This window comes from Mesoflavibacter sp. SCSIO 43206, from assembly GCF_019904215.1.
GTDB classification, from domain to species: domain Bacteria; phylum Bacteroidota; class Bacteroidia; order Flavobacteriales; family Flavobacteriaceae; genus Mesoflavibacter; species Mesoflavibacter zeaxanthinifaciens.
This window is the reverse complement of sequence record NZ_CP063201.1, coordinates 173015-288357: the sequence shown is the minus strand read 5'-3', so window position 1 is coordinate 288357 and position 115343 is coordinate 173015. Positions and strand designations below refer to the sequence as shown.

Here is a 115343-nt window from a genome sequence, read left to right as displayed (position 1 = left end):
TTAAAGTTTCTATACTACCACTTTCTAACTGAAACTTGTCGTCATTATGGTTTTTAAATACTTTACATAAATTAATAACACCATCTCTAAAACAATGTCCATCTTCTAACAAAAGCATATCATTTATATCAAGATCTGATGTTTCTAGTTTTTTATTGTTATGTAATCTATGGTTTTGAGGTACGTAAGCAACAAAAGGTTCAAAATATAAAACACGCTCTTTAATGCTTTCTTGTTCTAAAGGTGTTGCAGCAATAGCGGCGTCTAGGTGACCGTCGTTAATACGTGTAATAATTTCTTCAGTAGTAAGCTCTTCAATTTTAAGTTTTACTTTTGGATATTTCTTTACAAAATTTGTTAAAAACATAGGCAAAAGAGTAGGCATTACAGTTGGGATAATACCAAGCTTAAATTCGCCACCAACAAATCCTTTTTCTTGGTCTACAATATCTTGTATTCTATTAGATTCGTTAACAATATTTCTAGCCTGAGTAACTAATTTTTTACCAACTTCTGTAAGCTCTATTGGTTTTTTGCTTCGGTCAAAAATTAAGACGTCAAGTTCGTCCTCTAATTTTTGAATTTGCATACTTAAAGTAGGTTGAGTTACAAAGCATTTTTGAGCTGCTTTTGTAAAATTTTGGTGTTCGGCTACAGCCAAAACATATGATAATTGAGTAATCGTCATTGTTAATAGTTTAAGGCTATAAAAATATAAAATCTATCAATAATATTTATAATTAGATGTGTTTAATTTGAAGTAATTTTGTAATAGAAATTAAAACTTATAAAATATGAAACTAAATAGTCTTGGATTAGACCCAACAAAAACTAAAGATTTAGCTAATCAATTAAATAATTTATTGGCCAATTTTCAGATATATTATCAAAATTTAAGAGGAATACACTGGAACATTAAAGGGAAAAACTTTTTTGATTTACATGTGAAGTTTGAGGAGTTATACACAGATGCTAATGCTAAAGTAGATGAAATTGCAGAACGTGTTTTAACTCTAGGAGAAACACCTTTACATACATTTGAAGATTATTCTAGTGTTGCAAAAGTGCCGGTAGGTAAGAATATATCTAAAGATGAAAACGCAGTAGAATTAATAGTTAACTCTTTAACAGAATTACTTCAAATTGAAAGAAACATATTACACGCTGCAGGAGATGCAGAAGATGAAGGTACAGTTGCTATGATGAGTGATTTTATATCTCAACAAGAAAAAACGGTTTGGATGATGAATGCTTGGTTAGGTAAAAGCATCTAATCCTATAAATTGATTAATAGCAATTAAAAAGCAGTCTGAAAAGACTGCTTTTTTTGTATGATAAGTTAGCTATTAATTAAGGTGTCTTTCTAACACCATCTAATAGTTGTTTATTCAGTTCTATACCTTCTTTAGTTTTATGTAATACAGAAATATCCCCAGTAGATTCTAAAACAACTGCTTCTACTTGGTTAAAATCCAAAACGTTAGCTTCTCTAAGTTTTGCTATTAGTTGTGATTTTTCAATTCTACTATGTTTTAAGTTATTATAAAGTATGGTATTACCATCCATTAGTAATAAAGGCTTGTTTGAAATTAAAGCACTAAATTTTGGTATTTTTTTCTGTAAATATGAAGAAATAAGAGTTAATACTAAAAGACTTGTAATAGCAACTGCACCATGAGTAATACTAGTACTAGATGTTAAAGTAGAAGATATTATACTACCTATAGCAACAGTAAAAGCAAAATCGTAAGCAGTAAATTTAGCAAAAGACCTTAAACCAATTATTCTTGTAACTATTATGATAACTACAAAAATAATTAAACTGCCTACAACAGTTTGCCAAATAGGGTCTTTAATATCGTAAATCCATTCCATAGGTTATAAATTTTATTTAAAGTTATGGATTTTAGCTTTTAGTAAAGCTTAATAAAATTATAAAATACTATAATTTTTATAGTTTCATTTTTAGTCATAGTTAGTAAATTTGTACAATTAATTTAAACTATAAATGATGGCAAATGTAAAACCTAAGATGCTCAAATTTAGAGGTAATGAATATCCTTGTTGTGCGAGTTTAACTATGGGAATAATTGGCGGAAAATGGAAGACCGTTATACTTTATCATCTTATAGATAAAAAATTAAGATATAATGAATTAAGATATAATGAATTAAGAAAGAGTATGCCAACCGTAACAGAAAGGACGTTAAGTTTACAATTAAAAGCTTTAGAAGAAGATGGTTTAATAAATAGAACTGTTTACACTTCAAAACCACCTTTAAAAGTAGAATACAATTTGACAGACTTTGGAAAAACTTTAATTCCGTTAATACAATCTATAGCTAATTGGGGAGATTTTGTAGTTGAAAATTACTCTGAATAATGTTTAATTAGTAAGTTTTTTTAGCTAAACTTTAGTTTGAAGTTATTCTTTAATTTTTAAAAAATTACCTTTTGTATCTACTTGAACAATTTTATGATTTCCGTCTACAATCATAAATAATGTAGCTAGTCCATTTTTAAAAGTACCAATTAGATATGGTTTATAACTAAAAGGGAAACTCCAATGAGCTTCATGTTTTGCATCAATTTTAAAGATAATATTATCTTCTTTATCAATACATAAAACAGTATTGTCTAATTTTTTTACAAATGCTAAACCTTCAGAAAAAGCAGATGTGCTCATGTATTTAATATCAATAACTAATTCTCCATTTCTATCAATATAGCCACCATAACCACCTTTTCCTACTCTAATAAACTCTAAGTTGTTAGATAAGTCATCAAAATTAATTTGTAAACCTTTTTCAATTTTAGGTAGTAAGACGTCTTCTTTATTGTTTATAATCAATTTTTCTCTTGTAAACACATCTCCCGCTAAAAAAGTATTTTGTTTAATTCTTCTAAGCGGATAATATAGTTTTTTTGTTAATATTTTTCCTTTATGGTCTATTAACATAAAACAGTTATCGCTTCCAGTTTTACACTTGTCTTTTATAGCAATTGCTATATTATTTTTATAAGGCTTAATTTTGGCTAACTGTTTGGTAAATAAAACCTTTCCGGTGCTGTCTAAAACAGAAGATAAAGTTTTACCTTCTTTAGTAAAAGTGTAAACTGCTATTTTATTATCTGATAATTGATAATTACTTACTAAAATATTCGTTGCTGTTGAGTCTACTTGTTGTTTGTATTTATCAAGAAAATTAAAGACAACATTACCCTTTTTATCAATAAGTAGTCTATTATGATAATCATCGTTTAGCTCAACAACAGCGTGACCTTCATTAAATGCGTATGCAGCTGTGTATTTAGGTTTTATTACAAGTTTCCCTTCTGTATTAATATAACCATATTTGTTGTTAAGTTTTACAACAGCTAATCCTTCACTAAAATCTTTATTTTCTCCATTTATATGTTGAAATTTTAGAGGAATCACAATTTTCCCTTCTGTATTGATATATCCTAATTTTGTATCTAAGATTTTATGATAGTTGTTTTTTGCTCTACTTGTAACAGTTACAGCAGCTAATCCATTTTTAAACTTTCCTATATGGCTATAATTGGCTTTTAAAACTATAATGCCTTCACTATTAACTAGGCCTATTTTACCATCATTTTTATATAAATATAGATCAGGTTTATTTTGAGATTGACATGCAATAATTATTAAAAAGAAAGCAATAACACTATTTAATTTATAACATTTTATTTTTTTATCCATTGTCCCTTTTTTAAACTGTTACCAATATATCCTTCTTTAAATTTTATAGGTATAGACTCCATACCAGATTTATTAGGTTTTAAAACATTAAAATGAAGATGTTCTGTAGTTGTAAGACCAGTTTTTCCTGATAAACCAATTGCTTGACCAGATTTAACAAAGTCGCCTACCTTAACCAAGCTACCTTTATAGGTTAAATGTACATATTGGGTATATAAATTCATGGAAGGATGAAAAATAGTAATGAAGTTAGCATAATCTCTCCATTTTTTTGATTTTCCACCAAGAGTATAATCTTCAATCACTCCAACAACATAACCATCTGCAGCACAAACAGTATCTCCTTCTTTTAAATTAAAATCTAAAGCATACTTAGAATATTTAGAACTATGAGAAAAGTCGCCATTATAGCCTTGAATAATTTTATACGTATAATCTTTTTTAAAAGGTAAACTAAAAGACTTTTTAGATATGGTGTCGTTAGGGTTTCCTAATGTTATTAAAAACTTTATTTGTGTTTGTTCTTTAGGTGTGTCAGTCCAATAACTTATTTTTTTAGCAGATAGATGCTCTAAAACTAAAGGAAAATCTTGATTTAATCTTTCTTGTAAATTCTTATCTTTAGTTTTGATGTTTATTCTTATAGGACAATGTAATGGGTTAGATAGCTTTACTATTAAGGAGTCGTTAGTAACTTCATAACCAACATCTTTTAAAATGAACTGAGACAGTTTTTTCTTTGGTAATTTATTACAACTGATTAAAATAACTAATATTGAAATAATTGAGATGAATTTCAATTTCATAAGAACATAATTAACTTCTATATTTAATAAGTATTATTAATCTTAAATGTAATAATTTAATTACTAACAAAATATTTATATCTTAATGCAAAATACCAAATCAAAGCTTAATAGGACAATTACCACAATATTTTTTGATATTTGTTTTGGGTTAACAATAAGTTAATACAATACTAAAGGTTAACTATTAGTGTTTTTTTAATCAAATTTGCAGTATGCAGATCAAATCTAAACTTTTAATATTAGGAGCAATTCTAGCCTTAATAGCTTTAACAACAATGCAAGGTTATTTAACCTTTAATACTTTTGATTTAAGAAAAAAAAGTTTTGCTGTAGAGTCAAGAACAAAAATAGGAAGCATTGTAAAAACACCTTATGTAGATTCTCTTTCTTGGCAATTTCGTAACGATTTTTTAGATAAAATTCCAGATTACAAATTAGGACTAATAAGCAAAAATCAATTATTAGAAGATTTACAAAAATCTGCTAATAGCAAAAACAAACAGTTTTTAAAATATTATACAGAAGGAGCAAAGCAATTAGAGTTAAATGAAAATGTTTTGTTTAAAAAAGTAGCTTCAACCATATTATTAATAGATCAAAATGGTAATGTAGAGCCATTATTAGAAGAAGGTAAAGATAAATCAAGGTTTTTAATTGGTCATGACTTTCCTTTGGAAGAAGGACTAATTATAAATGCATGGAATTGGACTTTTGATAAGCAATATGTTGATAATTTAGGCGAAACAAAAAGTGTTACTGTAAAGTATAAATCTAGTATTTTTATGAAAATAGTAGATTGGGATAAAATTATTTTTAACCAATTACTATTCTTATTCTTTATATCATTTTTACTATTTGTATTTTTAATAAGTTTAGTTACTTATTCTATAAGAAATTTACTTAAACTTAAACGAATATCAGATATTAAAACAGACTTCATTAACAATATTACTCATGAGTTAAAGACACCATTAGCTACTTTATCTATAGCAACAAAAACACTAACAAATAAATTTGCAGTAGACAATAAAGATATATCTAAAGAATCTATTGATACAATTAATAGACAGAATAAAAGACTACAAAATCTTATAGATCAAGTAGTAGATAATAGTTTAGGATATCATCAAATTAAATTAAATAAAAAACCTATAAATCTTAGCTCTTTTTTACATGAAGTTAGTGAAGATTATATGCTAACATTACCCCAAAATATTTTGTTTTTAAGAGAGATAGAACATAATCAAACCATCTTAGAGATAGATACATTTTATATAAGTACAGCAATTACAAATATTTTAAATAATGCTATAAAATTTGAAGGGACTGTACTAAAAATTAAATATCATATTCATAATAACAATCATATCATATCTATAACAGATAATGGTATAGGTATTTCACAAAAAAATAAAAAACTTATATTTGATAAGTTTTTTAGAGTGAGTGAACGCAATAAACATACCTATAAAGGATTAGGATTAGGATTGTATTACTGCAATCAAATTGTAAAAGCTCATGACGGAACTATAGATGTTGAAAGTAAATTAAAAGAAGGCACAACATTCTATATAAAGCTTCCAGTAAGTGATGCAAAAAAGGATTTTATTAGCAGATGATGATTTAGATTTTGGCTTTACGCTAAAACAATACCTAGAGCTCAATAAATTTGAAGTTATTTGGGCAAAAGATGGTATTGAAGCATTAGATTTATTTAAAATGCACACTTTTGACATTTGTATAATTGATGTAATGATGCCAAAATTAGATGGTTTTAAATTATCTAAAAAGCTTAGTAAAAAAAATCCTGAAACACCTTTCTTATTTTTAACCGCCAGAAAAGCTAAAGAAGACCGTATAAAAGGTTTAAGTATTGGTGCAGATGATTATATATCAAAACCATTTGATGTAGAAGAACTTATACTTAGAATAAATAATATTATTAAACGTACCAAACAGCAAAAAACTATCGCAATTAATACAGAACAAGATGTACCAATTAATATAGGCAACTATCTTTTTGATATAAATAATCTTACTCTATCAATTAATGGCAAGACAACTAAAGTGACAGAAAAAGAAGCTCAATTAATTTATTTTTTGTTTTCTAATAAAAATAAATTAATACCTAGAGATGAGATATTAAGTAAGGTTTGGGGACAAAGTAACTTTTTTTCTGGAAGAAGTATGGATGTATTTATTACTAGAGTTAGAAAACACCTTAAAGAAGATAAAAAAATTAATATTAAAAGCGTTAGAGGTGTAGGTCTAGAGTTTATAATAGAAGAATAAAAAAGCCAGTAAATTTTACTGGCTTTTTTATGTGTTATTTAATTTTTTATAAACTTTTTAATTGTAATCCTATCTTCATTATCCTTAATATTAATAAAGTATAAGCCATTAGCTAAAGCAGAAACGTTAACTTTGTTAGTATTAGTGTCTTTTGATAAAACTTCTTTACCGTTTACACTATAAATACTAATAGAAGTTATGTTGTTAGCGTCTATATTTAATATGTTTATAACGGGATTAGGATAAATTTTAAATTCATTATCACTTAAAAATGTGTCTGTTGCTAAAGAAGGATTGTTTTCATAAGTAAAATTATCTAAATACAAGTTGTCAAAAGTTGTAGCAGCATTAAATTTAAAGGCTATATAGTTGTTGTTTTCAGACAAACTTTCAAATGTAACAATCTTTTCATCCCAAGAATCATCTGTCATATCTTCGTCTAAAAATGTTTGATAAGATGTGAATGAGCTAGCATCTAATGGATCACTCATAGTTCCAACTTCTAAGCTTCCATTGTTATCATCATATACATTAAATCGTATTTGTTTAGTATTATCTAAATCTGATATCATTGGAGAAATTAAAAATATACCAGCAGATTCATCATTACCGCTATACATCCTAATACTTACAGATCCTTCTTGAGATTGGAAAGTGCTGTACCTTACGTAAGGACTTGTAGATACAGGATCAATTAAACTAGACCAGCAAGGCTCTATACTTGTATTATTTGTAAAACCTTCAAAACTTTCGGTAAACATTCCAGATTCTGGTAAACATTGTGTAGTAAAAAACAATGGACCAACCCAAGCACTATAACCGTTAGTATTACAATTTGCTCTTACATAAATTTCGTATTCAGTATTAGCAGATAAAGTATTAAAGTTGTTATTAGAAATATTTGTGTTTGTAGCAGTACCAGAAGTTGGTTGTCCTGTACCTGCTAATTGTACAGTATATTCCCAACTTGATTGATTAGAAAGAAAATCCCAACTAACTTCTACAGAGCTATCCGTTACATTTTCTGCAACCACGTTATAAACTTCTGTACAAGTAGGTTGATCAGTTATAGAAACATCATCTATATAAAAAGCCACACTTGCACCAGAGCTAGCACCATGTTTTAATACGACATATTGATCTGTGCTAGATGGTAAATTAACATAGTATTGAAGAAAGTTTTCTGTAAATCCACCTGTAGTTATTTCTAATTCTGTAAGAGGATTAAAAGTGTTAGTGTTTAAAGGGGCGCTCATTGTTCCTACAATAATTGAAGCATCTGTATTTGTAGTGTTCTTCTTAGCAAAAAACTCTAATCTATGCGTGCCATCGTTAGCAGTTGTATGTTGAGGTAATATTAAAAATACTTCTGCATTTGCATCATTACCTGTATTCATTATTATAGCGTTATTTCCAGAATTTGCATAAGATGAAGACGTATTAACTTCTAATAAAGGAGAGCCAGTTGAATTAACGTTTTTATTCCAACAAAAAGGAAAATCTTCATCCACGTAACTATCAAAATTTTCAGTAAAATTTGTATTAAATGGAGCACAAGCTGTTCTTATATCAAAAGGACCAAACCAAGTACTATAACCAGAACCATCACTTCCAATTGCATCGCAGTTTGCTCTTATAAAAATACGATAAGGACTATTTGGTATAATGGATAATCCATCAGAATCTGTTGTAATAGTGTTTGTTAAAGAAAATGTGTTTATTGTAGTCTCTAATGCAGGATTAAAGTTTAAATCAGTTTGTACAATTACCATTTCCCATTCGGTTTGTGTCTGTATATCTGGTGTAATTGTTAAATCAAATGATGTGTCAGTAATATTATTAGCATCTATATTTATTATTTCAAAACAAGATGGCTGTGTTGTAACAACTATATTATCTAGATAAATAATTTTGTTAAACGAAGCACTAGTTTCTGGTTTAAATGCTAAATGGTTTGCAGATGCATTTAAAGGAATATTTACATAGTATAAAGAATAGTTGTTTGTATTATCTGATGCATTAGTTAAAGTAAAACTGTTTAATTCTGTAAATGTATTTTCATCATTTGGATTTGACATTAAGCCTACTTTTAAGACTGTATTATCAGATCCTACAGAATTTACTTTTGCAGCAAATTCAATTCTATGCATACCATCTGCAATAGTCGTGCTTTCAGGTGAAGCTAGAATAAAATTATCGTCATTATTCATTTGTATTTCATAATAATTGTCTGCAGAAAAAGCTTGAGATGAACTTGTATTTACTTTAGTAATTGGTGCAGTTCCGGTAGAATTTGATATTGTAGACCAACAGTAAGGTGTTACTAATTCATCAGGTAGAGCTTCAAAATTCTCAGAAAAATCGTCAACTATACCGCAAGTTGTTCTAAAAAATATAGGTCCAATCCAATCACTTACTCCATCTGTGTTACAATTTGTTCTTACATAAAATTCATAAGCAGTATTATTAGTTAATCCAGTTATGTTTACAGTATTTGATGTTGTATTAACAGCAGTTGCATTATCTGGGTTGCCAATTCCTGAAGTTTGTATAACATAATCCCAACTAGAACTACTAGATAGCCAATTTACATCAACAGATGTTTCATAAGTATTTGTTACCTCTGGTTGGTTTGGAGGATAACATGTTATAGGGTTAAAATCAATTTCTATGTTTGGTCTATAATAATCTAAAGTACCAGATGGTGGTGTTAATGGGTCTGGATTATTAAAGTTATTACCATAATGTAAAACCCTACCATTGGCTTGAGAATATCCTAAATTATGAGTAATAAAGTCAAAAGTATCATTACCATCTTGATTTTCGTCTACAGCAATAACAAGATTATCGGTATTAGAATAATTAAAAGGTGTATCTAGTATTAATGAAACTTCATTACCATATACAGTGTAAGTACCAGAGTAGACTTGAGTTAAATTTGCAAGTGGTATCCAATCGCTATTTGAAGCAAACACATCGTTAGAAGTTTCAGTCATATAAACTACTATATTGTTAGAGTTTTCTAATATACCATTTGTGTAAAATGTTATTTTTGATATTGTACCAGGTTGATTGATTTCTGATTGCAAAAAAATACTTTGACTATAAGAGTAATTATCATCAGCATCTATTGGTGTTTCTTGAAAAGTACTTGTAGATATATTTCCTAAAGTAACTTCATTTATTTGCACAGTTTGCGCTTTTAAGGACAAAACTATTAACAGTAAAGCAAGTAGTAAGTAGAGTTTTTTCATTTTTATTTTCTTTAAATTAATATGGTTAGTCATGTTGTTAAACATTTTTGCTGTGTAAACTTATTTAGTATTAGTGGTTTAACAAAGTAGGTTTAGGTTAACGATAAGTTAACGGTAATTAAACATCATTAAGAAACTTCTTTTTTTTATCAATTTTGTAAGCACATATTAAACAGAATGTATCATGACTAGACTACTATTATTACTCTTTATTTTCTTTATTTCTCACACAATCATAGCCCAAACAGATGAAGCTTTAGGAGCAACACCAATTTTAGAGTCACTTACATATGAGTGTGAAAATGAACAAACCGGAGACTTTTATGGTTTTACAAAATCATCAGAATTTACTACTTGTCCTAGTTCAGATTATGATAATTGGGTAGATTCTTGGTACAGTTTTACACCAACACAAACACAAGAATATGCAATAAAAATTGAAGAATTATCTGGTAATACCTTAAATGTTCGAATAGGTGTATATTCAGGTTCTGTTGGTAATTTAACAAGTATGACAGGTTGTGCTACTAGATATTTTAGTGCAACTTTAGTAATGGGGCAAACCTATTATATAAATACAAGAGGCGCAAACGAATCTACAGAGTATAGATTATGTGTTTATCCATTTCCTGATGCACCATCAAATGATGAGCCTTCAACTGCTGATGAATTATCAAATTCTACATATGAAGTTTGTCAAAGTGCAGCTTTGGGTTATACAACTAATGCAACACATAGTAATGAAGCAGAGTGTAGTAATTCTAATCCAGATGTATGGTATACTTTTACTGCACCAGAAACAGGCGAATATACATTTAAGGCAGATTTAGTAAATGGCTCTACACCTTTGTACTTAGCAATTTATAGTGGTACTCCAGGTTTTTTAAATCCTTTTCAAGAGAGTCCAACATCTCCATTAATTCAATGTCAAGATATAATCTTAGTAGACTTAGTTGCAAATCAGACTTATTATGTAAGTGTAACATCTTCAAATTCATCACAAGCAATATATTTTAACCTTTGTGCTTACAAATCTCCAGAAGCACCATCAAATGATGATTGCTTTAACCCTATGCCATTAACAATAGGGCAAGATTTTGAAAATAGTTATATAGTAGCAACGACTACATCTGCTACAGTAAATCCAGGCAACACTAACTTTCCGAATTGCGGTACATTACCAGACTTCGGTATATACGGAAAAGATGTTTGGTTTTCTGTTGTTGTACCACCATCAGGTAACTTTACTATTGAAACAAGAGCAGAACCAACAGAAACAAATTTAAGTGATACAGCTATGGAAACTTTTACAGGCTCTTGTGGTACAGAAACTTTACAGCCTTATTATTACAATATACCACCACCTAACACTGGTACAGCTTATTGTAATAACCAATTTGTAATTGGTGGTGATCCATTTGCAGGTATATTATTTACTAATAAAACTCCAGGAGAAACAGTTTTAATTAGAGTTTGGGGATGGGCTTATCAGTTTGGAAAGTTTAGAATAGGAGCTTATGATGCAACTTTAAGTACAACAGAGTTTGATCTAAATAATTTTAAATATTATCCAAACCCAGTAAATGATGTTATAAACATAAAATACAATAAAAATATTACAGATATAACAGTGTATAATTTACTAGGTAAAGCAGTTTTAAAAGAAGAGACGGATAGTCAATTAGTTAAAGCAGATTTATCTAATCTACAATCAGGTTTTTACATTATTAATGTTACTTCTGGAGAGCAATCTACAAAGTTTAAAATAATAAAAAAATAATCCCTTAACTTTCTAATAGTTAATATCTAAAGCACTTTTGCTGTTTTTTGTAAAAGTGTTTTTTTATATCATATCCTAAAAATAATGCTAAGTCACTGTTGTTTATTTTTTTGAAAACGAATACCTGTTTTAAAGCCACAATATGTTAGAAAAATAATAAACAGAGTTTGAAAGATTAAAATTAGATAAGAAATTGTATTAAAAGTGTTAGTTTTAAGTTTCGACTCCAATTCAATTTGTTTGATATCTATTCCTGAACTTAAAGGAGGATAAATAGTCCAACCAGAATTTTGTTTTATAATACTTTCTATAATAACGCCTAATTTGTTAAAAATAATTATTAGTAAAAATGAAGAAAGCATTAAAATTACATTAGAAGTTATATTATTAAAACGGTTTTTAATTGTGCGTATTAGATAAATGCAAACCAGTATTAAATTTCCTATTAAAAGAGCAATAATATATTTAGGAATAACAAAGTATGTGTCGTATATATTTAGATTAAAAGCAGATATTTTACTTAGCTTAGTAAAATGAAAAATCATATAGTTAAAGATGAAAGCTAAAATCAATGATCCAATTAACCAAAACACTTCCTTTTTACTCATAATTTTAATTAGTTTGTAATAGTACACAAATAGATTTTAGTAAATGATTTTTTAATTAGATACAAGCTTTAGTCCAATAATTGAAGCAATTAGAGTAGTAATAAAAAACAACCGCCAAAAGGTAGCAGGTTCTTTAAAAATTACAACTCCAACCAGAACAGTTCCTACAGCTCCAATTCCTGTCCAAACTGCATACGCTGTACCAATAGGTATTTGTTGAGTTGCTTTAACAAGAAGAAACATGCTAATACTAAGACAAACCAAAAAAACTATGTACCACAAAGTAGTTTCGTTACCAGTAGATTCTTTCGCTTTACCTAAACAAGTAGCAAAAGCAACTTCAAAAAGTCCTGCAATAATTAATAGAAACCACTTCATCTTTATTAATTTCTTTTTATTAAAATATCAAATTTAGTTATTTGATCTGTTCGATCTATCTATTTAAAGGTATAATTAAAAAGTTGAATAAGTTTGAAATATAACTTAAGATTAATATTGTATATTTTAGTAGAAGTAATTAGTAGTAGATCCTGAGGTTGTCAAATCTGCCGTAATTGCGGTTATACATTGTTGGCAGATTGTTATTTTCTTTTCCATTTAACTCCATTCCAAATAATTCCTAATGAAACTAAAATTAAGGTAAAATTCTCAATATTAATTTTTTTATCTGTCAATGATTTGTAAATAGTTCCAATCACACACAAGATTGATATAATTACTGCAAAGTAATATCCTTGTTTAGATTCGAAAAACGACCTTTTTCTTTCTATTTGCCCTTTATTATATTTCAATAGTTTTGAGTCAATATTTTGGCATAAATTCACGAATTGCTCAGAATTGCAAAAATTATCATTTGAGCTTATTCGTAAGGTATTTCCATTTTTGAACTTAAATTTTATTCCAGCTCCTTTTATCCAATGAATTTTATAATATTCTAAATCATTAAAATTAACATTTTTATTATCCCATTCCAACTGATTTGATTTTAATTCAAAATCTGAGATTTTTACTATAAACTTCTTTTTTAAGATATAGAAATAAATTCCAGCAAGAACAAAAGCTAAGATTCCTTTTATTAGACCAAAACTCATAACTCTATTCAACACGATAATTATTGCAGAAAAGATGGCTAATGTTGAACCAAGTAAGAATAGTAATTCAAATGGGTTTGTATATTCAACATTTTTGTATTTCCGCATTGTTTTGTGTAATGTTTGCCAACGGTTTTGGCTATGAGTGGTTGCGTTGGTTAGCGATTAACTTTGCAAGTACGCACCAAACTGAAAATCCGTGAGGATTTTCAGAAGTAGGCGAGAACAATCAATTACTTATAGCCAATGTTGGCAACAGTTATTTTATTTTTTAATTAGTTTTTTTGTAATCGAATAATTACTAGATTTTACATTGATAAAATAAACACCAGAGTTAATTGAATTTGACAAGTCATTCAATTCTATATTTTGAGATGAATAGTTTTTTTGATTTTTATAAACAGTTTGGCCTAGTGTGTTTGTGATAGATATATTCAGATATTCGTCTTCAAATCTTTTAGGAAGATTTAAATAAATCTTTTCATTAAATGGATTTGGATAAACCAAAAGTTCATCTTTATTATAACCTTCAGCACTTGTTTCGTTATTTACAACAACATTAATTTCAATAAATAATGATTCTCCACATTCATTTATTTTTTTAGCTTTAAGGGTATGTGTTCCTTCGGTATCCCATAAAACTTTCACTTTATAATAACTAGTATTATTATCTATTATTAATGTTCCGCCACTTTCTAATATCCATTCTGTTGTTGAAAATAAATCAACAGGAATAATATATTCTTCTTCTGTATTAATTAAAGTGTTATCGTTTCCAAATATCAATTCAGGTTTAGACGGTATATATGTTTTTAAATTTTGAATAAAATTATACTCCCATAAGAAAATGTTATTCTCATCTTCTACGTAAATATTTGGATAAGAACTATTATAATCAGCCCAAAACCGTTGAGACCAAGTTAATCCGTTATCATGAGAAATATATAGATTTCCGCTGTTATCAAGTATCATAAAAGAATCATCATCAATTGCTTTTATTTTATTGATAGAATATGAAATATTTCTTTCAATAAGGTTTTGGTTGGGAATATCATATATGAAAATTTTACCTCCAGAATATGCAGGGTAAAAATATATTTTATTTAAGTTACTATAATCAAATCTATCATATTGAAGATTGTGTGGATATCCAGAAATCTGTGCCACAAAATCCCAACTTACACCTCCATCATTTGTCTTATAAACAATAGGTTCAGAACTCGTAGAACTCCCATATAACATAAAATTGTTTTCATCTATAAATTGATACTGTCTTGTTGTCACATCACTAGGTGTTGGGATTAAATTCCAAGTTAGACCTTTATCTGTCGAATGGTATATATTTCCAAACCCAAAAATATATAAATCATTTACTGATACTTGGGTAAGGTTAATTACAGAATAATTTGTGTCTGCTGGCAAATCGGTAATATTTAAAATAGGACCATCTGTCCAAGTTAGTCCTTTGTCAAAAGATTCTGCTATTATATAACCTTCACCATAATTGTTTGGATTGGAATATCTCCAATAACTAATGTAATCGTCTTCCGCATATAAAGTAAACCCAACAACATTATCCGTTTCATAAACTTTTTTCCAACTAGAACCTTTGTCTTGAGAAATTAAGATTGATGAATGCGTAAAATTACCTCCACTAACAACTGAATATATATACTCATTTTCATTAATCTTTTTAAAATATCTAGCACTATTAGAATATCCTTCTCTCGGAGAACCACTATCAAGTTGAGTCCAACTAGCTCCACCATCTGTAGTCTTAAATATGAATCTTCCCATATTAGGCGCCCCTTGTTCTTTTTTACCTACAGCAAATCCAACATTGTCATTTATAAAATATATATCGGTTAAAAAACCATCTTGGTTGATATTAGCACTTTCTTCAGTATCACTATTTATATTAACTTTTTTAATTCCATTTACAACATAACTTGAGTAATACAAGTAGTTATTTTTTATTGTAAACGCTCCTGTAGTCCATTCAACGTAATAACTTGTTTGTGTCCAAGAATTCCCACCGTCAACAGTTTTATAAATAGAACTACCTCCACTTAAATACCCAGTTTGAGAATCAATGAATTGTAATTTTTTTATGTATGAGTTTGATGGATTATTTTGGTATTCCCATGTCTCACCACCATCAGTAGTTTTATAAAATGTATTACCTCCCCAAACATAACCAATGTTTTCATCTAGAAATAAAATATCTTTAGGTCTAAAATCACCATAATCAATTGAGGAAATGTTTGATGTCACTTTTAACCAAGAATTTCCACCATCAGTTGTTTTGTATAAAAAAGCTGTATCATTAACTAAATAATCGTCTATTCCGACTAAATAACCTTTGTCACTGTCAATGAAATCAACTCCTGTAAAATTTTCTAGACCTGTAATTCCTATTCTTCTTTCCCAATCTATTCCATTGTTTTCAGTGAAAAGAATAATTCCATCTGCACCAAAAACAAATGCTTTGTTAGAATCAATTAACTCGACATCATTTAATGGGTTATAATAAAAATCTTGGTAATGTGGCAGTTTATATGTTTCCCATGAAACTCCTCCATTATTGGTTGTCAGTAATGAAGAACCTCCAATAACAAATCCATTGTTTTCGTCCCAAAATCTAACATCTGAAAGGGCACTTAACTTATTTTCAATGTATTGTCCACATTGAGAATATGAGTTGTAAAAAATTAAAAATGTGATAATAACTGGTATTACTTTTTTCATTTACACTGTTTGTTTTAATTGTTGCCAACCACTGTGTATAGCGTAATGAGGCGCGCCTCACGGAGAGCTATAATTGCACCTCATTCGTTATACACGCTTATTTGTGTAGTTACGTGATGAGTTCTCGTAGACTCGATAAATATACGATTAAAAAGTCGAGGTGCAATTAACAGTGGATGATGGTATGTAATTTGTAGAAGGGAAGCGTTTTTGAAACGCAATTCTACGGGCCTTAGGTAATTATATACCATCGTTTGTGTATAAATTTCAGTATCGGAAAATCGGCAAGATTTTCCGATTGAAACTGAAAGATAGAAAACTGCAATAAATTTCCGTAGGAAATTCAGCCGCAATTGCGGTTATACATTGTTGTAGGTAGTTATTCTTTATCCAAATTCAAATAATAAAGTTTTGCAGCTTCTTGAATTTCATCATCTAAATTGTCATCAAGTGCGTATGAGTAAAGTACCCATTTGTCATTAGGTTTATAAAATTTAAAGATGAATCTAAGTGGTTGTCGGTCGTATTTTACAAGGTAAGAGTATAAAACAAAACTTTCAGCAAACTTTTTTGTTGTGATTAGTTCTTGTCCGTAATACTTTCCCATATAACTTTCTGTAAATCCATTTACCGTACCAATAATTTTATCAATATCATCTTTTATTCTTTCAGTCCATTTATTTGTTGCATATAAATCCTTTACTGCTTTTCCAGCGTCTAATTCATAAGTTTCAAAAAAAGTGTCAATTAATTTTTGTGGACTAGATTGAGCAAATAAGTTAGTTGATGCTAAAATCATTAGTACGATTAGTGTTCTTTTCATTTTATTCTATATTTTTTGAGTTCTGTTTAATTACCTACAACGGTAAAGTGTATGATTTCGTTGCGAAATGGAACGCACGTTCCGTTCCGCAGTTGACCGAAAGATAGCAAAAAGGCTGGAATTTCCGATAGGAAATTCCGCCGTAATGAATTATAGCCATTGTTGCCAACTGGCTTTATTTTATTATTTCAGTCAGATATACTATTCCGAATATCCAACCAACGTAGAGCAGAGTATAAGTCAGCGAGTAAACTGCTGAAATTCCAATATCTCCTTTTGTATCCTTTGATTTATTGAAAACAAATTTCAATGCTCTAAAGAAAATCCAGTAAAGCATTGCCAAAATTATGAATAGCGAAAACCAAAAAACTGCTTCCAGCACAATTAGTAAAATCACAAATAATATTGACATTGCTATCCATAGCAAAATTGATAGGACTATTCCGCTAATTCCATCTCCGACTGATGGTATTTCCATTGTGGGACCAGTTCCGCTATGAGCAAGGAAATCACCACTTTTAAAATTCCGAAATTTTGGGAAATTGTCAATTAGTCCAATTCCAGTATAAAGTCCGTAAGTCATAAATAGAAATAAAGCTGACGCTATAATTCCGAGTGACAAATAGAGATTGGAAGTCAAACTCCGATTGTAATTTATTCCAGTCAGATAAACAGTCAGAATCGTAATTCCAATTACGAGTAATGAAACTATAAAGACGGATTTTCCTTTCAGATATGGCTGTTTGGTTTTCAATTCAGAGCGTTTTGTTCAGCTTGTTGGCAACGGTCTCGTATAACCGTCAGTTTACGGGTTAAATTACGCAAATTTTTCGGTTTAGCACTGACGTTAGCAATTCCGAGTGGATTCGGACGTAGTCGAATCCGCCGTAATTGCGGTTATACATTGTTGGCAACTGGCTTTTTTCCATTTGTTATTTTCTTAATTATTATTCCGCTTATAAAAGTCGAGATTATTGTCAGAAATAAAATCATTCTATAATTCACGTTATTTTGGTGATATTTCAAAATTCCGTCATTCATTATCGGATTCGTTATGGTTATTTTAATAAACTGACTTTCGAGAAAACAATACAGATAGTAAAAAGTCGGAATTAAAATCAGATAGATGAGATTCAGTCCGATTATTTTTTTCAGAGAACTTACCTTTCGAGATGTGAAATTAAATCCGATTGGTATTAAAGTCAGAATAAAAGCAATGTCCGTTTCAAAAAATCGAAAGTCCTTTCCGCCATAAAATCCGAGTTTGTAATCCGCCAAATATTTTACCGTTCTGCGAGTCAAAATCCGATAATCCAATTCGTATCGCATTCCGATAATAAAAGTCAGAATTATAATGAGAATTAGTAAAGTCAGTTTTCGATTCTTTTTCAGCATTTTCTTTTTAAGAATAAATAGAAGCCAAACTGAACAAGTAAATTTGGAATCAAAAAAATTAAAAAAATGATTGCAAAAAAGTATAAATATTCAAAATCAATTGAAATTTCGTTTTGAGAAATACTTATCCAAGTCACGAGTATTACCATTAATACTAAAAGAGTAATTCCAATTTTAATACTCGGTTTAAATATCTTTTTTATTACTTCTTTTGTAATCTCGAAGTTTTTATATTTTCCATAACCGTCTCCATAAAAAGTTAAAGCAGCAAGAGGCATTAAAGCTCCTAAAATAACTCCAAAACTTGAATGACCTTGAAATGATGAATAAATCAAAATTCCGCCAACAATTGCGTTAATTATTCCAGCAATTACTATTGCTAGATTTATGTAATGATTTTTCAGTAACGCCATTTTTTCAGCTTGTTGCCAACGTTAGCGTATAAATTTCAGTTGCGGAAAATCGGTATGATTTTCCGATTGAGACTGAAAGATAGAAAATTGCAATGAATTTCCGTAGGAAATTCAGTAGCAATTGAATTTATACATTGTTGGCGATAGTATTTTTTCCAATTTGAAATTTACTTTACTCTAATCATTTCTAATTCCAAATCCATAACATCGCTTTTCGATTTGCAAATATATCTGTCAGATTTTGTTTCAACTATTTCAACTTCAATTGTTTTTCCGATAATATCATTTGTATCCGTTCCGGAATTCAATACTTTTCTATATGTCAAAACATATTCGCATTCAGATTTCCATTCGATTGAGCTAAATATTTCTATTCCACTTTTTGTGCTAATTTCAGTTTGCATTGAGTCAGTCCGACTAACTTTCCATTCCGAGAATCTTGGGTCAGAATATTCAAATCTTCCAACTTTAAATTTTGCACATTTTTTTTCTTGAGCAGAACAGCTCAAAGTCAGAAGTAAAATAATGATTGAAGTTACTATTTTCATATTATTGCCAACGGTCTAGGCTATGGTTTCGTTGCGTGAAAATCCGCGAGGATTTTCCGATTAAGAAACCAAGATAGCAAAAGTGCGAGGATTTTCGGTAGAAAATCCGAAGCAATGAACTATAGCCATTGTTGCCAACCGTTTTTTATTATTCAGATTATTAATTTTTAAACTCAAAATATTATGAAAAAATCAATCATTGTCGGACTTTTTTTGACTGCTTTTGCTGTGTTTAGTCCATATTTATTACAAAAAGACTACGAAAACAAAGCAGAATGGTCAGTTTTAAGTCAATTCCTTTTTTTGTGGTTTTCTTGTTCCGTTCTCATTTTTTGCATTGACAGAATTAAGTCCAATTTAGACTAGTCTTTCTGGTTTTTTGAAAATCCGTTACCAATGGAATATCCAATAACAGAACCTAGCAAAGTACCAACAATTGAACCCTCAATTATTTTATTCATAGAAAGTAAAATTATGGTTCCTAAAATTAATAAGTTGACAATGACATCTTTAACAAACTTCCATTTCCAAAAAGTCAAATTCCGATTATTAAATGTTTTCTCTGCATTAATTTTCTCAATTTTTACTTTATTGGAGCTTTCTACAATTTCGTTGATTTTTAGGTCTTTTAAAGATGTTTTTATCAAGTCGATTAACGGTTTGAAATCAACTGATTCTTCATCTTTTTTAGGTTCATTTTCTTTATTTTCTTCCATAGGTTTGAGTGATTCAAATAGTTGGCAACGTTAGCGTATAAATTTCAGTTGCGGAAAATCGGTACGATTTTCCGATTTAGACTGAAAGATAGAAAATTGCAATGAATTTCCGTAGGAAATTCAGCCGCAATTGAATTTATACATTGTTATGTGCTGGCTTTTATTATTGTTTTTAATTTGTTTCCGTAATTCAGATTTTCAAAAAAAATCAGTTGCCTTTCGAATAGATATCCGTTTGCTATAAAGTCCATTTCATATTCAGCTGTTTTCAAATTCAATTCCATTTGGTCAATCGAATATTCGCTGATTAAAATTTTAAAGTATCGAGCGTATAATTTCGAAACACCGAGTTTTAATAAAATCCACATTGGAGAAAGAAAAAATGGGTCAATCTTTTCTTTTCCTTTCGTGATTGTAATTTCAATTATATTTTCTGTTGGGATTGGAATTGCAGTTAGCTTATTTGAATAATTCACACGTAATAAAAGTCCGCCTGCCCGTTTTTCGAAGTTGCATTTTGAATTCAGTTTCAGATTTTTTAATTCAGAATTTTTAGCTTTAAATGACTTAAGATAAAATCCAGTACTTCCGATTGCTTTCGGTTTTCGAAAGTCAATTTCCGCTGGTTTTCCAATCTGTTTTATTATAGCTTGTTCGGTCATTATATTTTATTACGAGCTTTTTGTCAGCTTGCACATAACGGTTTTGGCTATGATACGTTGCGGAAAAATCCGCAGGATTCTTTCCGCCATAGCCGAAAGATAGTAAATTGCAATGAAATTCCGATAGGAATTTCAGCCGCAATGGATTATAGCCGTTGTTGTGTGTAGGTTTTATTTTTATTTATCAATTCAGTTATTTTTTTCGCTTTTCCATAATCCACATCATTCAGCCATATTTTTAAATTCCGCTTTTCAGTTTTCAGAATTAAATTTGCTTTCGTTTTAAATTTCCCACCGTTTCCACTTCCAGTTAAAAAGTCGACTACTACGCTCAAAATTGAAATCAGCCAATTAGTTCGTTCAGAGTTCAATTCCGCACTTTTTATTTCAGTGTATGAGTAAGTTCCGTTATTTTCCGGTTCGGAAGCATCAATGACATTAAATTCATCCGTATTCAGGATAAATTTTAATTCAGGTTTATTTCTCAATTCAACAGTTTCTGTCATTCAGCGTTCTGATTTTTTAACTTACACACAACGTTTATGTATAAGGAAAGTTGCGTGTTTGAGAGCGAGGATTTTCCGAAGGAAAATCAGAAGCTAGCAAACGAGCAACAAACTTTGGTTTAGCTAAAACTAGCAATTTTTTTTATACGGTGTTGGCCTTAGTTATTTCTTTTTTAAATTCCTGTATTTTGTCGTAATCCTCTATTTCTAATAGGTTCAAAAGCTGTAACCAATCAATAATACCTTGTCTGTGGTAGTGCGTTAATACTTCTTTAAAATGTTTGAGCCTTTCCGATTCAGTTTGTAAAAAATTGCAATTTATTTTTTCTCCATTTTTAAGAACTAAAAATAATTCATTGTCAAGTCCATTAGATAGGTGTGGTGCAAATTCGATGAGATAATTAACAAACATCCCTCGAATGTCATAGGCGTGTACAAAATCCAATTTAGCAATTTCGGAAATATTATAAACTGCATCATTCAATTGTATTTGTTCTTGTTGGAAGATTAATTTACCATTATACTTGCCAATTTCTCTTTCGTATCGAAAAAAGGTGCTTATTAGTAATCCGATTATATAAACAAGCCAAAAAATTAATATGATAGTATCCCAACCATCAAAATAAAAATCAAAAGAATGCTTTAAATAATAGATTAGAAAAATTAAAATTGTCCAAGAAATGGCAATAATGTTTTCCGGAGAAATATAGATTCCTTTTTTCTTTTCAAATATTTTTAGACTTCTTGGGGTCATTTGTTAATTAAGGCCAACGTGTTTGTGTATGGCTCGTTGCGGAAAATCAGCTATGATTTTCCGCCGTAACCGAAAGATAGCAAATTGCAATGAATTCCGATTAGGAATTCAGCCGCAATGAGCTATACACGTTGTTGTAATGCGTTTTTTATTATTCAAAATAGCTAATTTTTCTTGTCCAAATAAATAGCTTCTTTCCATTCACGCTTTTAGTTTGTTTAATCCAATTATTTTTTTCGTCAAATTCGTGTTCAAAGTCAACTTCAGTTCGCCTTCCTTTTTCTGTGTACACCAGCTTTATTGGTAAATCGTGGAAATCGTATGAGTATTCCAAAGTTCGATTATTATCAGGATATTTTGGGTTGCTCACAGATTCCTTTACTTTTCTTCCATTTTCATCATATTCATATTTTCTGTAGTAGTTGAGCGAGTCGTTTTTATCATAGGAAAGAATTTCAATTAGTAAACTATTGTCATATTTTCTAATTTCTTTTCCACTGTAGTAGAATTTATTACTTACGTCATTATACTGTGCATAAAAATGAGTTTTTATGATTCTATCTTTTTCATCATAAAAAAACTCTTTGCTTACGTAGTCTGTTCCGTCTTTGGTTCTTTTTTGTTTTCTTCCTCTTCTTGTTTTTACCCAAATAAAAGGTGAGTGATTTATTACTTTAGTTTTTCTACCTTTTTCATCATACTCATAAAGAGTTCCATAATCAGCTCCATATTCGTCGTAGTTTTTAATCTCAATTAGATTTCCAATCGAATCATAATGTTTTTCTGTCCTTCTAATTTCTTTTGGATAATCAGAGTTAAAGTATTCAAAATCTGAAACTAAACCCTTTTCGTTGTATTTATATTTTTCTGTAGAGTAACTACTATCAGTACTAATGGTTTTAACAAAAATTAGATTATTTTTTATGTCATAAGTATAACTTGAATTGGACTCTTGATACGAAATGTATTTACGATTTTTGATTTTGCCAAAGCTATTATATTCGTATTCGTTATAATTTACAGTATCTTGATTTTTATAAAACCAAACTTCTTTCAGAAGTCTATCATTTTTATCAAATTCTTTGTAATAATTTACATAATGAACCCAATAGGTGTCATACCACCAGCTTTTAAAACGACTTTTGGTAAATTCAGCACTCGAAAATCCATAATGACCATAGTCGCCCTCTGTACTAAATAGTTTTCTGTTTTGAATACTGTCACTAACAAACTCAAGTTTTTCTCTTATGGATTTTACTTTTCCATAAATAGTATCTTTTTCTTGAGCAATTGAAAATGAAAAGAAGAATAGCAGAATTACAATTAGGTTGGTGTTATACATACTTTTTTTTCGCTAATCTATTTGGTTTGATTTCAGTTCAAAAGTCAAAATGAGTTAATGATTTCTTTTAGTTAGTAATTCGGTTAGTTGTTTTAGGGAAATGCATTACAACGATCTCGGCTATGAGTAGTTGCGTGGTTTAGCACTTAACTTTGCAAGTACACACCAAACTGAAAATCCGCGAGGATTTTCAGAAGTAGGCGAGAACAAGCAATTACTTATAGCCATTGTTGCCAACTGGTTTTATTTATTCAGTTTTATTTTCTTTTTATTTTCGTAACGAAACTCATACAATTCCTTTAATTCAGTCGCAATTTTTTCTTTCCATTCCTCAATTTTTTCTTCATTTTGTCCACCTTCAGTTTCCTTTATCAATTGTAAACGACTTTCTGAAAATTCAGTCATAATTTCGTTGTTGATTTGGTTTATTATATCAAACCCTTTTGCAATTTTTTTCTTGTTCTCCAGAGCTCGTTTTCTAAACTTTCTTGCGTGAATTTCGGCTATGTCAAATTGCATTTGTTGAAAGTCAATTTGCTTTTGAATTTGAGCAATTTTTGTTGTGTCAATCCACGATGCATTTCCAAGAAATATGTTTTCTATTTTTTGATTTAAATTCCGTTTCATAAAGTCGAATCCACCAATTGCGTGCGAAATCATAAATTGACTGTAAACAATATCATTATTGTCATCACTGATTTTTATCTTAAAATCATCAATCGTTAATTTCTGTTCAGCGCTCCAGCGTTTTTGTCCTTCTTGTAGGTTTTGTCCAAATGTTTGGGTTAATGAACCAATCATCAAAATCAGTCCGATTATTATTCTATTCATATCGTTTTTTCAACTTGTTGGCAACGTTAGCGTATAAATTTCAGTTGCGGAAAATCGGTACGATTTTCCGATTGAAACTGAAAGATAGAAAATTGCAATGAATTTCCGTAGGAAATTCAGCCGCAATTGAATTTATACATTGTTGGCAATAGTTTTTTTTATTCGATTTAAATCCGATGTTAGTTTACTCCAAGGTTCTGTATTCAGACGTAGCTTTTTGTTTACAACACCATTTTCTCCATTATATTTTATAATCACATTGTGAGAATTAAATAAAAAGTCAGAGTTGTATAGTATTTCATTCAGTTGAGATTTCGAAATCTTAATTTCTTCTTTTTGTGTTACAATTGAGTAAGTCTCGAAGATGTAAAATCCGTCACTTATCTTAATGTCAGTCAATAATTTTGTGCTGTAAACTATTCCGATAAAGAAAATAAAGGCGACCATTCCAATTTGAATGATATCAGAATCTACAAAAAAGTAAATTCCGACCAACCAAATGATTCCAATTATACATTGAACTAATTTTTGATTTCTATATCTTTTTATCAATGTTATTTTGTTTTTTAATTGTTGCCAACGGTCTCGGCTATGATTTCGTTGCGGAAAAATCCGCAGGATTCTTTCCGCCGTAGCCGAAAGATAGCAAATATGCGTTGAATTCCGATTAGGAATTCAACCGCAATGAATTATAGCCATTGTTGTGCATAGTTTTTATATATTTTCGTCTGTCAGTTTTATGTTCTTATTTTTTTTATTCAATTTTTCTTGTTCTAACTTGTCTAATTCAGATGCTAATGAATATCCAATGTTAATTCCAAAATTTGAAAGCTCAGGACTCGCATAATAAATTTGAACAATTTTATTGTCTTTTCTAAAACGATATAAAGGTTGAAATTCTTTTGTTAGCTCTCTAATAGATTTTCTATTGTCCTTATCTATTTTATCAATAGCAACTTCCAATAGAGCACTTGTCATAGATGTATTAACTTTTTGGTAGTTACCATATTTTTTCGAAAAGATATTTAACAATTGATTAAGCTTTGTCTTGTTATTTATAATTTCTTTTTTCAGTTCGTTAACTGACAATACTTTTTTCGGTTGATTACTGTCGATTCCGAGTGTTATAAACTTTAGTTCTTGATTTTCGAAATAGAATGAGTTTGGATAAGACAAATCTGCTTTAAATTCTGAATCTTTATTTGCAATAACAAAAACGCTACGTTTATTTTGAGTGTTAGTTGAGTTGTCGAAATATTGTTCTTTAGTAATTATTCCTTTCTCAATATTGTTCTGATGAATTTTTTCGACTTCCCACTTATTCATTCCTTTATAAAATTCCAAGAAAAGATTTAAACTATCTTTAAATTCTCGGACACTATTTTCTGTACTAACTTTTTTAGATTCTAAATCTATTGAATTATTTTTCACATTCTCATTACAAGAATTAAAAATGATTAATGCAAAAAGGCATTTTATTAAGTAATTTCTTTTCATTTGTAAATATTCTGAATCGTTTCGGAAATTATGCACAACGGTCTCGTATAACCGTCAGTTACGGGATTAAAGATAATGTTTTTCGGTTAAGAACTGACGTTAGCAATTCCGAGTGGATTCGGACGTAGTCGAATCCGCCGTAATTGCGGTTATACATTGTTGTAACACGTATTTACTCATTTTTTCGTTTTGAATTTCCAATAGTTTTATAAATTCCTTTGGCTCCAAAATAACTGATGGAAATTCCAAAAACTAATACAATGTATTTGTTAATGATTAATTGATTAAATGCAATAAAGATTGAAATATATAATCCAATAATCAAAAATATTCCAAAAATAACGAGTAACTTCTTCGGGTCAGTAATTTGCATATTATAGGTTTATCTTACTCTTAATTTCATTAAACGGTGTAAAAATATAATCAGATGGCATTCCGATAATATTTTCTCTAATTAACTTTCCACTTCTAAAAACTTTATAATTTTGGATGTCAATTACGATTGAATCTCCTTTTTTTACAGAACCTATGGAATTAAATACTAAATCAGCTTTTCCATTTTTTATAACTCCTAAATAACGTTTAAGTTCATTTCTTTTATCATACTCATTTATATTCGAGTAATTCAAATCTATTGTTATGACTCCGTAATCGTGTCCATATCTCAATTTTTCAACAGCTTCAATTTTTCCATTTAATTTAAGTCCGATTGATTTATAGTATTCCACATCGTTTTTAGTTTTATTAAGTCCAACAAATACAAGGATAATAAATAAGATGAAAGGAATTCCAAGTACAAATAATATTTTTTGATAGTTTTTTTTCATATGTGTTACAACGTGTTTGTGTATGGTTAGTTGCGTGTTTAAGCAACTAATTTAGTAAACAAAAACGAACGCGAGAAAATTCCGAAGGAATTTTCCAAATAAACAACGACCAAAGCAATTAATTATACACGGTGTTAGCACAAGTTATTATCCGTCAATTGTCATATGTTCAGGTTTCATTCCAATAAAGTCAATTGAAACATAATGTCTCATTGGTTTTGAATCATATGTTATAGACCATTCAGTTTTCTCATTTTTTATTTTTCCGATTGAGATTCCGTCAAATTCAAATTCGGAATCAAAATTTTCGATTCCAGAATCTTCTATATTATCTTCTAATTCTTTTCTTAAAAACGGAAGAATTATGTTTTCCTTAATTTCAGAATATTCATTATCCAATTTTTTAAAAAACTCTTTCTGTTCAATCGTTGGTCCGTTTTCGTCCGCATCTATATTAATTCCAATTTCTTTTCCTTGGAATTTCACTTCTCCATCATAAAAGTTTTTTGAAGAATCTTTAAACGTTGTATATCCTAATTCTCCAAATAAGTCATCTACAAACTTTGGTTTTTTCTTAAAGATGTCAAATATTCCCATAGTTGGTTTTCTAATTTGTGCTAACGGTCTCGTATAACCGTCAGTTACGGGTTAAATTAGCGTTTATTTTCGGTTTAGCACTGACGTTAGCAATTCCGAGTGGATTCGGACGTAGTCGAATCCGCCGTAATTGCGGTTATACATTGTTGTACGCAGGTTTTTATTTTTTCGATTCTCTGTATTTATATTTTCCATTCTTAAAAACTAAAAAGTGAGACATATTCAAAATATCTCTATTTCCTTTAATCTCTGTAATTAAATACCATTTTTCGTTGTCAGAAACCGTTAGAGGATTATTCCAATCAACTTCAATGAATTTAGGTTGTTGTTTTTGAACTTCGGTTATGTTTAATTCAGCCTCAATATTGTCAGCCCATTCTATTGTATCATTGTAATAATCTTTGCAACTAACAATAACTACAATTAAGAAGAAAAAGATAAAATTCTTAAGGATACTAAATTTCATTCCAATCTATTATTTTTTATCAATAAGTCCATTTCCGATTGATATTTTTCACGCCAGTTTTTTCCGTTTCTTTTATTCAGATACTTTTCAATTTCTGCGTTATAAGCTTGAATTCCGCGAATAGTTGGTCCAGTTTGACTACAGCTTGTATAATGTTCGTGAAATCCATACTCTTCTTTCAGTCCAATACACGGAACTCCGCAAGGATGCAAAGGTGGTTCAGTTGTTACAATTCTTGCAGAATTTCTCCAACCGTCAATCTTTGCAGTCAAATAATTAAATCGGTTAAAAAGTCCAAATTGCCAGAATAAAATTCCAACAATTAAGATTCCAATTCCGATTGTTATTTTCTTTTTACGTTTCATTGGTCAACTTGCGTACAACGTTAGCGTATAAATTTCAGTTGCGGAAAATCGGTACGATTTTCCGATTGAAACTGAAAGATAGAAAATTGCAATGAATTTCCGTAGGAAATTCAGCCGCAATTGAATTTATACATTGTTAGCAAATCGGCTTTTTTCAGTTTATCCATTGTTCAGTCAGCTTAATAAACTCGCTTAACGAATAGGCTAAGAATATTATCAAAATTGATAATTCGTTTTCATATTTTTCTTTTTTTCTCAAAGTCAGTATGAAACATGCAATTGGAATTATCATTAATAATTTCAGTACAGTCGCATAAGGATAGTGATTTAGATTCGAGAAAAACGAAACAAAAGCAAAAAGTCCTATAATCAAATTCAGCCATTTTCTTTTTATTCCACTATAAATTACGAATATCAAGCTCAAAATTCCGAAACTGATAAACGAAATGTTTTTTAGGAGTTCATTTTCGATAAAGTACAGAATAAAACTAACAATTAGTCCAGCTAAAATTCCGGCTAAAAATTTCGGTTTAGCTTTCTTAAAAAGAATAATTCCGATTAAGATTCCAACTCCGATTATAATTTTTGGGTAGATCATTTTCAGCTGTTTGCTAACGTTAGCGTATAAATTTCAGTTGCGGAAAATCGGTTACGATTTTCCGATTGAGACTGAAAAGATAGAAAATTGCAATGAATTTCCGTAGGAAATTCAGCCGCAATTGAATTTATACATTGTTGTGCATAGGTTTTATTTCGTTTTGATATAATATATTTCAGTAAACTGTCCGTTGTATAATCCTAAATGACCAGTTTTTCCGCTTTTATAAAGTCCGATTATCTCAACTTTCTTTCCATTCATTCTTTTCCACACACTATCTAATTCCGTTGCTGGTTTGAAAGAGTTTAGCCATATTTTATCAGATTCGGCATAAATTCCTTTATTTTCCAAATCAAGATGCAATTCGCCAGATATTTTCAGAGTATCATTATTAAATTCAGTCGAGTTTTTGAAAACACTACTAATTTCAGTCAGATGTATTTTTTGAGATAATTCCGCATTTCCGTATTCCGTTTTCTCTGTGTTGCACGAAAACAATAGTCCGATAAATAATAATATTTTAAATTTTCTCACGATTTTTCCAACTTATGCACAACGGTCTCGTATAACCGTCAGTTACGGGATTAAAGATAATGATTTTCGGTTAAGAACTGGCGTTAGCAATTGCGAGTGGATTCGGACGCAGTCGAATCCGCCGTAATTGCGGTTATACATTGTTACCCAACGTTTTTATTTCCATTTTGTTCTTAATTCAGTTCCTATGGGAAATTTTTGTGGTGTGAAATCGTACATATAAGTTGTTCCATAACTTTTGTTTGTCAAAACTGAATCTATCTCAATAAAAAACTCTCCATCTTGCGTTTCTAAAGTCAGCCTATTGTTAATTCGGTCATTTTCTCCTTTGTCTAATTCTATTTTCCACGAAATATTTTCTTTATCATTTGGGTCAATAACTTTCTTAATGTTTATTATTTTGGCTGAAATGGGTTCTTTTAAAAAGTAACTCTGCCATTTTTCTGGTATTTGGCTTAAATCGAATTCTGATGTAATTGAATCTTTTGATTTATGCACTAAATACATTCCGCTCATTTCAGGTTCAAATCCTGAATTGAGATAGTTCGCAAACCTTATATAATCATTTTCTTTGTCAATACTCCAACCGAAATCATAGAAATCTGAAAAAAGGTATTTTCTGTTTTCCCAATTTATAACTTGAAATTCAGTTTTGATTTTCAGCGAGTCGACTCCGTATTTTGTTTTTGTAATTGTAGGCTTTAATACAATGTCTTCTGGATATTCGAAAAACTCTACTCTTTCTGGAATCAATGTCAGATTCATACTGTCCATTTTATAAGTGCCAAAAACTTTTTTCCTTTCTCCACCACCAAAGCAGCTAAACAAATAATGTTCATTTATAAATCGACCATCACTTAATAAATCAAGACGTAAACCATTATTAAATCCGTTATAAGAATATCTTAAAGTGTCAATATTTTGTAAAACAGGTTTTGCGTTATTCGATTCGGTTTTATTATTCGAACAACTAAATATTAAAAACAATATTAAAATATTAACGTATTTCAAGGTTTATTCAAATGTTGGGTAACGGTTTTGGCTATGATACGTTGCGGAAAAATCCGCAGGATTCTTTCCGCTGTAGCCGAAAGATAGTAAATTTGCGTTGAATTCCGATAAGGAATTCAACAGCAATGAATTATAGCCATTGTTAGGCACAGTTATTTTAATTCAAATATTTTTTCTCCAATTTCCTTTTCGGTCAATTTAGTCGCCAAGTAAGTTACCTTAAATTCCTCTGTCTCGATAGAGAATTTTAGATAAGGTCTTTTGGCAAGCTTATAATATTCATTCAGATAGAAATCATTGTGGTCAGAATATAATTCAGGATTGATTTTCGGACTTTCTGAACTATAGCAATAATTCAAAGTCACATTTTGATTGTATTTACTTATCGATTTGAATTCGTAGCACTCACAATCTAAATTCATTATTTTTTGATTTTTCGTTTTCCCTTTGCTCAATAATTTAAGAGAGTTTTCTCTGGTGTCTAAAGAGTCAATTTGAGTACTGTTTTTGTTAGTAAAATAGAGTTTAGCTTTTTTCGCGAAATAATATTGTGAATCAGCTCCAAACTCAGCACTATTCAGATGAATTCTACGAAAGTTTCCGTTTGCAGAGTAATACATTAGTAAACTGTCACCATATTTGTCATTCAATTGTTTTTGAAATCCGTCTGGTGCTAATTTAGTGGTTGTAATTTCGGTTGAGAACTTTATAATTCCCTCAAAGTTGTTTTGTCCCTTTGAACTACAACTTGTTAAAATCAAAATGGCTAATATTATTAATCTGGTCATTTTTCTAATTGTGCCTAACGGTTTCGTATAACCGTCAGTTGCGGGTTTATATGCGTTAATTTTCGGTTTAGCACTGACTTTAGCAATTCCGAGTGGATTCGGACGCAGTCGAATCCGCCGTAATTGCGGTTATACATTGTTGTAGCACGTTATTTTATTCGGCTTTTTATTTCGTTCAATAGTTTATTTTGTTCAAGATTTTTTTCAAATTCCGCTTCTTGGTCAAATACATTGTCCTTTCCAAAAAAGAGCTGACTCTCGTGATAATAAAATAATGCCCAATTCAGACTTCCGTCAAATATTGTCAAGTCAGTATCCCAAAACATTCCTTCCCAATATTTGATTACCATTTTCCAAGTCAACATTATTGCTTGTCCAGAATTGTCGGATTCCACAAAAACATACTTATCAAATGGAATTCCGAGATTGTAGAGCCATTTTTTTATTTCCGAATCACAGTCCATTGTAATTTGAAACTTCTTTTCGGTTTTGAAATATCCTTTCGTAAATGGACTCCAATCAGTTCCAGTTGAGTAAGCTAACATTTTAGAAGAATTCAGATATTCTTTTACAATTTCAGTTCCTTTTTTATTCAGAAAATGAATTTGGTCTTTATGTTCTTTAGAAATTCTTTCAGCTTCTTCTGGTGACCAAAGAAAAGACCAACTTTTTGGAAAGTCAGTTTTATATTCCGCTAAATTTTCTTCTAAAACGTTCATTTTTTTAATGTGCTACAACGGTTTTGGCTATGATACGTTGCGGAAAAATCCGCAGGATTCTTTCCGCCATAGCCGAAAGATAGCAAATTGCAATGAAATTCCGACAGGAATTTCAGCCGCAATGAATTATAGCCGTTGTTGTACATAGTTATTTTTTAATCAGATAATTTAATCTCCAGCTTTTCATGACGCTATCTACTCCATTTTCATTCAGTTCTAATGTCTCTCTTGGGTCAGTGTTATAAAAAGTTCTTCCTGTTCGAGTCAAAATAGAATCATTAACTATTTTACAGTAAATATTTAATTGTCTTATTCTTCCATTAGATTCTTTTATCCGAAATGCGTCCATTTCTTCGTCCAATATGAATTTTTCATTTTCCGATGGAATTACATTTTTCCAAGCGTGAAGTATTTGATTTTCTTTGGGTTTTTCTCTGCACGATTCCCATCTATTTCCGAAAAATTCACCGTGTCTATTTTCTGCTGTCATATACTCATCGATAATAGGAACATTTAAAGATTTTCTCAATTCGTTAGCTTTGATTCCGTAATTCAGATTTTCTATCTTTTTTCTATTGTCAAAGTAGTCGTACGTCAAGTAAATTCCGAAAATCAGAAGTACAATTTTAAAGAAATGTTTTTTCAGATTAAGGTTTTTCATAATTATGTACAACGGTCTCGTATAACCGTCAGTTACGGGATTAAAGTTAATAATTTTCGGTTAAGCACTGACGTTAGCAATTCCGAGTGGATTCGGACGTAGTCGAATCCGCCGTAATTGCGGTTATACATTGTTGCCAGTAGTTTTTTATTCATAGTCAACCATTTTTATTTCTTCACAATTTATGTGTGTCGAAACAGTTTTGGATTCCACTTGATTAAATTCCATTATCTTTTTCCAAATTCCGTTGTCGTTTCTGTAAAGTCCTGTAAATCCATTTCCGTTACAACGTCTTTTTTTAAATACAGAAAGTATTGCATACTTTTTATTTTCTGAAAATATTGGTTTAGAAAAATGAAAATAGACAGTCTCTTCCGGATTTTTTTTATCATCTATTTCCCAACTTTCAATAAATTCCGCATATAGTTTTTTATTTCTCCAAATTCTGTTTTTACTCCACAACCATTTCTTTTTTAGTATTAAGGTATATGGCTCTTTATTTTCGATTAGACTATCATATTTTTTTTGGTCAATGTTGTATTTGACAAATTTTATTTTTTTCGTTTTTGGTGGTGACAAAATGTGATTGTAATTATATTCGTCAGAAACTAATTTTGCTTCATTCAGATTATAATTTTTCCAGTTAACAGTTTCATTCTTTGGTTGTGTATTGATAAAGTTTTCTGGAAAGTCCTTGTCAACCATTTTTAATTCTCGAATTTGATAATTTTGTAATGAATCATCTATTTTTTCTTGTTCAAGACTTTTAGGTACTAAAAAATAGTATTCAAAATTTTCAGGGACTTCGGTTTTAGTAACTTGATTAATCAAATTCTCTATATCTGACTTTTGTCCGAATAAATTCAGAGTCAAAAAGATTGATATGAGCAATAATGTTTGTTTCATTCAAATTACTGGCAACGGTCTCGTATAACCGTCAGTTAAGGGATTAAAGATAATGATTTTCGGTTAAGAACTGACGTTAGCAATTCCGAGTGGATTCGGACGCAGTCGAATCCGCCGTAATTGCGGTTATACATTGTTGTACGCAGTTTTTATTTTATTTAAACTCTCCATTTGACATTCAAATCCCTTAAATGAATGTTCTAAATTTTGAGCATATTTGTCGGAAACCCAATCTTTGTACAAATCCAAATATTTTTCCATTTCATTTGTTCCGTTAAGTTGGTCAGTCCATTTTAGTGCGGACATAGCGTCTCTTTGGTCAAAATGTAAATGTTTTTGTGTCAAATAATAATCAAGATATTTTTTTAAATATTCAATTCCATTTTTTGTGTTGAAAGAAGCTAAAGTCAAACAATATCCTGTTCCAGCATAACAAACTTGACTTTTTAAAAGATGAATTCCGATTATATCCTCAACTTCTTTTAAATCCATTATTGTCGAGAAATACGCTCCGACAATTCGTGTTCTCCAATTAAAATCGCCGAGTAAGTTCTTAACAACATCAGTGTTCAAATCGTCTTTTATTGGCTTAAGTTTCTCTATAAATTCATTCGTATTATTTATCTGAAACATATAGAAAGGAACGCACCACTTTTTTATAAAATCAGGTTCGAGTTTTGTTCCGTTCGAGTAATGCACCAATTCCTCAAATGAACTTTTGTGTCTTACTGTTGCCCCAGCAGAATGTAATTCGATTTGTCTTTTTGTGTTTTCGTTCATTTTCGGTTCGGGCAAATTGCGTACAACGGTTTTGTGTATGGCTCGTTGCGGGAAATCCGCAAGGATTTTCCGCCGTAACCGAAAGATAGCAAATTGCAATGAATTCCGATTAGGAATTCAGCCGCAATGAGCTATACACGTTGTTGTAGCACGTTTTTATTTCATAATTTATTTAGTTTTCTATAGTAAAAAAATCCAATTAGGCTGACTATAACTTGAGATGGAATAAATACTTTCCATAAAAAATCATCCATCATATTCAGTTGAGTTCCTATTAGACTTATAATTCCGATTATAGCCACAGAAGAAAAGAATGTTATTCCAATTTTCTGCGGATATTTCAAAGACAGAAATTGAGTCAGATTACTGATTAAGTAGATAGGAATGTAAAATATTCCACCAATGACAAGTAAAACAAAACCCTTTCCCCAAAATCCGCTACTAAAGAACATTTCTATTGTTCCAAACATAATGAAAGTCAAATATCCAATTACTACGCTCAATAAATAAACTCTTTTAATTTTCATTTAGACTTTTCAAATATTTTCTAAACTTCAACATTTTTATTCCTGGGAAAACCATAAACACGATTCCGAAAACACATCCAAATAGACTAATTGTTTGCGGTGTTGGTCTTTTACTTCCTAATCTGTGGAATAAAATAGACACAATAAAAATTATAAGTCCTATTACAAATGGTGTTAATAAATTCCGCCAAGATTCTTTAATATTTTCTTCTGTCATTTCAGTTTTCTCAAATGTACTACAACGGTCTCGTATAACCGTCAGTTACGGGTTAATATGTGTTAATTTTCGGTTTAGTACTGACGTTAGCAATTCCGAGTGGATTCGGACGTAGTCGAATCCGCCGTAATTGCGGTTATACATTGTTGGCTGTAGTTTTTTAATATGTTCGGATAACTTCGTCATAGTTTCTGCACCAATTAATAATTTCTCCCTTTTCATTAAATTCTATATGGTATGTTTCATATAAGTATTCATTTGTAATATGAATATTGACAAAAATCCGTTCTTTTCCGTTTATTTCGATATTCGGTGGTGTAATTTTTAATCTTGGATAATTTCCTTCTCCGCGTTTTTTGATTTTAAATTTCTTTTTGTCCAAATTCGAGAAGTCAAGTTCAAATCTATCAGAGTCAATTTTTAGTTGCGTTTCCAGATAGGATTCCAATTCTTTAAATACACTCTTACTTTTCCAACTTATTCCTAAACAAAGCGGATTGTAAAATTCACTTCTCGATGGATGAAAATTCATAACATAAGGATAGACTTTTACTTTCTTCTTTTGAGGAAAGGAATCAATAATTGTCGATTGATAAAAGTCGAATGCAATTTGTTCATAAAATGGAAATATAGTCTGCGAGAATCCAATTCCGCAATTGAGTAAGAAAGTCAGAAGTATTGTTTTTTTCAAATCTCTCTATTTAAAATTCTATTCCAATTTAATTCAGTTAGTTTTTGTGAAAAAGGTTTAATGAGTAAACACTAATTTTCGTTTAGTTAACGGACTTTTAAATTACAGCCAACGTTAGCGTATAAATTTCAGTTGCGGAAAATCGGTACGATTTTCCGATTGAAACTGAAAGATAGAAAATTGCAATGAATTTCCGCAGGAAATTCAGCCGCAATTGAATTTATACGATGTTGGTTGCAGTTATATTTCAGTTTTAAGAGATTCACTCAGAGTTTTGTTTTGCGTTTCGCTATTCAATTCCACGTTTTGATTCCGTAATTTTTGGAATTCGATAGAGTAGAAGTGATTAATTCACGTTTTTAATTCCGCACGAGTGAATTTCTACGCACTTTTCCGTTTTAAATTTTAATTCAGCGCAACGTTTCGGTTTCGAGTATTAAATTCAGTTTCCGTTTGAGTGAGTTTCCACACAAAGTTCCGCTGTTTTCAAAGTTCGGAATTCGAATAATTTTCACGTTTAGTTTTTAATTCCGCTATTGCAACCAACGGTTTTGGCTATGATACGTTGCGGAAAATTCCGCAGGATTCTTTCCGCCATAGCCGAAAGATAGTAAATTGCAATGAAATTCCGAGAGGAATTTCAGCCGCAATGGATTATAGCCGTTGTTAGCTACTGTGCTTTTTACGTGTTATGGTTTATTTTTACTATCAATTTTCTATTCGGACAAAGTATGTAAAAGTCAATATTTCCAACTCCATAACGATGCATATAATATTCATACGCATAGTAATTCCCATTTTCATACAGTAAGTCCTCTAATTCAAATTCCAAATCATCAAGAGTGCTATGAGCAAATTCCAAAAACTTCTTCTCTTGCTTGTCAAATGGTGTTTTTTTCCAAAATTCAGGTTCCCAATGATTCCTTAATTCCGTTTTTGGATGTTTGGTAAAGAATTCTTCTTTCGGATTTTTAAAATATTCCGCAGTTTGGTCGTCAATTTTGTAAATCCAAATTGAATATCCATCTCCATTAAAATCTCTTTCCGTTTCGTATTCGTAAATCAAGTCGCCTTCATTAAATTCAAATCCAGTCAATTCGATATTGTAATTCCTTTCTTCAGCTTTTTCTATTGGATTCCAAAATAGATTTGAACCTGGCAATATTTTCCAGAAAAATCCTGGAATCAATATCAGAATTAAGAGTATTACTGAAAGTCGATAGAATTTCGGTTTGTTTTTTGCCTTAAGTGCTTTGAACATATTCCACGCCAAAACAGGATAAATCAGAACTATAATTAAGGTTAAAAACAGAAATAATAATATCATCTATGAAGTTTGTTTCGGCATTGTAGCTAACGTGTTTGTGTATGATTTCGTTACGGGAAAATCCAGCGGATTTTTCCGATTAAGAACGAAAGATAGCAAAAATGCTTGGAATTTCCGCGAGGAAATTCCGCCGTAATGAATTATACACGTTGTTGTAGCAAGTTATTTTTCTTTTAACTTTTCTATTTTCCGAATTTCTCTTTCGCTATTAAATTTCAGAAGCCAATCTTTAGGAATATAACTTTGGAAAAATTCCCATTTGTCAGATTTCAAATCTGCTTTTTTGAGTTTTTTCAGAATCATATTCAGATGGTCAATATTCCAAGACCAAAATTCTATATTTCTTATTTCCGTTTTTAGCCAAAAATCAAATTCTTTCATTTCGTCCCAATTTAGTTCAGCTCGGAAGGTGCAATTCAGACATACAAGATTCCATTTTTTTTCAAAATCAGAAATATCCATAAAATGCTCAATTCCGTCGGGAACATTTTGATTAGTAGCAATTATTCTAGATTCGCATTTGTCACATTTAAGTTCAATTATTTTCGGATAATGCTTGTGAGCATATCTTGCATGAGTTTTTCCTCCATTTTCGATTGAACTGTTCATTCTTTTAATTTGCTACAACGTTCTCGTATAACCGTCAGTTACGGGATTAAAGTTAATGATTTTCGGTAAAGCACTGACGTTAGCAATTCCGAGTGGATTCGGACGCAGTCGAATCCGCCGTAATTGCGGTTATACATTGTTGTACGCTGGCTTTATTTTTTATAATTTAATATCTCTTTTTTCAATTTACGATAACCATTCCAATCACAACTACTATCACTTACTGAAAATCCACTTTTATTATTTAAACTAAAAACATAAAGGTCAGAAGTTGTACATCCTCCCATATTGTTTTTCATTTGTTTTACTTTTTTTTCAAATTCAATTAGATATTCTAGCGATTTTGAGTCTAGTTTTTTTCTTTTAACTAACTTTTCAGAAATATATAACTCTGCTATAAATTTATTTTTTTCATAATAGAATTCCATTTGTTCTTTGTCAAAATGGAAGCAACCTGATGAAGTATATTCGATAATGAGTTTATCTTGATTCTTTAATTCCGAAAACAAAGTTTTTTCGTTAGTTTCTTGAAATGTATCAACACAAATTGAAATTGGATTTCCACTTTTTAAAATTTCCACTTTTTGATTGACTATTTGTCCAAAAATATTGGTGAATTTTAAAGTGTAAAAACCTTCTTTCAATCCTTTAATTTTAAATTCTCCAAATCTGGTTTTTACGTTTTCAACAATCACGCTATCATTTTGTAAAACACTTAAATATCGTTCTCGACTATCTGTTCTGTCAGTTTCACAATATTTCTGAATTCCTTTTACGTTGAATGTTTGAGAATTTGCCGAAATTCCAATTAAAAAAAATAAGATTATTGTTAAGTTCTTCATCTTTTAGCTTGCGTACAACGGTCTCGTATAACCGTCAGTTTACGGGTTAAAGTACGCAAATTTTTCGGTTTAGCACAGACGTTAGCAATTCCGAGTGGATTCGGACGTAGTCGAATCCGCCGTAATTGCGGTTATACATTGTTGTGCTTAGTGTTTTATTCCTCATAGTTATCGAGTTTCCAACTTTTATTCGGTCGGATTTTTTTCCAATCCCAATATTTGGAATAAAGTTCATCGTGAAGAATTTCAGCGTTTTCAGCTATTTCTTCTGTTTTATCTACAAAACTTATTTCAGTCCATTTTCCGATATTTTCATCAGGGTCAGAAGTTCCATCAATGATATTCAGTAATTCAAATAAAACTCCTGCTGAGCTGTCCGCTAATATTTTTCGTAAAGCACTTTCTAAATTCGGGTCATTTTTAAGTTTTCCGAGAGATGATTTTTCGGTTTCAGTCAGTCCTCCATTTGGTGGATAAGTCAGAAAATCAGTTGAATTTCCGTTTGTCAATTCGTTTGCGACATATTCGGCATTTTCCTCAATCTTTTGTTGAAGAAATATCATTAATGTATTCAGATTATGGTCAGATAGTTTCATTTTCTCACATTAAGCACAACGTTAGCGTATAAATTTCAGTTGCGGAAAATCGGTACGATTTTCCGTTGAAGCTGAAAGATAGTTAAATTGGAATGAATTTCCGCAGGAAATTCAGCCGCAATTGAATTTATACATTGTTACCTGCTGGCTTTTCAATCAGTTTTCTCCAATTCCAAAATTTATAATGACCTTCTCTTTCATCTACTTTATATTGTGTTTTACACTTTAAACATTGTACGTTATAATAATCAATCCACTTTTCTTCAATTCGCTCAACACTTAATATTTTTATATTTCCTTTTTCAACTTCATTGTTCGGGTTAAACATTTCATAACGAATTTCCCTATCTACGATGTCATTTGTTAATTTAAATTTTTTAGTATATAGTGAGCAAGAGCATTCTTTTCTGTCTTTGTAAAACTCAAGTATTGTTATTGCAAAATCTATAAATCTTTGATTTGGCGCAAAAGCACCACCCATTTTCAAATCAGATGTGTTTTCCTTTATAAACTGGAAATAACTAATAATAGGTTTTATTTTTTCAAAGTCTTGACTATTATTGATTATTTCACAAGCAGATTTCCAAACTTTATGTGTATCTCGCGAAGTTATATTTTCAATTATTTCATCCGTAGTCATTTTTTTCTTTTCGTATTGTTTTTCAGCTTGCAGGTAACGTTAGCGTATAAATTTCAGTTGCGGAAAATCGGTACGATTTTCCGATTGAGCTGAAAGATAGAAAATTGCGGCTGAATTTCCGTAGGAAATTCAGCCGCAATTGAATTTATACATTGTTGTGCATAGGTTTTATTTCGTTTTGATATAATATATTTCAGTAAACTGTCCGTTGTATAATCCTAAATGACCAGTTTTTCCGCTTTTATAAAGTCCGATTAGCTCAACTTTCTTTCCATTCATTCTTTTCCATACACTATCTAATTCCGTTGCTGGTTTGAAAGAGTTTAGCCATATTTTATCAGATTCGGCATAAATTCCTTTATTTTCCAAATCAAGATGCAATTCGCCAGATATTTTCAGAGTATCTTTATTAAATTCAGTCGAGTTTTTGAAAACACTACTAATTTCAGTCAGATGTATTTTTTGAGATAATACCGCATTTACGTATTCCGTTTTCTCTGTGTTGCACGAAAACAATACTCCGATAAATAATAATATTTTAAATTTTCTCACGATTTTTCCAACTTATGCACAACGGTCTCGTATAACAGTCAGTTACGGATTTAAAGTTACTGTTTTTCGGTTTAGCACAGACGTTAGCAATTCCGAGTGGATTCGGACGTAGTCGAATCCGCCGTAATTGCGGTTATACATTGTTGTGTGCAGTTTTTTATATTCCATTTCTACTTTTCCAATTACTCATTGTTGTCGGATGTTCATTGTCAATAGGATAATTCCGATTTACAAAGTCCAACTGTTTTGGTGTTAGTAAGACGAACATTCCATCATTTCCGCAACTTATTGGATAAAACTGCTCGTCCGAATTTTGTCTTCTTAATTCAGCATTCAACATTTCTATAAAATTCACATAGGCAATTCCCCAATCCAAATCAGAAAATTGTCCGTCAAACGCTGTGTATTCATTTCCGTTCAGTTCAATTGTGTGTTTCCAACTATTTTGGTCTTGTTCGCTTTTTTCGTTTGCGAATTCTAATTCAAGTCCAAGTTTTTCAAAAGTCGGTTTTAGTTGGGTTAAATATTCTGTTAATCCACCAATCTCAAAAAGTTCCTCACAATCTATCCATTGATAGCGATTATCCATAAAATTCAGAGTTTCTCCACGCATTGGTCCCTGAAAGAAATGTAAGTCCGAATACGCTTTTTGAAAGTCGGCTTTGACTGTATCCAATTCAGATTCGCTGGTCAAATTGAAATAACCCAATTTTTCTAATTCAGTCACGATTTCTTTTCCGCTTAATTTTTCTTGAATTACTTTTTCAGGATTTGGGTTTTTGATTTTAGAAACCGCATTATCCTTTTTGGAATTACACGCCAAAAAAGTGGAAAAAATTATGATTAAAAAAATATGTTTCATTGGTTTGGTCAAATTGCACACAACGGTCTCGTATAACCGTCAGTTACGGGATTAAAGGTAATGTTTTTCGGTTTAGAACTGGCGTTAGCAATTCCGAGTGGATTCGGACGTAGTCGAATCCGCCGTAATTGCGGTTATACATTGTTACCCAACGTTTTTTATTCCACGTTTTTCTAATTCCGCCTCAAATTCGAGTCTTTTCTTTTTCGTAAATCTTCTTCCTTTATTGAATTTTGCAATTTTTTCATCCTCAATTAATTCTGCGATTACAAACTCAATTTCGGAATTGCTTAATTCATTCGGTTCTTTAAAATGTAAATCAGCTCCAAATTCAGACGTTTCGTATTTCTCGTTCTCTATTTCATTAATTCGCTCAATCGGAATCTCAATATTTACTTCAGTCAGTTCAAAATTCGTTTTAGGTAATTCCGACTTTCCAATAATTTGTAAATACTCACTTAAAATCCGTTTTTCCACCAAGATTTTTCCGCCACCAAATTTGTGTCGGTCAAACATATCTTTTTTAACTCCAGAAATCCAATATTCATTTCCAGATTCAATATCCATAAAATTACCTTGAATTCTCGCACTTCCAATTCTCTGAAAAGCTTTTCCATCAAAATAGATTGTCTTTCCGCTTTTTGAAAATGAAACAAGTCCAATCCACGCTGGACCATTTCCAGAAAATCCGCTTTTAAGTTCTAAATATTTTATTTCAGTTCGCATTTTTCTCAAATGTTGGGTAACGGTCTCGTATAACCGTCAGTTACGGATTTAAAGTTAATGATTTTCGGTTAAGAACTGGCGTTAGCAATTCCGAGTGGATTCGGACGTAGTCGAATCCGCCGTAATTGCGTTTATACATTGTTGTGCGTTCGTTTTTTTATTCGGTTAACAATTTCAAATCCCAAATATTCTTTCAGTTTCGGGAATTTGTATCTATAATATTCATTCCAATAGCTTATCATTCTACTTTCGGTCTGTTGCCAATATTTAGGGTTTTCGGCTCTAAATTCAGCGTAATAATCCAAAGTGTTTTCGTTTATTTTTTTGTCAATTATTGGAAGCAATTCATAAACGTATTCACCGATTAATTGGATTATAAATGGAACAGTCCATTTTTCTGAACTATCAGATATTAAATTCAGTCGTTTTTCTCTTAAATATCCATTGTGATGACGCAAATAGATACAGTTTAAAATGTCTTTTTGTTTGTCAGTCAAAGACTTTTCCAAATCTGGATTTGGTTCGTTAAAGTAAAGCCTGTAAGGAATTATTAGAGTTTCTTTATCAAAAACAATTTTCAATTCCGATTCGTGAATCAGATTGTCAACTTTGTGAGTTTGTCCATCACATAATTTGACTTGATTATTTTCAAACGGCAAGATTTTTAAAACTTCATTCAAATCCGAATGCAATTCTTTCGGAAACGAATTTTTTAATCTTTCCTGATATTCAGATTTAATATTTCGTTTAAATATCTTTAGCATTTCGGTTTTCTCAAATGACGCACAACGGTTTTGGCTATGATACGTTGCGGAAAAATCCGCAGGATTCTTTCCGCCGTAGCCGAAAGATAGTAAATTGCAATGAAATTCCGAAAGGAATTTCAGCCGCAATGGATTATAGCCTATGTTGTAGCTAGTTTTTCTTCTTTTATAATTTCTTCAATTTTATATACAAGCAATAAGCTCAATATTATTACTGTTTTTATCGAGTTTTCATTCCAGAAATGATAAATAATTATTCCAAAGATTACTGGACTTATATAATTCAATATTTTACTTAATATCCGTAACCAAAATTTAATGGATTCAGGTAAAATTGAGTTTAGTTTTTTTGTAAAGGAATTGAAGAATATTTTCATTAAATGAGCTGTTAATATCACTAATCCAATTACAAACGCTACAATGACAACAACTCTTTCGCTTCCATTTTCCACAATAGCTTTGAATATGAACTTTACACATAAAAAAATGATTCCAATGAGTAAAATTGGTCTTATCCACTTTTTCCAAATAGAAATTAATGTATTCCAAACTTTTATAAAAAATTCTCTTCTATTCATTCAGTTAATTGGCTACAACGTTTTTGGCTATGATTTGTTGCGGAAAAATCCGCAGGATTCTTTCCGTCATAGCTGAAAGATAGTAAATTGCAATGAAATTCCGATAGGAATTTCAGCCGCAATGGATTATAGCCGTTGTTGTACATAGTTATTTTTTAATCAAGTAATTTAAATTCCAACTTTTCGCAACACTATCAATTTCCATTTCGGTTAGATTTATTTTATTTTTATTTTCAGAGTCAAAGTAGAATAATTTTCCGCTTCTCTTTGAAACTGAATCACCAATAACTTCACTAATAATATTAAACTGCATTATTTGGCCATCAGAGTTCAGTTTTCTATAAGCATCGAATTCGTGCTCTAAAATCAATTCTTCTGATTCAGAAGGCGTTACATTTTTCCAAACGTGAAGTATTTCATTTCGCTTTGGTTTTTCTCTCCAGGATTCCCATCTGTAACCATTATCAGAAGTCATTGATTCATCTATTATCGGGATTCTCAAGGATTTTCTTAGTTCATTAGAATTTATTCCAAAATTAAAATTATCAATTTCCCTTTGAGTACTGAAATAATCGTAAACCCAATAAATTCCATAAATCAATAGAAAAATTAAGAACAAATTCTTTTTTATCAGATTTAGCATTTTCATAATTATGTACAACGTTAGCGTATAAATTTCAGTTGCGGAAAATCGATACGATTTTCCGATTTAGACTGAAAGATAGAAAATTGCAATGAATTTCCGTAGGAAATTCAGTCGCAATTGAATTTATACATTGTTGTGCAACGTTTTAATATCTTTTTTAATTTTTTCAATCCAATTCTTGTCACTCGGTTCAATAATTATCGCTCTAAAATTATGTCGTTCAGCCTCTATTCCGACACCATTCGAATCATCAATGTGAATGTCAAAATCAAAAGCTGGTGGATATTTTGATGAGTTTATATTCCGCATTTTTAATTCACGCTGATTTTCTGTTTGGTTTACGATTCGGTCAACCGTTATTCCGTAATATTTTAAAGTCCGTCTTATTTTTCTTTTTGTCCGAAATGATGTTGTGTAAACATTTATTTTATTTCCCTCTTTTTTCAATTCCGTTATCAATTCAGCAGTTCCTTTACGCATTTCTTCAATTCCAAAAAATTTTGCAATTCCGCTGCGTTTTTCGGTTTCAAATTCCTTTCCATTTGGAATTAATGTACTATCAAGGTCAAAACTAATGTTCATTGTCAAATGTTGCACAACGTTAGCGTATAAATTTCAGTTGCGGAAAATCGGTACGATTTTCCGATTTAGACTGAAAGATAAATAATTGTAATGAATTTCCGCAGGAAATTCAGCCGCAATTGAATTTATACATTGTTGTGCATAGTATTTTGTTAAAATTTTGGCTCAGCTCTTTTTTCAATTAAATGGGCATTTCTTGTTACTTTGTCATTAATTGATAAATTATGAACAGCTAAAATTAATTGTATATTAGGGTCTTTTAGATCAAACGAGTCATTATCATTTAGGATTTCTTGATATTGTAAATCCAAACGATTAAAGTCTCCAGAAGCTTTAATTCTTTCAGCGTATCTTGCGATTCTTGGGTTAGTTTTTCCTAAATCAGTTAGATAATTTTGGTATTTACCAAATGCATTTGCACAAATACTTTTAGCCTTTGTTTTACTAGGATAATAAGTCGTTTCACAGTACATCCAAATTTCTTTAAATATTGATTGAGGAATTTGTTCGCAAAGTGTTTTTTGTTTTTCAAAATTTAACTTAGCCCAAAATCCTTCTCCATTTGTTTGTAAAGAGTCGTGATTAGTTTGGCGATAACATTTTTTAAAATCAATATTTTTACAAGTTTCTGCTTTGAAAAATTCGGTTATTTTATTTAGTTCTTTGATTTGTTCATTACTAAAATTAGCATTCAGTTCTGCATTTGAGTATTGAGTTTTACAGGAAGAAAGAACTAATAAAATCAGAATTAAAATAATATTTAATATTGTTTTTTCCATATTATGCACAACGTTCTAGTATAACCGTCAGTTACGGGTTAAAGTACGCAAATTTTTCGGTTTAGCACTGACATTAGCAATTCCGAGTGGATTCGGACGTAGTCGAATCCGCCGTAATTGCGGTTATACATTGTTAGGTGCTGGCTTTATTATGTTTTTTTAAGTTTTTCGAGTAAATCATTTTTAAATTTTTCATCTGTTTTTTTTTCCATAAAATATTTCTTGTCGTATCGTTGTTTCTGTTCGTGTTTCCCTGCTGACAGGAAATTAAGTTTTGAAATAGCCATATACTGAACAAGTCTGCTTTTATCACTTAGGTAACTGAACAACATTTCAATACTCTCTTTATTTTTTAGGTCAACTATTTGGTCGAAATGAGCTTCTCGCATAGTGTCTGACGAGTGTTCCTTTAGTTGGCTTAATAGTTTTGGATAAATGTCATCTCCGTTAATCCGCCATATTGCTTGTCCGATTACTAAAAGCCAACTTAAATTCGTATTAGTATTTAATTGGTCATATAAAATTGGCAGAGCTTGTTTATCCTTTAAAATTCCTGCAGCTTTGAAAAGGTGAGATTGTCTCAGTTTTAGATTTTGGCGAATGAGTCTTTTAGCAATCTCTTTTTCATTTTCAGACATTGAGTTAAAGAAGTATGTATCTACTTCATTTCTTGAAAGTCCATAAGCATTGATAAAGTGGTTTTTATAGAAGTCCTTAAACGCTTTAGATAGAGAATCTGAGTTTGGGTCAATATCAATGAAGTATTCAGAAACCTTCGGTGTAGTCTTCTCAACAGTTTCAGCCTTTTTTCCAAATATATTTTTCAGTATTCCCATTTCTATATTTCAGCTTATTCCAATTCGTTTTGCGCTTGCACCTAACGTTAGCGTATAAATTTCAGTTGCGGAAAATCGGTACGATTTTCCGATTTAGACTGAAAGATAGAAAATTGCAATGAATTTCCGTAGGAAATTCAGCCGCAATTGAATTTATACATTGTTACCCGACGTTTTTTTAATCACTTTTCTTTATGTAATTCTTTACCAATTCATTATAACATTCCATTGAAGTAAACTGTGTGCAACTTATTCCAACGAGCTCGATGTGTTTTTCGTTTCTTATTTTTTCTTCAAATTCCAAATCGTGATTATATGGATCCAGAAAATATTTGAGTTGTCGATTTATCAAGTCATATTCAAAACGCTTTTTAATTTTTTCACAAGAGTCATACTCAAAATACTCAAAATATTCAGATATACCTTCATTGCATTGGATTCTGTCATAGTTGTCTTTTGCCAAACGAAGGTTGAAAAATAATGAGATGCAAAAAGCGATGGTTGCAAATATTAATAGGACATTAAAAGCTTTTTTGAATTTCGCTATTATTAAGTAGAAAACAAAACAAAAAAATCCAAAAAATAAAAATAATTTCCCATAAGTTAAATCCTGAACAACACTTAATGTCTCGTCTTGGTACTTAATATTTAAAATTAAAAGAATAGTATTAATTGCAAATACTATAGAGATTATTTTAATTTTGAATTGCATTCTCAAATGTTGGGTAACGTTTATGTGTATGATTAGTGGCGTGTTTAAGCACCTAATTTAGCAAATAAAAACCAAATAGAAAATCCGCGAGGATTTTCGTAAGTAGGCGAGAACCAGCCATTAATTATACACGGTGTTACCCAACGTTTTTTATTCCGATTTTATATTTTTCCGCTGTTTGTTTGTCAAATATAATTGTCAAATGGTCTTGCATTCCAATTATTCTATTTTCCCTAATTTCGAGTGCAGAAATCCAAATTTCTTTTCCATTCTCAAATTCAATTCGTACGTCTTGTGGATAATAATTCCTTTTTTCATCATTAATCAAACTCCAATAAGACCAAAAGCTTTCAATACCGCTTATTTTTTTCCCAATTAATTCCGTCCAGTTTTGATTGTCCTTTGCGTTATATTTTTTAGTACCATTTTCAGTACTAAATTCAGTTAAAATATTTCCCTTTCTAAACTTAACATCATATTGAGTAAATTCATTTCCCCAAATAAAATAGTAAGTGGTTTTATCCGACATTATTAGTTCAATTCCGTAATCGAGTGAGTGAAATTCGGTTTCATTCCACGTAGGTTCTCCGTAATCAATTTCGTAATAGTTTACGTCAGAAATAGTCATTCCAATTAATTCTTTAATCGGCTTTTCATAATTTATAATTTCTATTTCGAGTGGTTTTTTCAAATGTTGGGTAACGGTTTTGTATAAGATTAGTTGCGTTGTTTAAGCAACTAATTTAGCAAATACAAACCGAATAGAAAATCCGCGAGGATTTTCGTAAGTAGGCTTGCACTAGCAATTAATTTTATACGTTGTTACCCAACGTTTTTTATCATTTCGTTTATTCTCTTTTCCGCTTCTGTTTTTGAAATTCCATCATAATAATCGCGAACAAATGGATGGTCAAAATCTTCGTGAGGAAAAATTTCAGGTCTATCATTTCCACTTTTTGTCATTACATCACAAGGAATTGACATTGTGTCTCCGTATTCTGGAATGTTACTACATAACCAACCAAAATATCCAGTTTCGTGATTTTCATTGTCAAAATTGGATTTATAATCCGAGTAACTTTTTTCACTCAGCGAAACCCAAAGTCCATAATCCAAGTTTTCACAAGTATCATTTACTTTTTGAGTTAGAGTTACTCTTACAAATCTGTCAATTTGGTCTTCGTAATGGATTTCGCAAAAGTCCGAATCCAATTTTCCAAGTTCAGTTTTTTCTTTGTCAGATAAAAAATCGTAATTAGCTGGTGATTTAAAAGTCAAAGCAGGCCATTCCGAATGGATTTTTCCACATTCAGGACATTTAAATTCCGCTGTTTTATTTTTCTTTCTTTTCCAGAACATTATTCGCTTGGTATTGTTACAAATCCAGTCCAAATCATCACTACATAAATCAAACAGAATATTGCGAAACCTTTAAAAAAAAGATTAAAAAACTTAAAAATACCTGGTGCTTTCTTAACTAATCCTGTATTATTTCTGATATGAAAATCTTTAAGTTTTCCAGTAATTATTGGTCCGATTATTCTGAAAAAGAAAAATCCGAAAATAAAAAATAATGAAAGTCCAATTTTAAATTTCAATTTCTACGGTTTTTTGGTCAAATGTTGGGTAACGGTCTAGTATAACCGTCAGTTACGGGTTTAAAGATAATGTTTTTCGGTTAAGCACTGACGTTAGCAATTCCGAGTGGATTCGGACGTAGTCGAATCCACCGTAATTGCGGTTATACATTGTTGGCAATAGTTATTCTTTGTAACAGTTTTCATTATAATGTAAATTGACTTTTAATAAAATTCCGTTTATAAATTCCGTAACTCTTTCTTCATATCCTTTACCATCTTTATTATCATAACTGTACCTTTTTAAAGTAGTTTCCAAATGTGGAATAATTTTGGTCATTGGTTCGGTTATACAAGAATCAAAAACTTGTTTATAATTGGTTTTATCAAATTCTTTGTCTGACATACAATTGCAGAAATCATCTTTAATTAAGTTAGAGAAAAATTCCGAATGTTCCTCTAATTTAAAAGTTGGCCATTTCACGTTATAGGCATTCTTGTTTATTTGTACTATCAAAATCTTTTCTACTTCAGGTAGCTTATCTATTGAAAAACGATTTACTATAAATTGACTTCCTGCGTGTTTATAAGGATAAGTGTCCAGAAAAACATTTAGTGTATCATTGAAAAGTTCTTTAAATCCTGAACTGATATTTACTCCAATATCTAACAAAGTGTTTTCATTTTTCAGAAATAAGGTGTCCGAATTCAGTTTCAGTTTGATAAAGCTCAATTCAGATTTTTTAAGATGATTGAGTTTTATTTTTCTCTTTTTAGAATTCTTAACTTTCTTGGTTTGTTTATAACCATCTTTGTATTTAACTATCAACTCTTTTTCGGTAATACTATCAGCTCCTTTTACATTCAGATAAAAGTCTTGGGCTTTCAATAAATTTGATAGAAGCAAAAAGATAAAAAGTAAGTAAGTCAGTTTCTTCATAATTATTGCCAACGTTAGCGTATAAATTTCAGTTGCGGAAAATCGGTACGATTTTCCGATTGAGCTGAAAGATAGAAAATTGCAATGAATTTCCGTAGGAAATTCAGCCGCAATTGAATTTATACATTGTTAGGCAACGTTTTTTATTAAATTTTCTATATCAGATTCGGTTTTTATCTTTTTCCCAAGTTCCGTAAATCTATGTTTCAATGGTTTACAAGATACTAATTCAACAATTCCCTTTTCCATTAGAAAATTCAGATATCGCGTTCTAATTTCTTCTCTAGATTCATTTGTTGATTTAGCAACTTCACTTATTGAAAACGAAATATGATCAATAGGCTCTGCACAATTGTCCGAATGCAACCATAATTCATTAAATAATCTTTTCATAATCTCCAATCTCAATCGTCCAGTTTCGAGCTCGTCAATTAGTTCATTAGTTTCATTAATAAAAGTTTGGTATTTCTTTTCAGAGATTCCAAATAACCAACTTTTTTTCGGCTTATTCGTAATCAGATTATAAAGTCGCTTTATCTTATAATCATTTTCAAAGTCGGGAAAACTGTCCAAAATCTGATGCTTTGAAATTGCTCCACTGAAAAATTTCCGAGCTATATAAGCAGCGTATTGTCTGTCAGATTTCTTTTGGTTTTCGGTCATTTTCAAATGTTGCCTAACGGTCTCGTATAACCGTCAGTTACGGGTTTAAAGTTAATGTTTTTCGGTTTAGAACTGGCGTTAGCAATTCCGAGTGGATTCGGACGTAGTCGAATCCGCCGTAATTGCGGTTATACATTGTTGGCAACTGGCTTTTATTCCGATTAACAGTTTTCACAGGTTACATTTGGTTCAGCGTTTAGTAATTCCGTTCCACATTTTTCACAGTTCCGTTTTTCATCAGTCCAATATCCAGTTCGAGTAAATAATTCAACCGCTTCAGTCCATTTTTTATATTCCACGCTTTCAAAGTCAACATCTCCATTTGAGTCAGTTGGTGGTTCAGGTTGATTTCCATTTAAAAATCCGTTTATCCAATATTTTGAATATTCCGACATATTTTCAATTTCAGATAACGACACGAAAAAACTCCGTTCCTTTTTTGGACACCAAGCATAAATTCGTCCGCGAAAAGTATGTGGATTTCCAATCAGATAATGTTTTCCTTCACAACCTTTGTGATTAAACCACAAATTCTCGTCAAATTCAATTTCGTTCGTCATTTTTTCAGCTTGTTGCCAACGTGTTTGTGTATGGTTAGTTGCGGGAAAGGACGCAGTCATTTTCCGCCGTAAACCAAAGATAATTAATAAGAATGAAATTCCGATAGGAATTTCAGCCGCAATTAATTATACACGTTGTTGTAAGTAGTTTTTTATATTATTCCAACTAATGTTTATAATACTCGGTTCGAAAATAACTTGTTTTTTCTGAAATATAATTATCAAAATACTTTCAATTGATGAAATGACTGCAAGGTTCAAGCTTAGTTTTCCGAGTCCGTGTGTAGAATTCAGGATAAGTTCCGATAGATATAGAAACAAACTTGTCAGCCATAAATATCCTAAGATAGTTTTCGTAACATAAAATCTTTTATATCTCAAATAGGATAATAAAAGGACAATGGTTTTGATCGTTAAAATCAGAATTGTAGGCGACCAGAAATTCAGTCCAACATTTCTTAAATAAATCACACAACCAGAAATCAAAATCCAAGATAAGTAATAGATTAGAACTGATTTGGTCTTTTCAATTCGGCTATACTTTGATATATCAAAAATTAAAATCATCAACAAAATAATATTAGCAAGAATATCAACACTCATTGAATATTTAAAAGTAATAATCAATAATGCAAATAAAAGACTTAATACTATTCTTAAATTGTCGTTCACTTAGTTGGTTTTAAATTACTTACAACGTGTTTGGCTATGATTTGTTGCGGAAAAATCCGCAGGATTCTTTCCGCCATAGCCGAAAGATAGTGAATTGCAATGAAATTCCGGTAGGAAATTCATTATCTTTCCTTTGTTTGTTATCTGCCTATTAATCATTGGTTTATATAATATTTCACGTTCTTTTTTGTTGCCAAACTACCCTTTTTTGCTTATATTTGTTGCCGTATTGTTGCCCATATAACACTCTTAAAACGCATAGTATAACACAGTAAATATAAGGAAAATGAAAGTTACTTTACGCCAACGTAGAAAAGGGAAACGAATTAGTTTATATCTTGATTATTACGAAAACGGAAATCGTAAGTACGAGTACTTGAAATTATATTTAACGCCAGAACCCGACAAAGGGTCCTTAACTAAAGCGCAGAAATTAGAAAACAAGAAAATCTTACAACTTGCTGAAAGCATCAGAGCCAAAAGACATTTAGAGGTACAGAATAATATTTATGGTTTTGAAAATAAAGAAAAGAAACAAGGCAATTTTTTCGTGTATTTAGAACAATGGATTGAAAGACGTTCAGAAAGTAAAGGTAATTTAGGTGTATGGAATAGTACTCTAAAACATTTAAAAGATTATCATCCTACGGGAATTTCTTTTGAAAGAATAGATGAAGAGTGGGTAGAAGGTTTTAAAGAGTATTTAGACAAAAAAGCACTTTCCAGAAGTAAAAGACCATTAAGCCAAAACACAAAATCAGCATATTTTAAAAAACTTTTAGCGGTATTACGACAAGCTGTTAAAGAAAAGGTAATACAATACAATCCTGCTATTTCAGTTGAAAACTTTAAAGAAGAAGATACACATATGGAATTTTTAACTTTAGAAGAAGTAAGAAAGCTTTTTAACACAGATAGCCGACATCCACAATTAAAAAATGCGTTTCTTTTTTCCTGCCTTACAGGTTTGCGTTGGTCAGATATTACAAAACTTCAATGGTCTGAAATCCAATATTCAGAAACCTATGGAAATTTTATTAGATTTAAGCAAAAGAAAACTAAAGGAGCTGAAACCTTACCAATTTCCGAACAAGCATTTGAATTGTTAGGAGAAAAAGGCGAATCGACTAAAAAAGTTTTCGAGAATATTAATAACGTTCAGAGAAATTATGACCTACTAAAAGAATGGGTTGGTGAGGCAGAAATTAAGAAGAATATCACGTTCCATTGTGCGCGTCATTCTTTTGCAACATTACAACTGACTTTGGGTACTGATATTTATACAGTATCAAAAATGTTAGGTCATAAGAATTTGAAAACAACTCAAATTTACGCTAAAGTAATTGATGACAAAAAGAAACAAGCAGCTTACAGAATAAACCTTAACCCAAATGGCTAAAGACCTATTTATCGACTTACTGTATGTGGAAAAGGTTACTGATGATAAAAGAACCGAAAACCAATTTAAAGAGCTTTTAAAAGGCTTTAAAAAGCAATACCTCAATACAACGCCTAAATATGAAATCGACTTCAAAAAGGCGTATTCTAACAAGCGTAAATACTATTTAAAATTAATAGAAAACGAGTACATCAAAAATTTTAATCAAATTAATGATGTACTTGATGCAAACTCAACAGCTGATCATTTGTCTTTTCTATATGATAATGCTCACCGTAAATTTTTAAATTATTTAACCCAGATTAAAAATTACATTTCAGATAATGTTATTGATGAAAGTTTGTCTTTAAAGCCAATTCAAAATGATAAATCTGATGAAGCCTATATCATTTCATTTTTAAAAGCAAATGCGATGATGCTTTTTATGGAACTTCAAGAACGATTTTCAGAATTAAGTGATGCTGAAATTTATACAATAGAAGAACTGCACGAAGTATTTTTTAATGAAGAACCACCACAAGAGTTAATTGTAAAATCCTATTCCGGTGCAGAAATAAAAACGGTCAGGAAACAAGTAAAACAAAGTTCAATTTTCAACGCTATACAAGGTGATTTTAGAGAGGAAAACAATGATGTCTTATCCTATAACGAACTTATTAATAAGATTAAACAAAGAGAATTTGCAAAATTAGAGGAGCTATTAAATGAAAAAGGCATTATAGATGATGAATATAACTTCATAAAGGATAGAGGTAATAAAATATTACTTGCAGCTTTTATGGTTAAGTTAACAGAAACTAAATATTTTAATGAAAGAATATTTTTTGACAGTAAACCATCTAAAAAAATAGAGCCTAAACACATTTATAAATTCTTTGCTTATCGGTATGGACCAAGTAGTAATGCAGGTAAAGAATACCGTAGATTTTTAGGTACTGAAAAAAGAGCCTATCAAAAATTAGTTGAAGCCAATTTTTGGCTTGACCAAATCAAATAAAACTTCACTTTTTAAAAGTGGTATTTTCTCTACTTAATACCAAATAGATAATACCAAAAACGGCGTAAAACATTGTTTTACAATGGTTTAATAATACCATTTTTTCTCTTTTCTGTTATACCAAACACCTTTTTCAATATTTGTTATGTCCTTGACAATCAAGGGTGACTTTTGCGCAGAAGTCCATTTTTAAATTAAAATTTATAATAAGATGGACGTTAAAATATTTGAACGTTTAGAACGCATCGAAAAGTTGTTAGTAGAACAACAAACGTTGCAAAAGCAAGTATTGAATTTCAATGAAACTTGTCAGTATTTAGAACTATCACAATCGCACTTGTATAAACTTACAAGTACGGGAGCCATTCCACACTATAAACCGAATGGTAAAAAAATCTATTTCCAACGTCAGGAGTTAGACCAATGGTTACTTCGTAACCGTATGGATTCCCAAGATGAAATTGAGCAACAGGCAGCTAATTACTTAATCAAAAAAGGAAGGATTTAGTTATGACTGAAATCATCGATTTACTCTTGGCACTCTCACAAGAGATTAAGGAATTAAAGGCACGTATCGAATTAATAAGAGCTACGAGAGCAGAACGCTTAAAAGATATGTGGATTGATAATCAGGACGTAATGCAAACGCTACATATTAGCCAACGGACATTGCAAACATTCCGTTCAAATGGTACGATTCCATATAGCAAGATTCAAGGCAAGTTTTATTACAAAGTATCTGATATAGAGGAACTATTACAAAGCAATTATTATAACCCAAATTTTAAATGCGATGGAAATAAGTAAAGAAAGCATCTTAAAGAAAACGCATTATGGGTTAAATATTTACGCTTATGTATTAAGGCAGTATTATCCTAAATCAACAGTCCTTTCCTTAAAAGGAAGGGACTGCGGGATAACCCGAAATCCTTTTAACGGTTGTAAATCAACATTACAAATTAATGTTGTTGAAAATAAAGCAATGCATTACGACACAGAATTAACCGATTTTAAAGGCGATGTATTCGATTTTGCATCCTATCATTTTAAACTTATCGAAGAAGAAGAATTGTTACTTAAAATTAATGAGGTAATGAATCTAAATTTTGAAGTTAAAAAGGAAGATGAATTATCCTGGTTAGATGCACCCGATGATACTTGGTATGCTTACAGCAGTTTTTATAAAGCACCAATTAGAAATGTGTTTCCAACTGAAAAAGTAAGATTACATCAAATATTTGAGCGTATTACAAGCGATAAGTATAAAAGTATCACAGAGCAATTTAGAGCGATTAAAGACCCTAAAGAAGCACGGAAATTTAAAGCAAATCATTTTGATTATGTAACATTTTCAGGTGTGTTTTCTAAACGTAATGATGATAGTTTAATTGAGCATTCATCATTATTAACAATCGATTTTGACCATTTAGAGAATCTTGAAGAACTAAAACAACAATTATTAAACGATGAATATTTTGAAACCGAATTGTTGTTTACATCACCTTCAGGAGAAGGCTTAAAATGGATAATTAGAATCGATATTTCCAAAGTGCCACACAAAGAATATTTTATTGCGGTGGCCAATTACATAAAACAAACATATAACATTGAGGTTGACCAATCGGGTAAAGACATTTCCAGAGCGTGTTTTTTATCGCACGATCCATTGGCATACCTACATAAAAGACATCAGAAGATATGACAAAGATATTCAACCCGAAAGATTGGTTAGCTGTTCCAGAGCAAAAAGAAATGCCGAAAAAACCAATCAACAACAACCTAACAACAGTTGTTGCAAATGATATTGAAACATATATCAACGCATTAGAACAATCAGGTATCGATATTACTGATACTTATGAGAAGTGGCGTGATATTGGATTTGCAATTTCAGAGGAATATGGTGAAGCTGGACGTGATTACTATCATAGAATTAGCAGAAATTATTCAGGTTATGACCATAAAGAATGTGACGAACAATATAACAAGTGTTTACAGGCAAAAGGACACGGTATAAGCATAGCAACCTTATACCACCATTTGCACCAAGTTGGTATTAAACCAAAACAGCAACAACAAGTTGTTGAAGTGTTGCAACAACCAGAGGAAGTAAAACAACCATTGCCAACAATACCTTCAACAGTTTACAACAACATTCCAACATTTTTGCAACAAGTGGTACAACCATCAAGCAGTAATGAAGAACGTGATATTTTGTTATTGGGAGCATTAACAGCGTTTAGTGCTTGTTTTCCAAAATTGTTTGGCGTGTACGACCAACGTAAAGTATTTAGCAACTTGTATTTATTTGTTACAGCACCAGCTTCAGCAGGAAAAGGAAGATTAAACCAAATTAAAAATTTGGTAAACCCTGTTCACAAACAAAAACGCGAACAATCCAAAACCCTAAAGCAACAGCATCAGGTTGAAATGGCTACTTATAATATGAATAAGGGGAAAAGTGAAACTATGGAAAAACCGAGCAAACCACCTGAAAGAATGTTGTTTATTCCGGCTAACAATAGTGTAACAGGTGTATACCAATTAATATCCGATAATGAAGGTAGAGGGTTGATTTTTGAAACCGAAGGAGATACATTAGCACAAGCATTTAAAAGTGATTACGGTAATTATTCCGATGGTTTTCGTAAAGCATTTCATCACGAAACCATTAGTTACTATCGTAGAACCGATAGAGAGTATGTAGATATTGAAAGACCTTGTTTGTCAACGGTGTTATCTGGCACACCAAAACAAATTCAAGCATTGGTTCCAAGTGCTGAAAATGGCTTATTTAGTCGATTTATGTTTTATTATATGAATATCAAACCTACTTGGAAAAACGTTTTTCAAACCGATACAACCAACGGTTTAGATGAATATTACGACCAATTAGGAAAAGAATTTTTTGGGTTGTACAAAACCCTAAAAAACAATCCTGATATTGAAGTTAGGCTAACAATAGAGCAACAACAAAAGTTTAATGTGTTTTTTGAGAAGCTTCAAACCAAATACCTCAATCTTCAACCCGATGACTATATAGCAACCGTTAGGCGTTTGGGGTTAATAGCATTCAGAATTATAATGTTGTTTTCTGTTTTTCGCATTCTGGAAGATGGCGATGTAAACCAAGTAAGATATTGTGAGGATATAGATTTCGAAAATACATTGGAAATGATAAGCGTATTAGTAAAGCACAGTAGTAAGGTGTTTAACGATTTACCTATTGAGCAAAAAGAAATAAAACGAGCCAATAGAAAAGAGCGTTTTTTAGAAGCACTACCTTATCAATTTACAAGACAAGATTACCTAAATATAGCCGACAAAAACAAGATTCCTCATAAAACAGCAGAAGGCTATATTACTAAATTTGTTGATGCTGGTCTAATACATAGGGAAGCTCATAACAATTATACAAATCCGACAAAAGCACAATAAGGATTTTGAGGATTTTAAGGAAACGAGGATTTATAAAAATACTTTATATCCTCAAATCCTTAACTTCCTCATTTCCTGTTTATAATTGTTAATATCTTTTTGTTAGTTCTTATTTTCTTTTTCTTACATTAGACAAATATTGACAAGTCAAAATATCCCCAAAATGACGTTTGGAGAATACATCAGAGAAATACGAGAAGAAAAGCAATTATTATTAAGAGAAGTTGCTTCTCAAATGAATATTGATACGGCACTTTTAAGTAAAATTGAACGTGGTACTCGTATGGCTCGTAAAGAGCAAGCTGAAGCATTAGCCAAAGTATTAAAACAAAATAAAAATGAATTGCTTCAATTCTGGATGGCAGATAAAATTGTCTTTATGTTAAAAGATGAAAAGAACAGTACGGAAATCCTCAAAATTGTAGAACAAAAAATTAATAGATTGAGCAAGAAGTAGAATTAATAAACCCAAGTATTATGAGTCAGGAACTTTATTTCAATATCATAACGTTTGATTTACCAGACAAACCAATAACTTTTTATTTAAGTAAAGAGAAAATTGGTAATGCTCAAAAGCTCTATAAAACAAAGTTTCCAACCAATATTGAAGAATTGTTTCCTGGTATAAAAGAAGAAAACCCTGATTTCATATACACATCGTTTATTTACGAAAAAGAAGGCTATCATCCCTTATCACTCAATCTAAAGGAACAACCAACCGACTTAATTAAACACTATTATAATTGGCGTATCAAAAAATTCTTTAATAGCATTAAAAAACTTGTTGGTCAAAACTTTGTGAATGATAATCAAATTTGGATAGGTAATAGATCATATCAAAATAAAAGTTTCGCGCAGTATTATAAGTTTACGGTCAAAGTACAAATTAAAGAAGTTAGTGAATATGGTGAGTTAGTTATTTCTTATGATGGTATGGCTAAAGTGTTTAAAAAACCTATTTCTGAAATTATAAAACATACCTCAACAACAAATCTTAATAAAGTTGTATATAAAATGAGGTTATTAAAATATCATAAGGAAAAGGAATTTATTGATGATAACACAAAGGCTTTTGCCATTTTGAATAACGATTTACGTAATGCGTTTAAAATTAAACCAGAACCCAAAGATGATTCCAATAAATATATTGGTTATAAACACAAAATTGATAAGTTTATTCAACATTTCATTTTAAGTGATGAATTTAATAAAGTTATCCCTGTAAATAATGATGATTACCTGCCAGTAGAAATAAATCGCATTGGTGAAGTAACTGATGAAAGTAATGATTTATTGTTCCAAAATGGTGTTGGTAGAAATCCCAAAATAGATTTTAAGAACTTAAAACCTTTAAATCCTTGTCAGTTAGATAATGTGCATTTCTTCTTTATACATCATACAAGTTATGCTAAAGAAGTAGAAGCATTGCAAAAATTATTGGAAGATGGTACAAGTTGGTATAAAGGTTTAAACATTTATGCAGGTGTTTTAGCACATTTCGATAATGATGTCAATATAGTATTTGATGATTTAGAAAATCCATTACCTCAAATTTCACAAGGTATAAAAGACTTTAAATCAGACCCTAACATTAATTACGTTGCTATTTATTTAAGCCCTTTTAACAAGCACGAACCCAATCTTGAAAAAAAGTTAGTGTATTACAAGGTTAAAGAACAGCTTTTATATAAAAGAATTATATCTCAAGTAATAGAGTTTGATAGATTTAGAAGAAATCAACATAAGTTCATATACGATTTAACAAACATTTCATTAGCCTTATTAGCAAAATTAGATGGTACACCTTGGCAACTAAATGTCAAACCTAAAAATGAATTAGTTATTGGTGTGGGTGCATTTAAAAATACCGAAGAAAACATTCGATATGTAGCAAGTGCATTCAGTTTTAAAAATAATGGAAGGTTTAATGAATTTCATTATTTCAGTAAATCTGATGTTAAACAGTTAGGGGGTGCATTAAGTGATGCTATCTATCAATACGTACCAACAAACCAAATACCTGAAAAAATAGTTATTCACTTTTATAAGGATATGAAGGATGAGGAAATACAACCTGTTTTAGAAATGATGGATAAACTTAAATTGCCTTGTCCTTTATTTGTTTTAAATATCAATAAAACAAAATCTCAAGATATAATTGCTTTCGACCAAAATTGGAATGGTGAGCTAATACCTATGAGTGGTACTTTTATAAATATAGGCAGGAAAGATGAACACAAATATCTTTTATTTAATAATTTAAGGTATAAGACAACAGTTCAATACCCAAGTCATTCAAGTTACTCATTTCCAATAAAACTTAAAATATCAAGTCCTACACCAGAGGCTTTAAATGATAGTAAAATGATTAGAAAGCTAATAGAGCAAGTGTATCAATTTAGTAGGCTATATTGGAAATCCTTACGTCAACAAAACGTACCAATAACAATTAAATATCCTGAAATGGTTGCAGAAATAGCACCTCGTTTTGAAAGCAAGGAAATACCACCTTTTGGTCAAGAAACCTTATGGTTTTTATAATCCGAAGCCTTTTTTCTTTGCACAACCATTGCATTAAAAAATTCTTATATTTGCCTTAATGAAATTTTTAGCATTCATACTGTCAATCTATATCTTCACACTAAATTTAGTGCCTTGTGAAGATACAGGTACTTTTGACAATGAAGTTAAAACAGAAATTTCTCAAGATTTAGGTGATAACCACCAACATCAAGATGCAGATTTATGTTCCCCATTTTGTATTTGCCAATGTTGCCATTTAAACGTAACTTATTTCAAATTCGCAGAAATAAAATTTGAGTTTAAATACATTTCTTCTCAAGATTTTCTCTACTTAAACGGTATAAAAAAAGATTTTACCACTTCCATTTTACAGCCACCACAGGCATAATTCAGTTTTTTAAAGGATAGCTATATCCTTACGCAATGCTTTTTAACAAAAGCATTGCTTCGCTTTTATTTTGCGCGAAGCGCAAAATGATATGTTTAACTGAATTAAAATTTTACTATGATTAATAAAATCATTGATTTTTCAATCAATAACAAATTCATTATTGGTTTGCTTACGCTTACCATAATTGGAGCAGGTATTTGGAGTATGACCAAAGTGCCAATCGATGCTGTTCCAGACATTACCAATAACCAAGTACAGGTTATTACACAAGCACCTAATTTAGGTACAGAAGATATTGAACAATTTGTAACCTACCCTGTGGAAGTTGCAATGAGCAACCTGCCTGATGTAAAGGAAATTAGGTCAATCTCTCGTTTTGGCTTATCGGTTGTTACCATCGTATTCGACGATGATATGGGAACCTATCTACCTCGTCAATTAGTAGCCGAAAAACTAAACGAAGTCAAAGAACAAATTCCAGCTGGTTTTGGAGAACCTACTATGGGACCTATTTCCACAGGATTAGGGGAAATTTATCAATACACCTTAAAAGTAGCACCAGAGTATAAAGACAAATACGACATTGCAGATTTACGCTCAATGCAGGATTGGATTGTACAACGTCAAATGGCAATGGTAGAAGGTGTGGTTGAGGTTAACGCCATAGGCGGTAAAATTAAACAATACGAAGTCGCGGTTGACCCAAACGATTTAAACGCAATTGGATTGACCATTACAGATGTCTTTAATGCACTTGAAGCCAATAATCAAAATACAGGTGGTGCGTACATCGAAAAAAAACATCAAGCTAATTTTATTCGTGGTGAAGGTCTGGTACGAAGTTTAGAGGATATTAAAAAAATTACGGTTAAGAACATTAATAATATTCCTGTTACTATTGGTGATATCGCTACAGTACAGTTTGGTTCTGCAATTCGTTATGGTGCATTAACCCAAGATGGTGAAGGCGAGGTTGTAGGCGGTTTGGTAATGATGCTTAAGGGTGCAAACTCAAATGATGTTATAGCTAATGTAAAAGAGCGAATGACTCAAATTGAAAAGTCATTACCTGAAGGTGTAATTATTGAACCCTTATTAGACCGAAGTAAATTAATTGGAGAAACAACTTCTACTGTAACCACAAATCTTATTGAAGGTGCATTGATAGTTATTTTTGTGCTTATCTTCTTATTGGGTAATTGGCGAGGTGGTTTAATCGTTGCTTCAACAATACCATTATCCTTATTATTCGCTTTTATTTTAATGAACGTGTTCGATGTTTGGGTAAACTTAATGAGTTTGGGAGCAATAGATTTCGGTATTATAGTTGATGGCGCTGTAATTATTGTAGAAAGTACAGTATTTCTCATTGCATCACAAGTACTAAAAAAGAAACAGCTTACATCCAAAGAGCGAGATAAAGTGGCGTCTAATGCTTCAAAAAAGATGATGAACGCTGCGTTTTTCGGTCAGTTGATTATCCTTATCGTTTTTCTACCCATTTTAGCCTTACAAGGTATTGAAGGAAAGATGTTTAAACCAATGGCATTGACCTTTATTTTTGCTATGATTGGTGCAATGGTACTGTGTTTAACCTATGTGCCAATGATGTCTGCTTTAGTGTTAAGAGCACCAAAAAATGATAAAAAATCTTATGGAGATAGATTTGTACATTGGGTTGAAGACAAATATCAACCTATATTGGTTAGAGCCTTGCGAAAAGGTAAATGGGTAATTGGTATTGCAGTTGTGTTGTTTGGGATAACCGTTTTTATGTTTTCAAGAATGGGTGGTGAATTTATCCCGCAACTCGATGAAGGTGATATTGCATTTCACGCTATTTTAAAACCAGGTAGTTCCCTTACTGAAACCATTGAAACTACCACTAAAATAGAGCAAATAGTAAAAGCAAAATTTCCAGAAGTAGAAAAAATTGTTAGTCGTATTGGTGTTGCCGAAGTGCCTACAGACCCAATGCCGATGGATTTTGCGGATATTTTTGTAATCCTAAAACCTAAAAGCGAATGGACAACAGTGTCTTCAAAAGATGAACTCATTGAAGAAATAAAAGAGGCAGTCGAAATTATTCCTGGCGTTAATTATGAGTTTACCCAACCTATTGAAATGCGTTTTAACGAGTTGCTTGAAGGTATTAGAGAAGATATTGCTGTTAAACTTTATGGCGAAGATATAAACATCCTCGCTCAAAAAGCAGAGGAAATATCAAAAATTATTGCAGGTACTGAAGGTATAGGTGATATGCGAGCAGAAGCTACGAAAGGATTGCCACAAATGACCATTACTTACAATAGAAATAAATTGGCACAATACGGACTTCAAATAAACACGTTAAATCAAATTGTGCAATCAGCTTTTGCAGGAGGAGTAGCAGGTACTATATTTGAAGGAGAAAAGCGATTTGATTTGGTGGTTAGGTTAAGTTCTCATAATCGTAAAGACATAACAGATGTGCAAAATTTGTTTATCAACTTACCTTCTGGTGCACAGATTCCACTTCGCGAAGTAGCTGATGTAAGTTACAAAGCAGGACCAATGCAAATAAGTAGAGACAATACCAACAGAAGAACCTATGTAGGTATCAATGTCAGAGGTCGAGATGTAAAATCGTTGGTAACTGAAATAAAATCAAAATTAGATGCACAATTGGAACTACCATCGGGTTATTTTATTCGCTATGGTGGTGCATTTGAAAATCTGGAACGTGCCAGCAACCGATTACAAACCGTTGTTCCTATCGCCTTATTACTCATATTTATACTAATATACTTTGCATTAAAATCACTACCTCAAACCTTAATGATTTATATAGCCATCCCAATGGCAACTATTGGTGGTGTAGTAGCCTTATGGTTGCGTGATATGCCATTTAGTATTTCGGCAGGTGTTGGTTTTATTGTGTTGTTTGGTGTTGCGGTATTAAATGGATTGGTAATGATAAGCGGACTCAACGAATTAAAAGAAGAAGGTGTAACCAATTTAAAGGATAGAATAGTTGAAGGTACTAAACGAAGAATCAGACCTATTATGCTAACTGCTTTTACAGATGTATTAGGCTTTCTACCAATGGCTATTTCATCATCAGCTGGTGCAGAAGTACAGCGTCCTTTGGCAACTGTAGTTATTGGTGGATTATTAACTTCAACTTTGCTTACCTTATTTGTTTTACCAATTTTATATCATTGGGTAGAAAACAAATCTTTTACGTTTAAGCCAAATAAAAAGTTAGTAACAGCAACAGCAGTTGTATTATTACTATTTGGCTTTTCACCACAAAGTAATGCACAAGAGTTGAATGATACAATTCCCGAAATTTCATTACAGGAAGCTGTTAAACTCGCAAAAAGTAATTATCCATTATTGAAGCAAAAGCAGTTGGAAATTACAAAACAAGAACAATTAAAAGCGACTGCCTATGATTTCGGAACGACTCAAATTTTTACAGGTGGAGAAGAAGTTAATAGTGGCAATGGTATTTATACAACCATAGGTATTGGTCAATCTAATATTGATGTGTTTGGTATTGGTTCAAAAAGGAAGTTACAAGAACAACGCATTCAGTTAGCACAAAAAGCCTTTCAACTTTCCGAATTGGAACTGGAATTGGAAGTAAAAAAAGCGTGGTCTAAATGCTATCAAATGAAACGGAACTATAACTTGTATAAAGAACTGGATTCCATTTATTCCAAATTTGAACAAGCAGTAGCTTTAAATTATGAAGTCGAAGCCATTTCTAAATTAGAATATTCAGCAGCAAAAAATCAAGCGTTTCAAATTCAGAATAAAAAAGCGCAAGCCTATAGTAATTATCTTATTGCCTTACAACAATTCAATTTGTGGTTGGTATCAGAAGAAGTTTTTACAGTTTCAGATGAGTTTGACGTAGTGATGGAGAATGATATGGAAACGTTCAGTATTGAAAATCATCCATTGTACAGTATGTCGCAGAACATTGTAGATGAAGCAGAAGCCAAATATAAAGCTGCAAAGGCAGATAATTTACCGAAGTTCAATCTTCAAGGTGGCTTACAGCGTGTCAATGGCAATTCAGGATTTTACACCTATCAAGCAGGAATTTCAATTCCGTTTTTATCAGGTTCTAACAAAGCACAAGTTAGAAGTGCCAGAATTGATAAAGAAATAGCAGAAACCAACGTAGCGTTCAAAAAACAGGAAGTACAATCAAGGTTTGTTCAGGCTAAAGAAAATTATTTCAAATGGAAAACGTCTTGGGAGTTTTACAAAGACCAAGTTTTACCATTAACAAAAGAGCAAAAAACAGGTGCATTACTGGCATATAGAGAAGGCGAAATTGATTATACTGCATTTACGCAGTTGATAAAAGAAGCAATTCAATCGGAACTTGAAGCACAGACTGCATTAGTAAACTATTTAGAAAGCACATTTCAATTACAATATTTTAATCAATAAGACAATGAAAAATAAAATATATAAAATTCTTACCGTAATGGTGTTAACCATTTTTGTTTCAGCTTGCGGAAATAAAGAAAATCATAACGAGAATGATGGCCATTCCCACGATGAGGAAGAAAAAACAGAAGTTAATGAAGAACATAATGAAAGCGAAGAAGTAATGCTATCACAACAGCAATTCGATGCTTTAAAAATGAAAATAGATACGTTGGCATTACGTAATATGAGCGGCTATGTAGAAGCAAACGGAACGTTAGAAGTACCACCACAAAACGAAGCAGCTATTACTACTGTTGTTGGTGCAAATGTCGTTTCAATTGAAGTGATTGAAGGTGATAAGGTTAATAAAGGTCAAGTAGTGGCTTATCTATCGCACCCAAATATTATAAAATTACAAACGGATTATTTAAACGCTTATAGCAATAGTAATTTTCTAAAAAAGAATTATGAACGTCAACAAAAGCTGTATGAAGCAGGCGTTGGCTCTGGTGCTAATTTTCAAAAGGCAGAAGCAGAATATGATGCTTCAAAAGCAATAGTAAATGGTCTGCAAGCACAATTAAGAATATTGAACGTCAATACAACTTCTGTTCGTAATGGCACAATTTCACAGCGCATAGCATTGCGAAGTCCAATAGAGGGTTTCGTACAAAAAGTTGAAGTAAAAACAGGACAATATGTAGAGCCACAAACAGAGTTGTTTGAGGTAGTAAATACGCATCACGCTCACGCAGATTTTATGGTCTTTGAAAAAGATGTCCATAAAGTACAGAAGGGTCAAAGAGTAAACTTTACGGTACAATCTATACCAGATACAGAACTTACCGCAGAAATCTATTCCGTGAGTAAAACGTTTGAAGACAGCCCGAAAGCAGTTCACGTTCACGCAGAAATAGAAAACAAAAAAGGTAATTTAATTCCTGGGATGTATATTCAAGGTAAAATTCAAGTAAATAATACCCAAACTAAAGCATTACCGGAAAGTGCCATTTTTAAAGAAGGAGATAAACATTATATATTTTCAGGAGAAAAAGAAAATGATGATTGGAGCTTTAAACCTGTTGAAGTGATTGTTGGAGAAAAAGATGGCAAATGGGTAGCAATTAAATTTACTGAAGAAATAGATGAAAACACAAAATTCGCTTATAACAATGCTTATTATCTTATGGCAGAAATGAAAAAAGGAGAAGCGGAAGACCACGATTAATTATGGAAACAATAGAACAAGTATTAGAGTCAAAAAATATTCGTGTTACAGCAATGCGTATGTTAATTTATAAGTTTCTTGCAGAAAAAGAGATAGCGGTAACATTAAGTGATATTGAAAATGCTTTTGAAAAAGCAGATAGAACTACCTTGTACAGAACTATTAAAACCTTTGAAGAAAAGGATATTGTGCATCAAATTGACGATGGTACAGGGATTACAAAATATGCTTTATGCGAAAAGGGATGTAATTGTGATATAAAAACCGATTTGCACTTACATTTCCATTGTAATAATTGTAATGAAACCATTTGCTTAACAGAACATAAAATTCCACAAATTAAAGTGCCTGATGGATTTGTTTCAGAAAATGTAAACTTGGTTGTAAAAGGTATATGTGATAAGTGTAGTGGATAATAAATGCACTTCCATTGCACGCTTTTTAATTGCATTTTTGTAATCAAAGAATTAAGTAATTATGAAAAGTAAATTAGCGATAACAAGTTTGCTTACAGCAATTACAGCTTCATTATGTTGTATAACACCTGTTTTGGCTTTAATAGCAGGAACAAGCGGTGTAGCTTCAACTTTTTCTTGGATAGAACCATTTAGACCTTACTTAATTGGGCTAACAATAGTAGTTCTTCTCTTTGCTTGGTATCAAAAATTCAAGCCAGAAAAAGAAATAGACTGCGGCGAATGTGAAACGGATGAAAAACCAAAATTTATGCATTCAAAAACCTTTTTAGGAGTGGTAACAGCATTTGCAATTGTGATGTTGGCTTTCCCATACTACTCAAGTATGTTATATCCAAAAACCGAAAAACAAATCATAATAGTTAATAACTCAAATATCAAAACAACAGAGTATAAAATAAGTGGTATGACCTGTGCCAGTTGTGAAGCTCACGTAAACTACGAAGTAAATAAACTTAACGGAATTGTAAACTCAAAAACATCATACGAAAATGGTAACTCAATCATTGAGTTTGACGAAACTAAAACCAATGAATTGGAGATTGAGAAAGCAATTAATGCTACAGGTTATAAAGTAACTGATAAAAAAGAAAATTGATGCAAACCATATTAAAATCGGAAATCACTTGCCCTAACTGCGGTCATAAAAAAGTGGAAGATATGCCAACTAACGCTTGTCAATTCTTTTACGAGTGTGAGCATTGTAAAACGGTTCTAAAACCAAACGAAGGTGATTGTTGTGTGTATTGTTCTTATGGTACAGTTCCTTGTCCACCAATTCAACAAAACAAAAGTTGTTGCTAAAACAAAACTAAATGAAAAAAAAGAAAGTCAATTTAAGAGATTTAAAACCAAATTCAGAAGAACAACATTCTCACGATGATGGTCATAATCACGGTAATGGTAGTGCATTCAAAACCTATGTACCTGCAATCATAAGTTTTACAATGCTTATCATTGGTATAGGTTTAGATTATTTTGATGTTTCCTTCTTTAAGGATTGGATTCGTATTGCTTGGTATGGTATTGCATATTTACCTGTAGGCCTTCCTGTTGTGAAAGAGGGTTGGAATAGTATTAAAAAAGGTGATGTTTTTACAGAGTTCTTTTTAATGTCTATAGCAACCATTGGTGCATTTGTTATTGGTGAATATCCCGAAGGTGTTGCAGTAATGCTATTTTATGCAGTAGGCGAATTATTTCAAAGTGCTGCTGTAAATCGTGCAAAAGGAAATATAAAAGCATTATTAGATGTTAGACCTAAAGAAGCCAATGTATTTCGTGAGGGAGATTATAAAAGTGTTTCGCCAAAAGATGTAAACATTGGAGAAAAAATTCAAATTCGAGTAGGTGAAAAAATTCCATTGGATGGTGTTTTATTATCCGAAAAAGCATCTCTAAACACCGCAGCATTAACAGGCGAAAGCAAACCAGATTCCATTCAGAAAGAAGCAAAGGTTTACGCAGGTAGTATCAATTTAGAAAGTGTTATTGAAGTTGAGGTAACCAACAAGTTTGAAGATAGTTCTATTGCGAGAATATTAGACTTGGTTCAAAATGCTACAGCTCGTAAGTCTAAAACAGAATTATTCATTAGACAGTTTGCTCGTATCTACACACCAATTGTAGTGTTCTTGGCTATTGGTGTTACTTTTATACCTTACTTTTTTGTAGATGATTATATATTTAGAAATTGGTTATACAGAGCATTAATATTCTTGGTAATATCTTGTCCTTGTGCGTTAGTGATTTCAATTCCATTAGGATATTTCGGTGGATTGGGAGCAGCTTCAAAAAATGGAATATTATTTAAAGGTGCTTCATTTTTAGATGCAATGACCAAGATAAATACTTTGGTAATGGACAAAACAGGAACCGTAACTAAAGGTGTTTTTAAAATCAAAGAAGTAAAAGCAATTGATTGGAAAGAAACCGAATTTATGCAATATTTAATGGCGATGGAAGAACAATCCACGCATCCAATTGCTAAAGCAATTTTAGAGTATAAATCAGAAGGAGAAGATTTTGAAGCTCAAGACGTTTCTGAAATTGCAGGTAAAGGATTAAAAGGAATTGTAAATAGTAAAACAGTTTTAGTAGGTAATAAAGCATTAATGATTGCTAATAATATAGAAGTCCCAGCGGAAACGGAAAATATTGTAGAATCTATTGTATTAGTTGCAATAGATAACAAGTTTGCTGGTTATGTGGTAATAGCAGACGAATTAAAAGAAGATGCCAAAGAAACAATTGTCAAATTACAAAAAGTTGGTATCAAAAATATTATGATGCTTTCCGGTGACAAAGATTCCATTACTCAACAAGTCGCTAAAGAGTTGAACATCGAAAATGCAAAAGGTGATTTACTTCCAGAAGATAAGTTAAACGAAGTTGAAATATTAAAAAAGAATCCTGAAAATAAAGTAGCATTTATAGGGGATGGTATAAACGATGCGCCTGTTTTAGCAGCAAGTAACGTTGGAATTGCAATGGGTGGTTTGGGTAGTGATGTAGCTATTGAAACAGCAGACGTTATCATTCAAACCGACCAACCTTCAAAAGTAGTTAGAGCCATTAAAATAAGTCGTTCCACACGAAAAATTGTTTGGCAGAATATCATTTTAGCTTTTGGTGTTAAAGTCATTGTCTTAATTTTAGGAGCAGGTGGTTTAGCTACAATGTGGGAAGCAGTTTTTGCAGATGTAGGAGTAGCATTATTAGCAATTTTAAATGCAGTTAGATTACAACGAATGAGTTGGTAATTGTCCCCACAACCCAAAACCCAGTTTTTTCGTACCTCAAAATCCTCTGTCTTTTGTTTTGTTCCGCTATCCACCGCACTTGTAGTTTTTGGTTGCCAACCCTCACACAGCACATTGCTTATTTTATTTGCTATTATATTTTAAAAGTAGTACAATAAAAAAGCAAAGAGCTGTTGCCATCCCTCACACCAAAAACTACCCAAAGCTATGTTTACATAACGGGTAGTTATAATAGCAGCCGCTACACCCACCGCATCACCAAAGCTGTAGTTATAACGCCATTATGTAAAATAGCCGCTTTTCCCACGCGCACACCCGAACTTTCAATAAAAATCCGAACTAAACTGAAACAATAGCCATATGAAAATTTAGCTTAAAATGATGCATATTCGTTACCTTATTCAAGCTGCACAAAACCATCGTTAAGTCCAATTATTCCTTACCTCAAGTCTTTGTTTGTTTCATTTCGTTAACAAATATAAAAGACCACTTTTCCCCACCACCCAAGTCAGCGGTTATAAAAAAATAGGTTCATAAAATGTAGTAATAAGCCATAGCATATTGCTTTTTCTCGTACCTCAAAAAAACAAAAAGCTATTGCCTATAAATCCTGTATAAGTAGCTTGTTTAAATGCTGTTTTATCAAACAACTATTTAAAACGCTACCCATACAACCGCTTCATCCAATGCTCAAATACGTATTGTAACCTATTTTTTTAAGAGTTTATGCCCCAAAAAGTGGAAATCAATTAACTAATAAGAAAACAAGATGATTACAAAAACAATCCAAATCACAGAGGTTACAATAGATGAATTAGCAGATGCGGTAGCAGATAAACTAATGTTTAAAATTGAAAACTACCTTAAAGAATTATCTAAAAAACAAAATGATGAAATCCTAACAAGACAAGAAGTATCCGATTATTTAAAGATAAGTTTAGTAACAATACATTCCTGGAATAAACACGGCATTTTAAATCCAATTCGTATGGGCAACAGAATTTTTTATAAAAAAGAAGACATATTAGATGTTTTAGAACAACAAAAAATACATAAAAAAAGGTAGCAAATATATGTGGCTACCACAGCCAACGCGCAAGGCTATAAAGGTCACGCCCTACGGGTTTTGAAAAAAATCTCCACCCCAATATTATTTAAAAAAGAGGGTAGTATTTTTTCCAAAAACCTTGACAGCCTTATCCACGCCACAAGAACATACGGCTTTCTTTTTTTATTGTTTTTCTTTTAAAAAATTAATGGTGCGAAGCGTAGCGAAGCAATTTTAAATTGGATAGCTATGTCAACTTTTGAACTGAAAACACACCAAATCGGAAGAACCTATTCGCAACCTCATTTTTTTATCCTGAACAAAGGGCAAAACAGCGGAAAGCCTTTAATAAATCCCTGTCCTAATTGCTTTGTGGTAACTGTACCAACCGAAGAAGAAAAACACACCCTTTATCATTTATCAATGATGCTACAAATAGGCGGTTTCTATGCGTATTATTTAAAAGGTAGTGTAATTCCGTTTATTTCAATAAATGATTGCAGAAACACGCTTAAATATAGCTACACTTCATTACTAAATGAATCTAAAGAGTTGCAGAAGCATATTAGTATTGTGTCAGCTATTAGCCAAAAAGAAGCAGAATTACAAAAAGTCATTTCAAAAATGGCAGATTTAAAAGTGTCATATATACAAAATCTATTTTCTAAAAAGCAAAATCGGGCAACAAAGGGCAACAAAAACCAAATCAATCTATTAGCATAGTATTTGCCATATATTACTTGTGTTGGTTAAAGACCGTACCAAGTCCGTACCAACTTCGAACAAGTATTAATTTTAAATTTTATATACAATGGGTGTTATTTCACAAGGAATCCTGGGCGGTGTATCAGGTAAAGTAGGAAACGTAGTTGGTGCTTCTTGGAAAGGTATTGACTATTTGAGAATTAAGCCTTCAAATGTGGCAAATCCACGAACAGAAGGACAAGTTAACCAAAGAAACAAGTTTACTGTTACTTTGGAGTATCTTCAACCGAATTTAGGTTTTATCAAGAAAGGGTATAAATCTTATGCGGTGCAAAAAACAGAGTTTAATGCAGCAATGTCTTATGTATTGAATAATGCGATTACAGGAGCTGCACCAAACTTTACTGTAGATTATTCTTTAGCTTTATTAAGTAGAGGTAATCTATCTGGAGCATTGAACCCTGCAACAGATTTAGCAACTGCGGGACAAGTAGAATTTACTTGGGATGATAACTCTGCTGAAGGTAATGCAAATGCAACCGATAAAGCAATGATTTTAGTTTACAATCCAAGTAAAAAAGAATCAATGTATATTCTTGATGGTGCTGATAGAACTGTAGGATCACAAATCATTACAATTCCAAGTACATACGCAGGAGATACTGTTGAGCTTTTTATGGCATTTACTACAGCAGATGGTAGTATCGTGTCAAACAGCGTTTATTTAGGCTCTGGAACAGCTAATTAACGGTTGGTGTTTAAATTATAAAACCGTTCTACACGAACGGTTTTATTTTTATCATTAAATAAGTTCCTAATTCTATCTATTATTTCTTTCCTTTGATTAGTTCTTATAATCAAATATTTGTTGCCTTATTGTTGCCTTTTTAACTGAAACCCCTTATAAATAAGGGTTTTTTAATTTCCGATAGGAATTTCAGCCGTAATGAACTATAGCCGTTGTTGTACGTAGTTTTTTTATTCATACTCATAAATATGAGTCATAATCGGTTTGTCCTTTTCAAGATATTTAGTCGTTTTAGCAATTCGATTTTTTCTGTCGTATTCGGTTATTAATTTGCTAATAAATTCCCCTGTTTCTGTCGTTGCTAATTCTTCTAATTCTTGTCCATTATCGTTAAGCTTATACTCACAGATTTTTAGAGGTCTATATTCCCAGCTTTTGCTTTTATCCTTTAGGTGTCTTGGATTTCCCTCATAATCGTACCAAGTCATAGTATATTTATAACTGTTTTTTTGATATTCATAGAATTTAGTCCAAATAAGTCTCTCTTGGTCAAAAGATTTCTCTTCTTTGATTCTATTTTGATTGTCATAAGTCCAAACATATCTGTTTTGACTGCTCCAATGTTTTTTAGGTGCATTATATTCTATTTTTCGACCAAGACTATCGTATGAGTAAAAAGTTTCAGAGCTCAATTTCCATTGACGTTCCTTTTCAAAGTCGTCAGAGGTTAAGTTGTCCTTAAATTGCATACCTTTTTTCAATACTCGTCTGTAATCGTAAGCAATTCTTTTTTCCAATAAGTTTTTGTTATTGTAGAAAAATTCCATTTTTGAACTGTCGCAACAAACACCTTTGAGATTAGGACGATACTTTATAGTTTTTGTCAGCAAAGTATCTTTGTAAATATAGGTTGTATTCACATCGGATATACTATTTGCATTATCAGATTTATAACCTCTATATTCCTCGTAAATGACCAAGCTATCTGAATTAAACTTAACCTTTTTCACAACTTTAGTATTCAAGCTGTCAGTTCCCTCGTATTGAAGTATTTTGTAATTGAAAGATTTTTCTTGACACGAATAGAATAGAGAAAATAGAAATAATAAAATTAGAGGTTTATTCATTAAGTTCTGGGTTTGGTCAAAATTACGTACAACGTTAGCGTATAAATTTCAGTTGCGGAAAATCGGTTACGATTTTCCGATTGAGCTGAAAGATAGCAAATTGCAATGAATTTCCGTAGGAAATTCAGCCGCAATTGAATTTATACATTGTTAGGTGGCGTTTTTTTTTCAGATATTTATTTTCCAATTCAGTCATTAATTCTTTATCACGAATCGATTCCGTTTTATTTTTTAATTCAGTCCACGTTTTTAATCCGATGTTAGTAACGTTAATCCATTCCACGTCTTTAAGAATATTTTTGTCAGATAAATTTCGCTTTTCAGTCCTCTCTGTATATTTTCTTAATTCAGAGTGTAATTCCGTTACAATTTTATATTCCGTTTCCGATATTATTCCGTTTGCAATAAAGTCAGTATATCCATTTTCCAAATCCAAATCGTCAAAATATCCGCAAACACATTCGTTGTAATCACCAACTGAATTTTTATATTCAGCGTTAATCCAAAGTCGGTTTTGAAATTCTGAGTGAGCAATTTCAAAAAGCGATGATATCCATCTATCTCGTATCTTTCTTTTTATTTCTGCGTTCATTTCAAATGACACCTAACGGTCTCGGCTATGAGTAGTTGCGTGGGTTGGCACTCAACTTTCCAAGTACGCACCAAACTGAAAATCCGCGAGGATTTTCAGAAGTATACGAGAACAAGTAATTACTTATAGCCATTGTTGTGTGTAGTTAATCTTTAAAACCTATTTTGTTCTGATCCTTTCTTAGACTAGTTAATTGAGTTTTCAATTGTTCAAACTCTAGTTCAGAAATAACTTCTCGTTCCTTTAGCCAGCTAATATTCATTAATTGCTGTTCAGTGGGCATACCTAAATCGAGTTTTCCGTATTTGTCTTTTAGACTTTTATTAATCTTTTCAGATAATTTTGAAATAAAATCATCTACGTCATTTTCACTTGGTTTACTTCTAAACACTTCTAGATATCCATTGTTCATTGTGGGAATCAAAATAACGTTCTTTGATTTTAAAAAAGTTATTAGTCCGGAAAATAAACTTGCTAAAAATAGAAATATAAATACGCCATAAGGGTCATCTTGGTCTGGTTTGTAATTTTCGGGATTGAATATATTTATCAAAAAAAAGATCCCAAAAAACAAAGTCACAATTAACATAAGGGTGTCCGTCTTTTTTTGATAAACCATTTTTCTAGTGTCTATTTCTTCTAAACTAATTGTTGTTTCTTCAGAACTAGTCAAATTTTTGACTTTTACTTTTATGCTATTTTTGTTAAGAGTTAGTTCTTTTTGAGTAAACAACCTTCTTTGTTTCAATTTCATATTTTAATAATTACACACAACGGTTTTGGCTATGATACGTTGCGGAAAAATCCGCAGGATTCTTTCCGCCATAGCCGAAAGATAGCAAATTGCAATGAAATTCCGATAGGAATTTCAGCCGCAATGGATTATAGCCGTTGTTGTGTGCAGTTTTTATTTAATTCTATAAAGGGTAATTTTGTCATCAGATTCGGCAATACTTTTCGGTCTTATTCCATTTTTGCCTCGCGCATACAATAGAATATCTTTTTCCACAATATCAATTATACCAGGCATTTTTAATTGTTTTTTACTCTCCAATTCTGTGAATATTAAGTCCAAAGTTTTTGGTGTTTTGTTATAGTCAATTTTATATTCAAGACTGAATTTTTTTCCGTTTCTCATAAAGTCTTTTCCACCGATTTTTTCATTTTCCGATTCCATTTCAGCTATTTCGTTACTGTAAAAAACAAAGTTACCAGAAGAAGAATAAGATTCCCATTCCCATTTTCCAACAATATTAAATTCTGAGACTTTATTAAATTCACTTTGACAAACTAAAGTAAAGCCAATAACTAAAATTAAAAAAAGTTTATTCATATGAGTTTTCTAATTGCACACAACGGTCTCGTATAACCGTCAGTTACGGGATTAAAGATAGTGTTTTTCGGTTAAGCACTGACGTTAGCAATTCCGAGTGGATTCGGACGCAGTCGAATCCGCCGTAATTGCGGTTATACATTGTTGTGCAACGTTTCTTTATTCCCACGCGAGTTTTTTCTTGTTTTCAATAACCTTAATCAATTTCATTCTTAAATTTCCATTTTTCAAGTCAGCTAATTGGTACTCGGAAACAGTATGAAACTCTGATTCAAGACCATATTCTCCGTCAAAAGTCAATTCGTAAATTCCATTTCCATTCGATTTCCAATTACCTTTTTTAATTGATAAAATTCCATTTCCGCAATCATAGAATTCGGTTAAGTCTTTAAAAATAACTTTTCCATCATTTTTAAATTCAAAAGTGTAGACTATAAAATCATCTTTTGGTTTTTTGATTTTTAGTTCAAATCCACTTTTTAAATAATGATAGAAGTTATCCACGTAGTACTTTCCAATAATTTTATCCGATTCTAATTTTTCTTCCGTTTTAGATATGTCTGTTTTGTTAAAGTCAGTTTTAACCTCGACAATTTTTATACTGGAAGTTTCAACTTTATTTTGTTTTTCATTGCAACTGTAGAATAGAACTACAGTTAAAATCAGTAATATTTTATCTTGAATTTTCATTTTTCTAATGTTGCACAACGGTCTCGTATAACCGTCAGTTACGGGATTAAAGTTAATGATTTTCGGTTTAGTACTGACGTTAGCAATTCCGAGTGGATTCGGACGCAGTCGAATCCGCCGTAATTGCGGTTATACATTGTTAGCTAACGTTTTTTTGATTTTTTCAGTTTTTCTCTTATCAAGAATAAGTCAGAAAAATCAAACCATTCATCTTTCCTGTATTCGTATTTAATTAATTTTATTTTATTCGGTTTTATTTTATAATAATATGTATTGTTTGCTGGAAATTGACTGTCAATATTTTCTTTTGAAATTAATATAAGAGTGTCTTTTTTTATTTTCCAAGTTCCGATTTGCTCTTTATGTTTGATTTGATGTAAAACATAATAATAAATTCTATGATAAGTGCTGTCGTTATAAATAACCAAACTATCCAATTCAGATTCTGTCCATTTAATTCCATTTGGTGCTAATGATTTCTTTCTTTTTTTTTCAAATTTATATTCAGATAGAATTTTCTTTTCAGCACTATATGTTTGTCCAAAAATCGTATTGGATAAAATTCCAAAAAATAATATGATGAATGCTTCTTTCAAATGTTAGCTAACGTTGGCGTATAAATTTCAGTTGCGGCTTAAAATCCGTAGGATTTTAAGATTGGTACTAATTTAGCAAATTGGTATGAATTTCCGAAAGGAAATTCAGTAGCAATTGAATTTATACATTGTTGTAGCTAGTTTTTATTCTTTTATTAATATTTTTTCAGATGTTATTTCACCAACACTATCAATTATGTATATAGATTGTAGTTCGCCCTTTTCAGTGTATGATTTCATTTCTCCAATCGGATTATTGATGTTCCAATGTCCTTCTGTTGACAGTTTTCCATTTTCGTGATATTCTCGATAAATTCCTTTCATTTTGCCATCAACATAATTTATTTGAGAAGCGACATTTCCATTTTCTCTGTATAAAGTTGTAAGTCCATTTGGCACTCCATTTTTAAGAACGCTTTTAGCTTTGACTTTACCATTAGGGAAATAATCTTTTATCAGTCCATTTGGATTTCCGTCAACAAAATTAATTTCTTGTTGAAGTTGTCCATTTTCATAATAATATTTCCATTGTTTGGTTTCTTTTCCAGCTTTATAGTTTCCTTCTGAAGCAATTTTACCATCTTTGTAATACTGTACCCAGTATCCTGTTTTCTCATTAGCTTTAAATTCACCTTCAGACATTAATTCGCCACTTTCGTGGTAAAATTTCCAATCTCCTTCTTGGATAACATTTTTTGATGATGAATCAGCTTTTATTGAGCCTTCACTCATTAAATTTCCGTTTTTAAAGTAAACCTTAGAAGTTCCTTTAATTATATTTCCTAGCTTAAAAGTAGTTCTTTCTTCCTTAAGATTTTTTTTCTCTTTGTCATAATAGGTTTTTAAATTTGAAACATTTGCTTTTTCCGTTAAATCAAACTGACAAGAAATAAATAAGGATGATATTAGAATGAAGAGTATTTTTTTCATTTAGGTTTTCTCGAATTGGCTACAACGGTCTCGGCTATGAACAGTTGCGTGGGTTAGCACGGACTTTTGCAAGTACACGACAAGCTGAAAATTCCACAGGAATTTTCAGGACAAGCCGGTAATAGCAATTGTTTATAGCCATTGTTGTAGCCAGTACTTTTATAGGTTTAATGTTCCAATATAATAGTCAAACGTATTTTGGTATTCCCAATCTAAAAAATCAACGCTGTAGTTAATATTTGATGAGTAAATATGTATTTTATTCGTAATACATTCGAATGTTATATTTTTTGCTGAATTCTGTCTTATTTTGTTGTGGTTTGGGTAAGACGCATAATCCGAGTCATTCGAATTTGCTTCTCCCATAACAATAATGTCTGGGTCCATTTGGTCAATCCATTTTTGTGGTATTTTTCCACTTTTCCTTCCGTGATGTGGTGCAAACAATATGTTTGTTTTAGGAAGTGTTATCTCGTCCTTTATATTCTCCATAAAGTCTGTTTCCAAATCTCCCATCCAAATTGCAGTTACACCATCTTCAAGACTATATTTTATTATACAAGAAATGTTATTCGGTGTTTGACCGTTTTTAGCATTTTCCAAAGCCGTTTTAAAATATTCATTTGAGCGTATTGGCCAAAGAATAGATAAACCCGAACTTCCACGTGTTTCGTCACCAATATTCATCCACTTGCGTGAAGAACCTCTTTCTATATAAAATGCTTTATCTGAATTATGTAACTTTTTGTAACGTTTAAAACCGTCAGTTTCTACAGATTTTGTAGTCTCGTTTTTAACTACATAAAAATTGTCTATTCCGATTTCGTCATCGAAGTAGTCAAGTTTTTGAATATGGTCTTCGTCTGGATGAGTAGAAATAAATCTAAATATTCCTTTTCCTTTTTTCTCTTCTTTTATTTCATCAACTATATCTTTTTTATTGTCTTCCGACAAACAGCAATCTATACTTGTAAAATTATCAGAGTTATGTTTAATGTAAAACATATCTCCATCTCCAACACTTAATGATTTTATTATACTCATATTTATTTTTCCTTTTTCCTTGAATCAACTCTTTTTACGACAAATCCTGTCTGTTTACGGTAAGAAAAAACAAAAACGATTATGAGTGCTACAATCAGCATTATGTAAGAAGTTTTTTCTGAAATATTTAGCCAATCTGCTATTAGTTCATAAAGAACAGAGAGAAGCAAAGTACAAAAAAGTGAAATCAGAGTTCTGTACATATTGTTCACTTCCGAGAATAATTCAATTTTATTGTCTTTGTCGCAGGCAGTAATATAGTCTTTATAGTCAGCAAATTTGATAAATTTCAGTCTTTTACTTTGAAGTATTTTCCCGATTATTAATGAACCAAATCTGCTAATTACTAATCCAATAAAATAGTACAATACCGCACCAAGAAAATTATTTTCTTGTACTAAATCAAAGTTTGTAATTTCTCGAAGGAAGATAACATATAAAATTCCTGGAAATAAGTAGTTGAAAAGGTTATAAGACGATATTTTATCTATTATTTCTTTCATTCTTCGTATTGGCTACAACGTTAGCGTATAAATTTCAGTTGCGGAAAATCGGTACGATTTTCCGTTGAAGCTGAAAGATAGAAAATTGCAATGAATTTCCTTAGGAAATTCAGCCGCAATTGAATTTATACATTGTTAGCAAACGTTTTATTTTCATCTTTTCAGTATGTAATTCTTATTCCGTTTTTATATTGATTCAGACATTTTTTGTCCAATTCTATTTTCTCATTAATGAAAGAAATTCCTTTTCGCGTCTCTTTATATACCTTAATTAATTCTAGTGTTTCTAAATTAATCAAAATGCTATAAGAATAATCTGTACTATAATCAGAGATTTCAAAGTTCAGATAAAAGGGCATGATGTCTTTTGAGTGATACCAAGAAGCAGATAAATTTAATTTTGTATTTTTATTTTCCTCAAAGTATTCAGTTATACATTCAGGGAATACAATTATTCTATTTCTAATTTGTAGTATTTTTTCAGCTTCGTCAAATTTCGCAGGACTATATTCATTCGGTAAACCAATTATATTTCCATTTTTGTCAATTTGAAGAGGTGTATCTTTATGGATAACATCTCTATTTGTCAGAAGTAAAAATGAAAATAAAATCAAAAATGTTTTCATCCGATAAGTTTGGTTTTAATGTTTGCTAACGGTTTTGGCTATGATACGTTGCGGAAAAATCCGCAGGATTATTTCCGCCATAGCTGAAAGATAGTAAATTGCAATGAAATTCCGATAGGAATTTCAGCCGCAATGGATTATAGCCGTTGTTGTAGCAAGTTATTTTTCTTTTAAATTTTCAATTTTCCGAATTTCTCTTTCACTATTAAATTTCAGAAGCCATTCTTTAGGAATATAACTTTTAAAAAATTCCCATTTGTCAGATCTCAAATCCGCTTTTTTGAGTTTTTTCAGAATCATATTCAGATGGTCAGTATTCCAAGACCAAAATTCCGTATTTCTTATTTCTGTTTTTAGCCATAAATCAAATTCTTTCAGTTCATCCCAATTTATTTCAGCTCGGAAAGTACAATTCAGACATACGAGACTCCATTTCTTTTCAAATTCCGAAATATCCATAAAATGCTCAATTCCGTCTGGAACATTTTGATTAGTAGCAATTATTTTGGATTCACATTTGTCACATTTAAGTTCAATCACTTTCGGATAATGCTTATGAGCATATCTTATATGAGTTTTTCCTCCATTTTCAATTGAACTGTTCATTTTTTTAATTTGCTACAACGGTTTAGGTATAGAATACGTTGCTTGAGTTAAATATTAATTTTTAAAAATAACACAACATACCACAAGCAAAAGGATTACCGATAGGTAATTTCGTAAGCAATGTAGTATATACCATGTTGTATGTAGTAATATGAGCATTAACGATAAAATAAAAGAAATAACAGAAGATTTAAATTCTGTTCAATCTTTTATAGAAATAATAAACAACAAACAGTCTTTGTTGAAAAAACTAGGAGTTGAGATAATTTACAAAGGAGAAAAAATTATTTAAATTTCTCTAAGAATTTATCACAACAATATTCTGATTTTATAATTTCAGTTTGACCGTTTTTTGACATTTTTATAGTTAAAGTCATTTTAGATTCAGAACCATGAATATCGCATTTCATGTTTTTAGTTGTTTCTTTTAGGTATTCTTTAGCTATGTTTAAAGATTCATTAGTTGTTGATTTATCAAAATCACCTAATAAATCATTGGTTGTTTTTTTATTGTTTTCTACAATTATTTTTATCATATCATTTTTTATTACATACAACGGTCTCGTATAACCGCAGTTATGGAGTTAAAGTTACTTAATTTTTGGGTTAAGAACTGGCGTTAGCAATTTCGAGTGGATTCGGACGTAGTCGAATCCGCCGTAATTGCGGTTATACATTGTTGTGCAACGTTTTTTTTAATTCAATTGCATCTGTAAATTTTTTGCGAAACTTATTCTCAATTTCCTTGTTTTTTGTTTTAAAAATTGTTGCTGTTCCGTCAAAACTTATAATTTCAATTTCGCTTTGTTTGTTTAGAAATTCATTTGGTTTATTCCAGATATCAGAGTTTAAATCCGCATATGGTAATTCCGATTTTTTTAAGTTCGGAATGTCATTTTTAAATCCGCAGAATACACACCAAATAAAATCAATTTTACGGTTCTTGATGATTTTCAAGAGTTCAGTTCCACTAAAAGTTATTTTGTCCGATTCAAAATCCAGTTTTTCAATTTCTCCTTTGTCTTCATAATCAAAAATTTGATAATCTTGATTTGTTAATAACCAATTTAATTCTGAAAACTCCTTTTCAAATGGTTCAATTATCTCATAAAGATTTGTGTGAGATTCAACTTGGTTTGTATTTTCTAAAATTAGCGTCATTTTTCAAATGTTGCACAACGGTTTCGTATAACCGTCAGTTACGGTTTTAAAGTTAATAATTTTCGGTTAAGCACTGACGTTAGCAATTCCGAGTGGATTCGGACGCAGTCGAATCCGCCGTAATTGCGGTTATACATTGTTGTAAACAGTGCTTTTTTCATTTTCTAATTCTATTTACTTTGACATAAAACCAAGGAACAGGTTCAGCGTTCATTGGGTCATTTAGAAATTCCATAACTCCATTCCAATTCTCGACCTTTTCAAAAAGTCCGAATTCGTTTATTTTAAGTCCAAATTTATCTTTTAAATCATTCTCCAAGTCGTTGCAATGAAAAGAATGGAAGTCTCCACTTATTTCAATTCCGATTATGTCGTAACCTAAAAACTCGTCTTTTTCTAAATCGAGCTCTTTATTTTTAAGTTTGTTATAAATTCCAATTTCTCCGCTATTCGATTCAGTCGGTTTTGTCATTTCCAAAGCTTCGCTCAAATCAGATTCGGGAAAGCTGATACTTAATATTTCAAAGTCAGAATCATTAGGAAAGAACTTTTCTTTGTATTCGGTCAATGTTTTTAAGTTCGAAAACGTATTTATCCAACCGAGTTTTTCTTCTTCCAATTTTTTGTCTGCCCAAAATTGTATTTCCTCAATATTTTTGTCAGTCAGATTAAAAGTTTGTTTAGTTTCTTCTAATTCTTTCTTTTCAGTTGTTGCCCAAGAAATTGCCCACGAGTCAAAAAAAGAGTCGTTAATACAACGACTACAAGTATAAATTTCCGAACCTTTAATCGTTCCGTATTCGATAGGTTTTAATTTAATGAGATAATATGCTCCTATGTAGTATTTCACTCGGTTTTCGGCATTGTTTACAACGGTCTTGTATAAGATTAGTTGCGTGGTTTAGTTACTAACTTTGCAAGTACAAACCGAATAGAAAATCCGCGAGGATTTTCGTAAGCAAGCTCGTACCAAGCAATTAATTTTATACGTTGTTAGCCATAGTTGTTATTTCGTTTTCAGTTCAGTTCTCAATTCAGTTTTAAATTCCAGCCAGATAGTCAAAATATTTTCAGCATTTTCAATTTCAATATCGTCAGTCGTATTTATAATTGTTAGCGATAAATTATCAGTCAGTTTTTTTTCCGCACGTTTTGTATTCCGCCAAATTGGTCCAGAGTTTTCTTTGTCCAATTCTTTTTCGTTCAAGTATGATTTTCCAATAACATAATATGGAATTACATATAAATGATGATTGTCATAATCGTGTGGCATTAATTCGTCCATTCCTTGTCCGACATCTTTAGTCAAATCAATTCCGAGTTGTTTTTCAATTCCGTTCAGTTGAGTTTTAACGTCAGAAATTTTGTCAACATAATTCACGCAATCAGGACAATCACATATAAATCCGCTTTGAGATTTATAGAATTTTTCCGTTGCGATTCTATCGATTTCTAATTTTATATTTCCTAATTCTACGGTTGTCATTCAATTATGGCTAACGTGTTTGTATAAGTTTCAGTTGCGGAAAATCGGCTACGATTTTCCGTTTGAGACTGAAAGATAGAAAATTGCAATGAATTTCCGTAGGAAATTCAGCCGCAATTGAATTTATACTATGTTGTAAATAGTTATTTTTTTAATTCAAATGTTTTTCCATTCCAAGAGTATGTTTTTATAACTTTAATAGATTCAACTTCATAATTTTCATTCAGAATTGATTTTGTCAATAGAATCTGATTTTTTATTCCAAACTTTTGATTCGGGAATCTGTATTCAGTTATCGGTGTTGGTCCGTCACAATGAAGATATTCCGATTCAGGAAGTTCTATTAAATTGCCATCTTTTGTCTTTAGTAAATAAGTCGAATAATAATTTGAGCAACAAGTATCATAAACAGATTTCAAACGTATTATTTGTTCAACATTTTTCAAATTATCAACATTTAAAATCTTAACTGTAGTTCCTCTATAAAATTCTAATTCAGATATTTTTATTTCATAAAGTGATTGTCCGTTGTTGTTTTTTAGATAAATAGAAATTGGTTCAGGTGAGTTTTCAGTTGGAAAATTTTCCCAATACTTTTTTATTGTTAATGAGTCAATTTCAGTTAAATAATATTGTTCAGATTTTATAAAATCTTTTGATTCTTGACTAAAAGAGTTCAAGAATGTCATTAAAATTATTATCAGAAATGAGTTCTTCATAATTATTTACAACGTTAGAGTATAAATTATAGTAAGGGTTAAAGTATAGATACTATGATTTTGCTCAATGATTGAAATAAAAATTAACTTTAAAATTAAGCAGCATAACCCTTATTGTGTTTATACTATGTTGTGTGACGTTAGTTATGTCGGTTAAGGATTGGTTTCGCTCTTTTGATGATAAAATTATTTATTTAAGATACTATCTAATTCCTGTGTGTTTTTCTTTTCTAATTCATTTGGTATATTTTCTTCTTCTTTCTTATACTCTTTTGATTGGTTTACTTCATTTTCTTTATCACTTCTTAGATATTCCTTTATATTTTTACATTTTTCAAAACCAATAAAGGTATAGTTATGTCATTTAAAAAATTTATTTCTGATCTTGATTCCTTAAATGAAAAGTATCCTTATCTACAACCTTTTCATTCTCAATATTATTGGTGGATGAATTTGTATCTTTTATTGGCTTTTGGGTTAATATATTATTCAATTGGTTATGTTCTTTATCTTCTGTTTTTTTGTTAGATATTAATAAAGACCATAAGGCAATTCCGATACTTATAAGTGAAAGTAAATAAGGAAGCCAACCAGTTTTAGACTGAAACCAAGAAATGTGTAAATCGTATTTTTCTTTTTTAGATTTTTTGTCCGCAACATCTTTTCTATGATTCAAGTACTCAATCCAACTGTTGTGTTTAGCGACATCGTATCCGTATTCTGTTATTATAAATATTCCGTTTCCGTTATTACTTACAAGACCATGTTTAATTAAAACATTAAACCTTCTTTCTTTTTCATTATCTAATTTTCTTTGTGTTGGATTAATTTTAGTAGATGGAATGTCTTTAATATTTCCGTTTTTACTTATTTCTTTTAGTAAGTTAAATATCTCTTCTTCCATCTCTTTAATGTTACACAACGGTCTCGTATAACCGTCAGTTACGGATTTAAAGATAATGATTTTCGGTTAAGCACAGACGTTAGCAATTCCGAGTGGATTCGGACGTAGTCGAATCCGTCGTAATTGCGGTTATACATTGTTGGCTACAGTTTTTTAATTCCATTATAATTTTTCATTCAAATCTTGTCTTCCAACTATTGTCACTATTTCAACAATATTTTCATTGACTTTATAGAAAATACTATCAACACCACACACGCAACGTCGGTATCCTTTTTTTATATAGTCAACAGATTCAAAGGAAAAAGGACGTTCAGCGATAATGTCAAAATATTCAAAAAAAGACTCAAAATATTTGTCCGCTTGGGTCATTCCGAATTTTTTAACTCCGTAATGGTGAATCCGGATCAAGTCATTTTTCGCTTCATTTGTCAGTTTGTATTTAGCCATTAAGCAAAGACTTTGACTGAGCTAAAATACTTTCTTTACTGTCATTTGTAAATCCACTATTTTCAGCTTTTTCAATTTTAGCTCGAATCCAGTCAATTTGAACTTGCTGTTTTCGAGCTTGTCTAATCAAATCGTTAACTAATTCACTTTTGCTTGAATATTCTTTATTGTCCACTTGGGCTTTTAGCCATTCATCGTTCGGTTTTGTAAATGATATACTTTGTCTTGACATAATTATTTATTTGATGTAAATATACACCAAATTCGAATCATTTCCAAATTGTAGCCAACGGTCTCGTATAACCGTCAGTTACGGGTTTAAAGTTAATGTTTTTCGGTTTAGAACTGGCGTTAGCAATTCCGAGTGGATTCGGACGTAGTCGAATCCGCCGTAATTGCGGTTATACATTGTTGGCAACTGGCTTTTATTCCGATTAACAGTTTTCACAGGTTACATTTGGTTCAGCGTTTAGTAATTCCGTTCCACATTTTTCACAGTTCCGTTTTTCATCAGTCCAATATCCAGTTCGAGTAAATAATTCAACCGCTTCAGTCCATTTTTTATATTCCACGCTTTCAAAGTCAACATCTCCATTTGAGTCAGTTGGTGGTTCAGGTTGATTTCCATTTAAAAATCCGTTTATCCAATATTTTGAATATTCCGACATATTTTCAATTTCAGATAACGACACGAAAAAACTCCGTTCCTTTTTTGGACACCAAGCATAAATTCGTCCGCGAAAAGTATGTGGATTTCCAATCAGATAATGTTTTCCTTCACAACCTTTGTGATTAAACCACAAATTCTCGTCAAATTCAATTTCGTTCGTCATTTTTTCAGCTTGTTGCCAACGTTGGTGTATAAATTTCAGTTGCGGAAAATCGGTACGATTTTCCGATTGAGACTGAAAGATAGAAAATTGCAATGAATTTCCGTAGGAAATTCAGCCGCAATTGAATTTATACATTGTTGGTTACAGTTATATTTCAGTTTTTTGAGGTTCATTCAGCGTTTTGTTTTGCGTTCTGCTATTCAATTCCACGTTATGATTCCGCAATTTTGGAATTCGATAGAGTAGCAGTGATCAATTCACGTTTTTATAATTCCGCTCGAGTGAATTTCTGCGCACAATTCCGTTTTACATTTTCAATTCAGTGTCACGTTTCGGATTCGAGTATTAAATTCAGTTTCCGTTATGTTTTTTTGCGCAAAGTTCCGCTGTTTTCAAAGTTCGGAATTCACACGATTTATACGTTTAGTATTTAATTCCGCTATTGTAACCAACGGTAGCGTATAAGAATAGTAGCGGATTTTTATGCAATTACTTTTCCGTTTATTACTGTCTTTTGATTTATAAAATTCATTTTCATTTTAGCGATTAAACCGCTATTATTTTTATACAATGTTGGGCACAGTTATTTTTCCTCGTCTGTTGTTTCAATTTCGAGTAGGTCATAATCTTCTAGTTCTTTATAAATACTAGATAGTTCTGCATTCAGTTGGGAAATGTATTCTGAACTAATATGAAAAAATAAATCCTCCTTGTCATCTTCCAATTCAAATTGAAATTCTCCTTTTTTCAACTGAAGAAGAAGCTTATTAAAGACACTTTTAACCTCAATTGGTTTGTCTTCGGTTAGATTTATTTCCAAATCGTTGCCGTTGATTGAAAACATTAAATTGGTTTGTGTGTCGTCTCTTTTTATAGTTGCCTTATGTGTTTCCATATATTTTTCCTCTTTCACCGAAGGCTTCTTTTCCACCTTCTAAAGTTTTCATACTAAATTCTTTCCAATCCAAATCTCCTTTAGTGTCGTCATTGCATACCAAATTATTTGCGAATGGATTACCTTGGTAAGTATAATATCCATTTATATCGTGCTCTCGATAAATTGAGTTATACGGCAATGTTCTAACCGCAATATTAGCATCGTGAGTAGCAATAATTACCCTTTTTCCTGTTTGAGCTTTCTCTTTTAACATAGGAACAATAACATTGCTTATGTAATCATTCCCTAAACTTTTTTCAGGCTCATCGATTATGTAGATTTCTTTATCTTCTAATAGTTCGTTATGAAGTAAAACCATTGAAGATTCGCCAGTTGAAGGTGCGTATTTTAATCCGTTTAGAGTGAAATGTCTATGGAAAAGCAATAAGTCGTTCAAAGAATTTATATTATCCGAGCCTTCAACTTCTTTAAGTTCTGTAATCTTCTCGAATAAGCTAGAAGCATATAAATGTTTTTCTACCTGCTTTAAAACAGTAGCAAAATTTCTTTGAGGATTTTTAGTGGCATTTTTTACAGGTTTGTAGTCAACATTTCTAAAATTACTATCTTGAATTACCAAATTTGTCTGACAAAACAGTTCGCCTTTTTCTCCAAGGTTGCCTACTGATTCGATATCTGGTTCAATAGTCTTAGATAAGTTATTTAATACCTTTTTTAGTTCTCTTTCAATTTTGATTCTGTTACTTGCATATACACTAAATCCTGTACTTATTGGTTTTTGAGGTAAACCAGTTTTCTTCGCAATTTCCTCGACAAAAACATTGATAATTTGATTGAAAAGAGAAATACTGCGTAAATCGATAATTCTTTTTTCGGATTCAGCTTTCAATTTGATTACTATTTTTTGAATAACCTCATTAAGTTCTTGATAAAGGTCTTGACCGATTATTTCTAAAATATGGTCGTCAGATTCTACGTTTTCAATGAACTCATTAACGTATTCCAAACTTGAAGCGATTTCTTCAAAATCACGCTCTGAAGTTGGTTCATCAAGTGGTGTGAAATCTTGAATTTTTAATTTTCTAGCAATCTTATTAGTTTGTTCTATCGCAAAATATTTGGAATAAGAACTTAAGCTTGTAATATTCTTTTCACTTGAGTTTCTTATACTTTTTATCTCTTGGAAACAATCATCAATGTCAAATTCGCTCAAATTGGTATCAAAATAGTTTCCTTTTAAATCGTAGCTATTTTCTAATGTTTGAGCACTTGATTGATAAACTTTATTTTTTATCCCTAAATCATTGTAGTGTTTAGAAAGTGCGTGAAGAATATCCGATTTTCCTGTCCCTTTTGAACCAAAGATTATGTTTATGTCATTGTAAACATTGATTTCTACTTTTTCTAATGGATTACTTTGAAATGGAAATAGTTCTATCTTTTGTTTTAATTTCCTATCTAAAACCGTATTTATTGTCGAAATATCTTTTTCTAATAGTAGACAGAATTGGTCAAAAGATTGAACTGGTAAACGTAAGTCGGGTAATTTTTTTGAGATTTGTTGATAGTCGTTCCAGTTTTGAATGTCAGAACCGAAAATAGAATTATGTCCGTGACTTATGTAAATTCCTGCTGAAATGGAATTTGTAGCTTCTTTCAATACTCTTTTTTGATTGGAAACAAGTCCAATTAATTTATCTACATCTTCATCAATTAGATTTGGTTTTTTTCCATAATAATGAGCAATATAAACGCAATCAAATTTGTCAAAACTATCTACAGTTTCTTCGATTGAGATATTGAAATTATCCGCAGTTTTTCCAACTAATAGCTTTTGTACAATTTTGTCAAATTCAACTACATTTTTTGGATTTGCAATTACTATTAAATGGGCTCTTCTATCTTCTTCCAATATATCTAATTCGATACCAGGCCAAATTTGACACACATCGTCAGATTTGTCTTTAATTTTAGTGTATTGTTCTAAATCAAAGTGATTATGATTGGTAATCGCTAAAATCTTTACATCTGTCAATCTGATTATTTCATCAAATTTTTCGGCATCGATATTCCTACTTTCAGCGTCTCCACCTTTGCATTTTTTTGTATGTACGTGAATATCGATTTTCATTTAGTTTCTGCGGTTTGTTTTAATTGTGCCCAACGGTTTTGTGTATGGTTCGTTGCGGAAAATCAGCTATGATTTTCCGCCGTGACCGAAAGATAGCGAATAAGATTGAATTTCCGAGAGGAAATTCAGCCGCAATGAGCTATACACGTTGTTCTACGCAGTTTTTATTCCGTTTTATTTTTTATATCAGTTGTTAATTCAGTCGGACTATATTCAAAAGTTCCTGTTCCACTTGGACAGCAATTTGCATCATCTTCTGACCAAGCAAAATATTCTCCAATAATTGTTTTTCCAAGTCCTTTATAGTGAATATATATTTTGTAAACATCATTAATATCAATTTTCGCCAATTCGGTTTTTATTCCGTTTTCGATTGTTTTAGTAATGTTTTTATTCGTAAGGAATTGACCATCGTTTGAATAAACTAACATTCCAAAATCCGAACCAGTTCCGTTTCCACCAACACAATTTTCGGCAGGAAAGTAAAAAAGTCCATCTCTAATTCCGTCGGAATTGAAATCTGATTCACTTGATTGAATTTCTTGTAATCCGAAATATGCTTTAGGATTTTCTTCTTGCCATTTTTGCAAATCATTATCTTCTCGACAAGGATTTCCAACTTCGCCACTTGCGAGAAGTTCTTTTTTCCACTTTTCAGTTTCAATTTCAAATTCAGATGTTTTTTGTTGTGCATTACAACTGTAGGTCATAAGTCCAATTGCAAGAATTGGGAAAATGTTTTTTTTCATAAAATTTATTTAATTATTGTTTTTCAGCTTCTTGTTTTGTCAAATTGCGTAGAACGGTCTCGTATAACCGTCAGTTACGGGTTAATATACGTTAATTTTTCGGTTTAGCACAGACGTTAGCAATTCCGAGTGGATTCGGACGTAGTCGAATCCGCCGTAATTGCGGTTATACATTGTTGTAGTGCGTTTTTTCATTTTTCAGATAACAGTTTTACAATGTTCTGGCGATATTCCTCATCCTTTTCATTCAATTCGACAGTTCCGTTTTTTAAGTCAGGATTTAGATAGAATTCAGCGTATAGATTTTGCTCATTGTTGTCGTCAAAAAACAACTTAAATTTAAATCGACCATTTTCTAAAGTTGCGTTTTCTCGGTTTAAAGGAAATATTGTGAAAGTCAGTTTTTCAGTCGAGAATTTCGTTTGTTTAGTTTGTCCGTAAAGTTTAGAAATTACACTTATTAGTTTATCGCTTTCAGTTCCGATTGATTGTATTTCAATTCCGTTTTCTACAAATCTTGTATTATCAAGCTCATTATTCACGATTCCGGCTGGAATTTCGTCCGCAATATTGATTTTTAGTCCAACAATCTGATTTTCATATTTTGCTTTACAAGTTAAACTCCAAAATCCATTGTCTATTTTTTCTTTTTTAGTGATTGTGAAAATTAAATCTTGCCAACCTTCTTCAGCATCTTGATTTGAAGTCAGTTCAATTAGATTTTTGTTTTGACTAAATCCGAAAAGGCTACTTAAAATTCCCATTATTAATATCAGTTTCTTGACTTTCATTAAGTTGCTCTCAAATGCACTACAACGTTAGCGTATAAATTTCAGTTGCGGAAAATCGGTACGATTTTCCGATTGAAACTGAAAGATAGAAAATTGCAATGAATTTCCGCAGGAAATTCAGCCGCAATTGAATTTATACGATGTTGGTTGCAGTTATATTTCAGTTTTAAGAGATTCACTCAGAGTTTTGTTTTGCGTTTCGCTATTCAATTCCACGTTTTGATTCCGTAATTTTTGGAATTCGATAGAGTAGAAGTGATTAATTCACGTTTTTAATTCCGCACGAGTGAATTTCTACGCACTTTTCCGTTTTAAATTTTAATTCAGCGCAACGTTTCGGTTTCGAGTATTAAATTCAGTTTCCGTTTGAGTGAGTTTCCACACAAAGTTCCGCTGTTTTCAAAGTTCGGAATTCGAATAATTTTCACGTTTAGTTTTTAATTCCGCTATTGCAACCAACGGTCTCGTATAACCGTCAGTTACGGGATTAAAGTTAATGATTTTCGGTTAAGCACTGACGTTAGCAATTCCGAGTGGATTCGGACGTAGTCGAATCCGCCGTAATTGCGGTTATACATTGTTGTACCACGTTTTTTTATTCATAGCAATGCATTACTCTTTGTCTTTGCTCAAAATGCTTTATAATGTTTCCGTTTATTGGATTTATATGTAATATCTCTTCGTCAGAAAAACACTTTTCTTTGTAAAGTGTGTTAAATACAATCCAATAATATTCTTTAGTTTTTGTATTAAATTCCAAACGTTTTGAAATTGGTTCAATCGGTTTTTTTAGATTCTGTAAATTAATAATACTATCTAATTCGCCTTCCGTCAACCAGTCAGATGTCCGATTGTCCAGAAGAAATTTAGGTATTTGGTCAATGTAAACTTCTCTGATTAAATTTAAGTCAGAATCCAATTCCACATAAACAGCTTTCCTAACATAAGGATATTGAAAATCAGGATGGTTTAATACAAAATTTATATTTTTTCCGTTAATAAAAGTTCCTTTTGTTTTTTTTCGTTTTGTGATTTCTTTCCATTTTGATTTTCCAGATTTTGTTTTGTATTCGTAGTAAGAGTTTGGTCCGAGTTCAAAATATTTGAACAAAGAATCTCCGATCGCTTCTCTCAAATAAAATTCAGCTTTTTCAATTACTTCTGAAGTCAGATAAGTTTGAGAAAATGATAATTCACAAGTTAAAATCAGAATTAAAATGGTTAATGTTTTCTTCATTTCTCAAATGTGGTACAACGTTAGCGTATAAATTTCAGTTGCGGAAAATCGGTACGATTTTCCGATTGAAACTGAAAGATAGAAAATTGCAATGAATTTCCGTAGGAAATTCAGCCGCAATTGAATTTATACATTGTTGGTTACAGTTATATTTCAGTTTTTGGTTCATTCAGAGTTTTGTTTTGCGTTTTGCTATTCAATTCCACGTTTTATTCCGCAATTTTGGAATTCGATAGAGTAGAAGTGATCAATTCACGTTTTTAAATTCCGCTCGAGTTGGTTTCCGCGATCAGTTCCGATTTACATTTTCAATTCAGCGTTACGTTTCGGTTTCGAGTATTAAATTCAGTTTCCGTAAAGCTCTTTTGCGCAAAGTTCCGCTGTTTTCAAAGTTCAGAATTCGCACAATTTTCACGTTTAGTTTTTTAATTCCGCTATTGTAACCAACGTTAGCGTATAAATTTCAGTTGCGGAAAATCGGTTACGATTTTCCGATTGAGCTGAAAGATAGCAAATTGCAATGAATTTCCGTAGGAAATTCAGCCGCAATTGAATTTATACATTGTTAGGTGGCGTTTTTTTTTCAGATATTTATTTTCCAATTCAGTCATTAATTCTTTATCACGAATCGATTCCGTTTTATTTTTTAATTCAGTCCACGTTTTTAATCCGATGTTAGTAACGTTAATCCATTCCACGTCTTTAAGAATATTTTTGTCAGATAAATTTCGCTTTTCAGTCCTCTCTGTATATTTTCTTAATTCAGAGTGTAATTCCGTTACAATTTTATATTCCGTTTCCGATATTATTCCGTTTGCAATAAAGTCAGTATATCCATTTTCCAAATCCAAATCGTCAAAATATCCGCAAACACATTCGTTGTAATCACCAACTGAATTTTTATATTCAGCGTTAATCCAAAGTCGGTTTTGAAATTCTGAGTGAGCAATTTCAAAAAGCGATGATATCCATCTATCTCGTATCTTTCTTTTTATTTCTGCGTTCATTTCAAATGACACCTAACGGTCTCGTATAACCGTCAGTTACGGGTTTAAAGTTAATGTTTTTCGGTTTAGAACTGGCGTTAGCAATTCCGAGTGGATTCGGACGTAGTCGAATCCGCCGTAATTGCGGTTATACATTGTTGGCAACTGGCTTTTATTCCGATTAACAGTTTTCACAGGTTACATTTGGTTCAGCGTTTAGTAATTCCGTTCCACATTTTTCACAGTTCCGTTTTTCATCAGTCCAATATCCAGTTCGAGTAAATAATTCAACCGCTTCAGTCCATTTTTTATATTCCACGCTTTCAAAGTCAACATCTCCATTTGAGTCAGTTGGTGGTTCAGGTTGATTTCCATTTAAAAATCCGTTTATCCAATATTTTGAATATTCCGACATATTTTCAATTTCAGATAACGACACGAAAAAACTCCGTTCCTTTTTTGGACACCAAGCATAAATTCGTCCGCGAAAAGTATGTGGATTTCCAATCAGATAATGTTTTCCTTCACAACCTTTGTGATTAAACCACAAATTCTCGTCAAATTCAATTTCGTTCGTCATTTTTTCAGCTTGTTGCCAACGGTTTTGTATATGAAAAGTAGCGTGTAAATAAAAGCATACTTTTCCGACTAAATTAACGTTATTGGATAAGTAAAACAAATAATAGTTTGGCACAGATTTAGCTATTTTTTATATACATTGTTGTGCAACGTATTAATTTTAATTATATATTTACATTATTATACTTATATTTAAACAAATAAACTTAAGTATATTTGCATTCGCAAAATGGATAAAAAAACGAATATTAAAGATATAGAACTTGTTTTAGGTGATGATGTTAAAAACGTTTTTACCGATTTAATTCAGTTGAATATTAATAATGAAACTGTTAATATTAGATTAGCTGTAAAAAATGTTGATAATTCAACTGCTAAAGTTTCTCATAATGTTATAATGACATTACCTCATTTTTTGAGATTTGCTGACATTTGCCAGCAGTCTGCAGAAAAAATAATAAAACAAATAGAAAGTCAAAAATCAGAATAATGATACTTACTGCATCCACAAATGAAAAATCGACTAGGTCTTCTAGTCAGAAAACTTTGAGAACTGAAAGAAGTTATTTAAGTCATTATTTATTTAACAGACTTAAACAGCCGATTGATGATGTTATAGTTATTTTCGAAAGTCAACCCTTCCAGTATGATGTTGACTTAAGTTCTGAAGATTTAACTAATAGTTCAATGATATTATCTCAAACTTCCTTTAGCGAGGAATGGGATAAAGAAGATGATGATTATTGGAATAGCTATCTTTAATATATGTCATATTCACAAGGTGATATAGTTATAGTTAGATTCCCTTATACTAATTTAAGAGGTTCAAAAGCAAGACCTGCAATTGTAGTTTCAAACTCAAACGTAAATGTAAGTTCGGACTATATAGTTGTGATGCTTACAACACAACAGATTTCAGGTCAATTTGCAGAAACTATATCAAATGACGATATAACTATTGATTTTAATCCGCCTCATTCTAGGATGAATGTATATTGCAAAAAAGTAGCTGTATTAGATGATTCAGTGATACATCGTCGAATTTCACAAGTTTCTAATCAAGAAAAATTACAAGAAATTTTAAATAAGATAAAGTCAGCATTTGACATTGTTTAATCATATGTTGCACAACGGTCTCGTATAACCGTCAGTTACGGGTTAAATTAGCTATTATTTTCGGTTTAGCACTGACGTTAGCAATTCCGAGTGGATTCGGACGTAGTCGAATCCGCCGTAATTGCGGTTATACATTGTTGGCAACAGTTTTTTATTCATCACCATCTCCAATTGGTACTATGACAAAAGCCCATTCAGCATAATCAGGAACTTTATAAATGTCTAAATATTTTCCTCCAAGTCCACTAACTTGAGATTTTTTGTCCTCAACTTCAAGTCCATAAGTTTCCCCAAACATAAATTTCACTCCATTTTCTAATTTTAGAGTGTCAGTATCTTTGAGATTAAAAACTTTAAATTCATTTGGTTTTATTTTTAAATTACCAATGATTCCAATTCCGTTAGAAGTTTCATTGTAAATAAATACTTTGTTTGTTTTTCCAGTTTTATTGTATTTGGCAGGAATTATAGAAATTTCATTTCCTTTTTCGATGAAAACGTTTCCATTAGAATCAGTCCATTTTTCCACTTTTTCAGAGTCAGATTTTTGTTCCGATTCCGCAGACTTTTCATTCACATTTTCTGGTGTTTTCTTTTCAGTTTCTTTCTGTCCGCAAGCAGTTAATGTCAAAAGAACTATAAATATTTTAATGTATTTCGTCATTTCTTAAATTGTTGCCAACGGTCTCGGCTATGAGTAGTTGCGTGGTTTAGCACTTAACTTTGCAAGTATACCCGAAGCTGAAAATCCGCGAGGATTTTCAGAAGTAGGCGAGAACAAGCAATTACTTATAGCCATTGTTGCCAATAGTTATTGATTATCTTTTTCTCCCAAGGAAATTTTAAATACGTTAAATCCAATACCAAAGCCAAACCATAAATTACCATTATGCATCCAATTATATTCACTTTGATTATTAATTTGGTCAACACCTACATAAAAACCTGCTTGAACTTTTTTGTATTCTAACATTAGTCCTCCAAAGAAATTTAGAGTAGCAACATCTTGGGCTTTTCCATCTTCAATTCCACTAGCATTACTTGAATTCAAATTAACACTACCAATTCCTGCACCTGCTTGCAGATTTACTTTTGAGTTATAGATTTTAGCGAAATTCCAATTTAGAGTTGTACTTAAATTAAATTCGGTGTCAAATGAAAAATCATCTTGTGGTCTCGCTTTAAATGGTAATGTTAAAAGTCCTACAGATAGTTTATCATCAGGAATGTACTCTTCATAACTTTGGTCAAAGTCACTTTTACTTACATAATAAATTTTATCATTATAGTAATTTCCTTTTTCAGAACCTTTTTTGAAATTTAATGCCTTTAATTGTATTGAATCACCATTAATCTTGTTAATTCTGTATATAATATTTGGTGCAAGAAACTTAATTAAACTATCATTTGATTCAGTCAAAAATTCAGCTTTAATTACTTTATTATAAGTTTTAAGTTTGATTAATTCTCCTGTTTTTTGTGCGTAAGAATTAAATGTTGCAATAAATAAAATAGCGGTTAGGATTGATTTGATTGTTGTTTTCATATGGGTTGGTTTTAATTATTGGCAACGGTTTGGCTATGGTTTCGTTGCGTGAAAATCCGCTAGGATTTTCCGCCGTAAACCGAAGATAGCAAATTTGCGAGGACTTTCCGAGAGGAAAGTCAGAAGCAATGAACTATAGCCGGTGTTGGCAACTGCTATTTTTCCAAACGTTTTGTTTTTCCGCTGTTTTATATAGTTTTTTTAGTCGTTTTTCAATTCCGCGATATGCTTTGCGGTATTGTTTGTCTGTCCAAATAGCTCCTAAACAATTCACATCTTTATCCATCATTATCAAATTCAGAGTTTGAGTCGTTTTTTCAACTTTTATTTTGTCCGTTGTCAGTCCAATCATTTGAAATTCCAGAGTATCATTTTCCGTTGCGTTTATTTCATAACGTCCATTTTGGTCAGATATAGATTCCGTTCCGCTATTCAGATTCGTGATTTTTACTCCGAATAGACAATTCAGTTTTTCATTTACTATTTTTCCGCTCAAGTTTGTTCCAGTTTGAGCAAAAGTCAAATTAGAAATTCCAATTAATAATATAAGCAGGATTTTTTTCATAGTTGTTGCCAACGTGTTTGTATATGGTTTGTTGCGTGTTACAAGCAACTAATTTAGTAAATAATTACTGACCACGAAAGTCCGCAAGGACTTTCGTAAGTAAGCAATAAGACAGCAATAAATTATATACGGTGTTGGCATTTCGTATTTTATTTTTTCCGTTTGTAATGATTCTGTGTTATTTGGTTTAAATACCTTTTTGTTTCAATTAGTTCGAATTTCAGTTCGTTTGGAAGTTCTGTAAATAAGGAAGAGCCACCACCTAATAAAACCGGAATTGTGGTAAGTACCATTTCATCTATCAAATCCTCCTTTAGAAAATTTCTGATAGTTGTTCCTCCATCAATATATAATTTATGAAATCCTTTTTTGTGAATTTGGTCTAAAATTTCCATCAAAGTTCCTTTGACTAAAAAAGCCTTTTCTTTATGGCTTTCAGGAATTTCATTTAATTTGTTACTCAAAACAAAAACTGGTTTGTTATATGGCCAAGGAACATCAAATCCTATTACAGTTTCGAATGTTGTTCGTCCCATAACCAGTGCATCAATTCCGTTGGTGAATTCCACATATCCCATATCATCATTGTCGGGATTTGGAATAGACTGTAGCCAATCAAGACCTCCATTTTTGTCTGCAATATAACCGTCTAAACTTGTTGCAATAAATACTTTGTTTTTATTATCCATAATTATCTTGTATAATTTAAAGGTGCAAAACTCTTATAATCTGCAATGAAAAAATTGTACAGAATTTACCTTTGAATTTTTTTTAAATGTTCTTTAGGGCTATAACCGCAAAATCCCTTAAAAATCTTTATAAAATGTGACTGGTCATAAAAACCTGATTGTAATCCTATTTCTGTCAAATTATAGGCTTTATTATTTTCAATTAATTGGATAGTTTCATTAACTTTTTTTAGTTTAAAGTATTGATTTGGCGTTATTTTGTAATGCTTTTTAAATTTTTTGATAAAGTTTTTTTGAGAAATTTTAATTGATTGGTTAAAACTCTGCATAACTCCATTGTTTAAATCTTTCTTAGAAATAAACTGTTCATATTTTATTAAATCTTTATCCAATTGAATTTTACAGAAAATGTTTACTAATTCCGTTTCTAATTTTTTGAAATTAGGTGTATTACTTTCAAAAAGAAATTCATAAACTATTTCAGATAGGTATTCAAAATCTTTAGTACCTAATTTATCTAAAAGAAAACCAAAACAAAATGGTTTCAAAATTAATCCAGCAGAATTGTATATCCCAGATATTTTTGTTTGAAATGGCTCTGTTTTTAAGCCTGAAATTATTTGATGTACATATTTATTTTTAAAACTTTCTACATTCTGACCATCAACATTAAATGTGTTTCCATAATTAAAAATAAGTTCTGTAAATAAAGCAGCATAATGATTGGATTCAATGTTTAATTTATGTGCTTGTCCAATCCAAATGAAATCTACAAATTGGTTTAGAGGTGCTTTTGGTCTATATGTTTTTTCAGAAATCAAATTTAATTTTGAAGTTTTTCACTATATGAATGCCAACGGTCTCGGCTATGAGTAGTTGCGTGGTTTAGCACTTAACTTTGCAAGTATACCCGAAGCTGAAAATCCGCGAGGATTTTCAGAAGTAGGCGAGAACAAGCAATTACTTATAGCCATTGTTGCCAATAGTTATTGATTATCTTTTTCTCCCAAGGAAATTTTAAATACGTTAAATCCAATACCAAAGCCAAACCATAAATTACCATTATGCATCCAATTATATTCACTTTGATTATTAATTTGGTCAACACCTACATAAAAACCTGCTTGAACTTTTTTGTATTCTAACATTAGTCCTCCAAAGAAATTTAGAGTAGCAACATCTTGGGCTTTTCCATCTTCAATTCCACTAGCATTACTTGAATTCAAATTAACACTACCAATTCCTGCACCTGCTTGCAGATTTACTTTTGAGTTATAGATTTTAGCGAAATTCCAATTTAGAGTTGTACTTAAATTAAATTCGGTGTCAAATGAAAAATCATCTTGTGGTCTCGCTTTAAATGGTAATGTTAAAAGTCCTACAGATAGTTTATCATCAGGAATGTACTCTTCATAACTTTGGTCAAAGTCACTTTTACTTACATAATAAATTTTATCATTATAGTAATTTCCTTTTTCAGAACCTTTTTTGAAATTTAATGCCTTTAATTGTATTGAATCACCATTAATCTTGTTAATTCTGTATATAATATTTGGTGCAAGAAACTTAATTAAACTATCATTTGATTCAGTCAAAAATTCAGCTTTAATTACTTTATTATAAGTTTTAAGTTTGATTAATTCTCCTGTTTTTTGTGCGTAAGAATTAAATGTTGCAATAAATAAAATAGCGGTTAGGATTGATTTGATTGTTGTTTTCATATGGGTTGGTTTTAATTATTGGCAACGTTAGCGTATAAATTTCAGTTGCGGAAAATCGGTACGATTTTCCGATTGAGCTGAAAGATAGAAAATTGCAATGAATTTCCGCAGGAAATTCAGCCGCAATTGAATTTATACATTGTTAGCCACAGTATTTTTATCCGTTTTAAGTTTCCATAAGAAATATATCAAACCAAAAATTGGAAAAACAATATCTAAAGCTTTTGACCAACTAAATTGGAATAAATATGTCATCCGGAATTCATCCATTTCGGTATTTGCTAAATAATTTCCATATAGTTTGTTAATTCCGCCGAAAACCATTGTCAGAACAACAGTAATTATAATCAATGTATAAACTGCTTTATTTTTCAGATTATCCTTTTTTAGAAATCGATTATAAAAAAAATCAAAAGCAAGAGTGATAAAATTCCGATAATGATGTTTAACGAAATTAAAATATATTCATTTTCGATTCTTAACTCCACATTTAACCACAAAAGTAATTCAGTCAATATACTGTAAGATTTTTTAAAAATCAGGTATATTAAAACACTTGACAATGCGATTCGGATAGTTTTATTTTCCATTGAGATTAAGTGTGTTTATATTGCGGCTAACGTTAGCGTATAAATTTCAGTTGCGGAAAATCGGTATGATTTTCCGATTGAGACTGAAAGATAGAAAATTGCAATGAATTTCCGTAGGAAATTCAGTAGCAATTGAATTTATACATTGTTGGCGATAGTATTTTTTCCAATTTGAAATTTACTTTACTCTAATCATTTCTAATTCCAAATCCATAACATCGCTTTTCGATTTGCAAATATATCTGTCAGATTTTGTTTCAACTATTTCAACTTCAATTGTTTTTCCGATAATATCATTTGTATCCGTTCCGGAATTCAATACTTTTCTATATGTCAAAACATATTCGCATTCAGATTTCCATTCGATTGAGCTAAATATTTCTATTCCACTTTTTGTGCTAATTTCAGTTTGCATTGAGTCAGTCCGACTAACTTTCCATTCCGAGAATCTTGGGTCAGAATATTCAAATCTTCCAACTTTAAATTTTGCACATTTTTTTTCTTGAGCAGAACAGCTCAAAGTCAGAAGTAAAATAATGATTGAAGTTACTATTTTCATATTATTGCCAACGGTCTCGTATAACCGTCAGTTTACGGGTTAAAGTACGCAAATTTTTCGGTTTAGCACAGACGTTAGCAATTCCGAGTGGATTCGGACGTAGTCGAATCCGCCGTAATTGCGGTTATACATTGTTGTGCTTAGTGTTTTATTCCTCATAGTTATCGAGTTTCCAACTTTTATTCGGTCGGATTTTTTTCCAATCCCAATATTTGGAATAAAGTTCATCGTGAAGAATTTCAGCGTTTTCAGCTATTTCTTCTGTTTTATCTACAAAACTTATTTCAGTCCATTTTCCGATATTTTCATCAGGGTCAGAAGTTCCATCAATGATATTCAGTAATTCAAATAAAACTCCTGCTGAGCTGTCCGCTAATATTTTTCGTAAAGCACTTTCTAAATTCGGGTCATTTTTAAGTTTTCCGAGAGATGATTTTTCGGTTTCAGTCAGTCCTCCATTTGGTGGATAAGTCAGAAAATCAGTTGAATTTCCGTTTGTCAATTCGTTTGCGACATATTCGGCATTTTCCTCAATCTTTTGTTGAAGAAATATCATTAATGTATTCAGATTATGGTCAGATAGTTTCATTTTCTCACATTAAGCACAACACTTATATATACGCAATAATACTAAATATAAAATAAATATTCAATCTATAAGCATAAATATTTAAAAGCTTATTGTTTACAGTGTGTTAAGAGATTTTAAATTAATTGCGCAATTGGTATATCTAATTAAAATTATTTTTTATTTTTGGTAAATAGATATACAAATTACGCAGGTTTTGATTTTAAGTAATTATTCGTTTCAATTTGGTAAACATAATGACAAAGATGTTATTTGGATTAAGTTTCCATACTCCTCAACGCTCATAAATCAACTTAAAAAGCGTTTTCCTTCTGCAAAATGGAGTAAGACTCAAAAATGCTGGTACATGATAGATGGTACTTCGGTTAGAGAAGCGTTACAGCTACCAAGTAAAGACAAATCTGTTGGTTATCTGCAAAAAATTCATCCAAATAATCAAGAAGCATTTATAAATTTTCATCAGTTACTTAAACTTAAAGCATATAGCCCAAACACCATAAAAACCTATCTTTATGAGTTTGCACATTTACTTAAATTGATAAAAAATTATGATGTAAATATGCTTACTCCAGAAAAACTAAAATCCTACTTTTTATTTTGTTTAGAGCATGATAAAATGAAAGAACGAAAACTTAATGGAAAGATTAATGCTATTAAATTTTATTATGAGCAAGTATTACATAAACCAAAAATGTTTTTTGATATACCTAGACCTAAAAAGCCAATTACATTACCTAAACATTTATCTAAAAACGAAATAAAACGACTATTTAAACAAGTTAAAAATGAAAAACATCTGCTTATTTTAAAACTGGTTTATGGTATGGGGTTACGCCTAAGCGAAGTGACTAATCTTAAAATAACCGATATTGATAGCGAAAATATGATGGTTAGAGTAGAAGGAGCAAAAGGAAAAAAGGACCGAGTAGTAAATTTACCCGAAAGTATTTTGGAAGAAATGCGTGATTACTACCAAAAATATAAACCAGAATATTATTTATTTAACGGTCAATATGGCGGAAAATATTCGACCAGAAGCGTGCAAAGTATTTTTAAAACCGCAATGAAAAAAGCCAGAATTAACAAACGTATTGGTATACATGGTTTAAGACACAGCTACGCTACACATCTTTTAGAAAGTGGCGCAGATATTAGGTTTATTCAAGAATTATTGGGACATTATAGCATTAAAACTACTCAGGTTTACACCAATGTAACTAATCTTTCTAAGCATAAAATTAAAAGTCCTTTGGATTATTTGTAAATAAAATTTCTGCGAAAAGAGGAATCTAAAGAACGTGTATTGTCCTTATTCAGATTGTTCACTAAGCGTAGTTGAAGTGATGTATGACTGATGAATCTAAAATAAATTGATTTTTTAAGTAGAGATTATTTGCTTTCGGTCTTAATGACAGTCTCATTCTAAAAACATTACTTTGTCATTCAGAAGGAGGAACGACTGATGAATCTATTTCATTCAAAACGCTTATTATAGATTCTTCGCTTTGCTCTGAATGACAGTTATAAACTTAAATACCAACCAATAGTTAACCAATATCTGTTTCTAGTATTATTATTAACAAAATCGTTTAAGCGATATTCTAAACCAAGTTCTAGTTTATTATTATCTGTAAAAACATAGCCAAAGGTAGGCGATAATCTTAATTCTAAATCATAATCTTTACCTTCAAAAATATTTAAGTATTCATTACTTATTTTAAAATACCATTCTTGCGCATCTACGGTTTGACCGTTTAAAGGCAAGTCAAAAGTTAAACGATATCTAAGTCTTAATTGCATATCTTGATCACTTTCAAAAGTTTGATCGGATGCAAATCTATGTCCCAAACGGTAATTGCTTAAAGTATTTATAATAGTAAATTGTTGTATACTACGTTTAATAACGTCTTTATTGGTAAATCTAAGTAAAAATCCACCAGCCAATTTATTGTTTAATCCCACTTTTTTAGAGACTACAAAAGCTGCGTCTGTATGTACGTAATCGTAACCAGAATTTTGGGTACTGTTGGTAATGCCTTCTTTAAATAATTGCCTAAATTCTGATTTAAAATTTAACTGCCAATTATTGTTTAAAGATTTACTAATGTTTAGTGTAGGTAACGTACCAACTTGGTATCTGTTTTGACCAAAACTAACCGAAATAGCAAGTAGACATATAACTAAAAAAGCGTAACGTTTTTTCATTAAAACTCGATATTATCAGTGTTTCTAAACACAATTTTAGACGTAGCTTCTAATTGTCCTTTGTGGTTAAATAAAAGCTCAAAAAGATGTTTGCCAGAATCAGATTTTCCTTTTACAACTATTTCATATTTAACCGTAATATTATTTTTAACATCATCTTTAAAATAGTTGATTAGGTCTTTTTCTTCAGCAGAAAACTGAATTTGTATCTTTCTAATCTTATGCTTTATAAAAGTGTTTTGTAAAGAGTTTATAATGTTTTGTTGAATGGTTTTTGGTAGATCATTCCATTTTTTTTCAATTTCAATATCTTCAATTGTTCCGTTAGTATCAAATTCGATACTGTATTTTTTACCTTTAAATTTAGATTTTGCTTCAAAGCTAATCCCGTTATTGCTTTGCTCTTTATACCATTTTACTTTTTTAGATTGAATGATTTTTGATACAAATAACCTGGCTTTTTCAGGTACGTTTGTAAACGAAATTTTAGACTCTTGCTCATATTTATTTTGAGCTGAAAGTTGAAGCACTGTGAAAAAAATTAGAGGTAGAAAAATTAATTTTTTCATGAGTAAACAATTATCTTGCAAAGATAAACATTGAAATAGATATTTATGAGTAATACTATTCAATTTGAAGATTTTACAAAAGTAGATTTAAGAATAGGAACCATTATAGAGGTTAAAGATTTTCCTGAAGCACGTAACCCTGCATTTCAATTAAAAATTGATTTTGGAGGTTTAGGTGTTAAAAAAACGTCTGCTCAAATAACCTCTATTTATAATAAAGAAGATTTACTTAATAAACAGATTGTAGCTGTTGTAAATTTTCCTAAAAAACAGATTGCTAATTTTATGAGCGAGTGTTTGGTTGTTGGTGCAGTAAAAGAAAAAGATGTGTATTTACTTAATCCAGAACAAAAAGTACCAAATGGGACTAGTGTAAATTGATAAAGAATCTTAAAAAACCAAGAATAAAAAAAGCGCTTTTTAAAATTAAAAAAGCGCCTTTTAAGTTAGAGTAGTTAAGTTATCTTATATATCGTCAAAGTCTACATCTGTAAATCTGCTTTCTGCACTTTCAGAAGTAACTTGTTCTGTATTGTATTCTTTTTTAAAGTCTTTTTGATGACGCTCGCTAATTACTTCTTCACCTTTTTCATTCACGATATAATCGGTCATTTCTTTTAAGATGGTGTTAAATTCGCTAAAATCTTCTTTGTATAAGTAGATTTTATGTTTTTTGTAATGAAATGATCCATCGTCGTTAGTAAACTTTTTACTTTCTGTGATGGTTAAATAATAATCGTCTGCTTTAGTAGCTCTTACATCAAAAAAATAAGTACGTCTTCCTGCTCTAAGTACTTTAGAAAAAATTTCCTCTTTCTCCATCATTTCGTTATTCATAATATGAGTTGTGTTTGTTAAAAATTTCTAAATCAAAAATCAAAAAAAAAGTTGAATGTCACAACAATTTCATGCAAATCTTTTTACTTGGTTGTCTTTAAGTATAGCTCTTTGTAGTAACCATCTATGTTTATAAGCTGATCGTGTGTGCCAGATTGTACAATTTTACCGTTGTCTAATACTATAATTTTATGTGCATTTTTGGCTGCAGATATACGGTGACTTACAATTATAGATGTTTTTCCTTCGGTTATTTTTTTAAGATTATTTAATATTTTTTCTTCTGTTTCTGTATCTACAGCAGATAAACAGTCATCAAATAACATTATTTGAGGCTGCTTTATTAGTGCTCTAGCAATAGACACACGTTGTTTTTGTCCGCCAGATAATGTAATACCACGTTCGCCTAAAACAGTATCATATTGTTTATTAAACTTGATAATATTTTTATGGACTTGTGCTTGTTTTGCAGCTTCAATAACCTCTTCATTAGTAGCATTTTCTTTACCAAATTTTATGTTGTTATTTATAGTGTCACTAAATAAAAAGGCGTCTTGTGGCACGTAACCAATTGCGTTTCTTAAACTGTTTAAGTTAAGTTGTTCTATTGGATTTTGGTCTATACTAATTTCTCCTTTTTCTACATCATATAACCTTCCAACCAGATCTAAAACGGTAGATTTACCAGATCCTGTTTTACCAATTATTGCTAGCGTTTCGCCAGAATTTACTTTAAAACTTACATCTTTTAAGGCTTGTATGTTAGTATCATCATAAGTAAAGGACACGTTTTTAAATTCGATATCACCTTTTATAGTAGAAGGTTTTGGATTGTTGTTTTTAATTTCAGGTTCGGTCTTTAAAAACTCGTTTATTCTTTTTTGAGAGGCTTCTGCTTCTTGTACAATAGAAGTAACCCAACCAACAGTAGCAACTGGCCAAGTTAGCATGTTTACGTACATAATAAATTCAGAAATGGTTCCTAAAGTAATCTCTCCAGCCATATATTGTTTACCGCCAAAGTAAATTACTACGATGTTGCTTAATCCAATTAGTAAAATCATCATCGGGAAGAAAAACGCTTGAATCCGTACCAAACTTAGTTGTTTTTGTTTACTAGTTTCTGCTAAATCTTCAAAGTTAGTATAGGTTTGTGGCTCTATTCCGTAGGCTTTAATTACTGAAATTCCGCTAAAAGTTTCTTGAGAAAACGTAGATAGTTTTGATAAAAACTGTTGTACAACGGTACTTCTTTTATGTATTTCGGAACTAATTTTATAGATAATAACCGATAAAATTGGTAATGGTATTAAGGTGTACATTGTTAATGTTGGCGATTGTCGGTACATAAAAACTATAACGACCACAAAAAGCGTTAAGGTGTTAATACTGTACATTAAGGCAGGACCAACATACATACGTACTTTACCAACATCTTCGCTAATACGGTTCATTAAATCTCCAGTTCTATTTTTCTTATAAAAATTAAGCGATAATCTTTGGTACTGTTGGTAGACTTCATTTTTTAAATCGGCTTCTATAAATCTAGAAACGTTAATTAAAGTTTGACGCATTAAAAAGGTCATAATACCCGAAAATGCAGCAGCACCAACAATAATTAAAATGTATTTAAGAAGTGTACTTTTAAAAAGTGCTTCATTTATATTTTCATTTTGAAGCTGTTGGTTAACCACATCGATTATAGATCCAATGTATTTTGGAACAAAAACCGAAAAGACTTTAGAAGCTATAGTTATAAAAATACCAATAATAATACGGCTTCTGTACTTGTAAAAATATTTATTAAGATGTTGTAGTTCTTTCATTAAGAAATTAATAATTGAAATAAATGATATTATCAAATTCGTATTTTAACACTAAAAAAATTGTTCATATATTAATTATAGTCTAATTTTGCACCGTCATTTTATAAAATTTATATTTTGACTAGGTTTAAAATTAATATCAATAAAAAATGATTTCAGAATTAATCAATACAAATCAATTACAAAAAGCAGATCCTGTTTTTGGGCAATTATCTTTTGACAATCACGAACAAGTTGTTTTTTGCAACGACAAAGATACGGGATTAAAAGCAATAATCGGGATACATAATACAGTATTAGGACCTGCATTAGGAGGAACCAGAATGTGGCAGTATGCTAACGAGTGGGAAGCACTTAATGACGTGTTACGTTTATCACGAGGTATGACTTTTAAATCTGCAATTACAGGACTAAACTTAGGTGGAGGAAAAGCTGTAATTATTGGTGATGCAAAAACGCAAAAAACACCAGAATTAATGAAGCGTTTTGGAGAGTTTGTACATAGCCTAAGCGGAAAATATATTACAGCAGAAGATGTTGGTATGGAAACATCAGATATGGATTTAGTAAGAGAAGTAACACCATATGTAACAGGTATTTCTGAAGAAAAAGGAGGCGCAGGTAACCCATCACCAATTACCGCATACGGTGTGTTTATGGGTATGAAAGCTGCAGCTAAATTTAAATTTGGTACAGATGTATTAGAGGGTAAAAAAGTAATAGTACAAGGTATTGGTCATGTTGGCGAAACTTTAGTAGAACACTTAGTACAAGAAGGAGCTAAAGTAATTATAGACGATATTAACCAAGAGCGTCTTGAAGCTATTAATAAAAAGTACGGTGCAACAATTTATAAAGGTGAAAATATTTATGCAGAAGAAGTAGATATTTACGCACCATGTGCATTAGGAGCAACAATTAACGATGCTACTATCCAAACATTAAAAGCAAAAGTTGTAGCAGGAGCAGCAAATAACCAATTAGCAGACGAGATTAAACACGGTCGTTTACTACAAGAAAAAGGTATTGTTTACGCACCAGACTTTTTAATTAACGCTGGAGGAATAATTAATGTTTACGCAGAATTAGAAAATTATGACAAAACAGAAATTATGCGCAAAACAGAAAATATATACAATACAACTATTGAGATTTTAAACAATGCAGATGTTAATAATATCACGACACATCAAGCTGCTTTAAATATTGCACAAAGTAGAATAGAAGCAAGAAAAAAAGAAAATCAACAATAGGTTATCCTATAAATTATATTATTTTTGCAAGGCGAAAGAAACTATTTCTTTCGCCTTTTTTAATTTAACAAGAAAAGCATTTTAAACTAAATAGTGCACAACCCAAAAAGTTCTTTGTAATGATGTTAACAAGAAGACATATTCGTGTAAAAGTAATGCAAACCCTATTTGCATTTGATGGTACAGAAAGTGATGATTTTACAAAAGATCAAAAGTTTTTATTGTACAGTATAGACAATATGTATAACCTGTATTTACTATTAATGTCTTTATTAATAGAAATCAATAAAAAAGCGACAAATCATCTAGAAACCGCACAAAAAAAACATCTAGCCACAGAAGAAGATAAAAATCCAAACAAAAAGTTTATTAACAACCAATTACTACAATTAATCGTTAATAACGAAAGACTAAAAGTTCAATTAGAAGACAGAAAAATAACAAATTGGCAATTAGATAACGAGTACGTAGATTTACTTTACAAAGAAATTAAAAACAGTGACCTGTACAAAGATTACATGTCAACAAAGACCTCTACATTTAAAGAAGATAAAAACTTTATAATAGATATCTTTAAAGAAATTATAGCACCAAACGACAAGCTTTACGACTATCTAGAAGATAAAAATCTAACATGGTTAGACGATTTACCAACAGTAAATACATTTATCCTTAAATTATTAAGAAAACTTAAAGAAACTAGTGATCCTGTAACCTTAACACCAAAGCTATATAAAGATATAGAAGATAAAGAGTACGCTATAAAATTATTTAAAAAAACGTTACTAAATCAAAGTAAGTTAGGCGAAGAAATTTCAGGAAAAACAAGCAATTGGGACAGAGATCGTATTGCATCACTAGATATGGTATTACTAAAAATGGCAATATGCGAGTTATTGCACTTTTCTTCAATACCAACCAAAGTAACTATAAATGAATATTTAGAAATATCTAAAGAATACTCAACACCAAAAAGTAGCATATTTATAAATGGTATTTTAGATAAACTTCTAAAAGAATACCAAAACGAAGGAAAACTAAATAAAGTAGGTAGAGGATTGATGTAGTAAAAAAATATTCTTACTTTTACCATTCTAAAATTTTAACCATTTAGCCAATTTGGCAATAAATAACTATTAAAAAATTATATTATGAAAAAAGTACTAGTTGTATTAAGTGCAATTTGCTTAGTAGGATTTACATCATGTAAAGAAGATGCAACAAAAAAAATTGATGCAGAAAATGTTGCAGCTGCAGCAGAAAGAGATGCAAAAGCAAACGTTTTTCCTGTAATGGAATTTGATAAAACAGAGCATGACTTTGGCGAAATTGCTTCTGGTACACCTGTAGAAACTGTGTTTACTTACAAAAACGTAGGAGAAGCACCATTAGTAATTACAGATGTAAAAAGTTCTTGTGGATGTACTATTCCTAAAGATTGGTCAAGAGAGCCATTAGCACCAGGCGAATCAGGAAAGTTTACAGTTAAATTTAACGGTAAAGGAACAAACAAAGTAACTAAAGTAGTAACAGTTACTGCAAACACTAAAACAGGAAGAGAAACTGTAAAAATCTCTGCTTTTGTGAAGCCAGATCCAAATGCTGCACAAAAAGCTAACTTACCTATGGCACAATAATTATGGGAGAAATAGGAAGTTTTTTACCAATAATTTTAATGTTTGCTGTAGTATACTTTTTTATGATAGCACCACAAATGAAACGTGCTAAACAAGAAAAAAAGTTTGCTGCAGAATTAAAACGAGGTGATAAAGTAATTACTAAAAGTGGTTTGCATGGTAAAGTTGTAGATCTTAATGAAAAAGATAACAGCTGTATTATAGAAACTATGTCTGGTAAATTAAAGTTTGATCGTTCTGCTATTTCTATGGAAATGAGTAAAACATTAAACAATCCATCAGTAGAAAAAAAGTAATTATTACGACATATTTAAAAAAAGGCAACCAAGTTGGTTGCCTTTTTTTATTATATATCATTTCAAAAGATTATTAGATATCACATAACTAAAGCACGATGTAAATTAACAATTTTTATATTTATCATGTAAGCCCTTTAACTCCATAATCATAGGCGTTATTTTTTCTAACCGACTCACTTTTGTTGATTCTCGTTTAGCTTCACTTATATAATTACAATACTCCTTTTGTTTAGAAGGACTTAGTTTTTCAAAAGCATCTTTAAGATTATTATCTTCTTTAAAAGCAAATTCTAATTCCGTAGGAATAGTAATATCTGCTTTTTTAGTTCTTGTAGCTTTAATCTCTTTACCTAATTTTTGATTTTGTATAGCCTCTTTTACATAAGATAAAACTAAATTAGAGTTTACTGTATCATCCACTTCAAACCGCATTTGTCTCAATGCTTTAGTTTTTCCTTCTTGAGCATTAACTAACACATTAGCTTCATCCTTTAAAAACACACCATTAAAAAACCATAAACAGTAATGATTTTTAAAAGCACCTAATCCAACTACATTCTTCCCTTTTATAGAGTAGGTTGGTGCATTCCATTTTATAGTTTCTTCTAATTCAGTAGTAATTAAAAGTTGTCTTAAGCTATTTAATTGAGTAGAAAATTCTGAGTGATTTTCTATATATTCTTCAACTGAACTTACTTTTTTCATTTTATTATTATTTAGGACTAAGTTACATAATTTATAGCTTAAACTTTTACATAAATTAGATTGTTGACTTTCAAATCATTATAAATATTATTTATATTTAGTCTAAATAAAGTTTGTTTTGTTTGTTTTCAGACATATATTTGCGGTATTATTTAAAACCAATCTAAATAAATTATGTTAAAAAATATTACTCTATTATTAATTTTGTTTACGCAATTTGCTATTGCACAATCAAAAATTGAAGGTCAAGTTATTAGTCAAACTAATGAGATAATCCCTTTTGCAAATGTTATTATAGAAGGTACATCTAAAGGAACATCTGCAAATCAAGAAGGATATTATTCATTAGAAAATCTGTCAAAAGGAACGTATAGTATAAAAGTATCTTACGTAGGTTTTGTAGCCCAAACTAAAACAGTAAACTTAGAAGCTAATCAAAACTTGACAGTTAACTTTCAACTAAAAGGTGATACAGATTTAGAAGAAGTTGAAGTTTTTGGAAGTCGTTTTAAACATCCGGATAAAATTGAAGCATTAACTAGATTACCATTAGCTCCTTATGAGCAAATACAGAGTATTTCTATTATTTCTGATAAGTTAATAATGCAACAAGGTAATTTAACCATTTCTGAAGCAACTAAAAATGTACCAGGTGTATATACATTTGCCACTTATGGTAATAAGAGAGAAAGCATGTCTTCACGTGGATTTAGAGGTATTCCTATCTTAAAAAATGGGGTTAGAGTACATTCAGATTTTAGAGGTGTAGGAATATTAACAGATATGCAAGGTGTAGATAATATACAAGTATTAAAAGGAGCTGCATCTATTACGCAAGGTGTAGCAACAGATTTAGGTAGTCCTGGTGGAGTTATCAACTTAGTTACAAAAACACCTAAGTACACCTTTGGCGGTAATGCTTCATTACGTGCAGGTAGTTTTGGTCAAGCACGTACTACTTTTGATGTGTATGGTCCATTAACTAAATCTGAGAATACAGCATTTAGAATTAACGGTGCTTTAGAGCGTGCAGATAGCTTTAGGGATAATGTATTTAGTGACCGTTTTTATATCAACCCATCTTTTGAGTGGAAAGCAGATGATAAAACTACATTAACTTTTGAAATGGATTATTTTGAAGATAGCCGTACTCCAGATGTTGGAACAGTTAACCTTGCCGGAAATGATTTAAACGCTATCTATGATCTACCTGATAGCCAGTATTTAGGATATGAAAATGATAAATCCTTAACTACAAATGCAACTTACGCTATTCGTTTAGACAGAAAATTAACCGATAAATTAAGCTTAAAAGGAGCTTTTTATAAATCTAGTTTGGATTTAGATGATAAAGGAACTAGCTTAGGAAACGTAATAGAAGATATTAACGGAAATCCTATTTACAATCAAAGGGTAAGAGGCTATTCAGTGTCTACAAGAAGTGATGATAATAGCGTATTACAGTTTGATTTAATAGGTGACGAGCTTGAAACAGGTAAATTAAAGCACAGTTTTCAAGTAGGGTTTGATTATCGTACATCTAATTTTAGCACAACATCTCAACGTGTTTCTGCAATAGATACCATAGATGTTTTTACAGCAAATACACATACTTTGCCTGATAACTTAAGTTTTTCTGCAGTAAATATTGGTGGTGCAAAATCTAAAGCAATCGGTTTTGTAGCACAAGATGTTATTACATTTAATAAATGGTTAAAAACATTTTTAGGAGTACGTTATAGTAAAACGCAAACAATTACTGAAACAGAAACAACAGAAAGTGATGCTTTTAATCCACTAGGAGGAATTATAGTCTCACCATTTAAAAATGTTAACTTATTTGCTTCTTATACAAACAGTTCTTACCCAAGAACAGCAACTCGTTTAGATGCTAACGGAAACGAACTTGGTAACGAAAGATTTGATCAATTTGAAACAGGTATTAAAACCAATTGGTTAAATAATAGATTGCGTTTTAACTTGACGTATTTCAAAATCAATAACAGAGATATCAACCTTCCTGTATATGATGAAAACTGGGTTGCAACTGGTTACTACCAAAAAGGAGGAAATGACCAAAGACAAGGTGTTGAGGTTGAATTAAGTGGTCGTATTTTAGAAAATTTAGAAGTGATTACAGGTTACTCTTACATAGATGCGCAGTATAAAGAACATACATCTTTTGTTTACGGTTCTTCACCGCTAAACACACCAAAGCATACATTTAATGCTTATGCTAACTATAGCTTTAAACGACAGTTGGAAGGATTATCTGTTGGAGCAGGAGTATATTATACAGGAGAAAGACCAATTAATGATTGGAGCGCAGGAGCTGTAACGCATGAAGGTATTGTACCAAACCAAAAACCATTTAATGTAGACTCTTATACACTAGTAAATGCTCAAGTAGCATACAAGTTTGATCAACATTGGAACTTTAGAGTTTTATTGAACAATGTGTTTAACGAAATAGGTTATAATGCATACAGAACGAGATTTATTAACCAAACAGATCCAAGAAGTTTTGCAGGAGTATTAACTTATTCATTTTAATTGATTTGATGTTCTTAAAAAAAGCCTCAATTCTTTCTTGAGGCTTTTTTGTAACTACTTAAAAATCAAATTAATTTGAAATAAATACAAAAAAGGTTAAAATTTTACTTTGTTTAGAATAATAACTTAAATATATTTGCCGACGGTTTTGGGGAGATACTCAAGCGGCCAACGAGGGCAGACTGTAAATCTGCTGACTATGTCTTCGCAGGTTCGAATCCTGCTCTCCCCACAAAAAAAAGCGCTCTACTTAGAGCGCTTTTTTAGTTTTTTGATTGATTGAGTTGGTTGGTTTATTGATTAAAATCTAATATTAAAGCTTAAATCTTTATCGTTTACTTCAAATTTTGCATCTTGGTATTGAGGCGGACCATAAGACATTGGATTGTTAGACATACCGTAACTTTCTAATGGCATACCATTTTCAAAATCCATACGATTATTATCATTTTCGTCATGCATAACCATAATGGCGTATGTGCCAACTTCAACATTTTTAAAAGTAACGGTTATTTGTCCGTTTTCTATTTTAGACTTTAAGTTTTTTATACCAGGACCTTTCATAAAAGTGTCTTCGGTATGTAGACCCAAAATAACACTACCTTTATCATTTTTAATGTTTTGTATGGTAACAGTAATATTTTGACCATTAGAAGTTACTTTTGTTTCTGTTTGAGCATTTACATTTAAAGTAAATATTAAAGCTATTAAAAGTGTGTAAATAGTTTTCATAATTAATCGGTTTTGTTGTTTTTTGATAGTTCAAATGTCTAACAAAACATGAGGCTTTCACAAACTAAGTCACCGAACTGTAGATTTTTTATGACGAATTGTTTATTCTACAGGAATTACCTCTACACGTCTATTTTTTACTCTACCTTCTTCTGTATTACTTGTGTCTACAGGATATTGTTCTCCAAAACCTTTAACTATTAAACTTTCTGCGTTAATACCTTTATTTAATAAGTAATTTTTTACTGTATTAGCTCTTTCAAAAGATAGTTTAAGATTGGTTTCTTCTGTTGCTGTATTATCTGTATGTCCAGAAATTAAATATTTTTTAAATTTTCCTTTTGATATAAGTTGAGCAATATTCTCAAGTTTTTTAATTTCTGAAGGTCTAATTTCTGCTTTACTTAATTCAAAATAAATTACAATAGGTTTTAGGTTTTTAAGCTCTTCTTTACTGTAAGCATTTTTTATCTCTTTTTTAGGACAACCATTTTCTGTTCCTTGTAGTTTAGGACATTTATCATATTTATCTGGTACACCATCTTTATCATAATCTGGTAATGGACAACCTTTGTTGCTAATATCTCCTGCTATTGTAGGACATCTATCATAAAGGTCTGCAACACCATCGTTATCTTGATCTGGACAACCGTTATTGGTTCCTGGTGTATCTGGACAGTTGTCTTCTTTATCAGGTATTCCATCTTTATCGGTGTCAGGACATCCATTAAATTTTGCTAATCCAAATGTGTCAGGACATTCGTCCTCTTGATTAAAAATACCATCATTATCATTGTCTGCACCTCCAAATTTAAAAATTATTCCTGCAGAATGTTGATAATGACTTAAACCATAATCTTCAAAAGCATGCTTGTAGGCACTTTGTGCTGTAAAACCAAAATTGTAAGTCAACCAAAAATCTATACCTACAGCTCCGTTTACTGTTCCTGCGCCAATTTCGTCTAACCAAGTATATCCGCCACCAAGACTTACGTATGGATTAAAAGTAATATTATTGATTAGTTTGTATTTAAACATACCGTCAATAGATATGTACGGAAATTTTTCGTCTCTGTTGGTATGTTCTTGTTTTATGCTATTTAGTGACACAAGTGCTTCAAAAGATATTTTATTCTTTAAATGTCTAGCTAAAGCTAATTTAAAACCTGCAGGATCCATATTCCATGTTTGAAATTTTCCTTCTTCACCGGGTAATTTTCTTACAGGATTATTTACTGCGTTTGTGCTTAAACTTGCTGTCCAAGGAGAATAATTATCTTGAGCAAAAGTTGTTAATGTAAAGGATAGGGAAAGAATTACAGTTAGTAATAAAACTAAGTGTTTCATGTTTTTAGTAAATTGATTAATAGCAAAGCCAATATAAACTAAAAAAACAGAATATTAAAAATAAATAGATAACAGGTAAAGTTTGGCGATTAGCTTACAATAAACCACGTGCTTTAATTTCTAAATACTTATTAATAGTATCTAATGTAAGGTTTTCTGGAGTAGTTAAAATAGAGTAAATACCATACTTTTTAAGTTCGTTAACGATTAGGCGTTTTTCAAAAGCAAATTTTTCTGCAATTACCTTATCATAAGTTTGCTGTATCGTTTCGGCAGGTGCTTTGATAAATTTATCTAGCTCTGTATTTTCAAAGAAAATAACAACTAGTAAATGGTTTTTTGCAATACCTTTTAAATATGGTAATTGTCTATGTAAACTGTCTAATGTTTCGAAGTTTGTATAGAGTAATATTAAACTTCTGTGGGTAATATTTCTTTTTATATCTGCATATAATCTGCCAAAGTCACTCTCAAAAAAATCGGTGTTAACATTGTATAAGCCTTCAAGAATTAAATTCATTTGAGATGTTCTTCTTTCTGCAACTACACGATTTTCAACACGTTTAGAAAAGGTGAAAATACCTGCTTTGTCTTGCTTTTTTAATGCTACATTGCTAATCACTAAAGATGCATTTATAGCATAATCCAAAAGGGTCAATTGGTTAAAAGGCATTTTCATAACACGACCTTTATCTATAACAGAATATACTGGTTGCGATTTTTCATCTTGAAATTGATTAACCATTAACGCATTTCGTTTTGCGGTAGCTTTCCAGTTAATGGTACGCAAATCGTCACCTAAAACGTAGTCTTTAATTTGTTCAAACTCCATTGTGTGACCAAGTCTACGCACTTTTTTGATACCGTATTGCAACAAATTATTACTAAAAGCCATCAAGTCGTATTTTTTTAATTGAATAAAACTTGGGTAGTTAGGTACCATTGCATTATCGTTAAAAGTAAAACGTCTTGCGACTAAACCAAACACCGATTTCGCGTATATATTTAGTTTTCCAAAGTGATATTCGCCACGTTCTACCGGACGTAATTGGTATTCTAGTTTAGATGAAGATGTTGCGTTTAGCTTTCTTTCAATATTAAAATCTCTTACTTGAAATTGTTCAGGAATTTCGTCAATGATATTTGTATATATAGGAAATGTATAAAAGTTTTCAATCTCAAGTTGAATTGGATTTTGATCTCCGTTTGAAAGTTTTTCGGGTAAAATTCTTGAGGCTAAAATTCCTTTTTTAGCTGAAAATAATAGCAACGTATCTAATAATGTTAATGCGATTAAGCCTAAAAGCAAAAAAGAAACAATATTGAGTAATCTTGGAAACAAAAAGCTAACCACATACAATATCATAATGGCAATGCATGCATAGAAAAAACGGTTTTGTATGTAAAATGGTTTTATGAGTTTCACTTTAAATTATCCTTTAAAATTAATCGGTTGATTTAAAATTTGTAATTTTACTTTATGATCTATATTACCTAGGCTATCTTTTAAATGTTCAATATTTATATTGTAAGATTTATTATAAAATGCTAAGGTTTTATCTAATTTTTCTTTCTTTTCTTTTGCAATTTTTACTCTTGTAAAGTAATGATTTAATGTACCAATACCTTTGCCCATAGGAACAAGAGCAACACCAAATAAAATAAGTGTTATTGTAGAAATAAATCCTTTATCAAATATAAATTTTGTTATTATCATAGATAAAATAATTATTCCTATACCAATACTCATATTAATTATTCCTAAACCTACTTGATTGGTTTTTTCTTTCTGAGTAGATTCAAATTCAATATTAGTATCAATAATTTGTTTTTCGGTTTCCTTATTTAAAACTATTGAAGGACATGTTTTACTAAAAGTAGGTCTTTCGTTAGTTAAAGCACATAAAGTACCTCTTGAGAAATCTACAATTTTATTATCGCAAAG

The 115343-nt window shown here is 30.9% G+C and carries 131 protein-coding genes and 1 tRNA gene (2 of these 132 running past the window's edge); 34 read left to right on the top strand and 98 right to left on the bottom strand.

The window, feature by feature from the left end:
* Window positions 1-688 carry the 5' portion of a LysR substrate-binding domain-containing protein gene (locus INR78_RS01465; RefSeq protein ID WP_027880600.1) on the bottom strand. The gene continues 251 nt to the left of window position 1, outside the view, so 688 of the gene's 939 nt are visible here — the first part of the coding sequence; it begins with the start codon at window positions 686-688; the stop codon falls past the left edge of the window.
* 106 nt (window positions 689-794) lie between these two features.
* On the opposite strand from INR78_RS01465, the gene INR78_RS01460 reads away from it, so the two are divergent.
* Complete coding sequence (locus INR78_RS01460) at window positions 795-1274, top strand: Dps family protein (protein WP_223077181.1); 480 nt, start codon at window positions 795-797, stop codon at window positions 1272-1274.
* Window positions 1275-1350: 76 nt separating this feature from the next.
* On the opposite strand, the gene INR78_RS01455 is transcribed toward INR78_RS01460, so the two are convergent.
* Window positions 1351-1875 (bottom strand): DUF421 domain-containing protein, encoded by a 525-nt coding sequence (locus tag INR78_RS01455; protein ID WP_223077180.1) that lies wholly within the window; start codon window positions 1873-1875, stop codon window positions 1351-1353.
* Window positions 1876-2032: 157 nt separating this feature from the next.
* On the opposite strand from INR78_RS01455, the gene INR78_RS01450 reads away from it, so the two are divergent.
* Window positions 2033-2383: a helix-turn-helix domain-containing protein gene (locus INR78_RS01450; protein WP_223077179.1), complete on the top strand. Its 351-nt coding sequence runs from the start codon at window positions 2033-2035 to the stop codon at window positions 2381-2383.
* Between the two features lie 42 nt (window positions 2384-2425).
* Here the strand turns inward: INR78_RS01450 and INR78_RS01445 are convergent, their stop codons facing one another.
* A complete protein-coding gene (locus tag INR78_RS01445; RefSeq protein ID WP_223077178.1) occupies window positions 2426-3724 on the bottom strand; it encodes a WG repeat-containing protein in 1299 nt (432 codons plus the stop codon).
* Complete coding sequence (locus tag INR78_RS01440) at window positions 3709-4530, bottom strand: M23 family metallopeptidase (protein ID WP_223077177.1); 822 nt, start codon at window positions 4528-4530, stop codon at window positions 3709-3711. The genes INR78_RS01445 and INR78_RS01440 overlap by 16 nt, the downstream gene beginning before the upstream one ends.
* Window positions 4531-4745: 215 nt before the next feature.
* Between INR78_RS01440 and INR78_RS01435 the strand changes: the two genes are divergently transcribed.
* Both INR78_RS01435 and INR78_RS01430 read left to right on the top strand, forming a co-directional pair.
* On the top strand, window positions 4746-6152 hold the full coding sequence (locus tag INR78_RS01435) for a sensor histidine kinase KdpD (RefSeq protein WP_223077176.1): 1407 nt from the start codon (window positions 4746-4748) through the stop codon (window positions 6150-6152).
* Complete coding sequence (locus tag INR78_RS01430) at window positions 6124-6825, top strand: response regulator transcription factor (RefSeq protein ID WP_223077175.1); 702 nt, start codon at window positions 6124-6126, stop codon at window positions 6823-6825. Before INR78_RS01435 ends, INR78_RS01430 begins: the two co-directional genes overlap by 29 nt.
* 38 nt (window positions 6826-6863) lie before the next feature.
* Here INR78_RS01430 and INR78_RS01425 read toward each other — a convergent pair whose 3' ends face one another.
* Complete coding sequence (locus tag INR78_RS01425; protein WP_223077174.1) at window positions 6864-10079, bottom strand: T9SS type A sorting domain-containing protein; 3216 nt, start codon at window positions 10077-10079, stop codon at window positions 6864-6866.
* A gap of 184 nt (window positions 10080-10263) precedes the next feature.
* Between INR78_RS01425 and INR78_RS01420 the strand changes: the two genes are divergently transcribed.
* A complete protein-coding gene (locus tag INR78_RS01420; protein WP_223077173.1) occupies window positions 10264-11859 on the top strand; it encodes a T9SS type A sorting domain-containing protein in 1596 nt (531 codons plus the stop codon).
* Window positions 11860-11951: 92 nt separating this feature from the next.
* Here the strand turns inward: INR78_RS01420 and INR78_RS01415 are convergent, their stop codons facing one another.
* The 49 genes from INR78_RS01415 to INR78_RS01175 all read right to left on the bottom strand — a co-directional run bounded on the left by INR78_RS01415 (window position 11952) and on the right by INR78_RS01175 (window position 50331).
* A complete protein-coding gene (locus INR78_RS01415) occupies window positions 11952-12467 on the bottom strand; it encodes a hypothetical protein (RefSeq protein WP_223077172.1) in 516 nt (171 codons plus the stop codon).
* A 51-nt stretch (window positions 12468-12518) separates the two neighbouring features.
* Window positions 12519-12845 carry a multidrug efflux SMR transporter gene (locus tag INR78_RS01410; protein WP_223077171.1) on the bottom strand — a complete coding sequence of 109 codons (327 nt, stop codon included), beginning with the start codon at window positions 12843-12845 and terminating at the stop codon, window positions 12519-12521.
* Between the two features lie 203 nt (window positions 12846-13048).
* Entirely contained in the window at window positions 13049-13666 is a 618-nt protein-coding gene (locus tag INR78_RS01405; RefSeq protein ID WP_223077170.1) for a hypothetical protein, read from the bottom strand.
* A 156-nt stretch (window positions 13667-13822) separates the two neighbouring features.
* Window positions 13823-16306 (bottom strand): YCF48-related protein, encoded by a 2484-nt coding sequence (locus INR78_RS01400; protein WP_223077169.1) that lies wholly within the window; start codon window positions 16304-16306, stop codon window positions 13823-13825.
* Window positions 16307-16685: 379 nt separating this feature from the next.
* Complete coding sequence (locus tag INR78_RS01395) at window positions 16686-17129, bottom strand: hypothetical protein (protein ID WP_223077168.1); 444 nt, start codon at window positions 17127-17129, stop codon at window positions 16686-16688.
* A 175-nt stretch (window positions 17130-17304) separates the two neighbouring features.
* Window positions 17305-17883 (bottom strand): hypothetical protein, encoded by a 579-nt coding sequence (locus INR78_RS01390; protein ID WP_223077167.1) that lies wholly within the window; start codon window positions 17881-17883, stop codon window positions 17305-17307.
* Window positions 17884-18517: 634 nt separating this feature from the next.
* Entirely contained in the window at window positions 18518-18937 is a 420-nt protein-coding gene (locus INR78_RS01385) for a hypothetical protein (RefSeq protein WP_223077166.1), read from the bottom strand.
* Window positions 18938-19104: 167 nt separating this feature from the next.
* Window positions 19105-19485 carry a hypothetical protein gene (locus INR78_RS01380; RefSeq protein ID WP_223077086.1) on the bottom strand — a complete coding sequence of 127 codons (381 nt, stop codon included), beginning with the start codon at window positions 19483-19485 and terminating at the stop codon, window positions 19105-19107.
* 362 nt (window positions 19486-19847) lie between these two features.
* Window positions 19848-20201: a hypothetical protein gene (locus tag INR78_RS01375; RefSeq protein ID WP_223077165.1), complete on the bottom strand. Its 354-nt coding sequence runs from the start codon at window positions 20199-20201 to the stop codon at window positions 19848-19850.
* Window positions 20202-20347: 146 nt separating this feature from the next.
* A complete protein-coding gene (locus tag INR78_RS01370) occupies window positions 20348-20863 on the bottom strand; it encodes a hypothetical protein (protein ID WP_223077164.1) in 516 nt (171 codons plus the stop codon).
* A 146-nt stretch (window positions 20864-21009) separates the two neighbouring features.
* The gene (locus INR78_RS01365; protein ID WP_223077163.1) at window positions 21010-21369 is read right to left on the bottom strand and encodes a hypothetical protein; all 360 of its coding nucleotides are present in this window, start codon (window positions 21367-21369) and stop codon (window positions 21010-21012) included.
* A gap of 142 nt (window positions 21370-21511) precedes the next feature.
* Window positions 21512-22123 carry a hypothetical protein gene (locus INR78_RS01360; RefSeq protein WP_223077162.1) on the bottom strand — a complete coding sequence of 204 codons (612 nt, stop codon included), beginning with the start codon at window positions 22121-22123 and terminating at the stop codon, window positions 21512-21514.
* A gap of 151 nt (window positions 22124-22274) precedes the next feature.
* Entirely contained in the window at window positions 22275-23465 is a 1191-nt protein-coding gene (locus INR78_RS01355; protein WP_223077161.1) for a hypothetical protein, read from the bottom strand.
* Between the two features lie 243 nt (window positions 23466-23708).
* Window positions 23709-24296, bottom strand: a complete 588-nt coding sequence (locus INR78_RS01350; RefSeq protein WP_223077160.1) for a hypothetical protein — start codon at window positions 24294-24296, stop codon at window positions 23709-23711.
* 132 nt (window positions 24297-24428) lie between these two features.
* Window positions 24429-24848 (bottom strand): hypothetical protein, encoded by a 420-nt coding sequence (locus tag INR78_RS01345; protein ID WP_223077159.1) that lies wholly within the window; start codon window positions 24846-24848, stop codon window positions 24429-24431.
* 162 nt (window positions 24849-25010) lie between these two features.
* Window positions 25011-25793 carry a hypothetical protein gene (locus INR78_RS01340; protein ID WP_223077158.1) on the bottom strand — a complete coding sequence of 261 codons (783 nt, stop codon included), beginning with the start codon at window positions 25791-25793 and terminating at the stop codon, window positions 25011-25013.
* Window positions 25794-26167: 374 nt separating this feature from the next.
* Window positions 26168-26620, bottom strand: coding sequence for a hypothetical protein (locus INR78_RS01335; RefSeq protein WP_223077157.1), 453 nt, complete (start codon window positions 26618-26620; stop codon window positions 26168-26170).
* Window positions 26621-26767: 147 nt separating this feature from the next.
* Window positions 26768-27217 (bottom strand): hypothetical protein, encoded by a 450-nt coding sequence (locus tag INR78_RS01330; RefSeq protein WP_223077156.1) that lies wholly within the window; start codon window positions 27215-27217, stop codon window positions 26768-26770.
* Between the two features lie 160 nt (window positions 27218-27377).
* Entirely contained in the window at window positions 27378-27683 is a 306-nt protein-coding gene (locus INR78_RS01325) for a hypothetical protein (protein WP_223077155.1), read from the bottom strand.
* A complete protein-coding gene (locus tag INR78_RS01320) occupies window positions 27680-27955 on the bottom strand; it encodes a hypothetical protein (RefSeq protein WP_223077154.1) in 276 nt (91 codons plus the stop codon). The genes INR78_RS01325 and INR78_RS01320 overlap by 4 nt, the downstream gene beginning before the upstream one ends.
* A gap of 841 nt (window positions 27956-28796) precedes the next feature.
* Window positions 28797-29180, bottom strand: coding sequence for a hypothetical protein (locus INR78_RS01315; RefSeq protein ID WP_223077153.1), 384 nt, complete (start codon window positions 29178-29180; stop codon window positions 28797-28799).
* 156 nt (window positions 29181-29336) lie between these two features.
* Window positions 29337-30191, bottom strand: coding sequence for a hypothetical protein (locus INR78_RS01310; RefSeq protein WP_223077152.1), 855 nt, complete (start codon window positions 30189-30191; stop codon window positions 29337-29339).
* Between the two features lie 152 nt (window positions 30192-30343).
* Window positions 30344-30979, bottom strand: coding sequence for a hypothetical protein (locus INR78_RS01305; protein ID WP_223077151.1), 636 nt, complete (start codon window positions 30977-30979; stop codon window positions 30344-30346).
* Between the two features lie 149 nt (window positions 30980-31128).
* On the bottom strand, window positions 31129-31698 hold the full coding sequence (locus tag INR78_RS01300; RefSeq protein WP_223077150.1) for a hypothetical protein: 570 nt from the start codon (window positions 31696-31698) through the stop codon (window positions 31129-31131).
* A 148-nt stretch (window positions 31699-31846) separates the two neighbouring features.
* Window positions 31847-32359 carry a hypothetical protein gene (locus tag INR78_RS01295; RefSeq protein WP_223077149.1) on the bottom strand — a complete coding sequence of 171 codons (513 nt, stop codon included), beginning with the start codon at window positions 32357-32359 and terminating at the stop codon, window positions 31847-31849.
* A 147-nt stretch (window positions 32360-32506) separates the two neighbouring features.
* On the bottom strand, window positions 32507-33265 hold the full coding sequence (locus tag INR78_RS01290) for a hypothetical protein (RefSeq protein ID WP_223077148.1): 759 nt from the start codon (window positions 33263-33265) through the stop codon (window positions 32507-32509).
* A gap of 126 nt (window positions 33266-33391) precedes the next feature.
* A complete protein-coding gene (locus INR78_RS01285) occupies window positions 33392-34045 on the bottom strand; it encodes a DUF6000 family protein (RefSeq protein WP_223077147.1) in 654 nt (217 codons plus the stop codon).
* Window positions 34046-34949: 904 nt separating this feature from the next.
* A complete protein-coding gene (locus INR78_RS01280) occupies window positions 34950-35480 on the bottom strand; it encodes a hypothetical protein (protein WP_223077146.1) in 531 nt (176 codons plus the stop codon).
* Window positions 35481-36162: 682 nt separating this feature from the next.
* Window positions 36163-36807: a hypothetical protein gene (locus tag INR78_RS01275; RefSeq protein WP_027880564.1), complete on the bottom strand. Its 645-nt coding sequence runs from the start codon at window positions 36805-36807 to the stop codon at window positions 36163-36165.
* Window positions 36808-36969: 162 nt separating this feature from the next.
* Window positions 36970-37416 carry a hypothetical protein gene (locus INR78_RS01270; RefSeq protein ID WP_223077145.1) on the bottom strand — a complete coding sequence of 149 codons (447 nt, stop codon included), beginning with the start codon at window positions 37414-37416 and terminating at the stop codon, window positions 36970-36972.
* 152 nt (window positions 37417-37568) lie between these two features.
* A complete protein-coding gene (locus INR78_RS01265; protein WP_223077144.1) occupies window positions 37569-38258 on the bottom strand; it encodes a hypothetical protein in 690 nt (229 codons plus the stop codon).
* A 155-nt stretch (window positions 38259-38413) separates the two neighbouring features.
* Complete coding sequence (locus INR78_RS01260) at window positions 38414-38854, bottom strand: hypothetical protein (RefSeq protein WP_223077085.1); 441 nt, start codon at window positions 38852-38854, stop codon at window positions 38414-38416.
* A gap of 127 nt (window positions 38855-38981) precedes the next feature.
* Window positions 38982-39494 carry a hypothetical protein gene (locus INR78_RS01255; protein ID WP_223077143.1) on the bottom strand — a complete coding sequence of 171 codons (513 nt, stop codon included), beginning with the start codon at window positions 39492-39494 and terminating at the stop codon, window positions 38982-38984.
* Window positions 39495-39662: 168 nt separating this feature from the next.
* Window positions 39663-40046: a hypothetical protein gene (locus tag INR78_RS01250; RefSeq protein ID WP_223077142.1), complete on the bottom strand. Its 384-nt coding sequence runs from the start codon at window positions 40044-40046 to the stop codon at window positions 39663-39665.
* 157 nt (window positions 40047-40203) lie between these two features.
* Window positions 40204-40908: a hypothetical protein gene (locus INR78_RS01245; RefSeq protein ID WP_223077141.1), complete on the bottom strand. Its 705-nt coding sequence runs from the start codon at window positions 40906-40908 to the stop codon at window positions 40204-40206.
* Between the two features lie 144 nt (window positions 40909-41052).
* Entirely contained in the window at window positions 41053-41634 is a 582-nt protein-coding gene (locus INR78_RS01240) for a hypothetical protein (RefSeq protein WP_223077140.1), read from the bottom strand.
* 131 nt (window positions 41635-41765) lie between these two features.
* Window positions 41766-42398 (bottom strand): hypothetical protein, encoded by a 633-nt coding sequence (locus INR78_RS01235; RefSeq protein WP_223077139.1) that lies wholly within the window; start codon window positions 42396-42398, stop codon window positions 41766-41768.
* Between the two features lie 140 nt (window positions 42399-42538).
* On the bottom strand, window positions 42539-42976 hold the full coding sequence (locus INR78_RS01230; protein WP_223077138.1) for a hypothetical protein: 438 nt from the start codon (window positions 42974-42976) through the stop codon (window positions 42539-42541).
* A 148-nt stretch (window positions 42977-43124) separates the two neighbouring features.
* A complete protein-coding gene (locus tag INR78_RS01225) occupies window positions 43125-43625 on the bottom strand; it encodes a hypothetical protein (RefSeq protein WP_223077137.1) in 501 nt (166 codons plus the stop codon).
* A 120-nt stretch (window positions 43626-43745) separates the two neighbouring features.
* Window positions 43746-44204: an HAD family hydrolase gene (locus tag INR78_RS01220; RefSeq protein WP_223077136.1), complete on the bottom strand. Its 459-nt coding sequence runs from the start codon at window positions 44202-44204 to the stop codon at window positions 43746-43748.
* 152 nt (window positions 44205-44356) lie between these two features.
* On the bottom strand, window positions 44357-44983 hold the full coding sequence (locus INR78_RS01215) for a hypothetical protein (protein ID WP_223077135.1): 627 nt from the start codon (window positions 44981-44983) through the stop codon (window positions 44357-44359).
* A 149-nt stretch (window positions 44984-45132) separates the two neighbouring features.
* Window positions 45133-45819 (bottom strand): HEAT repeat domain-containing protein, encoded by a 687-nt coding sequence (locus tag INR78_RS01210; RefSeq protein WP_223077134.1) that lies wholly within the window; start codon window positions 45817-45819, stop codon window positions 45133-45135.
* A gap of 178 nt (window positions 45820-45997) precedes the next feature.
* Window positions 45998-46531, bottom strand: coding sequence for a hypothetical protein (locus INR78_RS01205; RefSeq protein WP_223077133.1), 534 nt, complete (start codon window positions 46529-46531; stop codon window positions 45998-46000).
* Between the two features lie 136 nt (window positions 46532-46667).
* Window positions 46668-47222 (bottom strand): hypothetical protein, encoded by a 555-nt coding sequence (locus tag INR78_RS01200; RefSeq protein ID WP_223077132.1) that lies wholly within the window; start codon window positions 47220-47222, stop codon window positions 46668-46670.
* A 131-nt stretch (window positions 47223-47353) separates the two neighbouring features.
* Window positions 47354-47890, bottom strand: coding sequence for a DUF2199 domain-containing protein (locus INR78_RS01195; protein ID WP_223077131.1), 537 nt, complete (start codon window positions 47888-47890; stop codon window positions 47354-47356).
* Window positions 47890-48129 (bottom strand): hypothetical protein, encoded by a 240-nt coding sequence (locus tag INR78_RS01190; protein WP_223077130.1) that lies wholly within the window; start codon window positions 48127-48129, stop codon window positions 47890-47892. Before INR78_RS01190 ends, INR78_RS01195 begins: the two co-directional genes overlap by 1 nt.
* Before the next feature lie 163 nt (window positions 48130-48292).
* Window positions 48293-49048, bottom strand: a complete 756-nt coding sequence (locus INR78_RS01185) for a hypothetical protein (protein ID WP_181256091.1) — start codon at window positions 49046-49048, stop codon at window positions 48293-48295.
* Between the two features lie 129 nt (window positions 49049-49177).
* Window positions 49178-49711 carry a hypothetical protein gene (locus INR78_RS01180; RefSeq protein ID WP_223077129.1) on the bottom strand — a complete coding sequence of 178 codons (534 nt, stop codon included), beginning with the start codon at window positions 49709-49711 and terminating at the stop codon, window positions 49178-49180.
* Between the two features lie 161 nt (window positions 49712-49872).
* The gene (locus tag INR78_RS01175) at window positions 49873-50331 is read right to left on the bottom strand and encodes a hypothetical protein (RefSeq protein WP_223077128.1); all 459 of its coding nucleotides are present in this window, start codon (window positions 50329-50331) and stop codon (window positions 49873-49875) included.
* 898 nt (window positions 50332-51229) lie between these two features.
* On the opposite strand from INR78_RS01175, the gene INR78_RS01170 reads away from it, so the two are divergent.
* The 18 genes from INR78_RS01170 to INR78_RS01085 all read left to right on the top strand — a co-directional run bounded on the left by INR78_RS01170 (window position 51230) and on the right by INR78_RS01085 (window position 71089).
* Complete coding sequence (locus INR78_RS01170) at window positions 51230-52342, top strand: site-specific integrase (RefSeq protein WP_211328357.1); 1113 nt, start codon at window positions 51230-51232, stop codon at window positions 52340-52342.
* Entirely contained in the window at window positions 52335-53339 is a 1005-nt protein-coding gene (locus tag INR78_RS01165) for a DUF6617 family protein (protein ID WP_120202857.1), read from the top strand. Before INR78_RS01170 ends, INR78_RS01165 begins: the two co-directional genes overlap by 8 nt.
* Before the next feature lie 211 nt (window positions 53340-53550).
* Window positions 53551-53847 (top strand): helix-turn-helix domain-containing protein, encoded by a 297-nt coding sequence (locus tag INR78_RS01160; RefSeq protein ID WP_120202855.1) that lies wholly within the window; start codon window positions 53551-53553, stop codon window positions 53845-53847.
* A 2-nt stretch (window positions 53848-53849) separates the two neighbouring features.
* Window positions 53850-54146 (top strand): helix-turn-helix domain-containing protein, encoded by a 297-nt coding sequence (locus tag INR78_RS01155; protein ID WP_223077127.1) that lies wholly within the window; start codon window positions 53850-53852, stop codon window positions 54144-54146.
* Window positions 54133-55041, top strand: a complete 909-nt coding sequence (locus INR78_RS01150) for a BT4734/BF3469 family protein (RefSeq protein WP_223077126.1) — start codon at window positions 54133-54135, stop codon at window positions 55039-55041. The genes INR78_RS01155 and INR78_RS01150 overlap by 14 nt, the downstream gene beginning before the upstream one ends.
* Window positions 55038-56777, top strand: a complete 1740-nt coding sequence (locus INR78_RS01145; protein WP_223077125.1) for a DUF3987 domain-containing protein — start codon at window positions 55038-55040, stop codon at window positions 56775-56777. Before INR78_RS01150 ends, INR78_RS01145 begins: the two co-directional genes overlap by 4 nt.
* A gap of 163 nt (window positions 56778-56940) precedes the next feature.
* Window positions 56941-57234: a helix-turn-helix domain-containing protein gene (locus tag INR78_RS01140; protein WP_113966042.1), complete on the top strand. Its 294-nt coding sequence runs from the start codon at window positions 56941-56943 to the stop codon at window positions 57232-57234.
* Between the two features lie 20 nt (window positions 57235-57254).
* Window positions 57255-59318, top strand: a complete 2064-nt coding sequence (locus INR78_RS01135; protein ID WP_223077124.1) for a Piwi domain-containing protein — start codon at window positions 57255-57257, stop codon at window positions 59316-59318.
* Window positions 59319-59376: 58 nt separating this feature from the next.
* On the top strand, window positions 59377-59688 hold the full coding sequence (locus tag INR78_RS01130; RefSeq protein WP_105045957.1) for a DUF6660 family protein: 312 nt from the start codon (window positions 59377-59379) through the stop codon (window positions 59686-59688).
* Between the two features lie 117 nt (window positions 59689-59805).
* Complete coding sequence (locus INR78_RS01125) at window positions 59806-64140, top strand: CusA/CzcA family heavy metal efflux RND transporter (protein WP_223077123.1); 4335 nt, start codon at window positions 59806-59808, stop codon at window positions 64138-64140.
* A 4-nt stretch (window positions 64141-64144) separates the two neighbouring features.
* Window positions 64145-65350 carry an efflux RND transporter periplasmic adaptor subunit gene (locus INR78_RS01120; RefSeq protein WP_027879791.1) on the top strand — a complete coding sequence of 402 codons (1206 nt, stop codon included), beginning with the start codon at window positions 64145-64147 and terminating at the stop codon, window positions 65348-65350.
* Between the two features lie 2 nt (window positions 65351-65352).
* Entirely contained in the window at window positions 65353-65766 is a 414-nt protein-coding gene (locus tag INR78_RS01115) for a Fur family transcriptional regulator (protein WP_079738441.1), read from the top strand.
* 61 nt (window positions 65767-65827) lie between these two features.
* Window positions 65828-66424 (top strand): mercuric transport protein MerTP, encoded by a 597-nt coding sequence (merTP, locus tag INR78_RS01110; protein WP_223077122.1) that lies wholly within the window; start codon window positions 65828-65830, stop codon window positions 66422-66424.
* Complete coding sequence (locus tag INR78_RS01105; protein WP_081653185.1) at window positions 66424-66630, top strand: GDCCVxC domain-containing (seleno)protein; 207 nt, start codon at window positions 66424-66426, stop codon at window positions 66628-66630. Before merTP ends, INR78_RS01105 begins: the two co-directional genes overlap by 1 nt.
* Window positions 66631-66641: 11 nt before the next feature.
* Complete coding sequence (locus tag INR78_RS01100) at window positions 66642-68588, top strand: heavy metal translocating P-type ATPase (RefSeq protein ID WP_223077121.1); 1947 nt, start codon at window positions 66642-66644, stop codon at window positions 68586-68588.
* 769 nt (window positions 68589-69357) lie between these two features.
* The gene (locus INR78_RS01095) at window positions 69358-69654 is read left to right on the top strand and encodes a helix-turn-helix domain-containing protein (RefSeq protein WP_223077120.1); all 297 of its coding nucleotides are present in this window, start codon (window positions 69358-69360) and stop codon (window positions 69652-69654) included.
* A gap of 231 nt (window positions 69655-69885) precedes the next feature.
* Entirely contained in the window at window positions 69886-70359 is a 474-nt protein-coding gene (locus INR78_RS01090) for a hypothetical protein (RefSeq protein ID WP_223077119.1), read from the top strand.
* 88 nt (window positions 70360-70447) lie between these two features.
* Entirely contained in the window at window positions 70448-71089 is a 642-nt protein-coding gene (locus INR78_RS01085; protein ID WP_223077118.1) for a DUF6266 family protein, read from the top strand.
* 230 nt (window positions 71090-71319) lie between these two features.
* On the opposite strand, the gene INR78_RS01080 is transcribed toward INR78_RS01085, so the two are convergent.
* The 27 genes from INR78_RS01080 to INR78_RS00950 all read right to left on the bottom strand — a co-directional run bounded on the left by INR78_RS01080 (window position 71320) and on the right by INR78_RS00950 (window position 92175).
* Window positions 71320-72216, bottom strand: coding sequence for a hypothetical protein (locus tag INR78_RS01080; RefSeq protein ID WP_223077117.1), 897 nt, complete (start codon window positions 72214-72216; stop codon window positions 71320-71322).
* Window positions 72217-72340: 124 nt separating this feature from the next.
* The gene (locus INR78_RS01075; protein ID WP_223077095.1) at window positions 72341-72808 is read right to left on the bottom strand and encodes a hypothetical protein; all 468 of its coding nucleotides are present in this window, start codon (window positions 72806-72808) and stop codon (window positions 72341-72343) included.
* 145 nt (window positions 72809-72953) lie between these two features.
* Entirely contained in the window at window positions 72954-73562 is a 609-nt protein-coding gene (locus INR78_RS01070) for a hypothetical protein (protein WP_223077116.1), read from the bottom strand.
* A 153-nt stretch (window positions 73563-73715) separates the two neighbouring features.
* Window positions 73716-74141: a hypothetical protein gene (locus tag INR78_RS01065; RefSeq protein WP_223077115.1), complete on the bottom strand. Its 426-nt coding sequence runs from the start codon at window positions 74139-74141 to the stop codon at window positions 73716-73718.
* A gap of 159 nt (window positions 74142-74300) precedes the next feature.
* On the bottom strand, window positions 74301-74831 hold the full coding sequence (locus INR78_RS01060) for a hypothetical protein (protein WP_223077114.1): 531 nt from the start codon (window positions 74829-74831) through the stop codon (window positions 74301-74303).
* Window positions 74832-74974: 143 nt separating this feature from the next.
* Window positions 74975-75427, bottom strand: coding sequence for a hypothetical protein (locus INR78_RS01055; protein ID WP_223077113.1), 453 nt, complete (start codon window positions 75425-75427; stop codon window positions 74975-74977).
* A gap of 144 nt (window positions 75428-75571) precedes the next feature.
* Complete coding sequence (locus tag INR78_RS01050) at window positions 75572-76357, bottom strand: toxin-antitoxin system YwqK family antitoxin (protein WP_223077112.1); 786 nt, start codon at window positions 76355-76357, stop codon at window positions 75572-75574.
* Between the two features lie 159 nt (window positions 76358-76516).
* Window positions 76517-77401, bottom strand: a complete 885-nt coding sequence (locus INR78_RS01045) for a hypothetical protein (RefSeq protein WP_223077111.1) — start codon at window positions 77399-77401, stop codon at window positions 76517-76519.
* Window positions 77402-77403: 2 nt separating this feature from the next.
* Complete coding sequence (locus tag INR78_RS01040) at window positions 77404-77904, bottom strand: hypothetical protein (RefSeq protein ID WP_223077110.1); 501 nt, start codon at window positions 77902-77904, stop codon at window positions 77404-77406.
* Between the two features lie 161 nt (window positions 77905-78065).
* On the bottom strand, window positions 78066-78530 hold the full coding sequence (locus INR78_RS01035) for a hypothetical protein (protein WP_223077109.1): 465 nt from the start codon (window positions 78528-78530) through the stop codon (window positions 78066-78068).
* A 159-nt stretch (window positions 78531-78689) separates the two neighbouring features.
* On the bottom strand, window positions 78690-79136 hold the full coding sequence (locus tag INR78_RS01030) for a hypothetical protein (RefSeq protein WP_223077108.1): 447 nt from the start codon (window positions 79134-79136) through the stop codon (window positions 78690-78692).
* A 284-nt stretch (window positions 79137-79420) separates the two neighbouring features.
* Window positions 79421-79672 (bottom strand): hypothetical protein, encoded by a 252-nt coding sequence (locus INR78_RS01025; protein ID WP_223077107.1) that lies wholly within the window; start codon window positions 79670-79672, stop codon window positions 79421-79423.
* Window positions 79673-79805: 133 nt separating this feature from the next.
* Complete coding sequence (locus tag INR78_RS01020) at window positions 79806-80297, bottom strand: hypothetical protein (RefSeq protein ID WP_223077106.1); 492 nt, start codon at window positions 80295-80297, stop codon at window positions 79806-79808.
* Window positions 80298-80454: 157 nt separating this feature from the next.
* The gene (locus tag INR78_RS01015) at window positions 80455-81147 is read right to left on the bottom strand and encodes a hypothetical protein (protein WP_223077105.1); all 693 of its coding nucleotides are present in this window, start codon (window positions 81145-81147) and stop codon (window positions 80455-80457) included.
* 156 nt (window positions 81148-81303) lie between these two features.
* Entirely contained in the window at window positions 81304-81783 is a 480-nt protein-coding gene (locus INR78_RS01010; RefSeq protein WP_223077104.1) for a hypothetical protein, read from the bottom strand.
* Window positions 81784-81926: 143 nt separating this feature from the next.
* Window positions 81927-82502, bottom strand: coding sequence for a hypothetical protein (locus INR78_RS01005; protein WP_223077103.1), 576 nt, complete (start codon window positions 82500-82502; stop codon window positions 81927-81929).
* 373 nt (window positions 82503-82875) lie between these two features.
* A complete protein-coding gene (locus INR78_RS01000) occupies window positions 82876-83406 on the bottom strand; it encodes a hypothetical protein (RefSeq protein ID WP_223077102.1) in 531 nt (176 codons plus the stop codon).
* 162 nt (window positions 83407-83568) lie between these two features.
* Window positions 83569-83856, bottom strand: a complete 288-nt coding sequence (locus tag INR78_RS00995) for a type II toxin-antitoxin system RelE/ParE family toxin (protein WP_113966555.1) — start codon at window positions 83854-83856, stop codon at window positions 83569-83571.
* The gene (locus tag INR78_RS00990) at window positions 83849-84088 is read right to left on the bottom strand and encodes a CopG family transcriptional regulator (RefSeq protein WP_036118677.1); all 240 of its coding nucleotides are present in this window, start codon (window positions 84086-84088) and stop codon (window positions 83849-83851) included. Before INR78_RS00990 ends, INR78_RS00995 begins: the two co-directional genes overlap by 8 nt.
* Window positions 84089-84290: 202 nt before the next feature.
* Window positions 84291-84782, bottom strand: a complete 492-nt coding sequence (locus tag INR78_RS00985) for a hypothetical protein (RefSeq protein ID WP_223077101.1) — start codon at window positions 84780-84782, stop codon at window positions 84291-84293.
* Between the two features lie 490 nt (window positions 84783-85272).
* Window positions 85273-85584: a hypothetical protein gene (locus INR78_RS00980; protein ID WP_223077100.1), complete on the bottom strand. Its 312-nt coding sequence runs from the start codon at window positions 85582-85584 to the stop codon at window positions 85273-85275.
* Entirely contained in the window at window positions 85571-87718 is a 2148-nt protein-coding gene (locus tag INR78_RS00975) for a hypothetical protein (protein WP_223077099.1), read from the bottom strand. The genes INR78_RS00980 and INR78_RS00975 overlap by 14 nt, the downstream gene beginning before the upstream one ends.
* Before the next feature lie 164 nt (window positions 87719-87882).
* Window positions 87883-88467, bottom strand: coding sequence for a hypothetical protein (locus INR78_RS00970; protein ID WP_223077098.1), 585 nt, complete (start codon window positions 88465-88467; stop codon window positions 87883-87885).
* Between the two features lie 191 nt (window positions 88468-88658).
* Entirely contained in the window at window positions 88659-89231 is a 573-nt protein-coding gene (locus INR78_RS00965) for a hypothetical protein (RefSeq protein ID WP_223077097.1), read from the bottom strand.
* A gap of 622 nt (window positions 89232-89853) precedes the next feature.
* Window positions 89854-90495, bottom strand: a complete 642-nt coding sequence (locus tag INR78_RS00960; RefSeq protein ID WP_223077096.1) for a hypothetical protein — start codon at window positions 90493-90495, stop codon at window positions 89854-89856.
* 539 nt (window positions 90496-91034) lie between these two features.
* A complete protein-coding gene (locus INR78_RS00955) occupies window positions 91035-91502 on the bottom strand; it encodes a hypothetical protein (RefSeq protein WP_223077095.1) in 468 nt (155 codons plus the stop codon).
* A 160-nt stretch (window positions 91503-91662) separates the two neighbouring features.
* Window positions 91663-92175, bottom strand: a complete 513-nt coding sequence (locus INR78_RS00950) for a hypothetical protein (protein ID WP_223077094.1) — start codon at window positions 92173-92175, stop codon at window positions 91663-91665.
* Between the two features lie 114 nt (window positions 92176-92289).
* Between INR78_RS00950 and INR78_RS00945 the strand changes: the two genes are divergently transcribed.
* From INR78_RS00945 to INR78_RS00935, 3 genes are read left to right on the top strand one after another with little or no spacing between them, the layout of a single operon-like run.
* Entirely contained in the window at window positions 92290-92550 is a 261-nt protein-coding gene (locus tag INR78_RS00945; protein WP_223077093.1) for a hypothetical protein, read from the top strand.
* Window positions 92550-92822, top strand: coding sequence for a hypothetical protein (locus INR78_RS00940; RefSeq protein ID WP_223077092.1), 273 nt, complete (start codon window positions 92550-92552; stop codon window positions 92820-92822). The genes INR78_RS00945 and INR78_RS00940 overlap by 1 nt, the downstream gene beginning before the upstream one ends.
* Window positions 92823-92825: 3 nt before the next feature.
* The gene (locus tag INR78_RS00935; protein ID WP_223077091.1) at window positions 92826-93176 is read left to right on the top strand and encodes a type II toxin-antitoxin system PemK/MazF family toxin; all 351 of its coding nucleotides are present in this window, start codon (window positions 92826-92828) and stop codon (window positions 93174-93176) included.
* A gap of 151 nt (window positions 93177-93327) precedes the next feature.
* Here the strand turns inward: INR78_RS00935 and INR78_RS00930 are convergent, their stop codons facing one another.
* The 8 genes from INR78_RS00930 to INR78_RS00895 all read right to left on the bottom strand — a co-directional run bounded on the left by INR78_RS00930 (window position 93328) and on the right by INR78_RS00895 (window position 99435).
* Window positions 93328-93840 (bottom strand): hypothetical protein, encoded by a 513-nt coding sequence (locus INR78_RS00930; protein ID WP_223077090.1) that lies wholly within the window; start codon window positions 93838-93840, stop codon window positions 93328-93330.
* Between the two features lie 147 nt (window positions 93841-93987).
* Window positions 93988-94722, bottom strand: a complete 735-nt coding sequence (locus tag INR78_RS00925; protein WP_036119429.1) for a hypothetical protein — start codon at window positions 94720-94722, stop codon at window positions 93988-93990.
* Window positions 94723-94855: 133 nt separating this feature from the next.
* Window positions 94856-95287: a carboxypeptidase-like regulatory domain-containing protein gene (locus INR78_RS00920; protein WP_223077089.1), complete on the bottom strand. Its 432-nt coding sequence runs from the start codon at window positions 95285-95287 to the stop codon at window positions 94856-94858.
* Between the two features lie 149 nt (window positions 95288-95436).
* Window positions 95437-95976 (bottom strand): dihydrofolate reductase family protein, encoded by a 540-nt coding sequence (locus INR78_RS00915; protein ID WP_223077088.1) that lies wholly within the window; start codon window positions 95974-95976, stop codon window positions 95437-95439.
* Between the two features lie 65 nt (window positions 95977-96041).
* Window positions 96042-96797 carry a helix-turn-helix domain-containing protein gene (locus INR78_RS00910; protein WP_223077087.1) on the bottom strand — a complete coding sequence of 252 codons (756 nt, stop codon included), beginning with the start codon at window positions 96795-96797 and terminating at the stop codon, window positions 96042-96044.
* 165 nt (window positions 96798-96962) lie between these two features.
* Window positions 96963-97697, bottom strand: a complete 735-nt coding sequence (locus INR78_RS00905; RefSeq protein WP_036119429.1) for a hypothetical protein — start codon at window positions 97695-97697, stop codon at window positions 96963-96965.
* Between the two features lie 768 nt (window positions 97698-98465).
* The gene (locus tag INR78_RS00900) at window positions 98466-98846 is read right to left on the bottom strand and encodes a hypothetical protein (RefSeq protein ID WP_223077086.1); all 381 of its coding nucleotides are present in this window, start codon (window positions 98844-98846) and stop codon (window positions 98466-98468) included.
* Between the two features lie 148 nt (window positions 98847-98994).
* Window positions 98995-99435, bottom strand: coding sequence for a hypothetical protein (locus tag INR78_RS00895; protein WP_223077085.1), 441 nt, complete (start codon window positions 99433-99435; stop codon window positions 98995-98997).
* A gap of 196 nt (window positions 99436-99631) precedes the next feature.
* Here INR78_RS00895 and INR78_RS00890 point away from each other — a divergent pair, with 196 nt between their 5' ends.
* Window positions 99632-100699: a tyrosine-type recombinase/integrase gene (locus INR78_RS00890; RefSeq protein WP_223077084.1), complete on the top strand. Its 1068-nt coding sequence runs from the start codon at window positions 99632-99634 to the stop codon at window positions 100697-100699.
* Between the two features lie 257 nt (window positions 100700-100956).
* On the opposite strand, the gene INR78_RS00885 is transcribed toward INR78_RS00890, so the two are convergent.
* Together INR78_RS00885 and INR78_RS00880 are read right to left on the bottom strand one after the other, a co-directional pair.
* A complete protein-coding gene (locus INR78_RS00885; protein WP_223077083.1) occupies window positions 100957-101640 on the bottom strand; it encodes a DUF2490 domain-containing protein in 684 nt (227 codons plus the stop codon).
* On the bottom strand, window positions 101640-102209 hold the full coding sequence (locus INR78_RS00880) for a hypothetical protein (protein ID WP_223077082.1): 570 nt from the start codon (window positions 102207-102209) through the stop codon (window positions 101640-101642). The genes INR78_RS00885 and INR78_RS00880 overlap by 1 nt, the downstream gene beginning before the upstream one ends.
* A 45-nt stretch (window positions 102210-102254) precedes the next feature.
* Between INR78_RS00880 and INR78_RS00875 the strand changes: the two genes are divergently transcribed.
* Window positions 102255-102590 (top strand): tRNA-binding protein, encoded by a 336-nt coding sequence (locus INR78_RS00875; protein WP_223077081.1) that lies wholly within the window; start codon window positions 102255-102257, stop codon window positions 102588-102590.
* An 84-nt stretch (window positions 102591-102674) separates the two neighbouring features.
* Here the strand turns inward: INR78_RS00875 and INR78_RS00870 are convergent, their stop codons facing one another.
* Together INR78_RS00870 and INR78_RS00865 are read right to left on the bottom strand one after the other, a co-directional pair.
* Window positions 102675-103046 (bottom strand): PUR family DNA/RNA-binding protein, encoded by a 372-nt coding sequence (locus INR78_RS00870; protein ID WP_036226860.1) that lies wholly within the window; start codon window positions 103044-103046, stop codon window positions 102675-102677.
* 83 nt (window positions 103047-103129) lie between these two features.
* A complete protein-coding gene (locus INR78_RS00865) occupies window positions 103130-104872 on the bottom strand; it encodes an ABC transporter ATP-binding protein (protein ID WP_223077080.1) in 1743 nt (580 codons plus the stop codon).
* 149 nt (window positions 104873-105021) lie between these two features.
* Between INR78_RS00865 and INR78_RS00860 the strand changes: the two genes are divergently transcribed.
* The 4 genes from INR78_RS00860 (at window position 105022) to yajC (ending at window position 108058) form a co-directional block, all read left to right on the top strand.
* Complete coding sequence (locus INR78_RS00860; RefSeq protein ID WP_223077079.1) at window positions 105022-106125, top strand: Glu/Leu/Phe/Val dehydrogenase; 1104 nt, start codon at window positions 105022-105024, stop codon at window positions 106123-106125.
* 122 nt (window positions 106126-106247) lie between these two features.
* Complete coding sequence (nusB, locus tag INR78_RS00855; RefSeq protein WP_255593139.1) at window positions 106248-107192, top strand: transcription antitermination factor NusB; 945 nt, start codon at window positions 106248-106250, stop codon at window positions 107190-107192.
* A gap of 84 nt (window positions 107193-107276) precedes the next feature.
* Window positions 107277-107762, top strand: coding sequence for a DUF1573 domain-containing protein (locus INR78_RS00850; protein ID WP_106677014.1), 486 nt, complete (start codon window positions 107277-107279; stop codon window positions 107760-107762).
* Window positions 107763-107764: 2 nt separating this feature from the next.
* Entirely contained in the window at window positions 107765-108058 is a 294-nt protein-coding gene (gene yajC / locus INR78_RS00845) for a preprotein translocase subunit YajC (RefSeq protein ID WP_027878577.1), read from the top strand.
* Between the two features lie 105 nt (window positions 108059-108163).
* On the opposite strand, the gene INR78_RS00840 is transcribed toward yajC, so the two are convergent.
* On the bottom strand, window positions 108164-108766 hold the full coding sequence (locus INR78_RS00840; RefSeq protein WP_223077078.1) for a YdeI family protein: 603 nt from the start codon (window positions 108764-108766) through the stop codon (window positions 108164-108166).
* Window positions 108767-108940: 174 nt separating this feature from the next.
* On the opposite strand from INR78_RS00840, the gene INR78_RS00835 reads away from it, so the two are divergent.
* Window positions 108941-111319: a TonB-dependent siderophore receptor gene (locus INR78_RS00835; RefSeq protein ID WP_223077077.1), complete on the top strand. Its 2379-nt coding sequence runs from the start codon at window positions 108941-108943 to the stop codon at window positions 111317-111319.
* Window positions 111320-111469: 150 nt separating this feature from the next.
* A tRNA-Tyr gene (locus INR78_RS00830) sits at window positions 111470-111551 on the top strand.
* Between the two features lie 68 nt (window positions 111552-111619).
* Here the strand turns inward: INR78_RS00830 and INR78_RS00825 are convergent.
* The 4 genes from INR78_RS00825 to INR78_RS00810 form a co-directional block, all read right to left on the bottom strand.
* Window positions 111620-112051 carry a DUF2141 domain-containing protein gene (locus INR78_RS00825; protein WP_027878580.1) on the bottom strand — a complete coding sequence of 144 codons (432 nt, stop codon included), beginning with the start codon at window positions 112049-112051 and terminating at the stop codon, window positions 111620-111622.
* A 102-nt stretch (window positions 112052-112153) separates the two neighbouring features.
* Entirely contained in the window at window positions 112154-113398 is a 1245-nt protein-coding gene (locus tag INR78_RS00820; protein WP_223077076.1) for an OmpA family protein, read from the bottom strand.
* Between the two features lie 94 nt (window positions 113399-113492).
* On the bottom strand, window positions 113493-114824 hold the full coding sequence (locus INR78_RS00815) for a DUF58 domain-containing protein (protein WP_027878582.1): 1332 nt from the start codon (window positions 114822-114824) through the stop codon (window positions 113493-113495).
* A 6-nt stretch (window positions 114825-114830) separates the two neighbouring features.
* On the bottom strand, window positions 114831-115343 hold the 3' portion of the coding sequence (locus tag INR78_RS00810; protein ID WP_223077075.1) for a hypothetical protein. The gene runs 27 nt beyond the window's last position; the window shows 513 of its 540 coding nt (coding positions 28-540); its start codon lies beyond the right edge, outside the window — the gene reads right to left on this strand; the stop codon is at window positions 114831-114833.

What these genes read in the sequence shown, in the direction of transcription:
- INR78_RS01460 (WP_223077181.1), top strand. Translation starts at nt 795, where the DNA reads ATGAAACTAAATAGTCTTGGATTAGACCCAACAAAAACTAAAGATTTA.
- INR78_RS01455 (WP_223077180.1), bottom strand. Translation starts at nt 1,875, where the DNA reads ATGGAATGGATTTACGATATTAAAGACCCTATTTGGCAAACTGTTGTA.
- INR78_RS01450 (WP_223077179.1), top strand. Translation starts at nt 2,033, where the DNA reads ATGCTCAAATTTAGAGGTAATGAATATCCTTGTTGTGCGAGTTTAACT.
- INR78_RS01445 (WP_223077178.1), bottom strand. Translation starts at nt 3,724, where the DNA reads ATGGATAAAAAAATAAAATGTTATAAATTAAATAGTGTTATTGCTTTC.
- INR78_RS01440 (WP_223077177.1), bottom strand. Translation starts at nt 4,530, where the DNA reads ATGAAATTGAAATTCATCTCAATTATTTCAATATTAGTTATTTTAATC.
- INR78_RS01435 (WP_223077176.1), top strand. Translation starts at nt 4,746, where the DNA reads ATGCAGATCAAATCTAAACTTTTAATATTAGGAGCAATTCTAGCCTTA.
- INR78_RS01430 (WP_223077175.1), top strand. Translation starts at nt 6,124, where the DNA reads ATGCAAAAAAGGATTTTATTAGCAGATGATGATTTAGATTTTGGCTTT.
- INR78_RS01425 (WP_223077174.1), bottom strand. Translation starts at nt 10,079, where the DNA reads ATGAAAAAACTCTACTTACTACTTGCTTTACTGTTAATAGTTTTGTCC.
- INR78_RS01420 (WP_223077173.1), top strand. Translation starts at nt 10,264, where the DNA reads ATGACTAGACTACTATTATTACTCTTTATTTTCTTTATTTCTCACACA.
- INR78_RS01415 (WP_223077172.1), bottom strand. Translation starts at nt 12,467, where the DNA reads ATGAGTAAAAAGGAAGTGTTTTGGTTAATTGGATCATTGATTTTAGCT.
- INR78_RS01410 (WP_223077171.1), bottom strand. Translation starts at nt 12,845, where the DNA reads ATGAAGTGGTTTCTATTAATTATTGCAGGACTTTTTGAAGTTGCTTTT.
- INR78_RS01405 (WP_223077170.1), bottom strand. Translation starts at nt 13,666, where the DNA reads ATGCGGAAATACAAAAATGTTGAATATACAAACCCATTTGAATTACTA.
- INR78_RS01400 (WP_223077169.1), bottom strand. Translation starts at nt 16,306, where the DNA reads ATGAAAAAAGTAATACCAGTTATTATCACATTTTTAATTTTTTACAAC.
- INR78_RS01395 (WP_223077168.1), bottom strand. Translation starts at nt 17,129, where the DNA reads ATGAAAAGAACACTAATCGTACTAATGATTTTAGCATCAACTAACTTA.
- INR78_RS01385 (WP_223077166.1), bottom strand. Translation starts at nt 18,937, where the DNA reads ATGGCGTTACTGAAAAATCATTACATAAATCTAGCAATAGTAATTGCT.
- INR78_RS01380 (WP_223077086.1), bottom strand. Translation starts at nt 19,485, where the DNA reads ATGAAAATAGTAACTTCAATCATTATTTTACTTCTGACTTTGAGCTGT.
- INR78_RS01375 (WP_223077165.1), bottom strand. Translation starts at nt 20,201, where the DNA reads ATGGAAGAAAATAAAGAAAATGAACCTAAAAAAGATGAAGAATCAGTT.
- INR78_RS01370 (WP_223077164.1), bottom strand. Translation starts at nt 20,863, where the DNA reads ATGACCGAACAAGCTATAATAAAACAGATTGGAAAACCAGCGGAAATT.
- INR78_RS01365 (WP_223077163.1), bottom strand. Translation starts at nt 21,369, where the DNA reads ATGACAGAAACTGTTGAATTGAGAAATAAACCTGAATTAAAATTTATC.
- INR78_RS01360 (WP_223077162.1), bottom strand. Translation starts at nt 22,123, where the DNA reads ATGACCCCAAGAAGTCTAAAAATATTTGAAAAGAAAAAAGGAATCTAT.
- INR78_RS01355 (WP_223077161.1), bottom strand. Translation starts at nt 23,465, where the DNA reads ATGTATAACACCAACCTAATTGTAATTCTGCTATTCTTCTTTTCATTT.
- INR78_RS01350 (WP_223077160.1), bottom strand. Translation starts at nt 24,296, where the DNA reads ATGAATAGAATAATAATCGGACTGATTTTGATGATTGGTTCATTAACC.
- INR78_RS01340 (WP_223077158.1), bottom strand. Translation starts at nt 25,793, where the DNA reads ATGAAAAGAAATTACTTAATAAAATGCCTTTTTGCATTAATCATTTTT.
- INR78_RS01335 (WP_223077157.1), bottom strand. Translation starts at nt 26,620, where the DNA reads ATGAAAAAAAACTATCAAAAAATATTATTTGTACTTGGAATTCCTTTC.
- INR78_RS01330 (WP_223077156.1), bottom strand. Translation starts at nt 27,217, where the DNA reads ATGGGAATATTTGACATCTTTAAGAAAAAACCAAAGTTTGTAGATGAC.
- INR78_RS01325 (WP_223077155.1), bottom strand. Translation starts at nt 27,683, where the DNA reads ATGAAATTTAGTATCCTTAAGAATTTTATCTTTTTCTTCTTAATTGTA.
- INR78_RS01305 (WP_223077151.1), bottom strand. Translation starts at nt 30,979, where the DNA reads ATGACCAGATTAATAATATTAGCCATTTTGATTTTAACAAGTTGTAGT.
- INR78_RS01300 (WP_223077150.1), bottom strand. Translation starts at nt 31,698, where the DNA reads ATGAACGTTTTAGAAGAAAATTTAGCGGAATATAAAACTGACTTTCCA.
- INR78_RS01295 (WP_223077149.1), bottom strand. Translation starts at nt 32,359, where the DNA reads ATGAAAAACCTTAATCTGAAAAAACATTTCTTTAAAATTGTACTTCTG.
- INR78_RS01290 (WP_223077148.1), bottom strand. Translation starts at nt 33,265, where the DNA reads ATGAAACAAACATTATTGCTCATATCAATCTTTTTGACTCTGAATTTA.
- INR78_RS01285 (WP_223077147.1), bottom strand. Translation starts at nt 34,045, where the DNA reads ATGAACGAAAACACAAAAAGACAAATCGAATTACATTCTGCTGGGGCA.
- INR78_RS01275 (WP_027880564.1), bottom strand. Translation starts at nt 36,807, where the DNA reads ATGATATTATTATTTCTGTTTTTAACCTTAATTATAGTTCTGATTTAT.
- INR78_RS01270 (WP_223077145.1), bottom strand. Translation starts at nt 37,416, where the DNA reads ATGAACAGTTCAATCGAAAATGGAGGAAAAACTCATGCAAGATATGCT.
- INR78_RS01265 (WP_223077144.1), bottom strand. Translation starts at nt 38,258, where the DNA reads ATGAAGAACTTAACAATAATCTTATTTTTTTTAATTGGAATTTCGGCA.
- INR78_RS01260 (WP_223077085.1), bottom strand. Translation starts at nt 38,854, where the DNA reads ATGAAACTATCTGACCATAATCTGAATACATTAATGATATTTCTTCAA.
- INR78_RS01255 (WP_223077143.1), bottom strand. Translation starts at nt 39,494, where the DNA reads ATGACTACGGATGAAATAATTGAAAATATAACTTCGCGAGATACACAT.
- INR78_RS01245 (WP_223077141.1), bottom strand. Translation starts at nt 40,908, where the DNA reads ATGAAACATATTTTTTTAATCATAATTTTTTCCACTTTTTTGGCGTGT.
- INR78_RS01240 (WP_223077140.1), bottom strand. Translation starts at nt 41,634, where the DNA reads ATGCGAACTGAAATAAAATATTTAGAACTTAAAAGCGGATTTTCTGGA.
- INR78_RS01235 (WP_223077139.1), bottom strand. Translation starts at nt 42,398, where the DNA reads ATGCTAAAGATATTTAAACGAAATATTAAATCTGAATATCAGGAAAGA.
- INR78_RS01230 (WP_223077138.1), bottom strand. Translation starts at nt 42,976, where the DNA reads ATGAATAGAAGAGAATTTTTTATAAAAGTTTGGAATACATTAATTTCT.
- INR78_RS01225 (WP_223077137.1), bottom strand. Translation starts at nt 43,625, where the DNA reads ATGAAAATGCTAAATCTGATAAAAAAGAATTTGTTCTTAATTTTTCTA.
- INR78_RS01220 (WP_223077136.1), bottom strand. Translation starts at nt 44,204, where the DNA reads ATGAACATTAGTTTTGACCTTGATAGTACATTAATTCCAAATGGAAAG.
- INR78_RS01215 (WP_223077135.1), bottom strand. Translation starts at nt 44,983, where the DNA reads ATGGAAAAAACAATATTAAATATTATTTTAATTCTGATTTTATTAGTT.
- INR78_RS01210 (WP_223077134.1), bottom strand. Translation starts at nt 45,819, where the DNA reads ATGGGAATACTGAAAAATATATTTGGAAAAAAGGCTGAAACTGTTGAG.
- INR78_RS01205 (WP_223077133.1), bottom strand. Translation starts at nt 46,531, where the DNA reads ATGCAATTCAAAATTAAAATAATCTCTATAGTATTTGCAATTAATACT.
- INR78_RS01195 (WP_223077131.1), bottom strand. Translation starts at nt 47,890, where the DNA reads ATGTTCTGGAAAAGAAAGAAAAATAAAACAGCGGAATTTAAATGTCCT.
- INR78_RS01185 (WP_181256091.1), bottom strand. Translation starts at nt 49,048, where the DNA reads ATGAAGAAACTGACTTACTTACTTTTTATCTTTTTGCTTCTATCAAAT.
- INR78_RS01180 (WP_223077129.1), bottom strand. Translation starts at nt 49,711, where the DNA reads ATGACCGAAAACCAAAAGAAATCTGACAGACAATACGCTGCTTATATA.
- INR78_RS01175 (WP_223077128.1), bottom strand. Translation starts at nt 50,331, where the DNA reads ATGACTGCGTCCTTTCCCGCAACTAACCATACACAAACACGTTGGCAA.
- INR78_RS01170 (WP_211328357.1), top strand. Translation starts at nt 51,230, where the DNA reads ATGAAAGTTACTTTACGCCAACGTAGAAAAGGGAAACGAATTAGTTTA.
- INR78_RS01165 (WP_120202857.1), top strand. Translation starts at nt 52,335, where the DNA reads ATGGCTAAAGACCTATTTATCGACTTACTGTATGTGGAAAAGGTTACT.
- INR78_RS01160 (WP_120202855.1), top strand. Translation starts at nt 53,551, where the DNA reads ATGGACGTTAAAATATTTGAACGTTTAGAACGCATCGAAAAGTTGTTA.
- INR78_RS01155 (WP_223077127.1), top strand. Translation starts at nt 53,850, where the DNA reads ATGACTGAAATCATCGATTTACTCTTGGCACTCTCACAAGAGATTAAG.
- INR78_RS01150 (WP_223077126.1), top strand. Translation starts at nt 54,133, where the DNA reads ATGGAAATAAGTAAAGAAAGCATCTTAAAGAAAACGCATTATGGGTTA.
- INR78_RS01145 (WP_223077125.1), top strand. Translation starts at nt 55,038, where the DNA reads ATGACAAAGATATTCAACCCGAAAGATTGGTTAGCTGTTCCAGAGCAA.
- INR78_RS01140 (WP_113966042.1), top strand. Translation starts at nt 56,941, where the DNA reads ATGACGTTTGGAGAATACATCAGAGAAATACGAGAAGAAAAGCAATTA.
- INR78_RS01135 (WP_223077124.1), top strand. Translation starts at nt 57,255, where the DNA reads ATGAGTCAGGAACTTTATTTCAATATCATAACGTTTGATTTACCAGAC.
- INR78_RS01130 (WP_105045957.1), top strand. Translation starts at nt 59,377, where the DNA reads ATGAAATTTTTAGCATTCATACTGTCAATCTATATCTTCACACTAAAT.
- INR78_RS01125 (WP_223077123.1), top strand. Translation starts at nt 59,806, where the DNA reads ATGATTAATAAAATCATTGATTTTTCAATCAATAACAAATTCATTATT.
- INR78_RS01120 (WP_027879791.1), top strand. Translation starts at nt 64,145, where the DNA reads ATGAAAAATAAAATATATAAAATTCTTACCGTAATGGTGTTAACCATT.
- INR78_RS01115 (WP_079738441.1), top strand. Translation starts at nt 65,353, where the DNA reads ATGGAAACAATAGAACAAGTATTAGAGTCAAAAAATATTCGTGTTACA.
- merTP (WP_223077122.1), top strand. Translation starts at nt 65,828, where the DNA reads ATGAAAAGTAAATTAGCGATAACAAGTTTGCTTACAGCAATTACAGCT.
- INR78_RS01105 (WP_081653185.1), top strand. Translation starts at nt 66,424, where the DNA reads ATGCAAACCATATTAAAATCGGAAATCACTTGCCCTAACTGCGGTCAT.
- INR78_RS01100 (WP_223077121.1), top strand. Translation starts at nt 66,642, where the DNA reads ATGAAAAAAAAGAAAGTCAATTTAAGAGATTTAAAACCAAATTCAGAA.
- INR78_RS01095 (WP_223077120.1), top strand. Translation starts at nt 69,358, where the DNA reads ATGATTACAAAAACAATCCAAATCACAGAGGTTACAATAGATGAATTA.
- INR78_RS01090 (WP_223077119.1), top strand. Translation starts at nt 69,886, where the DNA reads ATGTCAACTTTTGAACTGAAAACACACCAAATCGGAAGAACCTATTCG.
- INR78_RS01085 (WP_223077118.1), top strand. Translation starts at nt 70,448, where the DNA reads ATGGGTGTTATTTCACAAGGAATCCTGGGCGGTGTATCAGGTAAAGTA.
- INR78_RS01080 (WP_223077117.1), bottom strand. Translation starts at nt 72,216, where the DNA reads ATGAATAAACCTCTAATTTTATTATTTCTATTTTCTCTATTCTATTCG.
- INR78_RS01075 (WP_223077095.1), bottom strand. Translation starts at nt 72,808, where the DNA reads ATGAACGCAGAAATAAAAAGAAAGATACGAGATAGATGGATATCATCG.
- INR78_RS01070 (WP_223077116.1), bottom strand. Translation starts at nt 73,562, where the DNA reads ATGAAATTGAAACAAAGAAGGTTGTTTACTCAAAAAGAACTAACTCTT.
- INR78_RS01065 (WP_223077115.1), bottom strand. Translation starts at nt 74,141, where the DNA reads ATGAATAAACTTTTTTTAATTTTAGTTATTGGCTTTACTTTAGTTTGT.
- INR78_RS01060 (WP_223077114.1), bottom strand. Translation starts at nt 74,831, where the DNA reads ATGAAAATTCAAGATAAAATATTACTGATTTTAACTGTAGTTCTATTC.
- INR78_RS01050 (WP_223077112.1), bottom strand. Translation starts at nt 76,357, where the DNA reads ATGAAAAAAATACTCTTCATTCTAATATCATCCTTATTTATTTCTTGT.
- INR78_RS01045 (WP_223077111.1), bottom strand. Translation starts at nt 77,401, where the DNA reads ATGAGTATAATAAAATCATTAAGTGTTGGAGATGGAGATATGTTTTAC.
- INR78_RS01040 (WP_223077110.1), bottom strand. Translation starts at nt 77,904, where the DNA reads ATGAAAGAAATAATAGATAAAATATCGTCTTATAACCTTTTCAACTAC.
- INR78_RS01035 (WP_223077109.1), bottom strand. Translation starts at nt 78,530, where the DNA reads ATGAAAACATTTTTGATTTTATTTTCATTTTTACTTCTGACAAATAGA.
- INR78_RS01030 (WP_223077108.1), bottom strand. Translation starts at nt 79,136, where the DNA reads ATGAACAGTTCAATTGAAAATGGAGGAAAAACTCATATAAGATATGCT.
- INR78_RS01025 (WP_223077107.1), bottom strand. Translation starts at nt 79,672, where the DNA reads ATGATAAAAATAATTGTAGAAAACAATAAAAAAACAACCAATGATTTA.
- INR78_RS01020 (WP_223077106.1), bottom strand. Translation starts at nt 80,297, where the DNA reads ATGACGCTAATTTTAGAAAATACAAACCAAGTTGAATCTCACACAAAT.
- INR78_RS01010 (WP_223077104.1), bottom strand. Translation starts at nt 81,783, where the DNA reads ATGACAACCGTAGAATTAGGAAATATAAAATTAGAAATCGATAGAATC.
- INR78_RS01005 (WP_223077103.1), bottom strand. Translation starts at nt 82,502, where the DNA reads ATGAAGAACTCATTTCTGATAATAATTTTAATGACATTCTTGAACTCT.
- INR78_RS01000 (WP_223077102.1), bottom strand. Translation starts at nt 83,406, where the DNA reads ATGGAAGAAGAGATATTTAACTTACTAAAAGAAATAAGTAAAAACGGA.
- INR78_RS00995 (WP_113966555.1), bottom strand. Translation starts at nt 83,856, where the DNA reads ATGGCTAAATACAAACTGACAAATGAAGCGAAAAATGACTTGATCCGG.
- INR78_RS00990 (WP_036118677.1), bottom strand. Translation starts at nt 84,088, where the DNA reads ATGTCAAGACAAAGTATATCATTTACAAAACCGAACGATGAATGGCTA.
- INR78_RS00980 (WP_223077100.1), bottom strand. Translation starts at nt 85,584, where the DNA reads ATGGAAACACATAAGGCAACTATAAAAAGAGACGACACACAAACCAAT.
- INR78_RS00975 (WP_223077099.1), bottom strand. Translation starts at nt 87,718, where the DNA reads ATGAAAATCGATATTCACGTACATACAAAAAAATGCAAAGGTGGAGAC.
- INR78_RS00970 (WP_223077098.1), bottom strand. Translation starts at nt 88,467, where the DNA reads ATGAAAAAAAACATTTTCCCAATTCTTGCAATTGGACTTATGACCTAC.
- INR78_RS00965 (WP_223077097.1), bottom strand. Translation starts at nt 89,231, where the DNA reads ATGGGAATTTTAAGTAGCCTTTTCGGATTTAGTCAAAACAAAAATCTA.
- INR78_RS00960 (WP_223077096.1), bottom strand. Translation starts at nt 90,495, where the DNA reads ATGAAGAAAACATTAACCATTTTAATTCTGATTTTAACTTGTGAATTA.
- INR78_RS00955 (WP_223077095.1), bottom strand. Translation starts at nt 91,502, where the DNA reads ATGAACGCAGAAATAAAAAGAAAGATACGAGATAGATGGATATCATCG.
- INR78_RS00945 (WP_223077093.1), top strand. Translation starts at nt 92,290, where the DNA reads ATGGATAAAAAAACGAATATTAAAGATATAGAACTTGTTTTAGGTGAT.
- INR78_RS00940 (WP_223077092.1), top strand. Translation starts at nt 92,550, where the DNA reads ATGATACTTACTGCATCCACAAATGAAAAATCGACTAGGTCTTCTAGT.
- INR78_RS00935 (WP_223077091.1), top strand. Translation starts at nt 92,826, where the DNA reads ATGTCATATTCACAAGGTGATATAGTTATAGTTAGATTCCCTTATACT.
- INR78_RS00930 (WP_223077090.1), bottom strand. Translation starts at nt 93,840, where the DNA reads ATGACGAAATACATTAAAATATTTATAGTTCTTTTGACATTAACTGCT.
- INR78_RS00925 (WP_036119429.1), bottom strand. Translation starts at nt 94,722, where the DNA reads ATGAAAACAACAATCAAATCAATCCTAACCGCTATTTTATTTATTGCA.
- INR78_RS00920 (WP_223077089.1), bottom strand. Translation starts at nt 95,287, where the DNA reads ATGAAAAAAATCCTGCTTATATTATTAATTGGAATTTCTAATTTGACT.
- INR78_RS00915 (WP_223077088.1), bottom strand. Translation starts at nt 95,976, where the DNA reads ATGGATAATAAAAACAAAGTATTTATTGCAACAAGTTTAGACGGTTAT.
- INR78_RS00905 (WP_036119429.1), bottom strand. Translation starts at nt 97,697, where the DNA reads ATGAAAACAACAATCAAATCAATCCTAACCGCTATTTTATTTATTGCA.
- INR78_RS00900 (WP_223077086.1), bottom strand. Translation starts at nt 98,846, where the DNA reads ATGAAAATAGTAACTTCAATCATTATTTTACTTCTGACTTTGAGCTGT.
- INR78_RS00895 (WP_223077085.1), bottom strand. Translation starts at nt 99,435, where the DNA reads ATGAAACTATCTGACCATAATCTGAATACATTAATGATATTTCTTCAA.
- INR78_RS00885 (WP_223077083.1), bottom strand. Translation starts at nt 101,640, where the DNA reads ATGAAAAAACGTTACGCTTTTTTAGTTATATGTCTACTTGCTATTTCG.
- INR78_RS00880 (WP_223077082.1), bottom strand. Translation starts at nt 102,209, where the DNA reads ATGAAAAAATTAATTTTTCTACCTCTAATTTTTTTCACAGTGCTTCAA.
- INR78_RS00875 (WP_223077081.1), top strand. Translation starts at nt 102,255, where the DNA reads ATGAGTAATACTATTCAATTTGAAGATTTTACAAAAGTAGATTTAAGA.
- INR78_RS00870 (WP_036226860.1), bottom strand. Translation starts at nt 103,046, where the DNA reads ATGAATAACGAAATGATGGAGAAAGAGGAAATTTTTTCTAAAGTACTT.
- INR78_RS00865 (WP_223077080.1), bottom strand. Translation starts at nt 104,872, where the DNA reads ATGAAAGAACTACAACATCTTAATAAATATTTTTACAAGTACAGAAGC.
- INR78_RS00860 (WP_223077079.1), top strand. Translation starts at nt 105,022, where the DNA reads ATGATTTCAGAATTAATCAATACAAATCAATTACAAAAAGCAGATCCT.
- nusB (WP_255593139.1), top strand. Translation starts at nt 106,248, where the DNA reads ATGTTAACAAGAAGACATATTCGTGTAAAAGTAATGCAAACCCTATTT.
- INR78_RS00850 (WP_106677014.1), top strand. Translation starts at nt 107,277, where the DNA reads ATGAAAAAAGTACTAGTTGTATTAAGTGCAATTTGCTTAGTAGGATTT.
- yajC (WP_027878577.1), top strand. Translation starts at nt 107,765, where the DNA reads ATGGGAGAAATAGGAAGTTTTTTACCAATAATTTTAATGTTTGCTGTA.
- INR78_RS00840 (WP_223077078.1), bottom strand. Translation starts at nt 108,766, where the DNA reads ATGAAAAAAGTAAGTTCAGTTGAAGAATATATAGAAAATCACTCAGAA.
- INR78_RS00835 (WP_223077077.1), top strand. Translation starts at nt 108,941, where the DNA reads ATGTTAAAAAATATTACTCTATTATTAATTTTGTTTACGCAATTTGCT.
- INR78_RS00825 (WP_027878580.1), bottom strand. Translation starts at nt 112,051, where the DNA reads ATGAAAACTATTTACACACTTTTAATAGCTTTAATATTTACTTTAAAT.
- INR78_RS00820 (WP_223077076.1), bottom strand. Translation starts at nt 113,398, where the DNA reads ATGAAACACTTAGTTTTATTACTAACTGTAATTCTTTCCCTATCCTTT.